The sequence below is a fragment of the Kaistia sp. SLG-1 genome, assembly GCF_059699055.1.
In genome coordinates, this window is the sequence record NZ_AP048544.1 from 4247600 (window position 1) to 4354390 (window position 106791).

Below are 106791 nucleotides of genomic sequence, written 5' to 3' on the forward strand. Positions count from 1 at the left end.
TGCGCGACAAGGTCGCCGTCATCACCGGCGGCAGCATCGGCATCGGGCTCGCCGTCGCCAAGGGGCTGGCGAAGGAAGGCGCGCATGTCGTCCTCGCGGCGCGCGACGGCGGCCGGCTGGAAGCGGCGCGCGAGGAAATCCTCGCGGCGCATCCGGTTGAGGTCGTCGCGGTCGATTGCGACGTCTCGACCGCGCTCGGCTGCGACCGGCTGCTGGCCGCGACCGAGGAAGCCTTCGGCGGCGCCGACATCCTCGTCAACAATGCCGGCACCGGCAGCAACGAGACGATCCTGGAGGCCCCCGACGACAAGTGGCAGTTCTACTGGGACCTGCACGTCATGGCGGCGGTGCGCCTCGCGCGCGGGCTGGTGCCCTCGATGAAGAAGCGCGGCGGCGGCGTCATCCTGAACAACGCCTCGATCTGCGCCACGCAGCCGCTCTGGTACGAGCCGATCTACAACGTCACCAAGGCGGCCCTGATCATGGCGTCGAAGACGATGTCGACCGAGTTCATCAAGGACAATGTCCGCGTCAACGCGATCAATCCCGGCTTCGTGCTGACGCCGGACTGGATCAAGACGGCGACGCAGCTAACCGCCGACAAGGGCGGCGACTGGAAGGGCTATCTCGACAACCTCGCCCGCGAAAACGCGCCGATCGGCCGCTTCGCCTCGCCGGAAGAGGTCGCCGATTTCTTCGTCTTCCTCTGCTCCGACCGCGCGAGCTACTCCGTCGGCTCCACCTATTTCGTCGACGGCGGCATGCTGAAGACGATTTGAGGATTCCGGCTCGGCCGAACAAGCAGGCCGCCGGCGTCGGTTGGTTCGGGGTTGGGAATGGGAGCGAGGCCCCGGCACTCCGGCGGTCCCTGCGGCGCCGGCATGATGCATAGCGGCTGAAGGGGCTCAGCCCTTCGGGCCGATTAACCCGCTCCGCCATCATCCTGAGGTGCTTCGCGCAAGCGAAGCCTCGAAGGAGGATCCAGCGGGCCACCCGGCTTGCAGACGAAGTCCGGCATTCCAAATCAGGGGCGTTCCCTGGACCGTCCTTCGAGGCCGGCTTCGCCGAGCACCTCAGGATGATGGTCGAGGTTGGGAATGGGAGAACCGGAGCCTCACGCGTCGGCCAACCCGGCGGAAATGGATGCCGGCTCGGAGGTCGGGATGACGGCGAGCGTGGGGCTGTGCACGAGGCGAGATCCACTTGGAGGACCACACGCCATGGGAGCTCCCTCCTCCGTCATCCCTTCGAAAGCAGGGATCCATGTCGACACGCGCTCGGGGGCTCATGCGGCACACAACCCGGTGGAAATGGATCCCGGGTCAAGCCCGGGATGACGGCAAGCGTGGGGCGACGCACGAGGCGAGATCCTCGATAAGATGACGTCGAGAGGCTCCCCAAACCTCCCCTCGGGGAGAGGCGAGAAGGAAACCCCTACGCCCTCACCGCCTCGCCCAGCTCCGCCGGCCGCGCGCTCCGGTTGCCGCGCACCAGATCCGACGCCTTTTCGCCGATCATGATGGTCGGCGCGTTGGTGTTGGAGGAGACGAGGCGCGGCATGATCGAGCTGTCGCAGACGCGCAAGCCCGCGATGCCGTGCACGCGGAGTTCCGGATCGACGACGGCGTCCTCGCCATGCCCCATCCGGCAGGTGCCGACCGGGTGGTAGGCGGTGCGGGCGGCCTGGCGGGCGAAATCCTGGTATTCGCGGGAAGAGCGCACGCCGGGGCCCGGAATATGCTCGCGCCGGATGAAGCGCCGGAACGCGCTCTGCGCCATGATTTCCTGGCTGATCTTCACGCCGTCGACGGCGCGCGCGAGATCATAGGGATCGGCGAAGGCGTTGGGGTCAATCCGGGGCGCGTCGTTCGGGTCCGCCGAGCGCAGCGTCACCGACCCGCGCGAGCGTGGGCGGAGGTGATAAGAGTTAAGCGTGCAGCCATTGCCGCCCGGAACCGTCCCGACGCCCTTCTCGACGCCGGCGCCGGGCAGGAAATGGAACTGCAGGTCCGGCGTTTTCTCGGCCCGGTCGCCCCACCAGAAGGCGCCGCCCTCGACGATGTTCGAGGCGACCGGCCCCTTGCCGAAGGCGAAATATTCGAGCCCCGCCATCAGCTTCCAGTGCGGCTTCTTGTATTTGTCGAAGCTGTAGGGGCCGGTGAGCTCGTAGACGACGTCGATATTGGTGTGATCCTGCAGGTTGTGCCCGACGCCCGGCAGGTCCTGGACAACCGCGATGCCGTGCTCGGCGAGATGCGCGGCCGGACCGATGCCGGAGAGCATCAAAAGCTTCGGCGAGCCGATCGCGCCGGCGGTGACCAGCACCTCGCGCTCGGCCCGCACCACCTCGCTCCTGCCGTCCTCGCCCGCGATCTCGACGCCGATGGCGCGGCCGTTCTCGATCACGATCCTCCGGGTCAGGACGTCGGTGCGCACCGTCAGATTGGGCCGGCCGAGCGCCGGCTTCAGATAGCCGACCGCCGTGCTGCAACGCCGGCCGCCGCGCGTCGTCGTCTGGTAATAGCCGGTGCCGGCCTGCCGGAGGCCGTTGAAATCGGCGGTGAACGGCAGCCCCGCCTCCTGCGCCGCCTGCACGAACACGCGCGTCAACGGATGCGGCGTGCCGCTCGAAACGCCGAGCGGGCCGCCACGGCCGTGATAGGGGCCGGCGAAGGTGTCGTTGTCCTCAGAGCGGAGGAAGAGCGGCAGGATTTCGCGGAACGACCAGCCCGCGCAGCCCTCCTCCTCGGCCCAGGCGTCATAATCCTCCGGACAGCCGCGGGTGAAGACCTGGGCGTTGATCGAGCTGCCGCCGCCGAGCACGCGGCCCTGCGGATAGACGATGGTGCGGCCCTCGATCGCCCTGCCGGGCTCGGTCTCGTAGCCCCAAGAAAGCGGCCCGGCCGAGATCCTGAAGAAGCCGACCGGCATGTGGATGTAGCGATCGGTATCGCGCGGGCCCGCCTCCAGCAGCAGGACGGAGACGTCCGGATCCTCGCTGAGCCGCGCGGCCAGCACGCAGCCGGCGGATCCGCCGCCGACGATGACATAGTCAGGCATGCATTCCCTCCCTCGCGGCCGTCCGCAGCTCGCTGCGAACGTCCCGCGCCGGGGATCCTCCCTCCCGGCGCGGTGCCTGTTTCGGGAATGCTAGCGCATGACAGGGAGCCCGTCCTCAGCGCGATGCATAGAATGGAGGCGATAGCTTTTTTCACCTCTCCCTGAGGGAGAGGTCGACGGCCGAAGGCCGGCGGGTGAGGGTTTACGGCCTCACCGGAGAATTCCCTAAACCCTCACCCGGAGCTTCGCTCCGACCTCTCCCTCAGGGCGAGGTAAGAGGAACGCGCGTCGATCGGGAAAATCGGGCTCGATTGCCAAATTGCGGAGCCCGCGCGATCAGCCGCGCCGCAGCAGCAGCGTGCCGTCGCCGTCGACCGCCGCGCTCAGCGCCTCGTAGTCGTCGACCGAGGCGTGTTCGGTCGCGAGCGGCGCGGTATGGGTCGCCTGGATGACGACGACGTTCGCCCCGGCCCGCTCGGCCGCCTCGATGCCGGCCGGCGCATCCTCGAAGATCAGGCAGTCCGACGCCGCAACGCCCAGCTTCTTCGCCGCCAGCAGGTAGCAATCCGGCGCCGGCTTGCCGATCGTCACGTCGTCGGCGGTGACGAAGACGGCGGGCGGCGTCAGGCCGGCGGCGCCGAGCCGGGCGAGCGCCAGGGCGCGCGGGGCCGAGGTGACGATCGCCCAGCGATCCGGCGGCAGCGAGGCGAGGAACGAGCCGGCCGCGCCGATCTCGCGGACACCATCGACGTCGTCGATCTCGTCGCGCGTCAGCGCCTCGGCCTCGGCGTCGGCGTCCACGCCCGGCAGAGCGAGCTGGCGGATGGTGTCGATGGCGCGCTTGCCGTGCAGGGTCGGCAGGAAGGCTTCGACATCGAGGCCGTGCCGCGTCGCCCAGCGCGTCCAGACCCGCTCGGCCGCCTCGATCGAGGTGAGCAACGTTCCGTCCATGTCGAACAGGAACGCGGCGAACGATCGTCCACCGAACAGAATCTCAGTCATTTCCAAAACCTCTTGGCGGCGGGGAAAGCGCATGCGGCACGGCTGCGGGCGGCTTCCCCTTACGCCGCCAGCCCCGGGCTGTCAGCCCCGCTGGCGGGAAAATCGCGCCGCACGAGAAGCAAGAAAGGCCCTCACCCAACCCTCTCCCGCAAGCGGGCGAAGGCTTTTTCTCCGCGCGCTGCATTGATCCGGATACCGATCGACCGGGTTCGGCGCGCCCCCTCTCCCGCCGGCGGGAGAGGGTCGGGGTGAGGGTCTGCTCGGACCTAGTCCGCGGTAGTGCAGTTGGTCAGCTTGCCGGCGACGGTCAGCATCGCGCCCTTGCCCTTGATCCAGAACTCGACGTCGTCCTTCTGGTAGCGGCCGCCATCGGCGGAGACGACCTGCGGCAGGACGAGGGTCCGCCCATCGGCGAAGACCAGCTGCGCGGTGCTGCCTTCCGGCGAGGGCGGGCTGAAGGTCGCCGTCAGCGCGGTGCCGTCCTCGCAGCGATAGTCGAAATCGGCCGCCGAGGCCGCGTCGACCGCGACGAGCATCGACGCGAAACCCAGCGCCAGGACGACGCCGCGATGGTGGAACTGCATGAAACTCTCCGCTCCGGGATATCCGACAAAGCCCAACAAAGCGTCGAAGGGCCGGTTTTCGCTGCAAAGTCAGCAACTTCCCAACGATATCCATCCGGGCGGCGACGTCCAGACCTTCTTCGCCTTCGCGGTGAAGGCGGCATCCGGTTGCTTTTATACTCGATTGAATTTGTAGATTTTGTCGTGTTTAAGAGCCCGATCTCCGGTTCGATGAAATGAGGATGCGATGCGGGTGCATGAGGCGAGGACGATCGAGTTCCAGCGGCGGATGGCGGAGGACGGCATCGACGTCACCGTGCTGCATGACGCGGACTCGATCTACTATTTCTCGGGCTTCTGGGGCTATCTCGGGATGGAGTATGACCGGGCGACGCTGCTGGTCATCCCGCGTCTCGGCGCCCCCACCCTCATCACGCCGGCGATGGAGGCCGAGTTGGCGCGTCGGCTCGGATCGATCGAGGACGTGCGCGAATGGACCGACGGCATCGACGGCGAATGGCCGCGCCATGTCGAGGCGATCTTCGCCGGCAAGCCCTATCGGGTCATCGGCCTCGAGACGTTCAAGACCCACCCGCGCGTCACCACCGTCCTGCAGACGCTGAACCTCGACGCCGAGTGGCGCGACGTCTCGCGCGTGATCGGCACGCTGCGCTCGATCAAGTCGCCGGAAGAGATCGCCACCATGCACCAGGCCGGCGAGGTCGCCGTGGCGATGGTGGAAGGCGGCCGCGCCGCGATCGCCGAGGGCGTGCCGGAATATGAGCTGGCGCTCGCCGTCCTTGCGGCCGGCACGCGCCGCGCGGCCCGCTTCCTGGCCGACAATGGCGAGGACGCGCTCGTCTCGCCGACGATCTACAATCTGCAGATCCTGCAATCCGGCTGGGAAACCTGCATGGTGCATCGTCGCTCGACGGTGAAGCCGCTCCAGAAGGGCGACCCCATCTATTTCTGCTTCTGCGGCATGGCAACCTTCAAGCAGTTCAAGCTCGGCTTCGATCGCGAGTTCTTCCTGGGCTCGGCGACCGACGAGCAGCAGCGCACCTATGAGACGGTCGTCCGGGCGCAGCAGGCGGCGCTGGCCGAGATCCGCCCCGGCGCGATCGCCGAGGAGGTGCACGCCGCCTCCGAGGAGGTGTACCGCTCGGCCGGCTTCGGCCTCGCCTACCGCACCGGCCGCGCCATCGGCTACTCCTATCTGGAAGAGCCGCAGCTGAAGCGCGGCGACAAGACGGCGCTCCAGGCCGGCATGACCTTCGCCGTCGACGGCGGCATCACGATCGCCAACACCTTCGGCGCGCGGATCGGCGACTCCGTCGTCGTCACCGAGACGGGCTTCGACTATCTGACGCGCTATCCGCGCGAGTTCACGATCGTCTAGATCAGAAATCGAAGGGCGAGCCGGCGTTGGCGCCGGCTCTGCCCCGCCGTTCCTTAGCCGGCTTCGGGAAGCTGCAAGACGCCGTACAGCGAGATCGCCGCGCGGCCGCCGAGCACCACCCGATCGCCGCGATCCTCGCAGCGGATGGTGCCGCCGCGCGCCGACAATTGCCGCCCGACCAGCTTCGTCCGGCCGAGCCGCCGCGCCCAGTAGGGCGTCAGACAGCAATGCGAGACGCCGGAGACGGGATCCTCGGGAACGCCATTCGCCGGCGCGAAGAAGCGCGAGACGAAATCCGCGTCGCCGCCTTCGATCCCCTCGGCCGGCGCCGTGACGATGACCGCCGGCAGTTCCAGCCGCGCCACCGCCGCGAGATCCGGGTGCAAATTCGCCACGTCCTGCCAGCGCTCGAAGACGAACAAATGATGCTTGGCGGCGAAGGCCTCGACGGGTCGGGCGCCGAGCGCCGCGACGACCGCGTCGGTGACCTCCGCCGGACGCGGCGACAGCGCCCCCATGTCGAGCGCGACGCCATCGCCGTCGCGACGGACGAGCATGTAGTCGTCGCCGGTGCGGAAGCGCACCTCGGCGCGGCCGGGCTCCAGCTTCGCGAGCACGAGATGGCCGGCGGCGAGCGTCGCGTGGCCGATATGGTCGACCTCGCGCGTCGGGGTGAACCAGCGGATGCGATAGTCGTCGCCCTCGGGTGCGAAGAACACCGTCTCGGTCTGGTTCAGCTCGGCCGCGATCGCCTGCATGGTGGCGTCGGGGAGCCATTCGGGCAGCGGGCAGACGCCGGCCGGATTGCCGGAAAGCGGCCGATCGGCGAAAGCGTCGATGATATAGGCGTCGAGGCTCATGACGTTTCCTTTCCGGCGGCCCAGGCCGCGATGCCGGCGGGATCGCGATGGCCGGCGATGGCGTCGGCGACGCCGTTGGCGATCAGAGGCGCCAGCTTGAAGCCATGTCCCGAACAGGCGCTCACCACCCAGCCGACGGCGCCGAGCGGCTGCACGAAGAAGCTCTCGTCATCCGTGACCGTATAGAAGCAGGTCTTCGTCTCGACGATCCGGTAGCGCTCGAAGCCGGCGAAGGCAGCGGCCGCCGCCGCGATCACCGGATCGGCGTCCTCGGCGGTCGCGGCGCGGTCGTCATCGGGGTCGCCGCGCAGGCTGAAGTGATGGTCGCCGATCTTCAGGCGCGTGCCGCCGCGCGGCGGCAGCGTGTAGCTCAGATGCTCGCCGTCCTCGATCAGGATCGGCGCCGTGGCCCAGGCGGCGCGAAGCGCTTCCGGCGGATCGAGGAACAGCACGGTCTGGCGCGAGGGCGTCACCGCCGGCGCCACTTCCGGCAGCAGCTTCGTCACCCAGGCGCCCGCCGCGACGACCACCTGGTCCGCCGCGTGGGTCTTGCCGGCGACGACGACGCGGCCATGCTCGAGGTCGATCGCCTCGACGGGGCTGTGCTCGTGCAGCACGACGCCGACGCGGCGAAGCCATGCCGCGAGGTCCGTCACGATCCGCTGCGAGAACAGCAGCCCCGCGCCGCCGACCTCGACGACGCGATGGATGCCGCCCAGCCGCACCATCGGCAGCCGCGCGGCGATCTCGGCCTCGTTCAACTCGCGATGCTCGATGCCAAACGCGTCGAGATCGCGCGCCGTCGTCGCATACCAGTCGTCCTCGAGCCGGCGCACATAGGCGATGCCGGTCGGCAGATAGTGGCTGACGCCGAGATCCTGCCACAGCCCGTCATAGGCGTTGAAGGCATCCGGCATCAGCCGGGTATAGCCCTCGAGCGGGCCGTAGGTGTGGCGGGTGATGCGGTGCTCGTCGAAAGACGACGACAGCGGATTGGGGATCGGCCCCTGGTCGAACACCTCGACCGCGAAACCCCGATGGTGCAGCGCCCGCGCGAGCGACAGCCCGGCGATCCCCGCTCCAACGACAATGACCTTGCTCAAAGCCATGCTTTCTCGTTTCTCTTCTCAAGCGACCGGCTGCAGCAGGAGCGTATGCTCGGCCCGCCAGCTCAGTATGATTTCACTGCCGGGCTCCGGCCGCTCGTCGACGCCGCGCACACCCAGATTGACCTTGAGGATGGCGCCGCCCGGGATCGCGACCTCGAGGCCGAGATGGTCGCCGAAATAGATCGACTGCCCGACCCGGCCGGCGACGCGGTTCTCGCCGTGCCCCTCGCCGATCGCGATCCGCTCCGGCCGGATCGAGACCAGCACGTCATCACCCCGCGGCGCGGGATCGCCGAGCACGCCGGCGAGCTCCAGCCCGGCCGCCGCGTCGACGCGCGCGACAGGACCGGTCCCGCCCGGCACGAGACGGCCGGGAAGCGCGTTGGTTTCGCCGATGAAGCGGGCGACGAAGCCGTTCGCCGGCTGCTCGTGGATGGTGCGCGGCGCAGCCAGCTGCTGCACACGGCCCTGATGGAACACCGCGACCCGGTCCGACATGACCATCGCCTCGGTCTGGTCGTGCGTGACATAGATGATGGTGAGGCCGAGCTCGCGATGCAGCCGGCGGATCTCCAGCTGCATCTGCTCGCGCAGCCGCTTGTCGAGGGCGCCGAGCGGTTCGTCCATCAGCACCAGCTTCGGCTCGAACACCAGCGCCCGCGCCAGCGCGACGCGCTGCTGCTGGCCACCGGACAGTTGCGCCGGCCGGCGCCGGCCGAGATCGCCGAGCTCGATCATCTCCAGCGCACGCGCCACCCGGCGGGCGATTTCCGCCTTCGGGATGCCGCGCAGCGTCAGCGGGAAAGCGACGTTCTCGGCGACGCTCATATGCGGAAAGAGCGCATAGCTCTGGAACACGACGCCGAAATCGCGCCTGTGCGGCGGCAATTCGGCGATCGACCGGCCCGCATAGAGGATCTCGCCGCCGCTCGCCTGCTCGAAGCCCGCGATCATCATCAGCGTCGTCGTCTTGCCGGAGCCGGAAGGGCCGAGAAGGGTCAGGAACTCGCCCTGCTCCACCGAGAGATCGAGCGCATCGACGACGAGCCCGCCGCCGTCATAGCGTTTGGTGACGCCGCTGAGGCGAAGCAGCGGCTCGGCGCGCTCAGGCCTATCTCCAGCGGTCATGCGCCCTGCCCCGTCGACGCCAGCCGCCGCGACCGGCGGCGCAGCGCCTCCACGGCGACGAGGAAGGTGATGGAGAGGAGGAGAAGCAGCGTCGCCACGGCGGTGACGATCGGGCCCGTATTTTCCTTGATCCCGGAGAACATCTGTAGCGGCAGGGTCCGTTGCGAAGGGGCGGTGACAAAGGAGGCGATGACGACCTCGTCGAGCGACGTGGCGAAGGCGAACACGGCGCCTGCGGCGACACCCGGCGCGATGATCGGCAGCATCACGCGGCGAAAGGCGGTGAGCGGGCCGGCGCCGAGGCTCGCCGCCGCGCGCCAGAGCGCCCGGTCGAACGACTGCAGCGAGGCGACGACGCTCAGCGTCACGAAGGGCAGGCCGAGCGCTGAATGGAAGATCACCAGCCCGGTCAGGCTGTTGCTGAGCGAAACCGTCGCCAGCGCGAAATAGGCGCCGAGCGCCAGGATGACGATCGGCACGACCAGGGGCAGCAGGATGGCGAGCAGCGCCAGAACCCGCGCCCGCCCCCGCAGCCGGTCGATGCCAAGCGCCGCGGCGGTGCCGATCAAGGTGGCGATCAGCGCCGAGGCGATGCCGACGCGGAGGCTGTTCCCGAGCGCGTCGCGCCAGGCGCCGGACGCCAGCGCCTCGCCATACCAGTGCAGCGAAAGCCCCGGCAGCGGGAACGCGATGATGCTGCCGGAGGAGAAGGAGACCGGCACGACGACCAGCGCCGGCAGCACCAGGATGGCGACGAGCAGCAGCGCGCCGAGCCGCATGAAACCGCGCGGCAGCGGCAATCCATAATCGACCTTCATCCGCGTGCTCCCTCCAGCGCCCGCATCGGCTTCATCACGGCGATCAGGGCGCCGACGAGCACGAGGAAGAAGACCAGCGACACCAGGCCGAGCCCGGCGGCGAGGCCCGGATTGTTGGTCCGAAGCACGGCAAGCTCGATGAAGGTGCCGATCATCCGGTCAGCCGGGCCGCCGACGAGAGCCGGCGTGATGTAGTAGCCGGCGGCGGAAGCGAGCACGAGCAGGATGCCGGCGGCGATGCCGGCGCGCGCTTGCGGCAGGTAGACCCGGCGCACGCTCTGCCACGGCGTCGCGCCGAGCGAGCCTGCGGCCATCAGCTGCGTCCTCGGGATGGCGCGGAGCGCGTTGTAGATCGGCAGCACCATGAAGGGCAGCAGCACATGCGTCATGGCGACGACCACCGCGAGGCGGTTGAAGGCGAGATCGAGCGGCGCCGAGATCAGGCCGATCCGCTGCAGGACGCCGTTGATCAGGCCGTTCGATTGCAGGAGCAGGATCCAGGCCATGGCGCGGACGAGAATGGAGGTCCAGAGCGGCAGCATCAGCACCAGCAGCCAGCGCTCGGCCGATTTCGGCGGCAGCGACGCCAGATAGAGCGCGAGCGGCAGGCCCAGGGCGAGGCAGAGCGCCGCGACCGAACCGGCGATGACGAAGCTTCGGACGACGATGCTGCGATAGATGGCGAGATCGGCCGGGCGACTGACGATCTCGCCGCTGGCGTTGCGCTCGAGATCGAAGGCGGCGAGGAGATAGCGATCGGTCCAGGGGCCGCTCGAGGCGCGGATCGCCTGCCAGATCTCGGGCTTGGCCCAGCGGCCATCGGCGGCGACCAGCGCGGCTTCCGGATCCGCCGGTGCGTCGAGCGCCACGGCCCGCGCGGCGACGAGGGGCGTGCGCAGTCCCGGCTTTTCGATATTGAGGCGGCGCGCGACGCGGCCGACAGCCGTATCGGAGGCTTCCGTGAGATCGGCGACGAGCGCCGCATAAAGGGCCGGCGACGGCGCGGCGGGCGCGCTCGCCAGGAGCTCGACGGTGCGCGGCAGGCCGGCCGAAACGTCGCGATCCCCCACGCTCTCCCAGACGAGCAGGAAGAGCGGCAGGCCGATCACGGCGAGCAGGAACAGCGACATCGGCGCTAGCAGCAGCGCCGTGAAAAACCGCGCGCGATTGTCGCGCGCGGTGCCTTTTTCGACCCGGGCCATCCGCCGTTACTGGCTGGCGAAGGCGTTGAAGCGCTCGGTCAGCGGCTCGATGTTCTCGGACCAGAAGGTCGCGTCGACCTGCAGCGCGCCGGCGAGGTTCTTGGGATAGGTCGGCAGCTCCGACGCGATCGCCTCGGGCAGCGCCGCCGTCGCCTTGGTGTTGGTCGGTCCGAAGGCGACCAGCTCCGGCAGGATCTGCTGCTGGCTGGCGCGCGAGGCGAAATCGATGAACTTCAGCGCCTCGTCCTTGTTCGGGCTGTTCTTCAGGATCACCCAATTGTCGAGCGCGTAGATGCTGCCCGGCCAGATGAACTTGAAGTTGCGCTTGTCGGTCTGGTTGGCTGCGGTGACGCGGCCGTTGAAGGCCAGCACCTGCGAGGCCTCGCCCGACGCGAGCAACTGGATCGCCTGGCCGCCGCTCTCGAAGAAGATCAGGTCCGGCTTGATCGTGTTGAGCTTGGCGAAGGCGCGGTCGACGCCTTCCGGCGTGCGCAGCGTCGCGTAGACCTGGTCGACGGGCACGCCGTCGGCGATCAGCGCCAGTTCCAGCGCGTATTTCGGGCCCTTGCGCAGGGCGCGCTTGCCGGGGAACTTCTCGACGTCGAAGAAATCGGCGACGGTCGTCGGCGCGACGCCCGCCTTGTCGGCGTCATAGGCGATGCCGGCCGACCAGGTGATGGCGCCGACGCCATACTTGTTCTGCGCCGCCGGGATCAGCTCGTCCTTGGCGCTGATCTTGCTCCAGTCGATCGGCTCGAACAGCCCCTCGGTGCTGCCGATCTGCAGCTCCTCGACCTCGACATGGACGACGTCCCAGCCGGGATCGCCCGCCGCTTCGGCGCGGGTGCGCAGCGTGCCGACGCCGCCTTCCCAGCTATCGTCGATGACCTTGTTGCCGCTCTCCTTCGCGAAGGGCTCGAAATAGGCCTTGCGCTGGGCGTCCTGGAAATTGCCGCCCCACGAGATGACGGTCAGGTCGCGGGCCATGGCGACCGTGCTCGCCCCGGAAATCAGGGCGACCACGGCAAGTCGAAGAAGACGGGAGTTCATGGATTGGGCCTTCTGGCTAATGTGATTCAAAAATACGATTATCTTGATAGACATTATCAATAATAGCTGTCAATCGCCTGCTAGCCCGTCCTTCGCCTCTCCGGGCGGCGCGAAAATATCGGTCTCCCGACGCCGGGATAGCAGGCGCCTGCCACCCTGCGGCCCGGCGCACGCGCCGCCCCGAAAAACGGGACGGCGCGTGGCCCAGGCGATGGGTTTTGGAAGAGGAAATCCGGCCGGTTAGCGGGCGTCGCTCCGGCGCGGCGCATGCCGGTCATAGGCGAGCTTCGCCAGCAGGATCAGGCCCCAGGCGATGCCCGTCGCATGCTGGCTGGCGCCGGCGAGGTTCAGGACCGAGGCCGTGACCTGCAAGGCCACGACCGCGAGGAACAGCCCCCAGACCGAGCCGCGTCCGCCATCCGGGTTGATACCGCCGAGGACGGCCGCGAGCAGCGTCGCGAGCAGATAACTGTCGGCATAGCCCATGCGGGCCGAATTGAAGCGCGACAGCATGATGAGGCCGGCAGAGGCGCTCAGCAGGCCCGAGAGCGCGTAGCTGACGAGATAGAGGCGGCGGGTGTCGACGCCGGCGAAATGCGCCGCCGGCTCGTTCAACCCGACGGCGCGCAGCCGGTAGCCGAAGGGGGTGCGCGCCAGCACGAAGGCGAGCGCCAGCACGGCGGCGAGGAAGACGAAGGCGATCACCGGAATGCCGAAGACGGCGCTGGCCGCCAGCGCCGGCACGTAGGCCGGCAGGTTGCCCACCGCGCTGCCGCCGGTCACCAGCACGCCGACGCCGGTGAAGATCAGCATGGCGCAAAGCGACGCCAGCACCGGCGTGACCCGGAGATAGGCCACGACCAGCCCGATCAGCGCGCCGGCGAAGGCGCCGGCGAAGAGCCCGAGCGGGATCGGCGCGATATCGGCGAACGGGCCGCCGGCGAGCGCGCCGAAGGCGAGCGCCGTGACGATCGCCGACAGATTGGCGATGGCGACGACGGCGAGGTTGATGCCGCCCGTCAGCATCGGCAGCGCCATCGCCAGCGACAAGAGGCCGAATTCCGGCAGCTGGTAGGCGAGCGAGCGCAGGAAGCCGCCGCCGGGGATGACGCCGGTGCCGCTCAGCGCCAGCAGCAGAAGGCCGAGGCCGAGGGCGAGCCAGACGAGGCGCTGCGACGCGCTCCGCCGCGACGCCGTGACCGGGGGAACAAGCGAACTCATGCCAGGGCCCTCGCCTTGGTCTGCCGGCGGCGCATCAGCTGCAGGCAGAGACTGATCAGGACGACGCTGCCGGTGGCGACCTGGTGCCAATAGGGCGAGACGCCGTTCAACACGAGCGCATTGCCGAAGAGGCCGATGAACAACACGCCGAGCAGCGTGCCGAGGACGGTGCCGCGACCGCCGATCAGGCTGGCGCCGCCGAGTACGGTCGCCGCCACCACGTCGAGCTCGCGCCCGACCAGCGCTCCCGGCGTCACCGCCTGCAGCAATTGCGCCTGCGCGAGACCGGCGACGCCCGAAGCGAGGCCGAGATAGCCATAGGCAAAGAGATTAACGGCGAGGATCGAGATGCCCTGCCGGCTCGCTGCCTCGCGGCTGCCGCCGACGGCGCGGACGATCCGGCCCCAATGCGTGCCGCGCAGGATGAAGGCGGTGACGAGCGCGAACACGAGGAGCAGCACAAGCTGCAGCGAGACGGGATAGCCGCCGATCCGCGCGACCACCGAGGTCGAGAAGAACTCCGGGAAATCGTAGAGCATGGCGCCGCGCGAGACGAGGATCAGTGCGCCGGCATAGATGTTGAGCAGCGCGATGGTGACGACGATCGGCGGGGTCCGCAGCCAGGTCACCAGCGCGCCGTTGAGCACACCGAAGGCGAGCCCGGTGACGCTGACCAAAAGGATCGAGAGCGTCCAGCCGAGATCGGTCCGCGCCAGCACGACGGCGAGGCCGAACTGCGTGATCGAGGCGATCGCCGTGAACGAGATGTCGAGGCCGCCGGCGAGCAGCACGACCAGAAGGCCGAGCGCGAAAATGCCGGTGACAGAAGCCGTCGCCACGACGTCGAGCAGATTGTAGGGGGACAGGAAGTCCGGCGTGAACAGGGCCGTGACGACGGCCAGAAGCAGGACCGCCAGCAACAGCGTGCGGGTCGACAGCTTCTCGGGATAGGTCTCACCCATGAACGATCTCCGACAGCCTGTCGATCGAGACCTCGCCTGGCGAATAGGCGGGTCCCAGCCTGCCGGCCTGCATGACATGGACACGGTCCGCGATGGACCAGACCTCCTCGACCTCGTCCGAGATCAGGAGGATGCCGGCGCCGCGCGCCGCCGCCTCGCGCACGATCCGGTAGATCGCGGCGCGCGCCGTGACGTCGACGCCGACGGTGGGGGAATCGAGAAGCAGCAGGATCGGGCGGATCGCCAGCCACTTGGCCAAGACGACGCGCTGCTGATTGCCGCCGGAAAGCGTGGTGACCAAATTGTCGACATCCTGGGTCTTGATCTCGAGCGCCCGCACGAGGTCGGCGACCAGGGCGTCGGTCGCCTTCTGGTCGACCAGGCCGAAGCCGTTGGTGAGCCGCCCGCGGCTGGGCAGCGCGATGTTGTCGGCGATGCTGGAGCCGAGCACGAGACCGAGCGAAAGCCGGTCCTCCGGCAGATAGGCGACGCCCGCTTCGATGGCGTCGCGGTTGGAGGCGAAGTGCCTCACCTGGCCTGCGACGCGGATCTCGCCGCGATCGGGCTTGCGGAGACCGAACAGGGTCTGCGCCAGTTCTGTCCTTCCCGCGCCGAGCAGGCCGGTCAGGCCGACGATCTCGCCGGCGCGGATCGTCAGGTCGACGGCGTCGAATTCGTTGACCCGGCCGAGGCCCGAGGTTTGCAGCACGATCGCGCCGTCCGTGGTGGCGGCGGCGTTGCGGGTCGGCGAATGCACGGCGGCGCCCGCCATCGCCTCGTGCAGCCGGTCGGCGTCGAACTCGGCCCGGTCGAAGCGGGCGACGATCGCGCCGTCACGCAGCACCAGCGCCTCGTCGGCGATTTCGGCGACCTCGTCATAGCGATGGCTGACGAACAGCACCGCGACGCCGTCGCGGCGCAAATCCTCGACGACGGCGAACAGCCGCTCGGCTTCCTGCCGCGTCAGCGACGCGGTCGGTTCGTCGAGGATCAGGAAGCGCGCCTCGCCGGCGAGCGCGCGGGCGATCGCGACCACCTGCCGTTCGGAGATCGACAGGCTCTCGACCGGCGCGTCGAGATCGAGTCTGACCTTGATGCGATCGAGCACGGCGCGAACCTTCGCCCGGTCGCGCGAGCGCCGGCGCAGGCCGAACGGCTTCGCCCGCGTCGCGCCGAAGACGACGTTGTCGGCGACCGAGAGGTTCGGAAACAGCGCCAGGTCCTGGTAGATGACGTCGACGCCGGCTGCCTTCATGCCCTGCGGCGAGGCGCCTGTGATCGCCTTGCCGTCGATGCGCACAGCGCCGCGATCCGCCTGCAGCACGCCGGTCAGGATCTTGATCAGCGTGCTCTTGCCGGAGCCGTTGAGGCCGCAAAGCGCATAGACCTTGCCGCCCTCCAGACGAACCGAGATACCGTCCAGCACCGTGACGGCCCCGAAATTCTTGGCGAGGCCGTCGGTTTCGAGGATCGAGGCGCGGGTCACGATCCCTCGCGGGCCGCGACGGTTCCGTTCGCGGGATCGATCGCGTCGAAGGTCTTCGCCACCGGATGCGTCTGGTCGGGCGGGATCACCGCCTCGCCGCGATCGAGCGCGACCGTCTTCAGCCCGGCCTCTCGGGCCGCGTCGAGCTCGCCGATGGAATCCGACAGGAACAAGATCTCGGCAGGCTCCAGGCCGAGCGCGGTCGTGATGGCGCGGTAGGAATCCGCTTCCAGCTTGGGGCCGGTCGTCGTGTCGAAGAAGCCGGAGAACAGCGTCGCCAGATCGCCATGCGGCGTATGGCCGAAGACGAGCTTCTGCGCGAGGATCGAGCCGGACGAATAGACATGGAGCCGATAGCCGGCGGCGTGCCATTTCCGCAAGGCCCGCGCCGCGTCATCGTAGACGTCGCCGACCAGCTCGCCATCGCGAAAACCCTGCGTCCAGATCAGGCCCTGCAGCGCCTTCAGCGGCGTGATCTTGCGATCGGCGTCGCTCCAGCTGATCAGGAGATCGATGACGGCCTGGTCGTCGAGCGTGTCGTCGCCGGCGAGCGCGCGCGCGTCAGCGAGGATGCGGAGAACCGCCTCGTCCTCGCGGTGGGCGGCGAGATACTCGCCGATCCGGCCGCGGGCATAGGGGAAGAGGCTATCTCTAACGAAGGAGATCGAGGTGGCGGTGCCCTCGATATCCGTCACGATGGCGCGGATCGGTTGCGCGCTCATGCTGCCGGCTTCCAGCGCAGCTTCTCGAGCTCGCAATTGAGCAGGAACTCGATGCCGACCGCATGCCGGCGGGCATGCTCGAGCGAGGGCCCCCAAGTGTAGAGACCGTGGTTGGAGAGCAGGTAGCCGACGACGACGCCGTTCGCTTCCTTCAGCCGCTGCGTGACGCGCTTTTCCAGCGCCTGGATGTCCTGGTCGTTCTCGAAGACGAGCAGGATGGCCGGCACTTCATGCGTCGGAATGCCGAACAGCGCCTTCTGGATCTCGTAGCCCTCGAAATGCAGCTCGCCCGCTTCGAGATGCTTGGCGGAGAGCAGCGTCTGCGCCACCGAATGGGTGTGCAGCACGCCGTTGATCTCGGGATCGTTGCGATAGAGGGCGCGGTGCAGGTCGGTCTCGGCGGAGCTGTTCGCCGGATGCGGGCCGTCGATCGCCGAGAACAGGATGTGCTCCGGCCGCAGGAAGCCCTTGTCGAAACCAGAGGCGGTGATGGCGATGTGCTTGGCGTCGACGCGGCGGGAGAAATTGCCGCTCGTCGCCGGCACGAGGCCCTGCTGGCCGAGATAGCGGCCGACCGAGATGATCTCGACGGCGGCTTCGGCAAAGGAGACTTCGGAGGCGCGATTGACCACGCCCAGGGTATCGGTCGTCATGGTTCTCTGTTCTTCGTCAGGAGGAGCCGGCCGCGCGCGACCACGGCCGGCGGATCTGTGATCAGAAGTCGAATTCGCCGACGTTCTCGGCGGTGAAGGTGCGGGTCGCCTTGAAGCGGACGACCTTGTCGGCGTCCTCGACGGTGCCCTTGCCGAGGCCCGGCAGCTCGATGCCGGTCTCGACCGGCTCCTTGTCGACGACCTTCTTGGCGAGCGCGACGAGGCCATAGCCGGCGTCGGCCGGATCCCAGAGGAAGCCCTCGCTGATCAGGCCCTTCTTCAGGTAGGGAGCGGCCTGCTTCGGCAGCACGTTGCCGACATTGGCGACGGAGCCAGCGGGCTTGCCCTGCTGCTCGAGCGCGCGGGCGAAGCCGATCGGACCCTGGCTGCCGAAGGCGACGAAGCCCTTGATGTCGGGATTGGCGCGCAGGATCTCCTGCGAGGTGCGGAAGCTGTCGTCGAGGCTCTCGCCGACCGGATAGCGATCCGCGATCAGCGTCAGGTCCGGATACTTGTCCTTCAGATAGGCGAGGCCGATATCGGCCCATTCCTTGTGCAGCGGCACCGTCAGCGAGCCGACGACGAGGGCGAACTTGCCCTTGCCGCCGGTCAGGTCCGCGAGCTTCTGGAAGACCGAGGTCGCGAATTCGCGGTTATCGATCGTCTCGAGGTCCCACTGCGCGCCCTGCTGGCCAGGCGATTCATGCGTGACGACGACGATGCCGGCATCGCGAGCCCGCTGCAGCACCGGCGCGAGCGCGCTGGCATCGTTCGGGACGACGGCGATGGCGTCGACGCCCTTGGCGATCAGGTCCTCGATCAGCTTGACCTGCTGGGCGGGGTCCGCCTGGGTCGGGCCGACCTGGTAGGCGTTGACGCCGAGATCGGCGGCGGCCTTGGTGACACCCTGCTCGAAGCGGTTGTACCAGGGAATACCGGTGATCTTCACCACGACGGCGATCTCCGGCTTGTCGGCGGCATGGCCGGCCTGGGCGAAGCCGGCGGCGAGGAGCGCGCCGGTGCCGACGGTGAGCAGAAGGCGCTTGAAAGAGGACTTCATGAGAATGGACCCTGGGAAGCGTCGCGGCCTGAACTCAGGCGGCGACCGATGATGACGAAGGAAAACGCTTGAGCGCGGCCAGGCGCGCATAGGCCCGGTTCCAGGCCTCGGTGTCGCTCGGTTGGTACTCCTTGACCTGGAAGGACTTGCGGACGAGCGGCCGGCCGGCCGCGAAATCGGGGAGGACGCCGCGCGCGACGAGCTGGGCAATGACGTTGCCGGCGACCGTCGCCTCGACGGGACCGGCGACGACGCGCTTGCCGGTTGCATCTGCGATCGCCTGCAGAAGCAGCGGGATCGCCGCGCCGCCGCCGACGACATAGAGCGTGTCGAGCGCGACGCCGCCGAGGCGCTCCATCTCAACGACCGTGTCGCGATAGGAGAGCGCGAGGCTGTCATAGATCGAGCGCGCCAGAGCGCCCGACGTCGCCGGCGCCGCGTGACCGCGCGCCTCGAACCAGCCCCTGATCGCGCCGGCCATCGAGGCCGGATCGCGGAACACGCCGTCATCGGCGTAGAACACGAAGGCAAGCGGCTCCGAGGCCTCGGCCGCCTGCTCCAGCGACTTGAAGCTGAGACCGGGATCCCGCCGCGCCAGCTCGCGCCGCAGTTCCTGCGTCAGCCAGAGACCCGCCTGGATCTTGTGATGCACGATCGTGCCGCCGGCGCCGCACTCGTTGGTGAAGTTGAACTCGCGCGACGCGTCGGAAAGATCCGGACGGTCCAGCTCGCGCCCGACCAGCGACCAGGTGCCGAGGCTGATGAAGGCCGAGGGCGCATCGTCGAGATAGGGAATGGCGGCCGCCGCCGACGCCGTGTCGTGGCTCGCCACCGCGACGACGTCGAACGGCACCGAAATGCCGAGGCGCTCGCGTTCGGCGGCCAGCAGCGGACCGATCACCGTGCCGCTCTCGACCAGCTCCGGAAAAATCCGGCGCGGAATGTCGAAGAGGCCGGCGAGCTCGAAATCCCAGTTCCGCGTCACGGGATTGACCAGCTGGGTCGTCGAGGCGATCGACACCTCGCCGACGCGCAGGCCCGTGAGCAGGAAGGCGACATAGTCCGGCGTCAGGAAGAGATCCTGCGCGAGGTTGAGCAGCCAGGGCTGGTCGCGCCGGTCGGCAATCAGCTGCAGCAGCGTGTTGATCTCGATCTCCATCGCGCCGGTGCGGCGATAGAGCTGCGGCTTGGAAATGGTCGCATAGACGGTGTCGAACAGGCCCTGCGTGCGCGGATCGCGCATGTGGCGGAGGCCCGCGACCATCGTCCGGCTCTGGTCGAGCAGCGCATAGTCGACGCCGAAGCTCTCGATGCCCAAGGTCGCCGGCCCGTCGAGCCGGGGCGCGACGGCGACGAGCGCATCGCCGATGCCCTGCCAGAGCCGCAGGAAATCCCAGTACCAGCGCCCGGCAAGCTGCACCGGACCGTTCTCGAAGCGGTGCACTTCCTCGATGGCGATCGATCCCGCCTCGGTGAGCTCGGCCAGGTGCAGCCGGCCGCCGGAACTGCCGAGATCGAGGGAAACGAGGTTGCGGCCGCCGGCCGGATGGATCGCCTGGGTCGGAACGCGGGTCATGAGCGCGCGCCCTAGGCCTGAGCCACGGCCGGGCTCGCCGCGCCGCTTTCGAACAGGGGGAGCGTCTCGGCGATCGCGCTGCCGGTGAACTTCGCCACCCAGCCATCGGCCGAGACGAACAGGCGAATAGCGGTGAAGCTTGGCTCCGACCCCATGTCGAACCAATGCGGCGTGCCCGCCGGCACCGACAGGAGATCGCCGCGCGTGCAGACGACCCGGTAAACCTTGTCGCCGATATGGAGATAGAAGGCGGCGCTGCCCTCGACGAAGAAGCGGACCTCGTCCTCGTCATGGGTGTGCTCGGCGAGGAACTTCTGCCGGAAGGCGACGCGATTGGGATTGTCCGGCGCAATGCGGAAGACATCGACCGAGTTGTAGCCGGCTTCGTCCGAAAGGCGCTTGATCTCGCGGCCATAGGCCGACAGGATTTCTTCGTCTCCGGCGTCACGCTGGAGCTCTACATCCGCGCTCCACAATTCATACCGGACACCGACAGCACCGAGAAGCGCCGTGATTTCATCTCTATTGGACGTATCGGCCAGATTAACATCCGGATGAACGTCACTATAAATTGAAAGCTGGGTCATTATTTCGCAGTCCGCTGACAGGTCGCCATTTCGACGTTGTCACGGCTGAAATCTACGAACTCACCCCCTCAACTTCGAGGCACGATCGCCCCTCCCGCAAATCGGAGGCGGAAATTTAACCCGATAATCACGATAGGTTTAGTATTGTATTGTTTTGATTTCAGCACCCCCGCGCGCATCGCGGCGGGGTCGGTCGCGAAGGCTCCGTCCTAGCGCCTGCCGGGCCCGGCGAGCCGGGTCCGGAATGACCGGCGCCGCAGGGTCACACGTGCAGCAACGGGGCATCCCGCCGCGTGATCTCAGCGGCAGGCAGCGAAAGTCTGGATTTCAATCCTCGACATGCAGAGTCTGCACCTGCGGCAGGCCGATGATCTCGACGCCGAACCGGCGGGCGAGCGCCGCGAAGGCTTCCGTCTCGATCAGGCGATGATAGGGCCGGTCGGGGAAATCGATGCCGGCGCGATGAAGGTTGGCGTCGACCAGCAGCATCGTGCCGCCGACCGAATCCAGACGGACGCGCGGCAGGTAGCGCAGGTCCTGCAGATAGAGCCGCAGATGGTGGGCATGCGGCTGATAGAGGCCGTCGCGGACATGCTTGATCCACTGATGGTCCTTCGGCTCTGCCGTGGCGATCCAGGCGTTCTGATCGAAACTCTTGCCGCCGATCTGCCGGACCGAATCCGGATGCACCACGCGGGCCCGCTCGGCCAGCATGCGCGCGAGGATGTCGGGCGGGAAATCGATGATGTCGGCATCGATCCAGAGCACCCAATCCTCGTCGGCCAGCCCCTCATGCAGCAGCAGATTGCGCACCTTGGCGATGCGGCCACGGCGATCCCGCTGGAAGGCAATCTCCCAGCGCGGCCCCTGCTCGCGGACCGCGAACTCCTGCCGGATCAGCGCACTTCGGCGGAACCGGTCCTTGCGGATCTCCAGAAACGCCTGCACCCGCTCGAGGCTGTCATCCGTCGAATTGCCGACCAGCAGCGCGATCGAGAGCTTCTCGGCCGGAAAATCGAGCGCGTCGATCCGGGCGAACAGGGCATCGAGCGTCCGGGCGGCGTTGCGGACGGGAATGGCGACGAGAACAGTGCCATCCGCCGGCGCCTCGCTTGCCAGCACGGCGCGGTCGACGGCCTGCTCGCGCAAGGAGGGATCCTCCAGGCGGCGTTCGCGCCAGCGCAGCCGCGCCTTGCGGAACGCCGTCTTGATCCGTACGGCGGCGGGCGGCCCCTTCTCGCCGGGGATCCAGGTGCCGTGCCAATGATGCTGCGCCAGCGGCGGGACCGCCGCGTCGAGATCCGGACAGAGGCGTCCATATTTGTCGCGCGGCGAGAACATGGAGCCCGGGATGATGTCGGGCCGGATGCCCGCATCGGCCGCGTCCACCGCGCCGGTCAGCAGGAACGGCCCGGTCGCGTCGAGCGGATCCAGAGCGTGGCGGCACCCGACGGCGAGATCGATCACCTCGTCCCAGAAGGGATGGCCGGCGGGCGAGGCCATGACGGCGTTGGAGACGATACGCGCGAGGCCGCGCACCACCACCAGCTTCTCGGCCAGATGGCTCGCCGGTTCCTCGGCGAAGAGCGGCCGGTCGCGATCGAGGATCTCCTCAAACGACCGGAGCGCCTCGGCGTCGAGATCGGCATAGACGCCGCCATGGCTGCGCAGCACGAGATAGCGGCCGAGGTCGGCGCGCTGGATCGGGCGCGGATAGCCGAAATAGAGCTCGGCCAGATGCGGATATTCCTGCCGGACGAGGGCCGCGAGGTCGTCATCCGTCCAGAGCCGGATTTCCCAGCCGGGATGCAGCCGGGGCCAGCTGGCGACGAATTCCCGCATGGCAGCCGGGATGTCCCGGTCGCGCCAGGTCTGATGGATGATTTTGGGAATCATGTCTGCGACACCGCCTTGAGCGCCGAGACGACGGCGTCCTGGATTGGGTCCGGTCCGAAGCGGCGCCAAGCCGTAGCATGACCGCGCGCGCGAAGCTCCTCCCGGAGCGACCGGTCGCGCCAGAGCCGGAGGATCTCCGCCGCCAGCGCCCTGTCGCTTTCGGCGAGGATTATGTCGTGCCCATGGCGCAGGCCGAGCCCTTCCGCCGCCAGCGGCGTGGCGATGACCGGCAGGCCCCAGGCCATGGCTTCGACGATCTTGAACCGCGTTCCCCCGCCGCTACGGAGCGGCACCACCGCCATGTGGGCGGCACGGAGGAGCGGCGTCAGATCGTCGGGATTGGCGACGATGCGGATGTCGGGAGCCGCGAGCCGGCGCACCCGGCGCGCCGGCTGGCGTCCGGCGAGCGTCAGCCGGACCTCCGGCAGCGCACTCCGCAATTTAGGCAGGATCTTTCGCGCCAAGACCTCGCAGGCGCGGACGTTCGGCGTGTAGCCGAGATGACCGACGAAGAGGATCTCGGGACCGACCGCGCCGGGCTCGGCCGGCAGCTGGCGCGGCGCCAGATCGGCGCGCGGCAGACCATTCGGAACGATCGAAACCGAACCGAGCCCGCGCGCGGCGAGCCGGCCGGCGTCGTCCTCCGAGCAGGCCCAGATCCCGTCCACCGCCGCCGCGACCCGCGCTTCGATCGCCGCGATCGCGCGCGCGTCGCGCCGGCGCTTCACGCCGAACCAGTCGCGCCGCCTGGCGATCTGGTTGGCGAGATCGGATTCGACATTGTGCAGATCGAGGACCAGCCGCGCTCCGCTCTCGAGCAGGAGGGCGAGGAAGGGATGCAGGCCGAGATGTTCGACGACGACGAGGTCCGGCTGGAATTCGGCGAGCACCTTGGCCAGCTTGCCGCGCATCGCGTCGTCGATGCCGAGATCGATCGAGGTTTGCTGCGGGTCCAGCTGGTACAGCTTCGCGGCATCGGCGCCGAGATGGCGCGTCGCGAGGTTCGGGACGCCCGTCGCCCCCTCGCCGCCGGCGATCAGCGACACGAGCAGGACCTCGCCGAGCCCCGCCGCGGCGGAAGCGTTCTGCCAGTTGCGCAGGTCCGCCCCCGTCACGGGCGGAAAGGCCGGATGCGCCGTCAGGAACAGGGTGCGCGTCATCGCGGACCCGGCCTTCCGAAACCCTGCCGCATCGCGAGCTTCACCCGGAACCGCAGCCATCGATAGGCGTCGGCGCCGGTCTTCGGCGCCCGGCGCGCGAGGGTCAGGAAGTGCCTGGCGTCGGCGAGTTCGCCCCGGCGCAAATGGATGCGGGCAACCCGGATCGCCATGAAGGCCTCGCGCCTCCCGAGCGCGACGCGGCGGATGCCCCGGTCCTCGAGGGCGAGCAGGCTTCGGCGCCACTGCTCGAAGCTCCTGCGCGAGTCCCGCACCAGCCGCTCGTCGGAGCGCTGCAGGCTGACATGGTAGGTCATGACCGCGGCACCAACGATCGCAATTCGGCAACAGGCCAGCATCGCCGCCCAGAACAGCGTGTCCTCGTCATAGGCGAGCGGGCCGGGAAAGCGCTGGCCGTCGAGGGCGGATCGCAGGATCAAGCCGCAGCCGACGACGATGACGACAGCGGCGCCGGCCAGATATTCCTCGGCCGAGAGGCGCTCCGGCCGATGGCGAAACAGGCTTCGGTCGCGGTCTCTGCGCTGGATGTAATAAGAGCCGAGCACGAGTTCGGGCGCCTGCGGCCCCTCGCCCGCCGCGACCAGGGCCCTCAGCCCGCCCGCCTCATGCGTATCGTCGGCATCCAGGAAATAGACCCACCGCCCCCGCGCCCGCGAGATCCCGTGGTTTCGCGCGCTGCCGGCATCGCGGAAATTCGTCGAGGCCAGGACGATCGGCAGCCCCAGTTCCGCGGCGCTGGAACGCGCGACCGCGACGGTGTCGTCGGTGGAGCCGTCGTCGATGACGATCAGCTCGAGAATGTACGCGCGCTCGCTCACGAGCGACGCCATGGTTGTACTGATGGTATTGGCCGCATTGTGCGCAGGCATGATGACACTGACACACGGGACGCCCAACTCGGAAGTAGAATTGGATACCATACAGATTTAACACTATGTAATTGATTTCATAGTGCTAACACATACGCAAAATCCCGCAAGGCAAGATTTTCCAAGGAACAGGCCGGCGGGCGGACGCGCATGGCGGCGACCGCCCGGAGAGGGCTTTCTGTCTCGGGAGACCGCTCGATTCCTGCAATCTGAGCGGGCATTTTTCCGCAGTCGCGAGCATCGGTCCTAGGCGGGCTGGCCGGCCGCCACGCTGACCCGGCGGCCGGAGACGCACAGCACGGCCGCGACGACGAGCGCGCCGCCCGCCAGCATCAACGAAGGATCGAAGGATCCCGTGCGGGCCAGGATAAAGGCTGCGATCAGCGGACCAACGATCTGGCCGACGCCATAGGACGCCGTCATGATCGCCAGCATGTTGAAGCGAACCTTCCCCGCGACGCGGCGGGCGGCGGGCATGGCGATGGTGACGGTGCCCATGAACGTGCCGCCGACGAGAAGCGCGCTGGCGATATAGGCCGACGGCAGATGCAGCACCGGCAGGACCACGCCGACGGCTTGCACCAGCAGATTGACGAGAAGGGCGCGGCTGGTTCCCCAGCGGACATGCAGCGCATGCCAGAGGAAGCAGGAAGGCACCGCGCCGAGGCCGAACACCGCCCAGATATGGACGGGATCGATCGATCCGAGCGCGGTCTGCACCAGAAGCGGCAGATAGGTCGCCGTGATGATGTAGCCGAACCCGGCGAGCCCATAGACGACGATGAGTCGCGCCGGCCCGATGGCTATGTCGCGCGCATGCGACCCGGCGTGGCCCCGCTCGGCCAGGGCCGGCTTCGTCCGATCGGTCCGCGCCTGCATGGCCAGCGCGACGACGGCGAGACCGAGGCCGACGAGCCCCAGCAGCAGCCAGATCGCCCGGCTGGAGAGCGCGGCGACATGGCCGATCGCGATGAGCTCGGCGGAGAGGAAGATGCCGATGCCGACGCCCGAGAAAAGGGCCGGCGCGCCGTGATGATGCTGGCGATCATGGATCAGCCAGTGCGAGGCGGCCACCAGCGCGATGGCGCTCGCCACCCCGGCGAAGCCGCGCACCGCGATGACAGCGCCTTCCGGCAGCGGCAGCCACAGCAGCCCGAGCGCCGCGACGGTGGCGCCGACGGCAATCGAGCACTGTCTTCGCGCCGAAATTCCGGTGAGGAAGCTGACGAGCAGCGCGCCAATCAGATAGCCGGCATAGTTGGCGGAAGCGGCATAGGAGCCGCCGCCGACCGAGATCTGCCCGTCGGCGACCATCTGCGGGTAGAGGCCGGTGAAGGCGAAGCGGCCGAAGCCCATGCCGATCACCAGCACGATGGCGGCGGCGACGGCCGCCATCCGTTCAGCCTGCCGCATGATCGCCGCCCTCGAGGTTGGAGAAAGCCGCCAGCGTGTCGCGGAGCGCAAGGAAGGCCGGCGTCGCGAAGCCGGGCCGGCAGGCGAGATAGGTATCGACCGTCATCAGGGCCTTTTCCTCGACCGGCGCGACCGGCCGCAGCAGCTCGACGACGCTGCGGGGCATGACGCTGAAGCAGGATCCGGCGGCCGTGCAGGCGAACATCGCGTGGTAGGACCGCACTTCCTGCAGGGCGAAGCGGCCCTTCAGCGTGCCGAGGCCGGACAGCCACTCCTCCGCCAGCATCCGGTAGGTGCAGCCCGGCGCGAAGGCGGCGAGCGCCCGGGGCTGGATGTCGCCGGGGCGCTCGACGCCCGGGTGGCCTGGCGGCAAGAGCAGGACGAGCTCCTCCCGGAACACCGCCACCTTGTCGAGCTCGTCCGGACCGAGCCACCACTCGCCCTCCGGCACGGCGATCAGCGCGGCATCGAGCCGATGCGCCAGCAGCCCCTCGATCAGTTGGCGCGTCGGCGCCGTCGAGAGCTCGATCGTAACCTCCGGCCATTGCCGGTTATAGCGGGCGAGCGGAACCGGCAGGCGGCTGGCGACGGTGCATTCCATCGAGCCGAGGCGCAAAGTGCCCGCCGGGCCGCCGGGATTGACGACCTGTTGCGCCTCGTCGGCGAGGTTCAGGATGCGCTCGACATAATCGAGATAGGCCTCGCCCTCGGGCGTCAGCGCCATGCGCTTCCTATCGCGCTGGAACAGCGGCACGCCGATCTCGGCCTCCAGCTGCTGGATGCGGGTCGTGACGTTGGACGGGACGCGGCCAAGCCGCTCGGCCGCGCGGGAAACGCTCTGCTCCCGCGCCACGGCCCGAAATATCGCCAGCGCTGCGAGGTCCATCGATAGTCTCCAGGCAAGAACCAGACGCCGCATATATTCTTCAAAAGAGAATACTTGTCAATCGACATTCCCGAATTAAGAACGGGGCGCGACGCTCGCGACATCCAGAAAAACGATCGCTGACAATCGAAGCCTCGAATGATTTGATCGGCTCGAGGAACACGCGCTTCGGCGGGCAAGAAGAACGATTCAAGAGGAACGATTGATGACCATCGAGAGCTATTTCGACGGCGGGGAGGAGCTCGTGCGCCGGGTTCGCGCCCTCCCCGCCGCGCGATCCCTGATCGCCATCGCGGGTCCGCCGGGCGCCGGAAAGTCGTTTCTGGCGGAAGCGCTGGTGAAGGCCATCAACGCGAAAACGCCGGGCGAAGCCGCGCTGGTGCCGATGGACGGCTTTCACTTCGACGATGCGGTCTTGAACCAATGGGGCCTGCGCGCCCGCAAGGGGGCGTCGAACACCTTCGATGTCGCCGGCCTCAAATCCCTGCTGCGCCGGCTCGCGGACAATCACGAGCCCTTCGTCGCGGCGCCGGTGTTCGACCGCTCGCTGGAGATTGCCCGCGCCGGGGCGGCGATCATTCCCAGCTCGGCGCGCTACATCATCGTCGAGGGCAACTATCTGCTGCTGCAGAGCGAGCCCTGGTCGGAACTGGCGCCGCTGTTCGATTTCTCCGTGATGATCCGGGAAAGCCGGGAGCTGCTGGAGCAGCGCCTGATTGAGCGCTGGCGATCGCTCGGTCTCGACGACGAGCAGATCCGCGCCAAGGTGTTCGACAACGACCTGCCGAACGGCGATCTCATCCTGAGCGAGAGCCGGCCGGCCGACTTCATCCTGCGCGCCAGGGAACAGCCGCAGACGGCCTGACCCTCATCCGGGGATCGCCGGCTGAGGGCCGCTTGTCCGGCCGGACGGCGCGAAATCCGGTTCGATTGCAGATCCGGCCTGCCCTCGAAAAAGGCAGGCCGCTTTTTCCGGGGTGACGGCCGCAACTAGCGACCAGCCGAGGAACTAGGGGCCATACGTCCGGCGGGGCTGCTGCAAATCCTTTGACGGATCATCCAGCGACGTGAGGAAAGCCTGAACGGCGAGCAGGACGATGGTCGCGCTGACCGCCCCAGCCACGAACGCTACCACATACCCCACCCGCGCCTCCTGCCCCGACCTTGCAAGCGCGAGTATAGGATCGTTCCCGCCCAAAACCAAAGGTAGTTCCTTCGGTTCTATCCCCGCCGAAGGGGCACGCAGCTCGCCCAGTCAGCGGCGATAGACGGCGGGGCCCGCGATTCCGACCACCAGCAGGCCGATGGCGATGGCGACGAAGCCGGCTCCGATGCTGAGGTGCTGGGCGACGAAGCCGATCGCCGCCGGTCCGAGCAGGATGCCGGCATAGCCGAGCGTCGTGATGGCCGCGACGGCGAGGCTCGCCGGCATGCTGGTCTGCCTGCCGGCGGCGGTGAACAGGACCGGCACGATGTTGGAGGCGCCGAGACCGACGAGCAGGAAACCGGCGAGCGCGATGGTCGCGCTCGGGGCGAAAACCGCGATCAGGAACCCGGCCGCGCTCAGTATGCCGCCGACGACCAGGATCACCGTGCCGCCGACCGCCCGGACGATCCGGTCTCCGGTCAGCCGTCCAAGCGTCATCGCGACCGCGAACATCGTGTAGCCGAATCCGGCATGGCTGGGTTCGACGGACTGGCTCGAGATCAGGAACAGCGCGCTCCAGTCGAGGACGGCGCCTTCGGCCAGGAAGACGATGAAGCAGAGGGCGCCGATGAAGATGACGATGCCGCGCGGCAGCACGAACAGCGGCGTACCGGCGGCTTCCCGGTTGCCATAGGGAAGAAGACCCGAATAGGCCGAGATCACCAGGAGGATCAGCAGGGCGCCGATCATCAGCGTGACCGAGAGCGGCGGCAGGCCCGTGCCGAGAAGGAGGCTGACGCCGCCCGCTCCCAGCATCCCGCCGAGGCTGAACAGGCCGTGAAAGCCCGACATCATGTGCCGGCCGCTATCCTTTTCCACCATCACGGCCTGGATGTTCATGGCGACGTCAAAGGTGCCGATGCTCGCGCCGAACAGGATGAGCGCTATGGCCAGCGACAGGACGGAGCTGGACAGGACCAGCCAGGGGATGACAAGCGCAAAGACCAGCGCCGAGAGCACCAGAATGGTGCGGCAGCCGAGCCGGCTCGCCAGCGCGCCCGTGATCGGCATGGCGACGATCGATCCGAGCCCGAGGCAGAGCAGCAATATGCCGAGCGCGGCGTCGTCCACGCCGAGGCGCGCCTTGGCGAAGGGCACCAGCGGCGCCCAGGATGCGAGGCCGAGGCCGGCCACGAGGAACACGGCCCGGGTGGCGATCTGCTCCCGCCTGCCGGAAAGCGGATGGGCGTGCGGGAATGTCGAGGTTTGAGCCATCATAACAGGGCCTTTGGTCGGGGGACTATCGAAGCGGGTGACGTCTCGCCATGGCGGCGAGACCGAGGACGGCCAGAGCCGCGAAGACGGCCGGGATATAGAAGACGCTCGGAAGGCCGAAGGCGGCGACGCCGATGCTTCCCGCGACGCCTCCGACGGCGGAACTGAGCGCGCTCGAGCTCATGAAGATGGCGGAGGCGGTCGCGACCGCGCCCGGCAGAAGGCGCTGGGCGACGAGGATGCCGAGCACGGCAAACAGTCCCCAGACGCCGCCCATGAGGATCTGGCCGGCGAACATTCCGGCGACCGATGGCCAGCCGGCAAAGCAGAGGTTCGCCGCCACGCAGAGCGCCGCCGCAATGGCCATGAGGTTGAGAGGGCCGAACCGTCGTCCGAGCACCACGCTGAACGGCATGATGATCAGCTCGATCAGAGGCTGGACGCCGATGATGGCGCCCCGGACGCCCGGCGCGATCCGCAGATGCTCTTCCATATAGAGCAGCAGAAAGCCGTACTTGATGGCCTCGCCGGCATAGACCAGCACGAAGAGCGCGGTGAAGGCGAGCAGCGGCAGCATCGCGCTGAAGCGCGCACCGCCGGCCGCCTCGGGGTCGGCCGTCGTTTTGGCGGCGCGGGAAGGCGCGGAAACCTTGAGCCGCCCCAAGGGAACGATCTGCGCCAGGAACAAGATCGCGGTCGCCCAGAACAGCGCCCGGAGGCTGGTCTCGGACGCGAACCAGGCGCCCAGCGCCGGGCCGATGACCCAGCCCGCCGTCAGCGCCATGCGAATGATCGCCACGACATCGTCGTTCGCCTTGCCCGGATTTCGGACGAGTTCATCGTGCACGGCGGCAAATATCTGCGACGCTGCGGCGCCGGAGAAGGCGAGGATGACCGCCCCGATGGCAAACGGGATCCAGGCTTGCGTCGACACCGCGAAGCCCGCCCACCCGACGAAGCCGGCGATCGCGCACAATCGGAACAGCCCGAGCCGGCCTCCCGTCCGATCGGAATAGCTGCCGACGAGGTAGCCGGCGATCGGCGCCGTCAGGCTGGTCAGATAATAGAGCCCGGCCATCGGCAGCGACGTGCCGAGTTCCCGGACCAGGAACAGGACGATCTGCGGCGCGGCGGCGGATGTGCCCAGCCCCGAGAGGAACATGGCAAGGGTCGCGCCGCGATAGAGCGGCGACGACCAGAGCTCTTGCAGGGGCGAAATGCGCCGGGAAGCGGTGAGGGTCACGAACGTGCCTTGAGCTGGGTTAAACGGTCAGTTCGATCCGGACGCCGTCGGGTCCGCTGACGACCGCCTCGTAGTAGCCGTCGCCGGTGCGGCGCGGGCCTTCGAGGAGCAGACCCAGGGCGGCAAAGCGCTCGGCGGCCGCGTCGACGGCATCCGTCGCACCCATGGACAGGGCGACATGGGTCCAGCCGAGATGGTGATCCGGGCCGGGCTCGAGGCCGGGCCTCGCCATCAGCTCGATCCGGAAGCTCTGGCCGAAATAGGCGAACCGCGACGCGAAGCCCGGCTGGCGCTTGCTGTCATAGCGGGGACCGACAATGGCGTTGAAGTGGCGCTCCCAGAAATCGGCGGCCGCGTCCAGGTCGGACACCCAGACCGCGATGTGGTGAAGGCTAGGCGTCATGCGCTTGGCCCTCCCCCGCCGTGCCGTCCGGATAGACGCCACAGCGGCTCCATTCCGCCGGACGGATAGGCGTATCCCTTCTCGCATCCGAGGACGCCGATGTAGAAATCCATGCCCTTGCGGAGATCGTCGACCCGGAAGACGACATGATCAAAGCCTGCCAGGTTGAACGGAAAATCGGAATGAGTGCGCATCGCGTTTATCTTCAATAATCCACGGCGAATTCTGGAACGGCGCCCGGCCGGAGGGGGACCTGCCAGGGACACCCCGTCGAGCCAGCGACGAGGCCATCCTTGCAGAACGCGCATAAATGCGCAACAACGTGTTTAAACAAGGAATGCTACGGATGTTCACGGACGAACGACATGAACGAATTCGGCAGGAACTTGCAGAGAATGGAAGGGTTCTCGCCGCCGAGCTGGCGGGCCAATTCGGCGTGTCCGAGGACACCATCCGCCGCGACCTGCGCGAGATGGCGAAGGCCGGCCTGTGCCGCCGGGTGTATGGCGGCGCGCTGGCCGTTTCGCCGGCCCCCGATGGCGGACCTCTGGGAGAACGGTTGCTGGCAGGCCGGGATTCGAAGGCGAGGCTCGGACATGTCGCAGCCGGCCTGGTGAAGGAGGCCCAGACGATCTTCATCGATGCGGGCTCGACAAATGTCGCCATCGCGCGCGCCCTGCCGCTTGACCGGAAATTCACGGTCGTCACGAATTCCCCGGCCATTGCCGTGGCCCTTGCGGGGCATCGCAATTGCACGACGATCCTGCTCGGCGGGGTGTTCAACCCGGACAAGGGCGCCTGTCTCGGCGCCCAGACGCTGCGCGAGGTGCAGCAGGTTTATGCCGATTTGCTGATCCTGGGCAGCTGCGGCCTGTCCCCCCTTGTCGGCGTGACGGCGCTGGATTGGGACGAGGCCCAGATCAAGCGCGCCATGGTGCAGCAGAGCCGCGACGTCCTGCTGGCGGCCACCAACGACAAGCTCGATACGGTCGCGCCCTTCCGCATTTGCGAGATCAACGACATAGGCCAGCTGATCCTCGAGGGAGATGCTTCGCCGGCTACGATCCGCGCATTGAGGGAAATGGGTCCGACCGTGCACCAGGCCGACGAAGGGGCGGACTGAGCCCTTCTGTGCCATGCCCGGGCAGGACGCCTCCCTGCCCGGACATCGCGGCTCAGCCCGTCATTTGACGATCTGAACCTTGGAGGCCGTCATCTTGCCGGCCGTGGTCGCGTAGGTGACCTTGACCTTCTCGCCTGCCTTCAGCGTCTCGGCCTCGACGCCCTCGGCGAGGACGAAGGTCTTGCCGTCCGACAGCGTGATCGAATCCGTCTTCGGGTTGACGGACTTGATCGTTCCCTGCGTTTCGGCGGCGGCGGCCGGTCCGGCGAGACCGGCCGTGACGAGCACGGCGCCGAGCAAAATGTGTATCTTCATCATGGTTCTCCGTTGCATTGGCCCCCTGCCCCGACAGCCGTCTCCATCCGGATCCGGCCGATCTGTCTTCAAGGTGCGAGCTCCGTCGTTGAGAGTTGCGTCGCCCGCCGCGTCATCCACGTCGCGGCGACGAGGGTGGCCGCCGCCGCGACGGCAAGGACGGCCAGCAGGTATCCGAAAGGGATGGTCAGCGCCTCGGGCGGCGGGTCGAACACGCCGTTCAGTAGCCGGACCAGCACATAGGCGACGAGCCAGCCGGTGATCCCGCCGAAAAAGGCGCCGCCGGCCAGGATCAGCCCCGCCTCGCTCCAGACGAAGGCGGCGATATGCTTCGGCCGGGCGCCGAGCGCGGAGAGGATGGCGAAGGCACGTTGCCGGTCGGCAAGGCCGAGCGCGAAGACGAGGCCCGACGAGGCGACCACCATGACGAGGGCGAAGCCGAGTTCCAGCGTCGTCAGGCCGGAGAGGTCGACGGCGGTCAGGCTCGAGCCGATCGTCTCGACGGCCTGGTCGATCGTGGTGACCCTGACGCCGGGCGTCCCCGCCGCGATGGCTCCGGCATCGCCAGCGAGCTGGCGCACCGAGACCTTGGCGCGCAGGAGCACGGTTTCGCTGTCGGGAAAACCGGTCTTCTCGGCGACATAGGCGGCGTTCGCGACGAGGAAGGAATCCTTCGGCGCCGTCGGGAATTCGCGCACCACGCCGACAATGTGAAACGGCACCGCATGATACCCGCCATCCGATCGCGTCTGCAGGCGGAGGTTGATCGGGTCGCCGCGCGCGAGCTGGTAGTCGTTGATCGTTTCCTGCGCCACGAGGACGCCGTCCGGCGTGCGGGCGAGTTCGGCGAGCGTCGCGCGCGCATCGCCGCTGGCGAAGAATGCGTCGTCGATAGCGGTTGCCTGGCCGATCGTCGCCGGGTCGATGCCATAAAGGTCCTGCAGATCGGCGCCGACATAGGCATAGCGATGCTGCATCGGCACGATCGCGTCGGCGGAGACGAGCCCGGCCAGCGACGACAACAGCCGCGACGCCGGCGAGGCCGGCGTCCCGCTCAGGGTCACGTCCGAGCCGTTGGTGAGCTCGGCATCGACGCGGGCCTGGGCGGCATAGGTCGCGTTGAAGATGGCGGTCGAACCGGCGAAGGCGAAGGCGAGCGCGGCCATGGCGATGCCGGCCGTCAGCCGCCGGCTCTGGCGGGCGAATGTAGCGGCGACGACGCCCGACAATCGCCCTGCGACGGGCCGGACGAGCGTCGAGACAAGGGCGCGGCCGCGGGTCAGCAACACTCGGCTGAGGCGGATCGCCAGCAGGCCGAGGCCGAGCCAGAGCAGCAGCGGCGTCAGGAAGGCCGTATAGTCGACGGCGATGGCGGCGACGCCCTCCGGCGCCAGCACGACCTGGTAGCCGCCGGCGGCCGAACGCCAGTAGCTCAGCGCGGCGAGCGCGACCAGCACGAGATCGAGATGCAGGCGGAGCCAGAGCGGCCCTCGATCGACGCCGACGGCCCGTTGCGCCTCGGCCACGGTCTGGCCCTGCGCGTTTCGCCATGCAGGCCAGAGGATGGCGACAAGGGCCAGGGCGACGCCGCAGGCGATCGCCAGACCGATCGACGGCAGATCGGCCGATGCGGCGAGGCTTCGCCCGAGCCCGATCCGCATGGCGATCCCGGCGATGACGATGCCGGCTGCGGCGCCGGCGAGGCCGGTTGCGATCGCCTCGGTCGCGGCGAGGCCGGTGATCCGGGCGACCGAGGCGCCGCGCAGCCGCAGCAGCGCCTGATCGCGCCGCCGCGTCTCGGCGCCGGCCGCGGCGACGGCGAAGGTCAACAGCGCCGCCAGCGCGGCACCGGGCGCGCCGAGGAAGAGGAACAGGACGCGGGCGTAGAGCGCATCCTCGCGGACAGCGTCGAGGCGAGTCGCGAGATTGTTGGCGAGCAGCGCCGTGCCGGCCAGGCTGGCCTCGAGATGGTGGCCCTGATCGGTTGCCTGCAGGCTGGCCGCGACGGGATCGGCCGGTAGCCGGCCGTGATCGAGGCGCACGTGGAATTGCCGGTGCACCGTATCGGGCCGCACCGCCGCCTGCGGATCGAAGGCAGCGGTCCACGCGGCCATCGGCAGGATCAGCACATTGTCGGGCGGTGCGACCGGCGCGGCGCCGGCGGTGGCGCCGATCGCCTGGAACAGCGCGTCGGCGTTGGGCAGCTCGACCACGCCGCCGACGACGGCCTGGGTATCGGGGACGCCGACGCGGTGGATGGTGACGGTGTCGCCGAGGCCGACATGCAGATTGGCGGCCGTCTGCTGGGCGACCAACGCGCCGTTCAGGTTGCCCAGCAAGAGCCGCGCCTGACCGGGGAAACGGGCGAAATAGTCGGCGCCGACGCCGAGCACCTTGCCGGCTCCCGTCGTCTGCACGCCATCCGGGGTCGAGGCTTCGAACCCGGCGACATCGGAATAAAGGACCGTTTCGAGCGCCCGAACGCTGCCGGATTGCCGGATCGCGGTCGCCGCGCTCTCGGCGTCGAAGCCGCCAAGGGCCAGAACTTGCCAGTCGACCGGCACCGAGGCGGCGGCGCGCGCCGTCATCGTCGCCGTGCTGGCGCGAAGGAAGGCGCCGAGCGCCGCGATCAGCGCGACGGTGAGCGCAATCCCGGCGATGGCGCCCAACAGCCGCCAGCCACGGGCCCGGACCAGGCCGGAGAACCAGAGCCGCTGCATGATCAGCCCTCCCGCCCGTCCGGAACGAGCCGGCCATGATCGAGCTGCCAGACCCGGTCCATCCGCGCCACGACGGCGGGATCGTGGGTCGCCAGGACCAGCGCCGTATCGGATCCATCGAGGAAGGCGAGCAGATGGTCGAGAAGCAGCGCGGCACTGCCGTGGTCGAGCTGTCCCGTCGGCTCGTCCGCGAGGAGCAACCGGGGCGCCGACACCATGGCGCGCGCCATGGCGACGCGTTGTGCCTGCCCGCCCGAGAGCTCCTCCGGCAGGCGATCCGCCAGCGCCGCGAGATCCAGCGTCGCGAGCATCCGCATCGCGGCGGCGGCGCCATCGTCGCCATCCTCGCCGAGCAGGATCGGCAGCGCGACGTTCTCGGCGCTGGTCAGCGCCGGCATCAGGCTGGCCGACTGGAACACGACGCCGATCTGGCGCGGACGTAATTGATCCTTCGAACCGAGGCCGGGCCAGTCCAGCGCGCCGCTGGTCGGCTCGTCCAGTCCGGCGATCAGGTGCAGCAGTGTGGTCTTGCCGCTGCCGGACGGGCCGACGACGGCGATCCGGTCGCGCGGCCGGATCGTGAACGAAATCGGCGCCAGCGCCGCGACCTCGCCATCACCGCGCCGGAACGATCGCGCGATCTGCCGGGCCTCCACGAGCACGTCGCCACTAGCGCTGCACATGGACGATCCGCCCGTCGGACAAGGGGAGGATGCGATCGGCGCGGCGCGAGACCGCCTCGCTATGGGTCGCAACCAGCACCGCCGTGCCGCCGGCGCAGAGATCGGAGAGACGGCGGAGCACGAGGCGCTCGGTTTCGGCGTCGACCTGACCGGTCGGCTCGTCACAGAGCAGGATCTCGGCCTGCTGCGTCATCGCGACGGCGAGGCCGGCCCGCGCCGCCTCGCCGCCGGAAAGCTCGCGTGGCAATGCGTCGGCGAGAGCGGCGAGGCCGAGCCCGTCCAGAATGGCGTCCGCCCCGGCCGATGGCCGGTCTGACAGGCCGCATTGCAGACGCATCTGGTCGCGCAGCCTCAGGTGATCGAACAGATTGCCCGTCTGCATCAGCACGCCGATATGCCGGGCCCGGATGCGGGCGCGCTCGGTCTCCGGCCGGCGGGTCATGCGCTGGCCCAGCACGTCGACGGTGCCGCCATCGGGGTCGTCCAGCCCGGCGAGACAGGCGAGCAGGGTCGACTTGCCGCTGCCGGACGGCCCCCGGAGCGCCACGAACTCCCCGGCCGAAAGGACGAGATCGACGCCACGCAGCGCCGCCACCTCGTCGTCGCCACGATGGAAGAAGCGGTAGAGCTCATGGGCGACGAGCACATTCATGTCACGGCCAGCGAAGCGAATTCGAGATCAGCTGCCACTGATCGGCATTGTCGGCCCCGGCCGGCGCAGCCAGATCGAGCGTGATCGTCTTGCCCTGGTTGAAGAAGACGAAGCGCTCGTGCTCCAGCCGGACCTGCTTGCCGGTGACGGCGTTCGGCTCGGAATTGGCGAGATAGGCGATGCGCAGCGCCGGTCCGCCCTTGAGCCGGACGTCCTGCATCTTGCCCAGCTTGACGGCGTGGCCGTTCTTCTCCAGCGCCGCGACCTCGTCCGCCCTGGCGCTGGCGGCCTTCGGAGCCGCGGCGGCCGTGCCGACGGTCATCTCGATCTGATCATATTTGTCGAAGAAGCGGGTGCCGTTCGGGATCTCCACCCGCGACCAGCCCTCCGGCACCTTGACCTTAAATCCGGCCGGCGCCTGGTAGTCGATGAAGACCTGGTCGTCGGGAATGTCGCCGGGCGGGTTCCGCTCCGGCGCCACCAGCTTTTCCTGGGCGATGGCCGGGTAGAGCCCGCCCGGCGCGCCGCCAAGGTTGGCGACGGCGATGAGGAGAACCAGGGCACCGCCCCTGAACCTGCTCTTCATGATCCCCTCCCGAAGATGCCTGTTTTTTTCCGATTGGCGGATCGTCCGACATCAAACTGGCCGTGACCTGACGGGCCGCTTACGGATCCGACAGGTTCAAGGCAGATCCGGCCTCAGCGACCGGCCGCCATGGGCGGCCAGCCGCGGGGACTTGCCGCGCTAGTCGCCCCGGTCGATCAGCGCTGCCCGGTCGTCCTGCTTCGCCGTCATGAAGACGACGATGGCGGAGATGCAGAGCAGGAAGATCGTGCTGGTCAGGATCGTGCCCATGCCGAGCCCGCCATATTCGAGCGGCTGCGACAGCAGATCGCCGAACGACGCGCCGAGCGGGCGGGTCAGGATATAGGCGAGCCAGAAGGCCAGGACGCCATCGATGTTGAAGAGGTAGTAGGCCAGCGCGATGGCGCCGATGACGCCGCCGAAGATCAGCCCCGTCGTCAGGTAGCCGAGGTCGAAATGCTCGGCCACCAGATCGCCCGCCGCCGTGCCGAGGGCGAAGGTGAACAGGATCGCCAGCCAGTAGAACAGCTCGCGCCGCGTGGTGAAGACGGTGTGGATCGACAGCGTCCGTTCCGACGCATACCAGAGGCCGAAGGTGGCGAGCAGCAGGCCGCTGAACAGGACGGTCGAGATCGTCAGCGGCACGCCGAAATTGTCGGTGAGATTGTCGGTCACCAGCGTACCGACGATGCTGATCAGGACGACGGCGAGCCAGTAGGCCCAGGGCACGTAGCGCTTCTGGGCGAATTGCGCGACGAGGGCGACGACGAGGATCGCCGCCATCAGCAGCGAGGTCGCCGTCAGCCCGAGCCCCATGTTGACGGCCAGATAATCCGCCGCCGTTTCGCCCATGGTGACGGCCATCAGCTTGATCAGCCAGAAATCGACGGTGACGTCGGGAACGCGGTTGGCGGGCGAGCCGTCCAACGCGCTCGGCGAGGAGAAGGACATGTTTCGCATCCTTGCTTCAGGGCTTGATTGGGAGGGCCGCTATTTGCCGAGGATCGCCATGCCCTGCTTGAAGAAGGCATCGGCGCGCTTGTCGTCGTCGGCGTTGCAGCGTTCGACCCCCTTGGCCTCGAGCTCGTCGAGCTTGGCCTGATCGGCCGCCGACAGCGTCACGCCGGCCTTGGCCGCGCGCAGCTGCGCCAGCATGTCCTCGCACGGCACCGCGGCGGCGGCGCTGGCGGCGAGCGGCGCGGCGAGCAATGCGGCGCCGAACACGATGGCGGCCAGCATCAGGCTCGCGCCGCCGCGCGCGGCCAAGGCCGGCGCGATCCTGTCGGCGATGCGGGTCTGGTTCTCGTCGATCATGGGCATGGCAGGATCCCTTTCCACCGGCTGTCGGCCGGCTTTGCCGGGAGTCTGCTGACGGTCGTCCGCTCCCGGTCGAACCGGGATAGCCGAGCCCCCATACCCCGACCTGACGGGCTTCATACGGATCGGTATGAAAGCGACGTCAGACGGTCCGGCGCGGCGGCAGGTTGGGGAACTCGATGGTGACGCAGAGGCCGGGCTGATTGTCGGAGAGCACCAGTCTGGCGCCATGCAGGTCCGCCACCGCCTTCACCAGGCTGAGGCCGAGGCCGGAACCCGGCGTCGTCCGGCTCTTTTCCAGGCGATAGAGCCGGCGCAGCACGTTGGCCCGTTCGCTCTCGGGGATGCCCGGCCCGTCATCCGTGACCCGCAGCGTCGTTGCGGCGTCCGTCGCCGCCACGCGAAGGCCGATGCTTGTCCCGGCCGGACCGTGGATCATCGCGTTCTCGACCAGATTGGCGCACATCTGCAAAAGCAGCTGCCGGTCGCCGGAAATGGCGTGAGAAACGTCCCCGGCCTCGAAATGCAGCGTGCGGCCGCTTTCTCCCGCGACCTCGACATAGGCCTCCGCGATCGCAGCCGCGACGTCGCCGAGCCGGACCGGAGCAAACCGCGCCTTGCGCGCGCCGGCCTCGATCTGGGCGATGCGCAGCAGGGCGTCGAAGGTGGCATTGATCCGGTCGCTTTCGGCGTCGGCTTCCTCCAGTTCCGCCGCCACGGGCTCACCCGCCTCCTGCTTGCCGAGGGCTGCCCGGATCGTCAGCTTCAGCCGGTTCAGCGGCGTCTTCAGATCATGCGCGATATCGGCCGCGACCTGCCTCATGCCCTCGAACAGGCCAGACAGGCGGTCGAGCGTGTCGTTGATGCGGACGGAGAGCACGTCGATGTCGTCGCCATTGCCGATGAGCGGAATGCGCGCGCCGAGTTCGCCCTCGGAGATCCGGGCCATCGTGCCGGCGATCGCATCCATGCGCCGTTGCAGGCGCCGCGCCAGGATCCAGCCGCCCGCGACCGCGACGAGCAGCGCGACCAGGGTCGCCCACATGAAGGTGACGGCGGTGATCGCGCCGACGGTCTCGATCTCGGCATAGCTCTTGCCGACGACGAGGCGATAGCCGCTGCCGATATCGCCGGCGAGCAGGCGGTAGCGGGCGTCGCCATCGAGGCCGAGATCGCGCGCCGCCGCGGTCGACCAGCCGAGCGACACTGCCCTCTGCGCGATATTGCCGACGAGCCGGGCCCCGCCCCTTCCCGTCAGCAGGAAGATCTGATCGGCCGCGCGCGCCACCGCGACATGGTTCTGCACCAGGCCGATCAGATCCTCGATATCGTTGTCGCCATAGGAGGCGGCGAGGACGGCATAGGTCTCGCCGACATCCCGGTCGAGCTTGGCCACCAGGTTTTGCCGCACCACCTGCACGGCGACGAGGCTGGCGACGACGAAGGCGACGAGAAACAGGGCGGAGAAGATGACGGCCAGTCGGAACGGCGTGCTGCGGAGCAGCCTAGCGCGGCGCATGGATGCTGTAGCCGATGTTTCGGATCGTCTGCAGCAACGGCACGTCGAAGGGCTTGTCGATCTTGGCGCGCAGCCGGCTGATATGCGTTTCCACGACACTGGTCTTCGGGTCGAAATGGAAGTCCCAGACCCGCTCCAGCAGCATCGTGCGGGTCACGACCCGTCCCTCGTTGCGCATCAGCACCTCCAGCAGCGTGAATTCGCGCGGCTGCAGGTCGATCCGCTGTCCGGAGCGGGTGGCGGTCCGTTTGATCAGGTCCAGTTCCAGATCGGCCGTCCGAAGCACCGTCTTGTGTTCCTGGACCGGCGGGCGGCGCAGCAGCGCGTTGACCCGCGCCATCAGTTCCGAGAAGGCGAACGGCTTGACGAGATAGTCGTCGGCGCCTGCCTCCAGCCCCTCGACGCGGTCATCGACCCCGCCCATCGCGGTGAGGAATATGGCAGGCGACTTCACCCCGGCGGCGCGAATGGCCTTCAGCAGCGACAGGCCGTCGAGCCCGGGCAGCATCCGGTCGATGACCAGCACGTCATAGGGCTCGTTGGCCGCAAGCGTCAGCGCATCCAGGCCCTGCGCCACCGCATCGCAGACATGACCGGCTTCGGTGAAACCCTTCACGAGATAGTCCGACGTCCGGGCGTCATCCTCGATCACGAGCAGTTTCATGCCCGGTCCTCCGTCATGACCGCCAGATCCGGCACAGGCAGGCCCTGAGTTGGGAACACGTCCGCAACTCCCTCTCCAGCATGCAGGACCCGATACCGCCGAGGCCCTTGTCGCTCAACATACGCTTTCGTAAGGCGCGCCGCGCGAATACGACACCGGCAGATGACCTCGTCTAAGTTCTCTTGATAAACGTGGTACGCAAAGCAGAATGCGCAGGAGCCCCGATGGCCGCCTTTATCGTCGATATGGACAAGGTCCGGACCTTTGCCGGCCCTGAGGACTTCTACGACTGGCTGAGCAAGAACCATGCTTCCGAAACGGAAGTGTGGGTCCGGCTGCACAAGAAGGATTCCGGGATACCCTCGATCACGGCCAAGGAGGCGGTAGACGTCGTCCTGTGCTGGGGCTGGATCGACGCCATCCGCAAGGGCCTGGACCAGACGAGCTTCCTCCAGCGCTACACCCCGCGCGGCAAGAAGAGCGTCTGGAGCCAGGTCAATGTCGAGAATGTCGGACGGCTGGTTGCCGAAGGCCGCATGACCGAACACGGCCTGAAACACGTCGAAGCCGCCAAGGCCGATGGCCGATGGAACAAGGCCTACCGTATCAGCGGCGCCGAGATCCCTGCCGATCTGCTGGCGGCGATCGAGGCCGACCCGCAGGCAAAGGCAACGTTCGACGGTCTCAGCGCGCAAAACCGCTTCGCGCTGATCTTCCGGCTGAACAATCTGAAAACCGAGGCCGGGCGCCAGAAACGCATCATCGCTTTCGTCGAAATGCTCCGACGCGGCGAGGCGATACACCCGCAGAAGAAATAGGCCGGCCCGCCATTGGCCTCGCCAGCCTCCGACGATACCGGCCGCATCACCAATCTCAGAGATCAGAGCGCGCGGACAGATACGCTGAAGCCGTTTCCGGCGGAGGCGGAACGCTGTGCGCAACGAGCTTTCCGCGCGCCAGTACGACGACGCCGACTATAGTCGAAGCCAGCACGAGCCAGATCATCCGATCGAATTGGTCGCCCTCGACCAAACGGCCTGAGACAGCTGGCGCCAGTGACGAAATCAGTGTCGACCACCCCATGATGGCCGCGGCGAGCCCACCGGTGCCGTCCACCTTCATCGCAAGGGCAGTAAGGAATGGCCCGACGAAGACGAAGAAGAAGAACATGACAACGAGGCTGGAAATGTAGATCGCCGGCGTCGTTGAAAGCGTGAGCATCGCGCACCCTCCGCCGAAGCAAAGTATGCCCGCCACAGCCAACGTCCGCTCACGCCCGGGCTTGGCGAGAGCCAGCGCGGCGACCCCGGCCGCAAGTCCCGCGAGAAGCGTAAATCCAAGGGCCTCCCCTACCTGGCTGACGGTTAGCCCGGACTTGACGCCAATTCTTTCAACAAAAGGCCAAACCGCCCCGCCGGCAAAAAGATAGGCAACCGTGCCGATTGCGAGCGGGGACCGTCCTACCGTGGAGAGCCGCAACGGCGGTCCCGTTTCGTTCCAGCGCTCAGGCAGGGCCGTCGCAATGATGGCGCAGCCGATGGAGATCGCTGCGCTGAACCAGAAAAGCCAACGAAAGCCGCCTTCCTGGGTCACATTTCCGCCCACCACGACGACGCCCACGCCGACCAACGTGACGACGACGGTTACGAGCGCTGACATGCGGTCCACGCGCGCCGCGGTAGCGAGGGCGGCAAAGCCCGCCAAGGCGACAAGCCCTGTGCTGGCGCCCACAAACAGGCGCCAGAAGCAGATCGTCGCGAAGCTATCGCTCATGCCTGACGCAACATTGCCGATGATGGCCCCGGTCAGACCGAAAACGCCAAGGGTCCTGGTGCCGAACCGGCGCGGAAGGCGCGGAAAGCAAACGAGAACGATCGAGAAGATCAGCGGCTCGATCGTGCCCACAACTCCGGCTTGGGAGCTCGACAGCTTCAAGCCATCCATCAGCGCGCCTGTCTGCAGCGGGCCGAGGTTGATCGGCAGGGCCAGAAAGATGTTGATGCCGATCAGGCCGACAAGGAGCCAGATTTCGTCGAATTTCTGCCTCTTGGAACTGCGGCTCGCCATGACTCTCCTTGGTCTGCCACTCATCTGGTGGCCCGTTCCTGTCGTGTGGGTTTGGCTGCGGCCGATTGGGGCGGCGTCAGGGGCCGAGCTGGCGCAGTCAGCCGAGCCATGCGCGAGGCGACGGATGCCGCGAGGTTGGCTTCACACGTCGATGGCGATCCCGCGTTCTCTCGTCACCGGCTACTCTGTCCCGCGTTGAGCGACGCTGGATCTCGCAACGGCGTGTTCAGGCACCTTGTCGGTCCAGGCCGGCGGAAGACCCAACTCGCCGCCGACCAAGCCTGGGAGGCCGGGTGCGCGGCCGAATGCCTCGCAGGCTGCATATTTGGATTGGCCTCCGAGGCCCGACCGAACCCGGTGCAGCGGCGGAAGCGAGGGGCCACCTCCGAAAGGTGACTTCCCGATCAGCAGAATCTTGCTGAAATCATTGCCGAAAGATGCCGCCAGGCTATAGGCATCCCCCACACGAGAGGCGCGTGCCTTGTTGGCGAAAGAGTTCGCGCCCCGCGCCCAGACTATGCCTGCCTTCTGGGTGCCGTCCTTTCCAATAGCCTCGGCCTCGACGGACAGCCCTCCCAGTCCGATTGGAAGTCTCGGAACACCAACGGGGAGAACAACGGAGCTTCCCAGAGAGGCGACCGTCGAAAGGGCGGCGGCGCCGGCATCTGTCGGAATAACGTTGGTCACGACCGCATGCACAGTGAGATCGGCCGGCTGATTTTCTGAAACGACCTCGAATCGGTCGCTCAGTCGTACGCACATCGCCCGGTCCAGCGTGTTGGTAACGAGAGCGCGGTCTTCGGCTTTGGCTATCGACCGAGTTGCCCTGGCCGAAAATGTCGTAGGCACAATCCTGACCGTTCTCGCGGACAACACGGCGGCACTATCGACGTGGATGTTTGCCTGGGTCACATGCCCGTGGGTCGGAACAAGCTTGTCGTACGACGACAAGGAGCCAGCCTGCCACAATGGCGCCTTTGCGCAGCCTGTGAGGATGGCCAACAGAAATATTGCCGTGGCGGATCGATATATTGCCTGCTTTGACGCGGGCCCTGCGATGTCTCTACCAATCGATTTGGCATTGTCGCCCTTGCTATTCATAGCCGCGCCTTTTCCATTGCGATCAATACACGCTTCGAATGGACAGATTGATCAGCATCTATACTGATTGATATTGTCGAAGGCAGATGATCTACGGCAAAGCCTGGCGACCTTTCGGCCGCGACTGCAACGGGAGTCGAGAATACAACGGCATTGATCATGAAAAATGTCGGACGCAATACGCAGGTCGCAACATAGAGTATTATTTCTGGATTTCGTGCTGTCAGCTTCATGGGGTAGCCTCGTGTATTCGCAAGGAAACTGCCCGAAAACTCGAGCCAGGGCGCGATTTAGCACCAGCAAATACATCAAGGCGTCAGAATATTGCTGATCTTCATGGCAAGGCTCATGTCTCCCTGGACTTTCAGCCTTCCACTCGTGAACGCCCGTCTCGGATCGAGCGCACCCGTCAGTATTTCGACAAAGTCATTGTCGGTCATCGAGACGGTGCACTGGCACGGGCCATCCCCTTCTCGCACTCCAGCGCTGGCCTCTTTGAAATCGACTATCCAGCTACCGCCTGTGGGGCCGGATAGATCAAACCGGTATGTGGCGTTCAGCGTCTTCTGGATGCTGCTGTTCTTCGTCTTCTGGGCCAGACGCGTCTCGAACAGGCCTTTCGGGGTTGGAACATCCAGCTGTCGCGGGGCGTCGCTACGGGCTCGATCCCGAGCCGCCGTGAAATGCTCCAGAACATGGGATAGCGCGTCCTCCGCGACGGCTCCCCGCAATCCGTCTGAAGCGCCCTGCGCCGCTTCCCTGGCGCGCGGAAACACCGTGGTTTCGTACTCGGCGACGCCCTGGCGCCAGTCGCCATGGCGGATCAGGGCCATGGCAAGATCGGATGCGTCTGCCATCGCCCCATTTGCGCCTTCGCCCCCGAAGGGTGACATCAGATGCGCCGCGTCGCCCAGCAACGTGACGCCAGGCCTGTTGGTCCAGCGATGGCCGATCGGCATCGCGTAAAGCGGGCGCACGGCAAGTAACGTTCCCACCGTGATCAGATTGAGAAACTTGGGGGCAAAATCGGCGAACAGTTTCGCCAGCTCGATCTTGGCCTCGGCCGGCCGTGTTATGTCGAGAACTACGGCACTCTCCGGTGCGCGGAAGGCTGCATAGATGCGAATATGCGCATTGTCATTGCGCTGGCCTGCCAACAGTCGCGCACGCCCTTTTGCAAACATCTTGCCGTGGCCGACCAGCGCACCGATCGCGAGATTCGCCCCGTCGACGTCATCGATGCCGAGTTCGGCGACCATGACGCCTTCGTAGAAGGGCACGGCATCGGAAAGCAGCGGGCGAACACGCGACCATGCTCCATCAGCGCCGACCACGAGGTCGAATGCTTCGCCAGGGGTTCCGTTGGCCATGACGGCATAGCGACCATCATCAAGCGGCCTGACCGTCCGAACCTTCTGGTTCCAGCGCACGGTCCCCGCAGGCAGGGCATCCAGCAGCAACTGCCGGAGCTGCGTCCGATCAATTTCGGGCCGGTTGCCGTGAGGATTAGAATCCTCGAAAAGTAGCTCGCCGTTGGGATGATAGACTTTTCCGCCCTGATCCCCGTAGCGAGCCAATTGCCGAAACTCGCGCTCCAGGCCGGCGAGACGCAGGGCGCGCTGTCCGGTATCGGGATGCATGTCCAACGACCCGCCTTGCGGCCTGGCAAGCGGGTGGGCATCTGCCTCGAAAACCGTAGCCGGAATGTCATGCAGGGCAAGAATTCGCGCCAGCGTCAGGCCACCCGGCCCCCCGCCAATGATCGCAATGCTAGGTGGTTGCGACATGGTCGCCTCCTGTGATAACCGAATGCATAGGAGACTATATATACAAATAGGATCCAATGTAAATAATTAAATAGGAGCCAATGCGAATGTCCGAACAGGCGGAAAACTGGAATGCCGGGGTGATGCCCGCTATGCTGGTTTCCACGGCCGGGAGATTGCTCGCTCGGCTCGCTGACACTCGATTCCGCAAAATCGGCATCAGCATCAGTCACTTCCCTGTGCTGGTCGCCTTGATGGAGGGGAAAGCCCTCTCGCAAAAGGAACTCGCCCGGATCGCGGGGGTGGAACAGCCCAGCATGGCCCAGCTTCTCGCGCGGATGGAGCGGGATGATCTGATCCGCAGAGAGCCGGATCCGAAGGATGGAAGAAGCAGCCTCGTTAGTTTGACAGACAGCGCGATCAGCAAGATCGGGCCGGCGCGTGAGATCCTGGCAATGGGAAACGGAGAGGCGGTCGCCGGCTTCAACCAGGAGGAAATCGACACGTTCGTCGAATTGCTCCAACGCGTGATCGTCAACGTAAACGATGCAAGCAAATCGGCGAGTGCAAACGAAGAAGCGGCCGATTCCTTCGCAAAGTAGGATGATGGCTCGCCCGCCATAGGCAGCGATCGGCTTGGCGTCGGGCCTGCCGGTGCTCATCGATACGTTGAGGGCGATCGACGGGCGTCGCGCCAGGGCTGCAGCTTCGCAGCTGGCTCGGACGCGACATGAAAAGGCACCTCGGATCGGGCGCCTTGCCGCAAGTCGATGATATCGTTGGGAATTGTTGGTAGCGGAGGGCCGTACACAGCGTTCCCCCCAACATTTCTCATTTGGCCGCTGGGCGGCATGAGAAGGGATGGAGTCCGGAAGGGGGCGCCCTCAATCAACAAAATCAGCCGGTTAGCGAAATAGTTCTCAAAAGCTGGTGGCGCATCGTTGCAGCCCTTCCCGTCGGGTGAGACCAGGTCACGAGACCGCCCGCCTTCTATGGCTTAGAGGCAAACACACCAAGCAAGTGGGATCCTCGCATTTGCCAGGCGGAACGATAAACGCTCAAGGCAGTTGATATCTCACCAGGCGATCCCGGGCTCGGAAGCATTCGCTAGAGCCTAATCGCTTACTCAACGCCCTTCATTCTGTGACATCGCTCTGCGGTGCGCGGCGAGCTATGCCCAAATCTGGAGATTTGCTCATGAAACAGTTCGTATTTGCCAGCCTTCTTGTCGCGGCCATGGCGTCTCCCGCCTTAGCTGAAGAAGCCACTACGCCCGCCGTCGCCGGCGATAAAACCAACCCGGCGGCACCGGTGGCCGGCAAGAACAGCTTCACCGAGGGCCAGGCCCGCGATCGCATCGCAGCCGCCGGCTACAGCGATGTGTCTGCGCTCGTCCAGGACGCTGACGGCATCTGGCGCGGCAAGGCTTCGAAGGGCGGAACCGTGATGGATGTCGCCGTCGATTTCCAAGGCAACGTCACCAGCAAGTGAGCCTCGCGGCGAAAGGATATTCCCATGACTACGATCGTTTCTGGACTGTTTGACAGCCGTGCTGACGCCACCAACGCGCTTCGCGATCTGCAGGCCCTCGGCGTCCCGCGCGATGATATCAGCCTCGTCGCATCCAATGCCGACAACGATGTCGATGTCTCGGACGTGGGGTCGGACGCCGGGGCGGGTGCTGGCCTAGGCGCCGCATTCGGCGGGCTCGGTGGCCTCCTGGCCGGGCTCGGCATCGTTGCCATACCTGGCGTGGGGCCTGTCGTGGCTGCCGGCTGGCTGATCGCAACGGCGGCCGGAGCCGCCGCAGGCGCGGTGGTCGGCGGTGCCGCCGGGGGTATCGTCGGTGCCCTGACAGAATCGGGCGTGCCCGAGCGGGATGCAAACGTCTACGCGGAAGGCGTCCGCCGTGGCGGTACGCTGGTCACGGCCCGTGTCTCCGACGATAAGGTTGAGCTGGCTCGCGGCGTCCTGCAGGACGCTCGAGCTGTGGATCTGGAGCGCCGTCGTGCCGACTATGAGGGGGCGGGCTGGACGAGATTCGATCCGGACGCGCCGCTCCCCCGCAGGGATCGGGTCGGGCTAAACAACGACCTGGTCTGATACCAACGAGGGGCCTTCGGGCCCCTCGCCAATGGGAGCGAGCTGAAATGCGCGCATTGACCGATCGCGAGTGGCAGACCCTTACCGATGTCTCCAATCCGTCAGAGTGCCTTTTGCGGGACGGCGAGACGATCGAGCGCCTGCTGCGCGAGGGCCTCATACACCAGCTTGCAAACTGCTACCGGCCGACCCCGCTCGGCACGGAAGCGCTGCAGCGACGCCAAGGCGGGCGGGCGCGCTAGCTCCCAGGGCGACGGCGGGAATTGTCGCCGATGGCACGACTTTGCGAGAGCAGCCAAGGGAAGGACTTGTCCATGAGCACCGGGAAAAAGGTCGAGAAGAAGCACCGTGAGATCCAGCGCAAGGTCGATAAGGACGACGCTGGAGCCAAGACCTCCAGGAAACCGACGGCCATGCAGGCTGGCGCTCGGGAATATCCTGCCCCACCCTTTCCCAGGCAGCACCACCCCAAACCGGGCGTGGAAAGCGAGATCGATCCCGCGCCGATGTATGACGCGCCGTTCTGGAAGGGCTCCGGTAAACTCGATTCAAGCGTGGCGCTGATAACGGGAGGCGATTCCGGTATTGGACGCGCCGTTGCGGTCCTGTTCGCCAGGGAAGGCGCCGACATCGCGATATTCTATCTATCTGAACATGACGATGCCGAGGCTACGAAGTCCGCGGTCGAGGCCGAAGGCAAACGGTGCCTTCTCATCTCCGGCGACGTCGCCCGACGGGAAGACTGCAAAAAAGCGGTGGCGCAGACAGTCAAGCAATTCGGTCGGCTTGATGTTCTCGTCAACAACGCCGCTTTCCAAGTGCACTCCACCGAATTCGCCGACCTCACCGAGCAGCACTTCGACACGACCCTGAAGACCAACCTCTACGGCTATTTCCATATGGCCCAGGAAGCCGTGCCGCACATGAAGCCGGGCTCGGCCATCATCAACACGGGTTCGGTCACGGGACTGATGGGTTCGAAATCCCTCGTCGACTATTCGATGACGAAGGGTGGCATTCACGCCTTCACCAGGGCTCTCTCGGGCAATCTTGTCGCCAAGGGCATCCGCGTCAACGCCGTGGCGCCCGGTCCCGTCTGGACCCCGCTCAACCCGTCCGACAAGACGGCCGAGGACGTGGCCGAGTTCGGCTCGGACACGCCGATGAAGAGGCCGGCCCAGCCGGAGGAGATCGCTCCAGCCTATGTGTTCCTGGCCTCTCCTCAGTGCTCCAGCTACATCACGGGGGAAGTGCTGCCCATCGTCGGAGGCTACTGATCGGCGTATGAGAAGGCAGGAAAAGCACTTCATCCGTTCCGTGAATGGATGAAGTGCTTTGGGCGTTGATGGCTGGGTTGCTTCCGGCGCGCGAAGCTTTCATTCGGCGTATTTGAACTCGGCCGCCGCCGTCAGGCTATCCTTTGTCGCCGCAGGCAAAATCGTCTTGCCCTTCTGGGTCGTATCGAGATCCTTGTAGGGAACGGCAACGAGCTTGGAGCCCATGCCGAGGAACCCGCCGACAGAAAGAATGGCATAGGGGACTTGTTGATCGCCTGTCAGGATCAGGTCGTCTACAGATCCGATGTTGTCACCCTTCTCATTCTCAACGGTCGAGCCGATGATCTTCGACGCGCGCCAACCGGTCGCGATGGTCGACGGATCCACCTTGGCTACGCCGACTGTTTCCTTCGGAGCGGGGTTGGCATCCTGGGCCATGGCAGGGACTGTCAACGCGGCGAGAATGGCCAATGCTGCGAGTGTTTTTGTCATGACGAACCATCCTTCCCTTCTCAGCGTAATCAATTAATTCTTCGATCGCTGAGCGGTTCCGGGAGCCTAGCCGGGGCTAGAGCAGCAACGGTTCTGTGGGTGGTTCAAGGGATGGCGCCTCGCCGCCGTCTTCCTTCGCTCCACGAGCGACGATTTGTAAGCTGCTGCCCGGCAGCGGCCGCTGCAGTGCGAGGGCCTCGTTCGCCGGCGCCCTCATCCAGACATCGATCTCTTCCGACGTCGTCAGGATCACAGGCATCGCCTTCGGATGAATCGGCGCGACGACCTCATTCGGCTCCGTGGTCAGGAAGGCGAACAGATCATTCGTCGTCTCGCCTTCCCTCACCTTTCGGACGCTCGTCCAAGTCGTCCAGATCCCGGCGAAGAAGGCGAGCGGCCGATCCTCCGACAGTGCGAACCATACGTCGCCGCCCTCGAGCCTGTTGAACTCCGAGAACGAGGTGAAGGGCACGACGCAGCGGCTCTCGACGCCGAGCCAACGCTGCCAGTGCTTGCTCGTCACATTCCGGACGTTGGTGGTCCCGGTGTCCGGCTCCATGCGGAGCAGTTCCTTGAAGTCGACCTGATGCCCTTTCGCCTGCAGCTTGGCGGCACGCTTCTTCGTCGCTTCCATGAGCGCGAATTGCGACGATGGCATGCCCCATCTGGCGAACGCCAATTCCCGCACGCCGTCCACCGCGTTCCTAACGATCGGTGCCGGGTAGTCGGGAAAGATGCCGGGCAAAGGCGGCAGATTGCCCGCGTGGTCGCGCAACGCTTTGGCGAAGGCGCGGATGGCATCCTGCGTTCTGGTCATCGAATAGAGGTTGCACATGGGCCGAAGCCTACCGGGGCTCCTGCAAAATGGAAGTCCTTGACGTCAACAGCCCTGCACGGTGCCGCATTGACTCTTCGGCCAATGAGAACAAAATAGGAACATAAGCCTACAGGAGACCGCCATGGGCCAGTCGGCCGGACACATCGACGAAGAACAGCGAGCCCTCGACGCGAGGGTCGATAGCCTGCTCGCCGCCCATCGCGGCGATGCGCGTGCCGTTATCGAGGTGCTGTTGCTGGCGGCCGACGGCAGGGCCGAGCGCATTTCATATGGCTATGTGCGCGGCCGGCTACCAGCTATCGGGAGCGACGCCCATGGGGCGATATAAGGGCCAAAGGAGCGCGGCCACCATCGACCGCGAGTATCCCCACCAGGTTTGCCTCGACGTTCCTCACTTGGGCTTCGGCAAAAGCCTCGATGTCATGATGGGCTACTGCCGCGATCGTGACTTCGCCCAGCGGCCCGGTGACGACCGCCTCGTCCATCAAGCGCTCTGGTGCTTCAAAACTGTCGCCGCAGCCGACGCATTCCACGAGCGCTTCTCGTCGCACTGGCATGGGAAACGGGTTGACCGATGAGCGTCGAAACGCTTGGCGATGCCTATGCAGCCGGCTGGACCGCATCCGTCCGCTGCCTCGGCCGCAACGCCAAGACCAAGAACGGCACCAAGCCTTGCTCCCAACAGCTGGACCTCAACCTGCCGACGCTGATCTGGACGCGCGGCAGGGAGTTTCCACTTGCGATGCTGCCTGAGCGGCTCAAGTGCCCGTCTTGCGGCTGCCGGAAGGTGTTCGTCGTCTTCGACATGCCGGAAAAAGGGTCTCAGGCGATGATGGGCGGCGGCTAGTGCAGAGCCAAAATGTCCAGAACGCCCTTGATCAGAGCCCACCACAAAAGAACGCTTAAAGCGACGACGGCAGCGTAGACGAACGTCCGATGAATGGTCCCGCGTGTCATGAATTGTAATCGCCGCGTCAATCGCTCTCCAACCTCAACTTTCCGCCCCTGTAGTCGAGGACACGCGCCTCAAGAGCTAAGACAACAGCCCTAACGAACACGGACTTATCATCAGAAACATCCCTCTCGAACTCGCGCTGCAGATCTTCCGTACTGACGACCCCACCTAGGCGCTCAACGATCGCGACAACATCATCCCAGACCGCCATTTAGTCCTCCTAACGACACGCCCAGAACGCGAGTAGCAAGTATCGACTATATACAACCTCAAGTCGACAACTTCACGGACCGGCAGCCACCGATGGACCCAACATAGGCAAAGGCCCGATAGCACCTTCAAGAGTGGTAAGGGCGGAATGAGGCCCCTATCCAATCGGCCAGTCGGGCTTCTCCCAATCACGGCCAGCAGAATGACCACGCCATCACATTGGCGGTATTAAAAAAGTCAATACGCAACCTTAAGTTATCAACAATCTCGCTTCGGCATCCTGACGATAAGATTTTTGCGGCATTTTCTGGACGTCAAGCCAGTAAATGCATACATCACGATTATTTTACTTCAAATTTCAAAATGATCTGGCAGCCTGCCCTAGGGAATTCAAATAAAAATGAGGGCTGAGAACATGCATGCAACTGCAGCATACATAAGAGATTTGTCCCGAGAACTAAGCAGGATGGCAAAAAAAGATCGGATGCTTCCTCTTGCACAAACGCTCAAAGAAGCCTCCCAAGAAGCAGCCAAGATCGCAGAGACACCAGACGAAGCAGGAATGCCTTCAAACAATTCTGGAAGGAATTTCGGAAATGCTTCACCTAGCCAGAAAAAACGACTTATCCGAGACAGCCAAAAAGCTCCTAAGCGCCCAAGACGAGGCGCGAAGACGCCTATCGAAGGGCACCAAGCACTAGTCGGTGGGGACTGAGATGGCCGTTCTAGCTGGAACACCACTTCGAGGCGCAAAGAGCCTCAGAGCCAAATGGGCCAACAGCTTTTCGGACTGGGTCAGGTCTGGATTGGATGGCCACACGGCTTGCGCGGTCGAGACCTACAAGATCTGGCACCGCCCCGATGACGACCAGTTTACACTGATGATCAATGCCGGCCTCCCGAGCCAGCAAGCCTGGGAAATCGCCCCCGACGATGCATTCCGGCTGGCAGACGCCCTCTGGGGTGCGTGCGAAGCAGTTGAGCGCGAACCTACTCAAACACACGCGCTCGAGCTCCCGCTGGATCACGAGCCATGACGCCGCCCGACCCCATTGATGTAGCAATCGGCCGGCGCATTCGAACGCTCCGAATTGAACGAGAGATGTCTCAGGAGAAGTTTGGCGAATCTGTAGGCGTCACATTCCAACAAATCCAAAAATACGAGAAGGGTACGGATAGGGTCAGCGTGTCGCGAATGCTGAGGATGTCCCAGGTTTTAGGCGTCCCACCATCGTACATATGCGACATCGATACCGTCGCCGAAGGTGGGGATACCACGGGACAGCAAATAACCCGCGCCGATGAAGCCCGTCGGGCGCTTTTTTGATCACCCCCGCCTCACCCGCTTCAAGATCCGCTGCACCTTGACCTCCGCCCGTTCCTCGGCGCGGCGCTCGATCTCGGCCTCGTCAGCCTCCGCTCGCATGATATCGCGGATATCCTCGAGCGCACGGACGCCTTCGCGAAACACCAGAATGAGTCCCCGTACTTCCTCGACCAGATCCTTCATGGGCCTGGTGTCAGCGATCGACGCCCCAGTGATCACCAGGTCTTCGGCCGGCTGCGCCTTCCCCTTCCGGAGATAGCCGACCAGGAAGGCCAAGGTTCCGCCAATGAAGCCGGCAATGAAAATGACGGTGCGAAGCCATTCGGGAACCGAAGCGACATCAGGCATTGCGTCCATGCTTCCAGGCCTCGTCTGAATGCCGGGTGTCCGTCGAGCTCCGGACGATGTTGTAGTAGTCGAGCGCGAGCACGACGACGGAGGACGAAAGACCTGTAGCCGTGGTGTCGGTCGTCCAGACGGAGAGCGTCTGCGCCAGCCAGAAGAAGCAAGACAGGAAGGCCATCCCGGCGCGCACATGCGGCGAATACCGCGACCAGGCGGTCTCGGCGAAGGTGCCGTTGATGACGAGCGCCAGCAACCGGGCGGCGGCGATCAGGACCGCCGCGCCACCCCAGAGTTCCGGTGTGCCCCACTCCCCCAGCAATCGCCAGGCCGGCCGCTCCAAGTATCCAGGGGTGAAGGCGCAGTTCAGCCCCCATATCAGCAGCATCGCTGCCAGCGCCCATTCCGACGCCCGCGACGGCAGATGCTTGGTGATGCCGGTGGTGATCCGGGCGATGATCACGGCGAGCCCTTCCAGTCGCAGGCGGCCGCGCCGTAGCGATTGTGCTTCACGATCTGCTGCTTGGTTCCGACAGTCAGGCTGTCGTCGACCGACGGGCGGATCGGCGCCGACACGTCGCAGAAATCACCGCCGGTCACGCATCCAGCGAGCAAGCTCATCATTGAGGCGGTCATGCCCCATCTGATCAACCGTCTCATCGCCTGCCCTCCTTTTGGAAATTGCTTCGAGCCGATCCGCCGCGCGTTTCGCGATCGCCTGGTTGCGCCCCAGGGCGACGAGCCTGAGCCCGAGGACGGCGGCGGCGGCGGCGATGACCGTCACGGCGATGCAGGCGCGGCCGAACCGCGTGGCGAGAAGCCATTGCCACATCAAACCAGCCCTCGCCGCTTCATCGCCCGCCAGATCAGCACGCCGGCGGCCATGGCGACGACCAGGAAAGCCACAAGCGCGTAGGGGTTCTGGATGGCCGCCAGCACCGTCGCAGCAAGGGAGCCGACGACCGTGGTGACGGCACCGATCGCCGTTTCCGATTTCAGGATCGAGCCCGGCGCCTCGGTCGCGATCGGCGCATCGGGCAGATCGGACGGCGGCAAGGGCTGCAGAGAAACCGGCGCCGTCGCGCCAGAGCCAAGGATCTCTTTAGCCTTCGCCAGATAGCGCTTGCGATCGGCGAGCCCGTTCAACCCGCCATTGATCTTACGGGTGATCGCTTCGACGTTGTCGGCATCGGCAAGAGCATTCAGCCTCTTCGCCTTCCAGTACTCGCAGGCGATCCGGAGCGAGTTGCGCAGTTGGGCGGCGTGCTCCGGTCCGGCGAGCAGGTCGATGCCGATCAGCTTGCCATACTTCGCGTAGTTGTACCGGCCGGTGCACTGGAAGATGCCGCGCCCGCGGAACCGTGCGCCATCGCCCGGCCGGGTGTTGCCGAGTTCCTTGCCGACATTGGTCTGCGGCCCATAGCGATTGTTGAAATAGCGCTCCGAGCCACGCTCGACGAGCGTGCTGAAGCCGTCTGTCTCATGTGCCGCCTGGGCGAGGAATTGGGCCAGCCGCAGGGGCGTGGTGATGCCGTAGGCGGGCAGGATCTCGCCGAGCAGCGCGGGAAGGCCGTTGAGAATTGCGGAATCGCCCTTGGGCGCCAGCCGACGAAGGTCGGCCGCCGTGATGCGGGTCATGGATTGTCTCCGATGCTGCGGGAAGGAGAAGGCTCAGGCGCCCGTCAGCGCCTCGAAGAGGGGCATTCCGCCTTGTGGCGACGGCACGCCCCTTTCATTGGTGATGATCAATTCGCCGACAGCCTGCGGGAGGCCGACTGCGACCGAATAGGTCGTCTCGACGACGTCGATCGCGAAGCCCTCGAAGGCGGCGCGAACGTTCGGCGTGTCATTGATCGAAAGGATGAAGCCGCCGGCGATCGAGCGCAGTTGCGTCGCCAGCGTCACGAAGTCGGCCGGGCTGAACACGCCCTTGCCATAGTCGTCCTCGGATCCGGCATAGGGCGGGTCGAGATAGAACAGCGTCCCCGGCCGGTCATAGCGGCTGATTAAGTCGCCATAGGGGAGGTTTTCGATGACCACGCCCGCTAGGCGCTCATGCACCGCCTCGAGGACGGCGGGCAGCTTGGTGACATCGAACCGAGCCGACTGTTCGGGCGACACCCCGAAGTTTCGACCGCGGACTTTGCCACCGAAAGCCAGGCGCTGCAGGTAGAGAAACCGCGCCGCCCGCTCCAGATCCGTCAGCGTCGACGGATCCGACGCGGCGAGCCGCTCGAATTCCCGCCGGCTGGCGATCTGGTAGCGCAGCATGTCGAGGAAGGCGACGTAGTGGCGCTGCAGCACGCGGAAGAACCCTGCCACGTCGCCGCTGATGTCATTGATCACCTCGGCCTTGGGCGCCCTCTCCCGCTTCAGGAAGACGCCGCCCATGCCGACGAATGGCTCGGCATAGGTGACATGCGGGACGGCGTCGATCATCGCGACCAGTCGCGCCGCGAGGTTGCGCTTGCCGCCGATATAGCCGGCGACAGGCGAGACCGGCTCAACCGGCCGGAACTCCGTTTCCATGGTTCGTTTACTCGAATCAGTCACACCGGAGGGGCTGTGCACAGCAGCGGCGGGCGTGACGTTGAGCGTATTGGCGTCGTGCGGGCTAAGCCCCGTCCAGGGTCCCGCAGTTCGGAGCGTTCGCGCGCTCCGGGCCGCCCGCTCCAATTCCGAAGCAGTTGGCAGATGCGCTCCGCCAGGATGGCGGCAGAACTGCGAGGCTTTCGCGGAACGGATTCAGCCACGCCGCATTCAGATGTCGTGGACCAATGTCTTCCGGCTTGGCCCACCGAAGTGCTCATGAGGAAACTTCCCGCCTCCCCGAGGCGGGCTTTTTTAAGCTCAGGAAAGCGTGACGCGGAACGAACGCCGAAGTCGGCTATTATTGCGACGGGCGACCATCTCCGTGCTCGCCCCGTTAAGAGTGCCCGGACTTCCAAAGCCCGCTTGAAAAGGCGGGCTCTTTTTCAGCTCCGGAACGAGTACCCACCCTAACGAATTGAGATTCTGCGGGCGTGCCTGAGGGCATGCCGACCTGGTCGGCAGTTCGAAGAGCTGCTGGAGGGATCTGACGAACCGCCCGCGCAAAGATCGTGATGGGCACTGCCCGGAACCTTACGCAAGACGGTCCGTTGTGAAGCCTGAGGGTGCGCATTCGCCCCCCGAAGCATCCTCGAAGCCCGCCGACTGGGTGAAACCGGCCGACGGGTTTTCTGTGATCGAGGTTCAAGAGTCTGCGAGCGCCCCGGAACAGACGTTTAGGTGCAGCATTTATGCGACGTGGGACGGGTTCCCCGAAAGCACCGTTCCACAGGGAGAGACATGGGAACTGCCCGCCTCTTTGAGGCGGGCTTTTTTTGCGGTCGTTCGGACGTGATCAGTAGCCGGCGGCCGCGAGGAAGAGAGCGTCAATAGCGTCGTCGTCCAGCGACATCTCGGCGCCGAGCGCGGAGACGTATGGGTGCCCGCGTTCCCAGATATTGGCATCAGCGAACCAGATCCGGACGGCGCGGACTGGGATTTCGGCGATCATCGCCTCGACTTCTTCGAGCAGGGTCACCCTGCCGACGAAGACACCCTCTTCGACCTCTTCCCCCGGCACGGTGATGACCGCATCAAGCGCCAGCTTCGCCTGCGCGGCCGAGACCCTACTCGGCACGCGAGGCGGCGGCGCCTGATAGGCCGCGATCGGGATGGCTTGGGCTGCGACAATGGCGCGAATGGCAACAGCCATCTCGGCGTCGTCGTCCGGCGCGATCGTATAGACGAAGGGTTGCCCCGCCACCGGCGTGACCGTCACGTCGTAGCGGCCCGGGACACTGGTGTAACGCGCGTTGGCGATCAGCATCACGAAACCCTCACATAGTAGTTTTGGCTGTAGGGTGGCGAAGCCGCTCCGCTGACGTTCCGCCACGTACCGGTTTGCTTGCCGCCGTCGAAGTAAGTGTCCCAGGCGTCGAGGATGACCGTCGCCAGCTGAGAACCCGCGACGGTGGCGCCGTTCGCAAGGGTGCTGTTCTGATCGCGATACAGCATCGCAAGTGTCCCGACCGGAAAGGGCGAGGACGACGGGATATTGGCCGAGATCGCCGTAGAGATTGCCGCGGCGACGAACGCGGTCGAGGCCGCCTGCGTCGTGTTCGTCCCCGGCGGCGCGGTGGGAACCGTAGGAATCAGAACCTCAAATTTGGCGACGATCGCCGCGAGACGTGCATTGACCTCGACCACGGAGTGCCAGCCGACGCTCGTGCGTAGGATCCGATAGCTCGCCTCGTTGGAGAGCGCCGCGCCCGGCCAGGGCGTTGCCAGCGTCAAGCTGGTGTTGCTCACGACGGCACCGATCAAGGCGAAACTATTGCCCTTGATCAGCATGTCCCCCGGCATCACCTGGCTGGCAAAGATCGTCTGTACACCCGTGACGTCGATACCGCCGGCGGCGACCGTGATCGTGCCGGCATTGTAGGTGCTGTCAGCCATTCAGGATCTCCTCGAGGACGGCGTCGATGGCGGCCGGATGCGGCGCCGAGCGGATGGCGGCTTGCGCGGACTGACGGCGGATCTCGATCACGGTCAGCGCCTCGACCTCCCCTGCCGCCTTGGCGATTACGGCCGAGGCCAGCAACGTCACATCTCGGCCGGCAGCGGCGGCTTCAGCCGTTAGCATCGGCGCCCCACCCTCGCCCGCCAGGACGCGCTTGGCCTCCGCTACCTTGCGCGCGCGCAGCAGCGCCACCGGCGACGCCGTCATGGCATAGAGCCGTTCGCCGATGATCTGGTCGAGGCGTGCAAGGGCGCTCGCCCGGAGCGGCTCCAGGTTCTTCGTCAGTCGGATTTTCAAGGGATGGCTCCGGCTAGGTGGCCGTGATCTCGGCCGACCAGGGCATAAACGGGAACTGGTCGAAGTCGATAAAGTAGGTCGCCGGCATGCCGGCCGTCAGTTCGAGGCGGCCGCCCTCAACGGTCACCGGCTCGCCGTCGATGTGAACGACGCAGGGATCCGGCAGGCCAGTGATCTTGATCTTGCTGCGCTTGTCGGCCGGGATCTCGGTGCGGCTGATCTGGATATCCGCCACCGGCCGCGCGACGAGCTCGCCGTCGAGGACATAGTTCGCGACATAGGAGGCATTGTCGGGGACCAGGACGAACGCTTCGCCGCGTGACCGAAGATTGGCGAGCTCTTCGGGGGATGTCGCGCCGGACTGATTCCCGACAATCTCACCCTTCTCGTCATGGAAGAACAGCTTCATCAGGTGATCTCGTTGTCGTAGACGTTGTAGGAGAACGATGCGATGCCGCCGGAATAATTGTTGATCGTGAAGTAGTTCCGGCCACGGTAATAAGTGACCTCGAACCCTCGCCCAGGGCTCGCCGTCGCGTCGCCCGCGATGATCCGATCGACGAAGATCAGGGGCAGGCCGTTGAACGTCTTCGGGAGTCCGACGTCCGTGTTCCCGGTTGGCCGGTTCCAGAGGGTCCCGGAGACCAAGGGGCGTAATCGCTTGGCTGCCGAATTGAGCACCAAGCCCTCGGGCGGCGCGGTCAGAACATCATAGCCCGGCTTGGAGAACTGGATGACGAAGGCACCATTGCGCAGCCCGATGTAGCCTCGAGTGGTCGGCATGGCTCAATCCGTCGGGACGGGAATGTCGAGGACGATAATCGAATAGTACATGTAGAACGCATTACCGATGCGGTAGAGCTGCGCCTGCCCGACGCCCGGGCTAAGGGTTCGGACATACCCCCATGCCGGATAGGCTCCGCCATAGGTGTTGACCTGCTTGTCCGACGGCAGGGTGTAGGTCTGGTTCCCGTTCGTGATCGCCATCGTGCAGAAGAACAGGATGATCGGGTAATATCCTCTCCACGTGTAGTTGAAGTCGATGGCCGTGAAGTTGTTCGAGGTAGGACTGTCCGCCGCGCCCTGCCGTCCGCCGGTGATCGTCGCGTTGATGTTGACGAAGGTGTCGTCCGAGCTGAACGTCATCTGCTCCTTCGGACATGACCGGACATCCCAGCCCGGCCTAGACGCATAGAGCCCGTAGTCAGCCCCCCGCTTCCCCATCATCATCCGCGCCAGCGGTCGCGGGTCGTTCCCGACGCCGACGACGTCCAACGCCGGGATCTTGAACACCACGACGACCATATGGACATCCTGGCGGATCGGCCCCTGAGAGTAGAAGAGGACGTGATCCCGACGCGTCTCCCAAGAAATCGTGCCGGTGCTGTAGTTGACCTGCTCGTGGCGCCAATAGCTCCAACTGCCGTTCGGGCCAGAGAGGAAGCACTTCACCACCGGCACATAGGGGAGCGCCGGGAAATTGAACCGCATCGGGTTGGGGATGACCGTGTCCTGGTTCACGGTCCGGGCGTAAGAGCGATGGCTCAGCACAGCATGGATATTGCCGGCGAACGGCCACGCGGTGTCAAAGTCGATATGCTCGCGCCCAAGGTTCGGATCCGAGGCATCCCGGCCAGGCTTGCTGATGCGGGCGCGATAGTCGCCCGGCGTCAGTTGGCCGGCGAACAGGCGAGGCGTATAGACCATCAGGGCTCCGAGAAGATGATGCTGTCATTGCGAAGGTCCAGCTTCACGACGCTGTTCGACGACTGCAGCAGCGCCTCGCGCATCAGCACGCGGCCATCGAGGATTGAGAACGGGATCACGCTCGACGTTGCGTCGCCGACGACGAACTGGTCGACCTTGAAGAAGCAGCGGACAACCCCGCCGACAAGGTCGAGGAAAAAACCACCCTCCTTCCAGTTCGGCGTGCCCTCGGTCCCGGCATTCAGCAACACCTCGAACCGGGCGCTCACCCCGGACGGCGCGGCCGTCGCCCCGAACTTGACGAAGCCACCGGCCGACATCTGGTCGGCCTTTGTGTTGATCGCTGTTACCTGCTGAGCGACCGCCGCGTCGCCCGAGACATAAGCCTCGGTGATCTGCTGGATCGCCGCGCTCAGATTGTCACGGATGGCGGCGCGCTGGATGTAATCGGCCCCGACATTCTCTGCCCCATCGTGCGCCACCTGATCAATCAGTGCATCGAGCTGGCGGCGCAGCTCTGCCATCGAACCGCGTGCGTCATTGGTGTTGAGCGCCAGCTCATAGGCCTGTTGCTGCGTCAGCCCTTCCGAGATGTCCGGCGTCAACACGGGCCGCCAGCTCGACCAGGCCATGGCGCGCGGCGATGACGGACGGTAGCGCCCCCTCACCTCATATCGAGTCCGGCCGAGGATATTCTGCGAGATGATGAGCGCGCCGGCGTCGAAGCGATCGGTTTGATCCTGCAGTACCATCGTGCCATCGACCTCGAGCCGCACCTCAAACTGCACGCCGTCGACATCATCAATCCGGGGATCCCAGGACAGGCGAATGCCCGCGCGCATGCCCCCGCCGTCACCGGTGATGGTGGTTGCGGCGACGTTCCAGTCGAGGATCGGTTGGGCCGCCGGACGGACCACCTCCGTCGGCCCGGTCTCTATCGGCTTCAGGGCGATCGGGTTGTAGTCGCTCGGATCGACCTCGGTAATGTTCCAGCCGACATTGAGGTTGGCGAGATCCTGCACCGCATCGGCACGGAACAACTTGTTCGTGTAGCCGTTGCGCGCCGACGTCCAGGAGACGAAGTCGAGCGGCTCGACAGGGAAGGCATCCGGCGGCATCGGCAGCGCGTGCTCTCGGAAGCGCCGCGCCTCGGCGAGCGCCGACGCCATGAGCCGCTGTACCTGAGTGCCGGAGGAGACCACGCCATAGCTCACGTCGGAAACCTGACGCCGGCCGTCGTCTTGCTGCTCGAACAGCGTCGAGTAGAGCGGCGGCGCATCCTTGATGTTCCACCCCTCCTTCGGCTCGACATACTTGGCCGTGACCGCATTGATGACATCGGCCAGAGACGGGAACGGCTCGAAGGTCTGCGGGTCGGTCGAGAGGATATCGTCGTCGGTGAAGTGGTAGACGGACAGCCCCGGCGCGCCGACATGCGGTTTGTAGACGCCGCCGATCTCGGCCAGCCGGCCGTTGCACCCCTTGAACAGCTCGGCGAGCAGATCCGCAGGCTCGGTATCGAACGAGACCTCGGCGCCGCCGTAGTATTGGGGCTCCGATCCCGAGCCGCCCCCTGGGGCGCTCAGGTCGCATTCATTCAGGGCAGCCGCCCAGGAGGAAATCGGCACCTGCACGCCGGAAACGGTCTGCCCGCCGAAGACCCACTTGCCCTTGTAGGTGATGCCGCGAATGACGTTGTAGCCCATCAGCGCGAGGTTGCGAGATGCCGGGGTATAGGTCGCGATGTCGCCCCAGACCTGCGTGCCGGAGCCGCCCATGGCGCTGTCCCTGCGCACGTCATAGACCGAGATGCCATCCAGCACGAACCTGAATTGCGGCCAGCCCGACCAGAGCTTGTCGCTCACTCGCGCGACGATCACGACATAGGCGACGCCCGTTCCAACGCGGGTAGAGCGGTAGGGGCGAGCCGATCCTGCGAAACGCGCAACCATTTGTGCGTCCGCCGCCGTCTGATTACCGTCATAGAAGCGTACCCAGAGGCGGTCGCCGTCGTCATTGTATTCCGGGATCGCGCGTTGCACGCCGGACGGTGTCGCCGGGTCCCAGGTGACCTTCGAGCTCCCCACCCAGAGCTCCGCCAACCCCTTTACCGGCAAATCCGAAAGCGAGATCACCATGTGAAGGAATGCATTCGGCGTCTTGCCGTCCTCACCCCAGGTGTTCATGTAGACGAGTGATCCGGCCGTCGCGGCGCGACCCAGAATGAACGAGCGCGGAATGGCGCCGCCGCTCTGCATCTTGCCGGACATGCCGCCGGCGCCGCCGACCTCCTTCTTTTTGCCGAACAGGCTTTGCGCCAGATAACCCAGGCCTGCGCCGATTCCGATCTTCAGCAGCGCGCCGCCGACAAGGCTGGCAACGGTGCCGCCGCCAAGCCAGCTGGCGAACACACCGACCAGACCGACGACCGGAGCCGCTTCGGCAGCAAGGGTCGAGCCGAGCAGCAGGAACGCCGCGTCGACGAGTATCCGGATCATGCGTTTCATCAGGGGACCCTGAAGGCCTTGGTTGCTGAAAGCCTATCCATGGCGCCGAGACCATCCGGCCCAAGGAAAAGAGCCTGCTCGCCGGCGACGATGCCGAGCGCCCAGCCATCCGGCGTCTCGACGGCGACGAGGTCACCGACATGTGCCAGCATCGGCGAGGTCTCTTCGAAGAAGTTGGCGACGAGCGAGACGAGATCGGCATAGCCCGCTCGCTTCAGCGCCCGGACAGCGCCGGAGGCCGTCGAATAGGAGCCGCGGAAACCCGTCGCGAGATCGAGGCCGGTCATGGCCTTGACGCAATCCGCCGTGAACAGGGCGCAGTCGTGCTGCCCCCAGGCAAAGGGCTCGCGCCGATGCGCCTCGATCGTCTCGTGCAACGCCACGCGCCAGGTGGGAAAACGTGCCAGCGCCATCAGCCTGCCCTCCCCTTTTCCTTGCCCCAGAAGATTTCCCAATCGACGACCACAACGGTGTCCCGGTAGAAGTCGTCGTCGGCCTTGCGCAGGATCTGGCTCTCATGGCTGCGCACGTCGGGGTTCTTTCGGCGCAGCTCGCGCGTATGCGACGCACAGGTGAGCGTGACCGTGGAAGACCCGCCTTCGGCCGCGGTCTCGATCGGCGCCGTGTCGATGAAGCCCATGAAACGGGACTTGGCCGGCGCGACGAGTTCGTGCGTGTCCGGGTTGAGATAGCCGCGCGAGATCTGGATCGGCGCATTGCGCGCGTCATAGGCGCGGACCAGCTCCGAGACGTCACTGTCGAGCCCTGAAAACACGACATCGACAGTGCGCACGGTGATGTCGGAGATCAGCGGGATGTCGCCGACCGACACAATCGCGCCACCAATGCAGGGCCACGATCCGACCAGCCCCGTTCGGCCGTCGACGATCTCGGCGACAAAGGCGCCCGAATCCTTCCAGAACCCCTTCTGCACCGGGTTTCCGGTGATGCGATCCTTTACCGTGATCGTCACGAAGTCACGCGCGACGACGGTCCGGGCGGCGATGGCCGCCATCTCTGCAAAGGAAAGCCAGCGCATCAGAGCACCTGCAGGGCGTCAAAGGAGATGGGGCCGCGGGCATTCAGGTTGAGGGGCGTCGAGACGGAGCCCGGGACAATCATCATCAAGCAGGCAGGCCGCTTCACCTGCACGGCCGCACCAAGCGCAGCACCCTGCCGGATCGGCGGGCGCACTTCGAAGGGACCGGTCACGCCGGCGCCATTGGCGACGAACGGCTCGACCACCTGATGCAGCGCATAGGCCGGTCCGGTGCCGTAGGCAAAAGCGAGATGATCGCCGACCGAGCCGACGAAGCCCGCAGGCAGCGACCGCAGTTGCATCGTGGTCGCCGACGGAAGGGCCTGAATCGCCGCCTCTCCTGCGAAGGCCACACCCGTCGGCCAGGAGCCGCGCGGGTATGCGATCGGATAGCAGGCGGCGAGATCATAGCCCCAGAATGTCTTCTTGCCGTTCTCCAGCGCCCCGAGCCGCGCCTTCCAATGGCGGAGCTCATTGGGAGACAGCTCCCGCGTCGCCGCCCGCAACGTCCAGAGTGTCGAGCGTAGATTCTTGACGCGGATCTGCCCGCCGGCCTGGCCGGACGTCTCGTCGCCATAAGAAGGGTCGAGCGTCGTCCAGCCGGGCCAGTCGGCCAGGAGGTCGGTCGGGTAGGCGATCGACATCAGAGCATCCCGGCTTTCTGCATGTTGCGGATCCTGTCAGGCAAGGCGGCCATCAGCCGTTTGTTGTTCTCGGCCAGGATCGAGGCCATCTGCGCTTCGCTCATCTGCGAGCCGCGTGCGTCGATATGGGTGTCGCCAAGCCGGATGACCGGTGCCGCCGCAACCCGAGGCGCTACGGCCGCCGGCGCCACAGGAGAGAGCCCCGCCATTCCGGCACCACTGACGCCCGCATTCATCGCCTCGAGGAGCGCCCGGTTCTTTGCGGTAGCACTGGCGTTGACGACGAATTCCTTGCCGTGGACAACGCCCCGGACGTCGCTCCGACTGCTGCCGCCCGTATAGCCGCCGCTGGCGAAACCGAGCAGCTTTCCGATCGCGCCAAATGCACTGCCACTCGAACCGCCGCCCGCGAGCGCGTTGAGACCAATGTCGATGAGCTTGGACGCAATCTTGTCGAGCGCGTTGCCCAAGGCCTCGGTCGCCGACTTGCTGTTGCGCAGATCCGAGATGAAGCCGCCGAACACATCCCGGCCGAGATCCCGCATTTCCTCGGCGCGTTCGCGGACGAGGCCCTGCTGCTCGGCCAGCTTCGCGGATTCGACCGAGGCCGTCGCGTAGCCCGCCGCCAGAGCGTCAATCTTCCCGCGCAGTTCCGGCGTTATGGCGATGCCGGCCTCTAGCGCGGCGGAGAGCAGATCCTGTTCGGCGCGCGCCTTTTCGACGGCAAAGCCGTAGTCGTCGATCAGCGGATTGACCAAGGCCTGCGCGGCCGTTTCAGCCTTCAGCGCCTCGGTGCGCCGGAGGATCGCTTCTGTCTGCCGCTGGAGATCATCCTTTCGACCCGACCCGTAGCCCTCCGGCGGCACGATTGCCGGCTTGGTAATCGTGCCGGCATCCAGCACTTTCCCCCCACCCCGCACCGAATCGAAGAAAGCGTCCGACTGAGACTGGTTCGGAGACGGCGCCGAGGCCCCGATCTTGAAAGCGCGGATGCCCTTGGCCTGGTTCGACTGGTCCCAAATGGGCGATAGCGCGTTGGCGTAATTTCCCTTTTTAAGCTGATCCAGCGTGTAGGTCAGATCCTTGACCGAGAGCGTGATCTCTTCCAGCGCCGAGACGACATAGGGCGCGGTTTCGACGGCGAACCCCTTGAACGTCGCGCTCAGCGTCGATTTCAACTGGACCAGCTTGTCGTCGAGATCCGCCGCCTTCGCCACGAGACTGTTGCTGACGACCGCGCCTGCCTCCTGCGCATCTCGGCTGAGCTGGTTGATGCCGGCCGAGCCCTGCTGAAGCAAGCCGACCATTTCCTTTCCGGCCGAGCGACCGAACGCGAGGATCGAGAGATTGAGTGCGTCCTGAGGGGACTTCGCCCGGCTGACCAGATCGGCATAGGAGCCGAGCATGTCGGTGACCGAGCGCAGCTTCCCGTCCTGATCGTACAGCGCGATGCCATTGATCTTGAGCACCTTCGCGAGGTCACCACTCCCGGCCGCCGCCTGCGACATGTTCTGCGCAAACTTCTGCAGCCCGTTGTCGAGGGCCTCCGACGAGCCGCCCGCCTGGTCGGCCGCGAACCGCAGTTCCTGCAGCTTTTCGGCCGTGATCCCGATTCGGTCGGACGTGTCGGCAAGCGCCGCCAGGGCGCTGACGGCGTCGGAGATGGCGTTGACTGTCTGCATCGAAAACAGCGTGCCGATGGCGCCGACCGCAAACCCCTTCATGAAGCGATCGCCGATGCCGTTGAGGTTGGCGTTCATCTTGTTGAAGCGGCCTTCGATCTTCGTGCTGGTCGTGTTCGCGATGCCGACGGCCTTTGCCATGGAACGCTCGTAGCTCTTGAGCTGCGCTTCGAGGCGGACAACCAGCCGCTCAAGATCCGTCGCCATCAGCCAAGCCTCCTAACCAGATCGTGGAATTCATCGGTCGTCGGCGGGTCGACCACGTCGTCGGGAGAATTCGCCCGGTTGTGCCCGTCAATGCAGGCGGCGAACTGCCAAAGGCTCATGGCGTCGACTTCGGCCGGCGTGAAACCTAGGACGGTTCCGGTGCCGTAGAACTCGGCGAAGGCGAGGCGTCCGTCCGGATCGCCCCCGTTCTCGGCCTTCGCCGCGCCTTTTTTCCCACCGGTTCATCCGGCGGCCCGACGAGCGCGCTGATGAGAACGGCCTGTGCCGCCGGGACATTGTCCATCAGCGGGAAAACGTCGACGTAGCGGGTGACGAGACCGAGCGCCTCGACCGGCTTCATGCCGCCGCCGATGAGGCCGATCCGGATGGTTTCGCGGATATCGTCGACCCGCCATCGCCCCGTGTTGACGCGCTGCAGCAGCTCGGCCGGGCCAACGCCGGTCTTCTCCTGCAACTCGCGCCATTCGCCGATGGCCAGCCGGAAACGATGCTGGCCATCGCCCCAGGCGAAGGAAACCGAGCCGTCGCGGCTCATGTGGTCAGTTCCACAGGGCCATCGGACTGCAGTTCGATCTCGACCTGGATCAGCCCATCGATCTCGCCGGTGAGGTTGAACGTCGTCAGATGATACTTGCCGAGATACGTCCGCGGGCCGACGGCGTAATCGAGGGTCACCTGGACATTGATCGATTCCTGATTGGCCAGAGCCTCTTCGTAGAGATCAAGGCTTTCCTTGGCCAAGGTTCCCGAGCCGGAGATCGTCGCCGACAGGGCGCTTTTCACGCGTTCGGTCCAGATCGGGGCATCGGGGTCGAGGCAGTCGGCAATGTTGAATTCATTGACCGACGCCGAGCGGTTGAACGATTTCGTCGTCAAGGCGCAGGGCGCAACGAACACCTCGGGCGACGCACCGTCGCCAATCTTGATAAGCAGCTTCGAGCCGCGAGCCGTCGTCGGCTTGGCCATAGTCATCTCCTCTGGTGGCTTGGGTCAGGCGGGCTGTGTCAGGGCCCGGAACGTCATAGCGATGTGATTGGTCAGCCCGTCGGGATCCCGAAGGGTTCGCGCATCGCGGAAGTGCAGCAGCTCGAGCGAATGACCGTCGAGGTCCAGATCCGTGTCGTGAAGGGCGCCGCGGATCTTGTCGGCGATCCCCTTCGCTTCCGGGAACCCGACCGCGCGCGACCACACATGCACGTCGGCAAAGCACTCGGAGCCGCCGTAGCAGTCCGCCAGGTCGGCGTTGATCTGGATCTCGCCGATTGTCACATAGGGGAACACTGCCGATGCGGGTGGCGTGTCATAGACCCGCCCGCCGAGTGACGGCACGGCGGCGACGATCGCATGCAGGAAGGCCGCCTGAAGCGCGAGGCTAGGATCCGAGGTCACGACCCCTCCGCTATTTTCTTGATCGCCTTGTTCATGGCGCGGTTGACGCGGCTCTTGGCCCGCTTCCGCAGCGCGCGATAGGCAGGGAAGAAGAAGGGCTGGGCGCGAGCGCCCGGATGCATGGAGCCCTCCGTGGTCCCGCCATTCTCATGCGGCGCAGATCCAAACTCGACGAGATGGGCGTAGCGCGTTTCGGAATTGCCGGCGGAGATGACGACTGTCAGATCCGGATCGCCATCCGCCGTGGCCGAGCCTGCAAGCGAGGAATAGTGCTCTTTGCCTCCGCCCCAGGTCTGGACGATGCTTCGCGCCAGACGGCCGGAGCGCTTCGGCGCCAGGCGGCGTTGCATATCCTGAATTTCATCGGCGCTTTCGGCGAGGGCCTGCTTCGCCGCCGAGCGCACCTTTGCCGGCATCGCCGCTAGTTTCTTCAGCAGGCGTTGCCGGTTTTCGACTTTCGTGGCCATCAACCGATCGCCACGCCGCTCGTCGCGAGCACGTCCAGAAAGGCGCCCTTTTCATCCATGTTCGCCATGGAGGTGATGTTGTAGAGCGTTCCCTTGTGAGCATCCCGCGCGCGCCAGTCCGCACCGATCTGGCGGGTGCTCGACGATAGCCGTACCCGAATGATGACTGGCTGGGAGCCGGCCAGCCGTGCAGCCTGCACGCCCTCGCCGCCCTTCAGCGGCTGGATGCGCGCCGAGACGACGAACTGTTCCTGCCAGTCGCCGGCAACTTGGTTGCCATAGCCGTCATCGACAACACCGCGTCGATCGAAGGCGACACGCTCGCGAAGCTCACCCGCGCTCATCTGGCTTATCCTTGCTGACGGGCTCAGCCGCGCAGGCCTGCTTCGCCGCCGCTGCGCAGGCGCGCGTAACGCGCAATTCCATCCCGGCCTTATAGGCGACGGTCACGCGCCCCCGCCGCTCCGCCGGGGACCAATTGAAGTCCGCCACGAAACGGACGCGCATCAGACACCGACACGCCGGAAAGGTGCGAGCAGTGCGTCGACGGAGAAAGGCAACGCCGTAGCGATGGTGCCGACAATGACCGCTTCTCGGTTGGCAAACCAATGCCCAACGAGCAGGAGGATCGCCGCCTTGATGGCCGGCGGCACGTCGGCCGGATTCGCCCCGGCGATGTACTGGACCGAGACTGCGGCTGTGCTGGCGAGACCTCGCGGGACCGCAAACCCTTCCGCCATTTCGGCATAGGATCCGAGACTATCGGCCCGCAACGAATAGGCCCCTTGGGGAAGGGTAGCCTCGGAGCCGGAGGCGTTGCGCCATCGGATCTCCGAGATGGAGGCTGCGGGAAGCGGCAGTCTCAGAGCATGGCTGAAACAGTCGAAGTCCTGTCGCCAGGTCTGAGCAACGAGCGCCCGTCCGAGGATGCCGCGGTAGCCGTCGAGGAGATCAACCGCGCTAGCCAGCAAGGCCTTGATCAGCAGGTCCTCGTCTTCACTATCGACGCGGAGGTGTGCCTTCACCTCTGCAACAGAGACCGGCGTCTCAACGGGAGCGAAAACTCGCACAGGGGTATGCATGGCAAAACTCCGAATGGGTCGGGGCGGGGCGGCCGAGGGCCGCCCCGATCGACTAGGCCTGATTGGCTTCAGGCCGGTTGTTGCCGCCACCCTTGATGACGATAGCGGCGATCGGAGTACCGGTGCCGTGCGTGCCACTGAAGCCCGCGAGAAGCTTCAGGAAACGCTTGCTGCCCTTGTAGCCATAGCGGTAGACCGCCGCCGCGGCATGAGCCGCTGTCAGGGCTTTGACGATGCCGCCGGGCCCGACAGCAGGTTGGCCGAGCACATCGTCCGCCGTGACAGGGACGTAGGTGCTGTCGTCATCGCTGTGGGTCAGCTTGAACTCGATCTTGTTCGTTCCCGAGAACGCGATACCGCCGATTCCCAGGGCGAGCACGATTTCCGCCGAGTTGTAGCCGCGGAGATCGATCGTGGCCGGAGTGTTGTCGGCTGCGAGTACCGCAGCACCAATCGCCGAGACAATGGAGATATCGGAATGGAGGTCCTTCATGACCTATCCTTTCGAAGCGAGGGGCAAGGAGCGGGCGACGGAGCCGCCCGCCCGGTGGATCAGGTCGAGACCTTGAGGAACTTGAGCGCCTCGAAATTCACGACTCCGCCGCCCACACGCTTGGTGGTGTAGAACAGGACATTGGGCTTCGAGGTGTAGGGATCGCGCAGGATGCGAACGCCGGCCCGGTCGACCACGAGATAGGCCCGGCCGAAGTCTCCGAACGCGATCGGGAACTTGCCGGCCGCGAGCGGATCCATGTTGTCGTCGGAATAGACCGGCTTGCCGAGGACCGTCGCGACCTCGGCGGCGACCGCCGGCGGGTTCCAGATGAAGTGGCCATCGGCATCCTTCATCTTGCGAACCGTCGCCATGGTGACATCCGACATCAGCCAGGATGCGCCATTCCGATAGCCCGCCTTCAGCGAATAGTAGAGATCGATCAGAGCATCCGCCGGACTTACCGAAGAAGTGGGGGCAAGAAACCCATCCGCCTTTCCGGTGGGAACGAAGCCGAGCTTGCCCCACTCGTACGACGCATTCGCCACCATATCGTAGGAGAGGATGCCGCGCGGCTTGTTGATGCCGTTGCCCGAGACAAATGCGGCGCCCTCCTTTTCGGCGAACTCGATCGACACCTCGTCCGCCAGCCAGGCTTCGATGTCGAGACGGCTGTCGTCGAGCGCCTTCTGGGTAGCGGCCGGCGTGGCGTAGATCTCGCCGGTGTTGACGCTGATCTCACGCAAGGTCGGTGTATTGGTGCCGGGACGGCCGTCTTCCTCGCCGACCCAGCCCGACGACGCGCCGCCCACACCGACGAGCTTCTTGTAGGTGTCGGTCGAGATGCTGATCGTGCGGGACAGGGAACGAAGCGTCGACACGGTGCCGAGGACGCGATCGATCGTCGTTTCCATCTCCTCGGGAACGAGATAGCCGCCATCGGGGTCCGACTGGGTGGTCAGCTTTGCCTTGACCTCGAGGTCGGAGAGACCGTTGTCGACCCCCTTGCGGAACCACCGGTTGAAGGCGTGGCCGTGCTCGACCTTGTCGGGGTCACGCTCATTGCCCGCCCCGCCAACCTTGAGGGCCGCCATGGCAGCGTTGACCGCATCGAGATCCTTGCCCAGCTTGGTCAGCTCGTTATTGATGCGGTCGACCTTATCGGTCTGGACCACGTCGGCGAACTTCGCCTTGATACCGGCCAACTCGGTCTCGCGCTCAGCCTTGAAGTCTTCGAACGTCTTCTGCAGCTCGGCAAGGATCTTGGCGGCGTTCGCGCCGTCAGCGCGAGCCGCGACCAGGCCACGGGTGCGCGGGGCCATCGGCAGCAACGCCCCCATGGCTGCGAAGATGTCGGCGTGGGCGCCACTGGCAGCATGCACGGTGAGCACGTCGAGCGGGAGGGCATGGGCCGCGCCCATGACGACCGCGATCATCGCCAGCGAGGCGATGCAGAACGTAACGATCTTCATCACTACTACCTCAGGATTTGATTGTTTGGATGAGCCGCTGCAAGGCGGCCGGGTCGATGCCTGCATCGCGCACGGCGGGAAAGCGGCTTGCATCTCGCGGGGCCGCGGAAACGCCCATCTCCACCAGGAGCTCAGAGCGCTTGTCTCTGGAGAAGCCGGCCCTGGCGAGCGCAGCCTCGGTCTGTCGGCGGGCCATCAGCCCCCGATCCATATTCTTCGTTTCGCCGGCCGGCGGCGCGATGTTGTCGTCGACGAATTCGGCGAAGCCATTCTTCACGGCCTCGGACGGTCCCATGAAGGTCTCGGCGTCCATCAACTTTTCGATGTCGGATCGCTTCATGCCCGTGCGGGCCTCGTAGATGTCGGCAATCGCCCCGTCGAAGCCATCGAACAGTGAGGCGGTCTCTCGCATGTCGTGGCGATTTCCAACCACCACACCCCAGGCGTTGTGCACCATCATGAAGGTGCCGAGGCCCATCCGGATCTCGTCCCCCGCCATAGCGATGATCGAGGCAGCGGACGCAGCCCAACCGAGCACCTCTACTGTCACCTTCGCCGGATGGCCGCGGAGAAGATTGTAGATCGCGATCCCCTCGAACATGTCGCCGCCGGGTGAGTTGATCTTGACGGTCACGTCCTTGTTGCCGATGGCACGCAAGGCGCCCGCCACCCGTTTCGCCGTGACGCCGCCACCGGACCAGAAGTCCTCGCCGATAACCTCGAACATTGAGATCGACGTATCGCCTTCCGCTGCCGCCGAGAGGGGCGTCTCGGCCCACTTGGCCAGGACATCGGACGGCGCATCCCACTGGAAATTCTGTGGTCGCTGAAAGGTCTTCGCCTCAGGCAGGGCACGAAGGCTCATTTCGGATCATCCTCGAGAGGGGGCCCACCGTTGTCGCCGATGCCGCGACCGGAGGTGCCGGCTGTATTGGGGGGATCGTAGAAGTCATCGCCGCCGACCCGAGGATTGAAGTCCTCCAGCGCGCGCACCTCATTCGGGCTCATCACGCCCCACTGCAGCGCTTTGACGTATGCGTCCCATCGGGTCTTAATGTCGCCTCGGACAAGCGCAGACCGATTGAACTTTGCGTAGAGGTCGTCGCGATCCCCGATGAGATCGCGCGCGATTGTCTCCTCCCAGGTCGTCAGGTCGTCTTCAGAGGTGAAGGTGACGAAACCTTGTGTCTGCGAGTCGATGCCAGTCCCCCAGCTCGTCGACTTTTCGGTGTCGCCGATCATGTGCGGCGGCACCCCGAAGAACATCGCAATGTCCGTCCGCGAGAACTTGCGGCTTTCGATCCATTGCGCGTCGATCGATGTCATCGCCAGATTGGCGACGTCCATCCCCTCTTCGAGGATCAGCGTCTTTCCGTCTTTTTCGCCCCCGGCCCGATAGTCGTCGAGGCTGGAACGGAGAAACTCCAACCCCTCTTTGCCGACCTTGCCCGGGTGCTTGAGAACGTTGCTGGGACGGGCGCCATTCTTGAAAAGAGCCGCTCCGTGATCCTCCATCGACAACGACATGCCGATAGTTTCGCGGGCAAAAGTCAGTGCCGAGACGCCATGGACACCATCGAGCGTCAAGCCAACGAGATGGAAGACCTCGTCCTGCTTCAGCGCAACCCGGCGACCATCGCGGCGGGTAAAAATATAGGCCAGCGACAGATCATCGTTCTGCTTGGTCTCGACACGATCCGGATGGAGAGGCACCAATTCCATGACCGCGCCGCGAGAGCGGACGATCAGCGCATAGGCGTTACCTCGCAGAAGGAGGTGCGACTGAAGCATCCGCTTGAACTGCGACGGCGTCTGCCAGCGGTTCGGCTTGCGCCGGAGGAGCTTCCAAAGTGGATCATCGGAGGCGTCTTCGCGCCGAAGCTCATCTACGCGCCGCTTAATGTGCAGCGGCATGTTGGCGACGACGCCGGCGCGAATGCGCACGCACGCATAGACCGTTGCAACCCGCATTGCGGAGTTAGGCGTGACACTGACGCCCGAGGCGGTCGCAGTGCCGCCGCGCAGCGCTTCCTCCAGCTGACGCGCCGTGTTGATGACCACACCGCCGCCCGCCTGCTGAAACGATGCCTGCGGCATTTGGGAGGGTTTCGCCCCGCCGAAGACGCGCGACCATAGGCTCATAGATGATCCTCAAACGGTGAGCGCGCCACGCTGCGCGTAGACGGAGCTTTCCTCGATTGCAGCTTGGGCCAGCCCAATACCCATGACGCCAGCGGCGATGCCGTCGATCTTGTCGAGCGAGCTTTTCTTGTCGGGCACATAGTTGAGATTGGCGTCGAAACGCACCGTGCAGTGCCCGGCCATCCAGGCGAGGACCGGGTGACCGCCGTGCTCGATCTTGACGGCGAAGACGAGCCGTTCCATTTCCTTCGTCGGCGCGCCGAGCGTGGCGTGGCCTTGCCGCATCTCGATCATCAGCTCGGCGTCGAGGCCTTCGGTCTGCAGGTCCGCGACCAGCTTCGCCGCGTTCCACGGGTCGTAGCCGAAGGCCTGAAGATCATAGTCCCGCCCGACTTGGACGATGTCGGCCAGGACGAAGTTCTGGTCGACGAAGTCGCCGGGCGTCGTGTGCAGCGCACCTGTATCGACCCAGTGTTGCCAATTGACCCGCTTGTCGGCGGCTGCACGCTCGCCGAGCGTCGCCTCCGGCACCCAGAATTTCGGGATGAGCACCCATCTATCGCAGGTCTCATCCGGCGGAATGACGATCATCCTCGCCGTGATATCGCGCGTCGCCGAAACGTCGCTGGTGACGAAAGCCTTGCGACCCTTGTGCTGCTCGTAGAGCTTCGGCCAAGACGTCGGATCGGTCGTGCAGGCCGCCCATTTGTCGCGCGGCAGCCAGGCAGAGACCTGATCCACCCACCGGTTGAGGTGGTAGCACTGGAACACGGCTTCGGCCGCCGGGCGACCTTTCGCCTTGCGGAATTCGCCGCGGAGATAGTCAAGCGTCGGCGTCAGGCCGAGGCTTGGATTTGCCTTGCGCCAGACGGCCTCGCTGGTCCAGTCGTCGGCGTCGTCGATACCGAAGTAGACGACCAGCGTGGTCGGGTCGTCGAGGTCGCCCCGCATGATGGCGAGCGATTCCTCGAACCACTCATAGCCCGTCCGGTTCTGCTTGCGGCCGGCGGTCGAGGCGTACAACTCGATCGGCTGGAGCCGGGCGCCGGTGCCCTGCCGCAGCGTGTCGGCAAGCTCACGCGTGCGCCATTCATGGATCTCGTCACCGAGAATGACCGTCGGCGAGCGGCCATGCTTGCCGTCCGGCGCGCCCGTAAGCAGTTGGCAGAGCGAGGCCGTCTCGCGGAGATAGATTCCCTTGTCGGTAAAGGTGACCCGCTCGTTGCCTTGGCGGTCATCCTTCAGGCCCTTCGCCTGCAGGATGACATCCTTCATCTTCCCGAACGGGATGCGCCCCTGATCCTCGTTGCGGCCGAACACGTAGGCTTCGGCGCCGGGGATCTTCTCCATCACGAAGAAGAGCACGCCGAGGGTGGCGAGGAACTCGGACTTTCCGTTTTTGCGCGGGATCCAGAGATCCAGCCGCCGGAACAAACGGACATGCTGGACGCCCGGCAGATGCGTCGCCGCGTCGATGATCTCGATCGGCTTCTTCCAGCCGACCAGCATCCGCACGGTGATCTCCTGCCAGAGCAGGAGCTTGAACGGAACGCCCTTGAACCGGTCGTTTGTCAACCGGAAGACGCGGGGCCAGTTGGCTATAATCGCGTCTGCCTTGGCGTGGTCGAACCATGCGCCTTCCACGCTGGCAGCGCGCTGCCAGGCAAGGATCGCCCAGCGATAGGTCGGATCGTCTGCGACCGGCGCCAGCCAAGGCGGCAGCGCGCTCGGCGCCGCCTGGTTGCCGGGCATCAGTTCACGCTCTGGCTCGGGGGCTCGCTGTCTGTCTGGTTCATCAGGTCGCTGGGGTCGACGTCGGCGCCGTCATCCGATGCCGAGTGCGGCTGACCCGATGTCATGCCCGGGAACGGAAGTCGGCCCTGTGCCGCGTTGAAGGTTTCGACCCGCGTCAGGTTGGTGTCCGAGTACGGCGTGAAGCCGTATTCCGCTTCGAGCAGCCGCATCGCGGTCTCGGCCTTGCCCATGAAGTCGATGCTCGGATGGGTGCGAATGACGGTCTCGCCGTCACCCTTCTTCACCTTCACCGAGACGCCACCCTTGGGCAGGTCGCGGCGGAGCTGGACCACCGACGTGATGAACAGTTGCGTCCACATGCAATAACGGATCAGGCCGGACATATATGCAGGCCGCTGGCGACCCGCCGCCTTCAGGCTGTCCGCCTTCTCCTGCCAGATCCGGATCGCCTCGCGCCAGTAGACGGGTGCCTCCAGGAAGACGGCCGGCACCGGATAAGGTCCGGATGCCGGGATGGGTTCTTTCGATGCAGCATCGGCTGCGGCTGCGATCTCGCGCTCGACCGACTTGCGGCGCCGACCCGGAAAGCCTTGGGCGGCTTGCAGAAGCACGTCCTGCTTTCGACGGGCCATGACGACCTCAGTTCTGATACGGGAAAAAAAGTTAGGCGCTGAAATTTTGCGCCGCTGAAATGTTCCTTAGCCCGCCGGTCCGCTGAACTGAGGCTTTGGACTTTTGCCCCACCCCTCCTTCAGGGCTGCAACGATCGGGTCAGGGCCACTGCCGGTTTGCTGTCGAGCCAGAGGTCGGAGGCGGTCAGCTCGCCGCGCGTGAAGCGATCCTCGAGGCGCTGCTTCACCACGTCGTGGTGCCACTTGCAGCAGCCCTGCCACTTCGCCGTGTCCCAGAACTTCTCGCTGTCGCCTTGGTGCGGTTCGACGTGGTCGACGATGGCTGCGGGCTCGACGCGCCCGACCGCCTCGCATCCAAGGCAGAGCGGCGATCGGGTCAGGAACGTGCGCCGCGCCTTCTCCCATCGGGTGTTGTAGCCGCGGTCACGCGCGCTGCCGCGATGCTTGTCATAGGTGCGGCGCTGCTCTGTCCGCGTCGGAAGATGCGAGGGTCGGAAGACCGAGGGACGCTTCGACATACCCTTAGGCAAGCGAAAGCCCGGCATGCTCTTCAGCATCCAGGCCACGCATCACCATCAGTGAAGGTCGGTGTTCACCCGCCTTCTGGATCGGTGCGGGGACGATCCTTGGCTATTGCCAATGTCCGCGCGATCTCACCGGTAGTCCTATGCAAGAGCTATGCCAGAATCCTCAGAAGGTCAAGAGGGACTTTGACGTCCCGCGATCCCTTGGCGCCAACCACCCGCAAGGTAGCGCGGCGACCTTCTGGCGACTGCACGATGGCCTCATAGCCCTGCCAGGCCCCAGCGACGATCGACACCCGATCGCCCTTGAGGATCTCAACGGCATTCGGCCCGATGGTCTCGTCAAACATCCGCATGTCCTCTGCGGCCATGATGTCCCCGATCGTTTCGTCCGTCACCCGAACCGGAACCTCTTGATTGGTCAGGATCCCGACCAGATCCCGCAGACCCCGGACAGCAGCCCATGCACGGGGGGACGGGACGATCTCGAAGAACACATAACGAGGGAAGAGCGGACAATCGACCTTGACCGCCTTCCGGCGCGGCGGCCGCCGGCGCAGGGTCCGCCGCAGGGGCACATAGGACGAGAAGCCCAAGGCCGTGATGTCGGCCGCAAGCCGGAGCTCCGTGCCCGCCACCGTGTGCGCCACAAACCAGAATGCCTCGCCTGCCAACCGCTCAGGCCAGGGCTCAGGCTCCCGCGCCACGGAAGCGCCGACAATTTCGCCAATGCGCCAAGTGCTTTCGCTGTTCATCGCCGCCTTCTTCGCTAATGCCGCCATGGTCCAACCTGCCCAACCTTAAGAAGAAGAAAGAAGAAGGTTGGACCGAACCAACCCGTTGAATTCATTCGCTGTGTCCAACCTGTCCAACCTGTCCAACCTCAAAGAGCCGGAACAGGAAAACCCTCGATCGCCTGTTCGGCCTGCGAGAGCGGGACGGGGCGATTTTTGGACGGTTGGCAGCCCGCTTCGCGCACATACGCGAGGCGAAAAGGTTGGACACGTTGGACAGGTTGGACCGACCTTTGATTTAATTGATGTTTTTCGGTCCAACGTCCTATGGCTGGTCCAACCTATGCTGGACCGAAGGCGCCTATACCCCTTCATGACGGTCTCCCGCTGAAGGCTCATCCGCGGCATCGTTCCACTCGATCTTCTGGCCGACAGCCTGCTCGAAAGCCTCGCGGCACTTGGCCAGCGGCGGCAGGACATAGGACCATTGTCGGGAGCGGTTGAGTTCGTCGTCGGTTACCCAGGGCCTGACCTTGTTGAGGCCGGGCACCAGCTTGACCATCTTGATGCCGAAGCTGGTCTTCTCGGACTTGCGCTTGACGCCAATCTTCTCGGACACCGCGATATAGTCGTCGAACAGCGCGTCGATCGGCACTTCGTCGTGCCAGGCACCGCCGCCACGCTTCGTCGAGCCGTCCAGCAGTCTTTCCAGCCACCAGGATTCGACCGTGTCGAGCGATCGGAACTTCTGCTCGAGCAGCGCCTTCGTCATCGGGATCTTGCGTAGGTTCACCTTGGACAGGTCGAAGGCGAGCAGATCGTGCAGAAGCGCCTCGCGCCCGCCGTTCTCGATCTCGGCGCGCATCTCCGCGAAATATTCGTGGTTCTGGGCGCAGCGCGGATGCACGTCGAGCACGGCGAAGCGCCGCTCATCCTTGCCCGCCGGCACCACCCAGTCCTCGTTCGACGTCATGATCAGGCGGACGAAGTTCTTCAGGCGGATGGGGTCGATCGACTTCTGTTCGATCATCTGGATCTCGGCCGTGACGAGATCCTTCAGCCGGCCTTCCGCCGCCTTGTCTCCAGCCCAGACCGCCTCTTCCGCCTGCAGCAGCAGGCAGGAGGCCATGTGCGCGTTGAAGTTGCCGGTGATGTAGCGGGCGTCGCCAACGAGGAAGTAGTGCGAGGCGATCAGCGATCCCATGATCTCGCCGAGGATCGACTTGCCGGCGCCCATGCGGCCGCGGAAGACGAGCGCCGTGCCGACCCGCTCGCGCGGCCGCTGCAGCAGGTGCGCAAACCAGCCGAACAGCCAGTCGAACAGCTCCTGCTCGCCGTGGCAGATATTATTGAACATGTGGTCGCGCAGGACCGCCCAGCCGTTCGGCTTCGGAACCGGCTTCGCGGAGAAGCCGCGAAACAGGTTCAGATAGCCGGGTGTCGATTCCGCCCCGTCCGGGTTCGGAAAGAACTCGATCCCGTCATAGCTCCGCCGCTTGGAATGGCGGAGCCAGCGATACGCCCAGGTGACGGTCTTGATCTTGCCATCGCCGCCGGTGATCTGCGTCGGCTTGTTCATGAACTTGGCGCTGAAGCCGTCAAGGCCGACGACGCGCACGCGGTCCTCGATCGGGCCGACATCCTGCTCTCGGACGACAACCGCCTTGGAACCCATGAGCACGAACGCCCATTCCCGGTTCATCCGATCGATGTCGAAGCCCCATTCTTTCGGGCCGACATCGTCGGAATCGTCCTCCGGCTCCATCTCGGAAGGTGCTTCTACCCCTTCCTTATCGGTCTCTGTCCCGGCCTGAAACGCGCCCACCGGCACGGCCTGGTCGATGATCGAGACGATCCGGTCAATGGGATTCTCGGTCATGCTGCAGCCCTCAGAAGGTCGTTGAAGTCGGCTTCGGCCGGTGCCCAAGCAGCGAGAATGGTGCGGTCAGGCCGCGCCCAGCGTGCGGCGGTGCGTTGCAGCACCTGCCCTGTCGCAAAGGGGTCGCTGTCGCCGTCGCCGAGCAGGATGATTTCGGTCACGGCGTCGGGCGGCATCAGCGCCGGCTTGGCCGGGTCGTCGGCCGGAACCGGCCCCGGCACCTTCAGCCGCCGCCGCGCGCCGCGCGCGTCAATCCGGATCGCGGTCGGATGCGGGATCGTCTCGACCGCCTTGCCGCCGAGATTGCCAAGGCTGATTGACGACCAGAACAGCGTCTCGGCCATCCATTCGGCCGGCTTGCGCGCGGCGAGCGCCAGGCGCACCGAGAGAACCGTCTCGATCCCCTCCCCGACCACCAGGCGGCGCGCGCCCGGTGTCACGGAAAGATCGATATGGTTCCCCGAAAGCGAGCCGCGAACCTTCTTCGCCGGCAAGATCTCGCCGGTATCAGGGTCGACAATCTCGGCCTTGCCGAAGGTCTCCGGGTTGATCCACGTCACATGGCCACCACGGAAAACACCGTCCGGCCCGACGATGGCGGCGATCATCGCCGGCCCCCGCCAGATCTCGCGGCCATTCTCGAAAAAGGGATGATCGGCCAGTCCGCGCAGCGATGGCACGCCGGGCACCGGCAAGCCGCGCCGCGCCAGGTAGCGGCCGACGGGCGAGCCCTCGACGATCGGGCGGCCTTCGTTCCAGAAGCGGCGCATGCGCGCCCGCTCCTGCTCGCGATAGTCGATCTCGCCGCGCTCCCGATCCGCCGCCGCGGCGATCCGCGCCGCTTCGCGCCGGGCGATCTCGGCCGCGTCTGGCCCCCGGCTTTCGCCCTTGGGAGCGCTCCGGCCGACGAGCGTCTCGCAGGCGCCGATGAAGTCGGTGGCGTCGAGATATTCGACGAGGGCGATCACGTCGCCGCCCTTGCCCGAACCCCGGCAATTGAACACGCCCTTGCGCAGATTGACGCCGAAGCGATCGTCGCCGCCGCAGACCGGACACGGGCCGACCAGTTCACCGCCCATGCGCTTAAGCCGCAGGTTCCGCCGCGAGACCTCGCTATCGATCGGGACCGCCCTCGCCTCGTCAACGAAGGCATCCATGTCCGCGGAGGAAGCGGCCGGGCTCATTCTGCCGCTCCGGCGAACAGGTCATCAGTTGGTGCGGCTTTGCCGCGGGCCTTGGCGCTCGCCGTCTTCCGCGTCATCGGCCCGGCAATGGCAAGATCCATTCGCCGCGCGATATCGGCCTGATAGGCGTCCTCGCGTTCGATCAGGATGGAACGGAATCCTTCATGGAAGGCCGCTTCGCCCGTCGTGCCGGTGCCGGCGAAGGGATCGAGGATCGTTCCGCCGGGCGGCGTAACCAGCCGGCAGAGCCAGCGCATCAGGTCGACTGGCTTTACCGTCGGATGCTTCGATCCGATCCGGTCGTCGGCATCCGCCTTCGCTGAGTAGAAGAAGCGGGCGGCCTCGCCGAGTGCTGCGCTGACGTCCGCCGATCCATCGTGCAGGATGTTCGCAGGCCAGCGCGCCGCGATCTCATTGACCTCAGCCTCGATCCGGCAACTATCGATGTTGAGCGCGCCCGTCCCGTATTCGACCACGTTCTCGGCGACGGTCCCGGCAAGAGGCTTGCGGCCAAGGACGATCGGTTCCCAGGCAGGTTTCAGGGCAGTGCCCCAGCCCTGCACGAGCTTCGCCAACTCAGTTATGGGCTCACCCTTGGGGGTCCGAACGTACTCCCGCCCCTTTGCGGGCTGGCTTTCGATAGTCACCGCGCCCGCTCGTCCGCGCCAGATTCCTGCGGCCTTGTCGATCCCCTTGCTGACATCATGGCTCTTCGGAAACCCAGAGCCATAAGTCCAACCTAGCTGGTCCCGGATCTCGAAGCCGGCGTCCTCGATCGCGACGGCCATGCGGTGATAGGTGCGCGTGCCGGAGAAGGCGACAATGTGCCCGCCGGGCTTGAGCACGCGCAGCACCTCGGCCCAGAACTCGACGGCGAAAGCCGTTTCACCCGTGTCCCACTGCTGGCCCATGAACCCGGCTGAGGCCCGAGCATAGAGCCCATCGGTTCCGGCCTTGGCCGCCGCGGCGCCCGGCTTGCCGAACCGCTTTGCGATCGAGACGAGCGCATAGGGCGGGTCGGTGACGACGGCGTCGATCGAGGCGTCAGCGAGCGCACGGATCCGTTCACGGCAATCGCCCGGATGCAGCATCACGCGGCCATCTAGGAAGGAGCGGATTTCACCGGTCATGCGGTGGCTCCTGTCCGGACGGCTCGGTGCGGCACGGCCCGCAGAGGAACCCCTCGCCCTGCCGGGCCCACCAGCCGAAGGCGGCGGCGACCTGGCTGCGGATTGTCGCGTTGCCGGGGAAGGCCAGCCGGCGCGGGCAATCGTGGCAGGTGAGGATCACGACGGCGTCCCCCCGCCCACTACCTTCGGAAAGACGTGGATCGCGGCGCCGCCAGCGGCCGCCAGTTCGTTGCGGCCATCGGCGATGGCCTGGCTCAGTTCGCTGGCCTCGCGCTCGATCCGCTCCTGTTCGTTCGGCGTGATGACGCCGTCGGCGATGGCTGCGGCCACGGCGGCGCTGTATTCCGCCGTCTCCTTCGCGATCCGTGCCTGCGTGGCGAGGAACTGCCGCGCCGGCTCCGGCGAGGCATGCGGCGCCAGCGTGAGGTTCTGCAGTTCCGCCATTGCCTGCGTGACGAGGCTCAGGCCGGTCTGCTGCTGCAGCGCCAGCGCAGCGAGCAGCGGAATGATCTCGTCGCTATTCGGGTCGCCCCAGCGGTCAACCGTGCTCTTGCCCCGTCCGACGATCTCGCCAGCGATGACGATGCCGCCAGCCTTACTCACAAGAACGCGGGTCGCGGCTTTGACGCGATACTTGAATTCCGGTGGCAATGCGAAATCGTTCACGGGAAGGCTCCGCGTTCGTTCCCGGTGCGGGAAGCGGTCAGACATGAGAGGTTCAATCGCTGGGCCGAAGCCCGGCCGTTCGATCAGCTAGGGGGACCGCGCAAATGACAACCTTCGGGATCATCCCCGCCAACAATGGCCAGGCACGCCTCAGAGCGGCGGCCCGGACCACGGCTTGGGAGGAAGCCTGCAAGCACATCGAAGGTCAGCCCCGGGATGCCGGTCGCGACAAGGCTTGGCCAGTAGAGGACCGGGATTGAGCCTCTCAGTCGCATTACAGCGGCGTGTTGACGGCTCACACCGATCGCTTTTCCCAAAGCAGTCGGGCCATCAAATGCTGAAAAGACGTCATCCCAGGTGGCGATCATGTCTACGTGTCTACGTGTTGTAGTCACAAATGTCAACGCACATCGCATTCGCTTTTTGGTCTACATTCCGTAGACATGAATACGGCCCAGAAGATGACCCCAGCAGAACGCCTCGTTGAAGCCCGTAAGGAGGCCGGCTATCGCTCAGCGCGGTCGGCCGCGACCAACTTCAGCTGGAAGCCCGCGACCTACGGTGCCCATGAGAATGGCAGCCGCGGCTTCGACATGGACGCCGCTATCGAATATGGCCGCGCCTTCAGAAAGAGTCCCTTCTGGCTTCTCTATGGACGCGACGCTGCAACAGGCGACGCCGTCCCCGAAGTGGAGGACGCATACCCGGATCACCAGACCGACATCGAGCTGGCGGACGTCAAGATTCCGCAGCCGCACCAGATGCGAGAAAGAATTCCTGTTCGGGGGACCGCTGCAGGCGCTATTGTCGCGGAGACAGAAGGCTTTCAGCTGGAAGCAGATGTGATCGAGTACCGCCCTAAACCTCCGAGCCTGACCGGAATCCGCGACGTCTATGCGATCTACGTGACCGGGGACTCCATGTATCCCGCGCATCCGAACGGCGACATTCGAGTGGTTCACCCACATCGCCGCCCTCGGATTGGGGACACGGTCGTTGTCCAGACTATCCGCCACGACCACGATCCGGGCCAGGCGTACATCAAGGTCCTGAAGGCGCAGACGCCGACGAAAATCGTACTCGAGCAATTCAATCCGCCAACGACACTCGAAATTCCGACCCAGTTCGTGAAGGCAGTCCACTACGTCTTCACGGTGAATGACCTCTTGGGTGTCTAGCCGAGAGGCGTGGCGTGGACATATCTGCAAATGACTACGTATCGTGTTGACCTTAATGTCTACGTAGTGTAGTCATAACTCCATTGGCACCGGCATACGTCCCGGCGCCGAACCTTCGCAGGTTCACGATGGAGCAAAACCCATGCAGGCCACAGCCCGCCGCCGTCCCCGACCTTCCCTTGAGACCCGCCAGACCGCGCTCGATAAGGCACGCGCTTCGGGCGTCGTCGCTCGTCTGATGGCCTCCGAAATGGTCGATCACGTCGCCAACTCGGGCAGTTGCACCGAGGACGATCTGCTGCGCTACGGCTTCACCAGGGGTGAGCTGGCCGAGTTCGGCCCGACGGCCCGCCAGGAGGCCGAACGCCTGTCGACCCGCGAGCGCATCGCGGCCTGACACGATCGTCAGGCCAGCGCGGCTTCGGTCCCTCCTCCTCCCGCCGAAGCCGCGTCGCCGGACGATCATGTCCTTCGACGAGATCATCATGCGCACCATCATCGAGATGATCGCCGCCGTTCACGCGAGTGAACGCGGCGACTGGGTGGCCCTTGCCTGCCTCCCCGCCTGTGCCGCCCTGCTCGGCGCCCTCTTCTGCGGCTTCGGACGGTGACGGCCATGCCGGGCGAAAACTCCCGCCGCGTCGGCGCCCGCAACCGCGAGCGCGTCCGCCTCTACCTGGCGAGAAACCCGGGCGCCAAACAGATCGCCTGCGCCCGGTCGCTCGGCCTCTCCGCCGATGCGGTCAACCGCCACGTCAAGGCGCTCGCCAGCGCCGCCGGCGTGCAGCCTCGCGCCTATTCCTCCTCCTTCGCCGCTCGAAAGAAATCCCAATGAAGCTTCTCGCTCCTCTTGTTCGACTCTTGAACAGCCGCCTGCGCGCTACGGCAGAGCGTAAGCCTGACGTCGTCATCGGCGGCGAAGAAGCGCCCTATCTGCGCCGTTGGTGGCTCGTCCCGCGCAACCGCTTTTTCAATGTCTATCTGCACCACTTCCTGCGCTCGGACGACGACCGCGCCCTGCACGACCACCCCTGGGTGAATTGCTCGCTGCTGCTCGAGGGCGCCTATTGCGAGCACACAATCGCGCGAGGCGGCATCAACGTCCGTACGCGACGCGAGGCCGGAGCCATCAAGCTTCGCGGCGCCGGCGCCGCGCATCGGATCGAGCTGACCGATGGTCCGTGCTGGACGCTCTTTATCACCGGCCCGCGCATGCGCAGTTGGGGCTTTCACTGCCCGCGCGGCTGGGTGCACTGGCGCGATTTTACCAATCCCGGCGATGGCGGCCGCACGGTCGGCCGCGGCTGCGGCGAGCACGACGAGGCCAAGCCGTGATCGGGCCCGTCTATTACCTCGACGACCCCGTCGGCCGTGTCGCAAACATGATCGACGGCTCGCGCGCCCGGCACATTCGCGTCGGCGATTCCGGACGCCGGAAGGTCATCGACTGGGGCGTCGAGCCTCAGCATCCCGACCATTGGTGCCTCGCCGCCCACTTCTGCCGCCGTGAAAACGGCATCAGCCCGACGCCGCGCGCCGCGGCGGCCTTTGCCCTGAGAGGAGCCCATTGATGTCTGCCCGCACCATCCACCGCTTCACCGACATGCTCGGCCTGCTCAATCGCGGCCGGTTCGTCGAGAAGTGCGACGAGCATCTCCAAGCCGCCATCCAGGCGCTCGAGGCGCTGCCCAGCGAGTCCGGCACGGTCACGATCACCATGACGGTGGCCGTGGTCTACCAGTCCGGGCGGATCGATATCCGCCCCGCCATCAAGTCGAAGCTGCCCGAGGACAAGGCGTTCTCCGAAACGCCGTTCTGGTCGCTCGAAGGCGGCCTTTCCGTCCAGCACCCGAGCCAGGCCGACATGTTCGGCGGCCCGCGCGATACCGCCGAGCGCCGAGAGCAGGAATCGGCCTGACCCCCTTTCACACACTTCCACAACCGGAGACCTGAAGCATGAACACCAAGGTTATTGACGACATCACCGCGGCCGGCGCCGCCAACCTCATCGCCGATCTGGCTACAGCCAGCTGCGGGCCTGCCCTGGTGTTGATCCCCACCGAGGGCCTGGGCGCTGGCCTGCCGGAGGAAGTGCCGATCCTGTTCGACCGCGCCAATCAGAAGGTGATCGACCTTCAGAGCACGATCAACGCCGCGCGGCAGGAGCCGGCGCGCCGCAAGGGCACCGCCAAGGTCGAGACGCTGCGCAGCTTTATCGACCTGACAAACCGCCACAAGGATGAGACCTCGGCGATTTTCGGAACGACCATCTGGCCGAACCCGAAGCTCACCGCCGTGATCAACTACAACACGGACAAGACCCCGCGCTGGAATGACCACCGCATCATCTACGAATTCCCGCTCACCGAGGAATTCAAGGCGTGGATCGAGGGTGACGGCAATGGCATGGACCAGGCGACGTTCGCCTACTTCCTCGAGGAGCACGCCGCCGAGCTGTCGGCGCCGTTCGATGGCGAGCGGTCGGAATATGAGCAGCTGTTCAAGGAGCGGTTCGCGACCCCCGCCGACCTGATCGCTCTGGCCCGGCACCTGGAAGTGTTCGTCAACGCCAAGGCCAAGCAGGGAATCCGCCTCCAGACCGGCGAGCGGACCATCGAGTTCTCGGAAGAGCACCTGAACGTCAAGGGCGAGAAAGTCGACATCCCGGGCATCTTCATGGTGGCGGTGCCGGCCTTCCTCGATGGCGATGCGATCCGCATTCCGGCGCGCCTGCGCTACCGGATCAAGGGCGGCGACATCGCCTGGTCCTACCAACTCTACCGCTGGCAGTTCTGGCTGCGGGACAAGGTGCAGCAGGACCTCGTCAAAGCCGGCGAGAAGACCACGCTCCCGACCTTCGAAGGCGCGCCGGAAAACGGCTAAACGCAAAAAGGGCGGCTCCTATGAGCCGCCCTCCAATCCCTCCTGGCCGGATCCTGACCGATGAAAATCACGCTCCCCCGCACTGCCCTCTACGCGGCCCTCGGCATGGTGAAGGCCGTCGTCGAGCGCCGCACCACCATTCCGATCCTCGCGAACGTCAGGCTCACCGCCGACGTCGACGGCCTGTCGCTCGTCGGCACGGATCTTGACATCGAAATCGCCACCCGCGTCGCCGGCCTCCCGGAGCAGACGGGCGCGACGACGGTGCCGGCCGGCATGCTGACCGATATCGTGGCGAAGTTCGCGGACAAGGCGGACGTCACGCTGGCGCTGTCCGACGACGGCCAGACGCTCACGGTCTCGTCAGGTCGAGCCCGGCTCAATCTGCAGGCCCTGCCCGCCAGCGATTTCCCCGACATCTCCGCCGGCGAGTTCAGCGGCCGGTTCACGCTGCCGGCGGCGACCCTGACGCGAATGCTCGGCAAGACCGAATTCGCGATTTCGACCGAGGAAACCCGTTACTACCTCAACGGCACCTTCTGGCACCTGGTCGACGACAAGCTGGTGGTCGTCGCGACGGATGGCCATCGCCTCGCCCGCGTCGCAGTGCCGAAGCCGCCCGAGAACCCCGCCTTCAAGGGCGTCATCGTGCCGGCCAAGACCGTCTCGCGCCTGCGCGTGCTCGCCAAGGCGACGGAATCGGACCTTGCTGTCGAAATCTCCGAGACCAAGATCCGCGTCACTGCCGGCGACACGGTGCTGACGTCCAAGCTGATCGACGGCACCTTCCCGGACTATCAGCGCGTCATTCCCAAGGCGAACGACAAGCGGTTGACGATCAACTGGGCCAACCTCGCCAGCGCGGTCGATCGCGTGTCGACCGTGGCGACCGAGCGCGGCCGTGCGGTGAAGATGGCGGCGACGCCGGGCTTCCTGCAGCTGACCGTCAGCAACGCCGACGCCGGCACCGGCGAGGAGACGCTCGACATCACCTTTGAAGGCGAGCCGATCACGATCGGCTTCAACTCCCGCTATGTCGCCGACGCGCTCGAAGTACTCGGCACCGACATCGTGACGCTCGACCTCGGCGCATCCGGCGATCCCGCCCTGCTCACCAGCCCAGGCGACGAGGATCTGCTGGTCGTGCTCATGCCGATGAGGGTGTGATCATGAGCACCACCAGGATCGCCCAGCGCATCGCAACCCTCGCGGCCCGCCGGCGCCGGCTGACCGAGGACTATCGAACCGCCCGCCGCCGTCACCGCGGCGCGGCCAAGGCGCAGGCCGCCCTGCGGAGCGCCACGCACGCCCAACTCGAGGCGGAACTGCGCATGGCTCGCGCCGCCCCGCTCCTGCGCGCCTCTTGTGAGCGACGTCGGGAAGCACCGGATCTCTTCATGGAGGAGGCACCGTGAACCACGCCAGGGTCATGCGGCTTCGAGGCCGCGCCACCATTCTGAAGCACTGGGCAGAATACATTTGGCACGCCGACGGCGGACTGCCCCAAGCCGGCCCGGTTGCAGACGAGATGTTCGACGACGAGAGCAAGGCTCTGGCTCGTCGCATCCGGCGCGCCGCCCAAAATGCTGAGGCAAGAGCTGCCGATATCGAGCGCGGCAGGAGGCAATGACCGTACTGACAAGGTCCAAACTGTGCCAATGCCATCGCCTTGAGGCGACCTCAAGTGTGTTGGCCGAGAGGAATTTCGTCTCGTGAGCCTCCCGCCGCCTGACCCCATGTTGATTGCGTTCGTGCGCGCTTTGGCTAAGGCTGATGCTCGCCGCGATCGCGCGCGGGCCGGATTGATGATTGAAGGTGAAGGCGAATGCACCACCAAGGAACGCGAGCGGCGATTTACGCCCGGTTCTCGACCGACCTCCAAAGCGAGCGCTCTGTCGACGATCAACTCGCCCTTTGTCGAGAGTATGCCGCTCGATCCGGACTCCGCGTCGTCGCCGAGTATTTCGACAAAGCGCGGTCCGGCGCGTCCGTCTTCGGACGAGACGGACTACTTGGTCTCATGGACGATGCGCGGGCAGGCAAATTCGACACGATCATTGTCGAGGCGCTAGACCGCCTCTCGCGCGATCAGGAGGATCTCGCCGGCCTGCACAAGCGGCTCACGTTCCTCGGCATCAGGATTCTTGCCGTACATGACGGCGCGGCCGACGCAATCCAGGTCGGCATTCGCGGTCTCGTCTCGACGCTCTTCCTGGCAGATCTCAAGCATAAGGTGCGCAGAGGCATGGCCGGCGTCGTTCGAGACGGCCGGCATGCTGGTGGCCGGGCCTACGGCTACCGCCCTGTTCTTGGCCAGCCGGGCGTTATGGAGATCTACGAGCCGGAGGCGGAGATCGTCCGACGGGTCTATGCGGAAGCCGCCCTAGGGCGCCGCCCCCGCGAGATTGCTGCCGACCTCAACCGGGACGGCGTGCAGGCCCCGCGCGGCACCTCTTGGAACGCGAGCACCATTGCCGGCTCGGCGAAGCGAGGCTACGGCATCCTTCGCAATCCGCTCTATGCTGGCAAGATCGTCTGGAACCGGGTCCAGATGGTGCGAGACCCTGATACCGGCAAGAGGGTGAGCCGCGTCAATGACGCCAGCGAGCACCGCGAGGCCGAGGCACCGCACCTCGCGCTGGTCGATCGCGACACGTATGAGGCGGTGATCGCCGCTCTTCAAGGTCGGGCAAAGCGCGCCAGCGGCGGCGAATTCACCCGTCGACCCAAGCGGCTTCTGTCAGGGCTCCTACGATGCGGTCACTGCGACGGGGGCATGTCGATACACGATCGCAACAAGGGCACCACGCGCATAAAGTGCACGCGATCGGTCGAGGGCGGCGTATGCAACAATCGAAAGCGCTACTCCCTGGAGAAGATCGAGACGGCGGTGGTCTCAGGGCTCCGGGTCCAGCTCTCTCATCCAGACCTCCTGGCGGAATACGTCCGGACCTATCGCGAGGAGCGCCGGGACGAGGCCGCCAAGGCAGCACGCGAGCGTTCTACGTTGGAACGGAAGGTCGCCGATCTGACCGGTCAGATGGAGCGGCTGATGGGCGCGCTGGCGCGCGGCGTCCTGCCCGTCGAGGCTGTGGAGGGGCAGTATGGCCCGCTGAAGACAGAGCGAGACCGTATCGCCGTAGAGCTCGCGCATGTCGCAGCTCCCGCAGCCATCGAGCTCCACCCGCACGCGGTGGGACAATACAGGGCGGCCGTGGAAAATCTGGCGGGCCGGCTTAGCCAGCTGGACGACCGGGCCGACGCGGAGGCCATCGAAGCATTCCGGGCGCTCGTTGATCGCGTCGTTATCCATGACACGCAAGCCGGAGGGGTTGATGTCGAGGTGATCGGTCACCTGTCCGCCCTTCTCGGTCAGAATGCCGAGAACTTGGGGGGACGAATGGTAGCGGAGGAGGGACTTGAACCCCCGACACGCGGATTATGATTCCGCTGCTCTAACCAGCTGAGCTACTCCGCCCCAGGGCCGGCGCTTGCGCCGGCTGGAATGGCCCGCTTATAGGGAGCGCGGCCGAGGGCTGTCAAGCTTCGACAGCGCTTCACACACGCTCAAACACAAGCAGTGTGAAAAACCCGATCGGACCGACCCGGCGGCGATCGATCAGGCGCAGGTCCGAACGGCCGAGAATGCGGCCGATGTCGAAATCCATGTGCCAGCCGAGCGAGGCGGAAAGCGGCGCCAGCTTCTCGCCGAGCCAGCCGCGCCAGCCCTTCTGCTCCGGAAAATGGCTGACCAGAACGACGGCGCCGCCCGGCCGCGTGACGCGGGCGAGCTCGGCCATCACCGCCTTCGGATCCGGCACCACAGTCAGCACGAACATGGCGACGGAGGTGTCGAAGCTCTCGTCCGCCATCGGCATCTCGCCGGCGTCGGCGACTTCCAGCGCCTCGACATTGGCGAGACCGTCCGCCGTCACCCGCTCGCGCGCGATGTCGAGCATTTCGGGCGACAGGTCGATGCCGGTGATGCGGTGGTCGGGGTGATAATGCGGCAGCGAGATGCCGGTGCCGACGCCGCATTCCAGGATGCGGCCGGAGGGCAGCTCGTTGACGAAGGATACCGCGGCGCGACGGCCCGAATCGAAGACATAGCCGAACACCCGATCATAGATCGGCGCCCAGCGGGCATAGGTGCTGCGGACCGCTTCCTCGTCGATCCGCGCCGTGCGCTTGCGGTTGTCGGCGAACGACTTCCACTTCCGCGCGACGTCCTCAAAAAATTCCGGCATTGCTCTCCCTCAAGCTGCTCTGACATTGTCCGGAGCGATCAGGCGGCGCAACGCCTGTTCCGCTTCGCCGTTCCGCTCGGCGCGCCCGATCCAGCCGCCGCCGAGGACGCGCGCGCCCTCCCCCTCGCCGGCATAGAAGACGCAGGCCTGGCCGGGGGCGACCCCGGTCTCGCCATCCAACAACGAAACCTGGGTCTCGCCGTTCCGCTGCACGATCTCGGCGCGCTGCGGCGCCCGCGTCGAGCGGACGCGCGCATAGATCTCGACGCCCGCCTCGCCGATCGCCTCGATCGGCGCGTCGCCGAGCCAGTTGACGTTGCGCAGGATCAGCCGGCGGGCGGCCAGCGCCTCGCGCGGGCCGACGATGACGCGCTGCCGCTCGGCATCGAGATGCAGCACGTAGAGCGGGTCGGCCGCCGCGACGCCGAGACCGCGGCGCTGGCCGACCGTGTAGTGGATGATGCCCTCGTGCCGGCCGAGAACGCGGCCGTCGATATGGACGATGTCGCCGCCTTCGGCAGCGCCGGGCTTCAGCCGCTCGATCACGTCGGAATATTTGCCGTTCGGCACGAAGCAGATGTCCTGGCTGTCATGCTTGTCGGCGATCTCGAGGCCGAGCTCGCGGGCGATCTCGCGCGTTTCCGGCTTGGTCAGATGGCCGAGCGGGAAGCGGATGAAGTCGAGCTGCTCGGGCGTCGTCGCGAACAGGAAATAGCTCTGGTCGCGATCGAGGTCGGCCGGGCGGAACATGCCGCGATGGCCGTTCGGAAGCAGCCGGCTCTGGACGTAATGGCCGGTCGCCAGCGCCGCCGCGCCGAGCTCGCGCGCCGTCGTCAGGAGGTCGGAGAACTTGACCGTCTGGTTGCAGGCGACGCAGGGGATCGGCGTCTCGCCGGCGATGTAGCTCGCAGCGAAGCTGTCGATCACCGACTTGCGGAAGCGCTCCTCGTAGTCGAGCACGTAATGCGGGATGTCGAGCTTCTCGGCGACGCGGCGGGCGTCGTGGATGTCCTGGCCGGCGCAGCAGGCGCCCTTGCGATGCGTCGCCTCGCCATGGTCGTAGAGCTGCAGCGTCATGCCGACGACGTCGTAGCCCTCGCGTTTCAACAGTCCCGCGACGACCGAGGAATCGACCCCACCCGACATCGCGACGACGATGCGCGTGTCCTCGGGGCGGCCGGGTAGATCGAGACTGTTGAGCATGGTGGTCACTGCTTTGCCGTGTTGCCGCACGATTCTTTTTTACAAGCAGCGGCAGGAACGCATGGGGGCGGCTTCGCCGCGTAGGGCCGGACTATAATGTCGATCGCGTCATCTTCAAGGCGCAGCCGTCGCGATCGACCGTCAAAACGCGCGGAAAAGGTCGGGAATCCGCGATCGCCGGCCCGCATCATCCCATGCCAAACGGGAGCAAACCGCCATCGGCGGCGGGTTGCAGGTCGTTGCAATCCTTACCGAATGATTGCCGGCGGTTTAGCCAATTTTTAAAGCCGACGTCGTAGTCTCGCTTTCGACAAGGTCAGGTTGAGTGTGAGAGTAGAATGACCGATCAAATGCGTCCGCGCGTCAAATACGTCATCGGACCGGACGGAAGTCCGCTTACGATTGCCGATTTGCCGCCGCGCGACACGAAGCGTTGGGTTATCCGCCGAAAGGCAGAAGTCGTCGCGGCGGTGCGGGGGGGCCTGCTCAGCCTAGAAGAGGCGTGTCAGCGCTATACGCTGACCGTCGAGGAGTTCATCTCCTGGCAGCAATCGATCGACCAGCACGGCTTGGCCGGGCTCAGGACGACGCGGATTCAACAATATCGCCAGTAGATCGCGCGGCCCCGTCCGGGCCAAGCAACCAAAACTGAAAAGGCCGGCGCTTCGCCGGCCTTTTCTTTTGTTTCTCTGCCCAGGGAGCGACAGGCCCTCACCCCAACCCTCTCCCGCGAGCGGGAGAGGGAGCCGATGGCGCTCGATCCACGAAGTGCGCCGGCCGAAAGCCCTCGCCCGCTTGCGGGAGAGGGTTGGGTGAGGGTGTTTCCTGGCCCCTCAGAGCGTCAGCGTCTCGCCGACGGCGGGCACCACGACCTTCGCGTCGGCGCCCTGCATGCCGGCGATGAACTTGTCCGGCGTCTGGTCGAGCAGCCCGAACGTGCCGTAGTGGCACGGGATCACCGTCTCGAAATGGAAGAAGCGCCGGGCCGCCAGCGCCGCGAGCTCGCCGCCCATGGTGAAGCGGTCGCCGATCGGCAGGATGCCGATCTTCGGCTCGTAGATCTCGTCGATCAGCGCCATGTCGGAGAAGATGTCGGTGTCGCCGGCGAAATAGAGCGTCTTCTCGCCGGGGGCGCGGACGACCAGGCCGTGCGCCTGGCCGAGCGAGATGGCGATGCCGTTCTCGTCGACCGAGCCCGAGGAATGGTGCGCCACCGTCATCGAGACACGGAAGGCGCCGAGATCGAGCGTACCGCCGGAATTCATCGGCTGCACATTGGCGACGCCCTTGTGCGCCAGGTAGGTGGCGAGATCGGCGTCGGCGACGACCGCCGCGCCATTCGCCTTGGCGATCGCCACCGTGTCGCCGACATGGTCGCCATGGCCGTGGCTGAGCAGGATGTGGGTGACGCCCTCGGTCCATTTCGACGCGTCGCCGGTGAGGGACGGATTCCCTGTCAGGAACGGATCGATGAGAATGACGGCGTCGCCGATTGCGACATGAAAGGCCGCATGGCCGAGCCAAGTAAGCTTCATGGTGCTAAATCCATTCCTTGTCAGTTTTTTCCGCCTCAATATGGCGACGGGCGCCAAATTGACCACCCCGCGCGTTCGCGTGCTTGCCGCGCCGGACGTGATCCTTGATAAGGGCGGGATCAACGACGGAGGAAATGTGACGGCATGGAAGCGAGCGCCCCGGAAATCCAGCGTCGCGGCATTATGAAGCGGCTGTTCGACCGGATCATGGTGATGTCGGCCGGGCCGCATGCCTTGTGGCTGCTGGCGGTCGTCTCCTTCACCGAAGCGTCCTTCTTCCCGATCCCGCCCGATCCGATCCTCGCGGCCATCGTGCTGGCGCGGCGCCAGCGTGCCTGGATCGCGGCGCTCGTCTGCACCGTCGCCTCGGTCGTCGGCGGCCTGTTCGGCTACGCCATCGGCTACGGGCTCTACGAGACGATCGGCGCGCCGGTCATCGCCTTCTACAATATGCAGGAAGCCTTCCATACGTTCCAGTTGCGCTTCGACGAATGGGGCGGCTGGATCATCGTCGCCAAGGGGCTGACGCCGATCCCGTTCAAGATCGTGACGATCGCCTCCGGCGTCGCGCACCTGAACCTCTGGACCTTCGTCATCGCCTGCATCATCACGCGCGGCCTGCGCTTCCTGGTGGTGGCGGCGCTGTTCTATGCCTTCGGTCCGCAGGCGCGCGCGATGATCGACAAGCATTTCTCCACCGTGATGATCGTCGGCACGATCGTCGTCATCCTCGGCTTCGTCGCCGTCATCTACATCTGAAAGCGCGGGCCCCATGACCGGCACGATCCTCGACCTGACCGAGCTGGAGGCGGCTTTGCCGCCGGCGGCGGCGCTGATCGGCCTCGATCTCGGCACCAAGACGATCGGCGTCGGGATCTCGGATCTCGGCCGCCGCATCGCCTCGCCGCTGGTGCTGATCAACCGCGTCAAGTTCACGCTCGACGCGGAAGCGCTGATCAAACTGATCGGCGAGCGTCAGGTCGCGGCCATCGTCATCGGCCTGCCGCTCAACATGGACGGTTCGGAAGGCCCGCGCGCCCAGGCGACGCGCGCCTTCGTGCGCAATCTCTTGCCGAAGATCGAGATCCCGGTCTCGTTCTGGGATGAGCGGCTTTCGACGGTCGCCGTGACGCGGACGCTGCTCGAGGCCGATACCAGCCGCAAGCGGCGCGGCGAGCTCGTCGACAAGATGGCGGCCGCCTTCATCCTGCAGGGCGCGCTAGACCGGCTGCAGAAGCTCGCGCGCGACCGGCAGGAAGAAGAAGACGGCGATCAGCCCTTCGGGCAGATGTAGTCGACGAAGGCGCGCGCGTCGAAGCGGGCGTCGAGCATGCCGTAGGTCGAGCGCCACGGCTTGCCGAGGCGTGATTCCAGGAAAGCATCGGCGACCACGGCCGGGAAGCGGCGGCGCAGCGCCGCGGCCGCGACGGTCATGGCGAGCTGCTCGACCAGGATGCGGGCCGAGCCCTCGTCGGCGAGGCCGACGGCGGTCGCCGCGCGCAGCACGTTGAGCGTCGAGCGGGCCGCCTGGCCGAGGCCGTCCTCGATGACGCGGAGCACCGCCTCGAGCGAATCCGACGAGCGGCGCAGGATGCGCATGACGTCGAGACAGAGCGTGTTGCCGGGGCCGTCGGCGAGGGCCGGCGCCAGCGCGTCGCGGTAGAGCCGCGCCAGGTGGTTTTCCTCGACGAAGCCGTTGCCGCCGACGCATTCGATCGCCTCGGCGACGATCGCCGGCGTCACCTTGGTGATCCAGTACTTGACCACCGGCGTCATCAGCCGGGCGAAGGCCGCCTCGACGGGATCGTCATGCGAGCGATCGACCGCTTCCGCCAGGCGGAAGGCGAGCGCCGCCGCGGCGGTGACGTCGAGCGCCATGTCGGCGAGCACGCGCGTCATCAGCGGCTGGTCGATCAGCGGCGCGCCGAAGGCGCGGCGGTGGCGGGCATAATGCACCGCCTCCGAGAGCGCGGCGCGGGCGATGCCGGCGGAGGTCAGCGCGCTGTCGACGCGCGTCAGCGTCACCGTCTCGTTGATGGTGGCGACGCCGCGTCCCGCCTCGCCGATCAGGAAGCCGGTCGTGCCGGGGAATTCGACCTCGGCGACGGCGTTGGAGCGCGTGCCGAGCTTGTCCTTCAGCCGGGTGAGCCGGATCGGGTTGCGCTTGCCGTCGGCGAGGAAGCGCGGCACCAGGAAGAAGGAGAGGCCTTCCAGCGTCTGCGCCAGCACCAGCAGCGCGTCGCTCATCGGCGCCGACACAAACCATTTGTGGCCGACGAGCCGGTAGCCGCCTTCGCCATTGGCGTCGGCGCGGGTCGTGTTGGAACGGAGGTCGGAGCCGCCCTGCTTCTCGGTGGTGGCGAAGGCGAACATCGCGCCCGCCTTCTGCGACGCCGGGATGACGCGCGAATCGTAGCGCCGCGAGCGGATCATCGGCAGCCAGGTCTCGGCGAGCTTCGGCGCATGCGCGAGGGCTGCGACGCTGGCGCTCGTCAGCGACATCGCGCCGACATGGCCGGCCTCGACCTGCGCCGTCATGTAGATGCGGGCGGCGCGGGCGACGGCGCGCACGCTCGCCTCGTCGCCGCTGGCGTCCCAGATCGACGCCTGCAGACCGGCGGCGACGCTGCGCCTCATCAGCGCGTGATAGGCGGGATGGAACTCGACGATATCGGCGCGCCGGCCGCTGGCGTCATGCGTCTTCAGCACGGGCGGCACGGCGTTGGCGAGACGCGCCAGATCGGCCATCTCGGCCGATCCCCACTGCGCGCCATGCGCCGCCAGCCCCTCGACCACCGGGCGCGGCAGCCCCTCGACGAGAGCCGCCAGCACAGGGTCGGACGCATAGAGGTTCGCGCCGACGCGGAACGCGACCTGATTGTTGACTTCGTGCGTTTCGTAATCCGGCGAAACCATGCCTACCCTGCCCCGTCTTCAGCCCGCGTCTCTTATGGCCCGCCAAGGTTAATAGGGGCAAAAAGCGCAGGTGTCTTGCCTCAAGGCCATGAGATTTCCCGCGATCCCGTCGCCTCCCGAAGAAACGACCCGGGAAACGCCAGGATCCCAAACTCACCGTTCCCGCCGGATCTGTCCGGAAGGCCGACGGCCTTCCGGGATCCCGGCTCAGTGGCGCTTGCCCCCGGGCCTGCCCTTGAACGAGCCGCCGCCCGGCCGGCCACGACGGCCGCGGAAGCCGCCCTCGTCCGCCACCTTGCGCTCGCCCTTGGGCAGCATCTTGCCGTCCGACATCAGCTCGAAGCGGAGGGCGCCTGCGACCGGCGCAACCTCGACCAGCTTGACCTCCACCGCGTCGCCGAGGCGGAACATCTCGCCGGTGCGCGAGCCGATCACGGCCTGGCGCGCCTCGTCGAACTGGTAGTAGTCGGAGCCGATCGAGCCGATCGGCACGAAGCCGTCGGCGCCCGTCTCGTCGAGCTTGACGAACAGGCCCGCCCGCGTGACGCCGGCGATGCGGCCGTTGAAATGCGCGCCGACGCGATCGGCCAGCCAATGCGCGACGAGACGGTCGATCGTCTCGCGCTCGGCCGCCATGGCGCGACGCTCGGCGCCGGAGATCTCCTGCGCGATCGCCTCGAGATCCTTCTCCAGGCCATCCTGCAGCCCGCCCTCGCCCAGCTCCAGCGAACGGACCAGGGCGCGGTGGACGATCAGGTCGGCATAGCGGCGGATCGGCGAGGTGAAATGCGCGTAGCGGCGGAGATTGAGGCCGAAATGGCCGATATTCTCCGGGCTGTAGATCGCCTGGCTCTGCGAGCGCAGCACCACCTCGTTGACGAGGGCGGCGTGCTCGCTGTCCTTCACCCGGTCGAGGATCAGGTTGAAGTGGCTCGGCCGGAGATTGCCGCTCTTCGGCAGGTTCATCTCGATCGAGGCGAGGAACTCGCGCAGCGCCTCGAGCTTGGCCAGCGACGGGGCGTCGTGCACGCGGTAGACGAGCGGCGAGCCCTTGCGCTCCAGCGTCTCGGCGGCGGCGACGTTCGCCTGGATCATGAACTCCTCGATCAGCTTGTGCGCGTCGAGGCGTTCGGGAACGACGATCCGGTCGATGGCGCCGTCGGCGCCGACCACGACCTTGCGCTCCGGCAGGTCGAGATCGAGCGGCTCGCGGTTGTCGCGGCCGCGCTTCATCACGGCATAGGCGGCCCAGAGCGGCTTCAGGATCGGCTCCAGCAGCGGACCGGTCTTGTCGTCGGGCCGGCCGTCGATGGCATCCTGCGCCTGGCTGTAGGCGAGCTTCGCCGCCGACCGCATCATGACGCGGTGGAACCAGTGGAACTTCTTCTTGCCCTCGGCGGTGAACTGCATCTTGACCGCCAGCGCCGGGCGATCCTCGCCCTCGCGCAGCGAGCAGAGATCATTCGAGATCCGCTCCGGCAGCATCGGCACGACGCGGTCGGGGAAATAGACCGAATTGCCGCGCTTCAGCGCCTCGCGGTCGAGCGGCGAATTCGGCCGTACATACCAGGCGACATCGGCGATCGCGACGGTGACGAGGAAGCCGCCGGGATTCTCGGGATCGGGATCCGGCTCGGCATAGACGGCGTCGTCATGGTCCTTGGCGTCGGCCGGGTCGATGGTGACCAGCGGCACATGGCGCCAGTCCTCGCGACTGCCGGAGATGACCGCCGGCTTCGCCCGCTCGGCCTCGTCGAGCACGGCCTGCGGGAAGACATAGGGGATGTCGTGCGCATGGATGGCGATCATCGAGACCGCCTTCTCGCTCGTCATCGCGCCGACGATCTCGACGACGCGCACGCGCGGCGGGCCGTAGCGCGTGGCGCGCTTCGGCTCGACGGCGACGAGATCGCCGTCCTTGGCGCCGTTCAGGTCGTCGGGATCGACGTCCGCCTCGCGTTGCTTGCGATCGACCGGATCGATGCGCGCGCCATGCGGCGTCAGGCGCACGACGCCGAGGATCGAGGCGGCGCGCTTCTCGATCACCTTGATGATGCGGCCGGTATGGGCATAGCCCGTGGCCTCGAGATCGGCGGGATCGACATGCGACAGCACGCGATCGCCGATGCCGGGTGCGGGCACCAGCGGCTTGCCGCGATTGGCGCGGATCAGGATGCGCGGCGCGTCGCCGTGGTCCTTGTCCCAGTTGGCGGGCTGGGCGATGAATTCGCCGTCCTCGTCGCGCTCGACGATCGTCAGCACGGTGACGGGCGGAATATCGCCCGGACGCGTCAGCTTCTTGCGGTTCTTCTCGACGAGGCCGTCCTCGCTCAATTCCTTGAGCGTGCGCTTCAGCGCGATGCGGGCGCCGCCGGAAATGCCGAAATGTTTCGAGATCTCGCGCTTGGTCGCCTTGCCGGGATTCTCGGCGATGAAGGCGAGGATCGCCTCACGCGAGGGCATGCCGTTGGCGGGCGGCGCGACGGGGGCAACCGGCTTGCCGGAGGCCTTGGCGAAGGCGGCGGAACGCGTCGCGGATCTCGCGCCGGGCGTCCGGACCTTGGGGGATTTGGGGGGAGTGTCTGGCTTCTTGGCCAAGTAAATAATGTCCAGTTCGGAAAGTGGGTGTCGGGACGCGGGGCCCCGGCTCTCCCGGAGGGAGAAACGAGAATGGCCGGCCGCGCCATTTCTGGCAACAGCCGGCCTTGAACGGTTCCACGGCGATCGCCTAGTCGGCGTCCGCCTCGGTCTCCGCCTTCTTGGCGGCAGTCTTCTTCGCAGCCGGTTTCTTGGCCGCGGCCTTCTTGGCGGGCGCCTTCTTCGCCGGCGCATCTTCCGACGCGTCGTCCGAAGACGCCTTGGCAGCGGCCTTCTTGGCCGGAGCCTTCTTCGCGGCAGCCGGCTTCGCCGCCGCGCGCGTCTTCTTCACCGGCGCCTTGCCCGCCTTTTCGGCGATCAGGGCTACGGCTTCCTCGAGCGATACGGTCTCGGGCGGCAAGGTCTTCGGCAGGGTCGCGTTGACGGCGCCGTGCTTCACATAGGGGCCGTACTTGCCCGCATGCACAGTGACCGCCCCGCCCAATGTCGGGTGGTCGCCCAGCGTCTTCAAGGGCTCGGCGCCGGCGCGAGCCGGCCGGCCGCCGCGCGCCTTCTTCTCGGCGATGACGGCAACGGCGCGGTTGATGCCGACCTCGAACACCTCGTCGACGCTTTCGAGATTGGCGTATTTGCCGTCATGCAGCAGGAACGGGCCGTAGCGGCCGATGCCGGCCTGGATCGGCTTGCCGTCCTCGGGATGAACACCGACCTCGCGCGGCAGCGACAGAAGCGCCAGCGCCCGTTCGAGGTCGAGGGTCGCGGCGTCCCAGCCCTTGGGCAGGCTCGCCCGTTTCGGCTTCTCCTTGCCCTCGGGCTCGCCGAGCTGGACATAGGGACCGAAGCGGCCCGTACGCACGCTCACCTCGAGCCCGGTCTCGGGGTCGGTGCCGAGCACCTTCGAGCCCTCGGCGCCAAGCGCCGAGCCGTTCTCGCCGTTCTCGCCCGGCGTCGCATCGTCGCCCGAGGCGGCCAGCTGGCGGGTGAAGCGGCATTCCGGATAGTTCGAGCAGCCGATGAAGGAGCCGAACTTGCCGAGCTTCAGCGACAGGCGGCCGGTGCCGCAGGACGGGCAGGCGCGCGGGTCGCCGCCATCGGCGCGGGCCGGGAAGATATGCGGGCCCAGCAGGTCGTTCAGCGCATCGAGGACCTGCGTGACGCGCAGTTCCTTGGTGTCGCCGACATCGGCGGCGAAGCGCTGCCAGAACTCGCGCAGCACGTCCTTCCAGGCGATCTCGCCGGCCGAGATCTGGTCGAGCTTCTCTTCGAGATCGGCGGTGAAATCATATTCGACATAGCGCGAGAAGAAGCTCTGCAGGAACGCCGTGACCAGGCGGCCCTTGTCCTCGGGAACGAGGCGCTTCTTCTCGATCCGCACATATTCGCGGTCCTGCAGCACGCCGAGCGTCGCCGCATAGGTCGAGGGACGGCCGATGCCGAGCTCTTCCATGCGCTTCACCAGCGTCGCCTCGCTGTAGCGCGGCGGCGGCTCGGTGAAATGCTGGGTGGCGGCGATCGCCTTCTTGGTCAGCGCCTCGCCCTTCTCCATGCGCGGCAGGCGGCCCTCGTCATCGTCGCCGTCGTCGTCCTTGTCCTCGTTGTAGAGGGCGAGGAAGCCGTCGAAGACCATCACCTGGCCGGAGGCGCGAAGGTCGATCTTGCGGCCGCCGGCGTCGACGAGAATGTCGACCGCGGTGCGCTGCATCTCGGCCGATTCCATCTGGCTGGCGACGGTGCGCTTCCAGATCAGCTCGTAGAGGCGGGCCTGGTCGCTATCGACATAGCGGGCGACTTCGCGCGGACGGCGCTTCGGATCAGTCGGACGGATCGCCTCGTGCGCTTCCTGGGCGTTCTTCGCCTTCACCTGGTATTTGCGCGGCGCGCCGGGCAGGTGCTTGGCCGAGAAATCCTCGCCGATCACGCCGCGCACGGCGGCGACCGCTTCCGGCGCCATGTCGACGCCGTCGGTACGCATATAGGTGATGAGACCGACCGTCTCGCCGCCGATGTCGACGCCTTCATACAGGCGCTGCGCCAGCTGCATGGTGCGGTTCGGCGCGAAGCCGAGCTTGCGGCTCGCTTCCTGCTGCAAGGTCGAGGTGGTGAAGGGCGCGAAGGGATGGCGCTTGGCGGGCTTCGATTCGATCTCGGCGACCGTGTAGCGGCCGGCGTCGAGCGCGCTTCGGAAGGCTTCCGCCTCCTCGGCCGTGCCGACGTCGAGGCGGCTGATCTTCTTGCCGTCGGCGCCGACGAGGCGGGCCAGGAATTCGTCGCCCCGCGGCGTCGCCAGCGTCGCCACCAGCGACCAGTATTCGCGGGGCTTGAAGACCTCGATCTCGTTCTCGCGGTCGCAGACGAGGCGCAGCGCCACCGACTGGACGCGACCGGCCGAGCGGGCGCCCGGCAGCTTGCGCCACAGCACCGGCGACAGGGTGAAGCCGACCAGATAGTCGAGCGCCCGGCGCGCCAGATAGGCATCGACCAGGGCCTCGTCGATCGGGCGCGGATTCTTCATCGCGTCGAGGACGGCCTGCTTGGTGATGGCGTTGAAGACGACGCGCTCGACCGGCTTGTCCTTGATCGCCCGCTTCTGCTTCAGGACCTCGAGCACGTGCCACGAGATCGCCTCTCCTTCGCGATCCGGGTCGGTTGCGAGGATGATGCGGTCGGCGGCCTTGGCGGCGGCGGCCATGTCGACGAGGCGCTTGGCGGACTTCGGGTCCGCCTCCCAGCTCATGGCAAAGTCCTCGTCCGGCAGCACCGAGCCGTCTTTCGACGGCAGGTCGCGGACATGGCCGTAGGAAGCCACGACCTGATAGTCGGAGCCGAGGTACTTGTTGATCGTTTTCGCCTTGGCAGGCGATTCCACGATGACGAGATTCATCAATGCCATTTACGAAAAGGCCGAACGGGCAAGGGCCCGTTCCGGCGGGAAATTGGAGCAAGGCGGTCCATCCGCCGATCCCACGAGGGTGGGCGCAGTCGGGCTGGACAATCCCGGAAAGCACCTTGCCTGTCAATGAATGGCTCGTTTGGCAACTGCGCAACCAGTCAGATTGCCTATAATTCAAGATTGGAATTATATTAGAATTATGGAAGCCAACCACCATCCGAGGTGACGGAATATGGCATTGCCGTTTGATGATGCAAGCGTTGCGGGGATGGCGCGGACCGAACCGATCGAAACGGTGCAGCGCTCCGTTTCCGGCTATGTGGCCGATATGGCGAAAGACCTCCGGGCCATCGCCACCAACGCAGACCTCCCCGTTCTCGCCTATCTCCTCTCCGTCGCCGAAGAAGAAGCCCGGTCCACGCACCGCTCCCTGCGCACCGAGACCACGGCCAAGGTCCTGGCCGATGCGGATGGGCTCTATCCCTCCCCGGACGATTCCTAATCCAATAGCGACACGCGCTGCCCGGCATGCCGCTCGATCCGCCCTCCGAGATCGAGCTCCAGAAGCAGGACGTGCACCGTTCCCGCCGGAAGCCCGGTCCATCGAATCAGCGCGTCGATCTCGGTCGGCACCGGCCCCAGCGCCTCGATCAGCACGTCGCGATCCCTTTCGCTCGGATCCTCGCGCTCGCCGAGCCCCGAGACTTCCGGCGCGGTGTCCGGCCAGTTCGCCGCCGCAGCGTCGCGCTCGAGCATCGGCGCGAGGATGTCGAGGATGTCGGCGACGCCGGTCACCAGATGGGCGCCCTGCTTGATCAGCCGGTTGGCGCCGGCGGCGCGCGGGTCGAGCGGCGATCCCGGCACGGCGAACACCACCCTGCCCTGCTCGCCGGCGAGCCGCGCCGTGATCAGCGATCCCGAACGCTCCGCCGCCTCGACGACGACGACACCAGCGGCGATGCCGGAAACGAGGCGGTTCCGCCGCGGGAAATCCCGTGCGCGCGGCTCCCAGCCGAGCGGCATCTCCGTAAGATGCGCGCCCCCGGACGCCAGGATGCGGTCGGCGAGCGCCGCGTTCTCGGGCGGATAGAGCCGGTCGAGCCCGCCGGCGAAGACGGCGATCGTGCCGGATGCCAGCGCCGCCTCATGCGCCGCCGCGTCGATGCCGCGCGCCAGCCCCGAGACGACGACATGCCCCGCCTCGCCGAGGTTGCGCGCCAGGATCTGCGCCATGCGACGGCCGGCGACGGAGGCATTGCGGGCGCCGACGACGGCGATCGCCGGACGCGCGAACACGGCCGGATCGCCGCGAATGGCGACGAGCGGCGGCGGCGCGTCGATCTCGCGTAGCCAGGCGGGGTAGCCGGGCTCCCGGATGGCGAGGAACTGGCCACCGAGGCGGGCGAGCGCCGCGATCTCGCGCTCGGCCTCGTTGACGCCGGCGATGCGGATGCGGCGGCCGCTGCGGGCGGCAAGCTCGGGCAGGCCGGCGATCGCGCGCTCGGCGCTGCCGAAATGCTCAATCAGGCCGCGAAACGTCACCGGGCCGACATTCTCGCTGCGGATCAGGCGGAGCCAGGCCAGCCGCTCGTCATCGGAGAGGCGCGGCGCGTCGTTCCGGCGGTCGGCGCGGGGAAGATCCTTCGCCCCGCGCTCCATCGCCTCAGCCCTTCTGGCCGATCCGGCTTTCGCTGCCGGATAGCAGCCGGGCGATGTTCGGCCGGTGCTTGAGGAACAGGATCACCGCCAGCACGGCGAAGAGCAGCGCCTTCGGATAATCGCCGACGGCGAGAAGCGTGAGCGGCACCACGGCGCTGGCGATCAGGGCCGCCAGCGACGAATAGCGGCTCAGATAGGCGACGGCGAGCCAGACGACGGCGAAGAGCAGCGCCATCGGCCAGGCGAGGCCGATCAGCACGCCGAGATAGGTGGCGACGCCCTTGCCGCCCTTGAAACCGAGCCAGACCGGGAAGACGTGGCCGAGGAAGGCGCCGAGACCGGCGAGGATCGCCGCTTCCGGGCCCCAGAAATGGCCGGCCAGCAGCACCGCGACGGTGCCCTTCAGCGCATCGCCGACCAGCGTCGCGGCGGCGAGCTTCTTGTTGCCGGTCCTGAGCACATTGGTGGCGCCGATATTGCCGGAGCCGATGGCGCGGACATCGCCGAGGCCGGCGAAGCGCGTCAGGATCAGCCCGAACGGGATCGACCCGAGCAGATAGCCGAGGACGAGCGCCGCCAGGATGAGCGGCGCGCTGAGATCCCAGCCGATTGGCTGCGGCATGGTCATTCCCCCGAACTCAAATCAAATGCGCGAACGCCGGCATCGCTGTGGCCGGCGTCGCGGACGCCCCCGTCAGTCGGCAGCGTATGCGTAGACGGTGCGGCCCGCAACGATTGTCCGGAGCACGCGGCCCTCGAAGCGGGCGCCCTCGAACGGCGTGTTCTTCGAGCGCGAGCGCAGCTTCTCGCCGTCGCAGACCCACGGCATGGTCGGGTCGACGAGGATGAGATCGGCCGGAGCGCCCGGCGTCAGCCGTCCGCCGGGAAGCCCGAGCAGGTCGGCCGGCCGGGTCGAGAGCGCGCGGGCGACGGTCAGAAGGTCGACCTCGCCATTGTTGACGAGACGCAGCGCCACGGCGAGCAGCGTCTCGAGCCCGACGGCGCCGTCCTCCGCTTCCGCGAAGGGATGGCGCTTGGTGTCGACATCCTGCGGATCGTGGCTGGAGACGATGACGTCGATCGTGCCGTCCGCGACGCCCTCGATCATCGCCAGGCGGTCGTCCTCCGAACGGAGCGGCGGCGATAGGCGGAAGAAGGTGCGGTACGGCCCGATGTCGAGCTCGTTCAGCGCCAGATGCGTGGCCGAGACGCCGCAGGAGACGGCGAGGCCCGCCTTCTTGGCGCGGCGGATGATCTCGAGCGATTCCGCGCAGGAGATCTGCGCCGCGTGATAGCGGCCGCGCGTCAGCGCCGCGAGGCGGACGTCGCGCTCCAGCATGATGATCTCGGCTTCCTTCGGAATGCCCGAAAGGCCGAGGCGCGTCGCCGTCTCTCCCTCGTTCATCACGCCCGAGCCGGTCAGGTCGGGATCGGCCGGATGATGCATGATCAGCGCGCCGAAATCGCGCGCATAGGTCAGCGCCCGGCGCAGCACCAGCGCGTTGGTGATCGAGTGGCGGCCCTCGGTGAAGCCGACCGCGCCCGCTTCGCGCAGGAGGCCGAACTCGGTCATCTCGCGGCCCTTGAGACCCTTGGTGACGGCGGCCATCGGCAGCACGCGCACCAGCGTCGTGTCGCGGGTGCGGCGGGCGATGTAGTCGACCAGCGCCACGTCGTCGATCACCGGATCGGTGTCCGGCATGGTGATCATGGTGGTGACGCCGCCGGCGGCGGCCGCCTGGCCGGCCGAGGCGAAGGTCTCGCGATGCTCGGCGCCGGGCTCGCCGACGAAGACGCGCATGTCGACCAAGCCCGGCATCACGACGGCGCCGCGGCAATCGAGGATCTCGGCGTCATCCGGCAGCGCCACGCCATCGGCTTCCGGCCCGGCAGCGACGATCACGCCGTCGGCGACGACAACGCTGCCCCGGGCGTCGAGATTGCGCGAGGGATCGATGACGCGGACATTCTTGAGGACGAGCGGACGCTCGGTCGGGTTCAGGCGCTCGGCGTTCATGTCGCCCTCATCCGTTCGGAAGGTTCTGGGCCAGGGCTTCGAGCACCGCCATGCGCACGGCGACGCCCATCTCGACCTGGTCGCGGATCAGGCTCTGCGGACCATCGGCGATGGCCGAGTCGATCTCGACGCCCCGGTTCATCGGGCCCGGATGCATCACCAGCGCGTCGGGCCTGGCGATGGCGAGCTTTTCGGCATCGAGGCCGAAGAAGTGGAAATACTCGCGCACTGACGGCACGAAGGAGCCGTCCATGCGCTCGCGCTGCAGGCGCAGCATCATGACGATGTCGGCGTCGACGAGGCCCTTGCGCATGTCGGTGAAGATCTCGACGCCGAGGCGGTCGAGGCCCTTCGGCAGCAGCGTCGACGGCCCGATGCAGCGGACCCGCGCGCCGAGCGCGTTCAAAAGCATGATGTTCGAGCGGGCGACGCGCGAATGCAGGATGTCGCCGCAGATCGCGACCGTGAGGTCGTGGATCGGGCCCTTGTGGCGGCGGATCGTCAGCGCGTCGAGCAGCGCCTGGGTCGGGTGCTCATGCGCGCCGTCGCCGGCGTTGATGACCGAGCAGCCGACCTTCTGCGCGAGCAGGTGCACAGCGCCGGCGGCGTGATGGCGGACGACCAGTATGTCCGGGTTCATCGCGTTCAGCGTCATCGCGGTGTCGATGAGCGTCTCGCCCTTCTTCACCGAGGACGAACCGACCGACATGTTCATGACGTCGGCGCCGAGGCGCTTTCCGGCCAGCTCGAACGAGGACTGCGTCCGCGTCGAGGCCTCGAAGAACAGGTTGATCTGGGTGCGTCCGCGCAGGACGGATTTTTTCTTCTCGACCTGTCGGCTGACTTCGACGGCCTGTTCGGCGAGGTCGAGAAGGGCGATGATCTCCTCGGGCAGGAGACCTTCGATGCCTAGCAGGTGGCGATGCGCGAACACTGCGGCGGGACTTGATTTGAGCGCGTTCATTTGAAGCGATCCCTATATTGAGAGTCGTCCCGGGCGACAAGGCCGCCGGGCCCGTTCCGCCGACTTTTGTCGCGCCGATCCGCCGCCGCGCGGATGCCGATCCGCCGTCCGCCCATCTCTGCCGCCCCGCCGCGCAAATGACAATCCGTTCCCCCGCCGCTCTCTCGCCATTGCCTCGCCGTCGCCCCGCCGACGCGGTGGATTGCCGCGTCGGCTTGTACCCCGGGACGCAGTCGCGATATCAACCGCGACGAGGAGAAGCGGATGAACGAGTGGATCAGCAGCGCGGCGGCGACGGCCCGGCCCAAGCGTCCGTTGGCGCAGGCCATGACCCGCGGCTTCCTGTGCCGTTGCCCGGCCTGTGGTCAGGGCCGCCTCTTCAACGGCTACCTGACCGTCGTCGATACCTGCGCCGCCTGCGGCGAGGACCTGTCGCACCAGCGCGCCGATGACGCCCCGCCCTATTTCACCATCACCATCGTCGCCCACATCATCGTGCCGCTGATGCTGATCGTCGAGATGGCCTGGCATCTCTCCAACGCGACGCATCTGGCGATCTGGCTGCCGCTGACGGCGATCCTCACGCTCGGATTGCTGCGGCCGATCAAGGGATCGGTGGTCGGCCTGCAATGGGCGATGTACATGCACGGCTTCGATCCGGAAGGCGACCCGGACGAGCACGGCCTGGCGCCGCGTCCGCCCGACAACCGGTAGACACCCCTCTCGACCCCGCTGCGGGCAGCGTCTAGAACGGCGCGTCCTTCATGATGCACCGCATCCAAAGTCTCCGCATTCCAGTCTCCGAGGCGAATACATGACCATGGCACCCGAGCGACGGACCGATGGCGGTGGCATGATCGGCCTCGTCGCCGCCATCGGATCGGTCGCAGCCGTCGGCCTCGGCTTCTCGATCACGCTGCCGCTCTTGGCGCTGACACTCGAAGACCGGGGCATCTCCTCGACCTGGATCGGCCTCAACACCGCCACCTGGGGCCTGGCCGCGATCGCCATCACCCCCTTCGTCTCGAAGCTCGCGGCGCGAATCGGCACGGCGCAGCTTTTGGCGCTGGCGATCCTCGTCCTGGCCGCGACGCTGCCGCTCTTCTTCCTCTCGCCTTTCTGGGTCTGGTTCGTGCTGCGCCTCGTCGCCGGCGCCGCCGTCACCATCACCTTCGTGCTGTCCGAGTTCTGGATCAGTTCGGCGGCGCCGCCGGCGCGGCGCGGCGTCGTCATGGGCGTCTACGCCTCGGTGCTTTCCGGCGGCTTCGCGCTCGGCCCGGTGATTCTGTCGCTGACCGGCACGCAGGGCCTGTTCCCCTTCGCGCTCGGATCCGTCGTCCTGACGCTCGGCATCATTCCGGTGCTCTGCGGCCTCCGCGTCGCGCCCAAGCTCGACCGCCGCGAGAAGCATTCCTTCGGCCGTTTCCTGTTCCTGGCGCCTGCCGCGACCGGCGCCGCCCTGCTCTTCGGCACGATCGAGACGGGCGCCTTCTCGCTGCTGCCGATCTATGGCCAGCGCGTCGGCCATACGCGGGAAATGGTGATCCTACTCGGCATCGGCGTCACCATCGGCAACATCCTGCTGCAGATGCCGATGGGCATGCTGTCGGACCGGATGAACCGCCGGACGCTGCTGATGATCATCGCCGCCTTCGGCATCGTCGGCGCGGCGAT

Annotated in this window: 121 protein-coding genes, 1 tRNA gene and 1 pseudogene (2 of these 123 only partly in view); 33 read left to right on the plus strand and 90 right to left on the minus strand. The window is 66.2% G+C overall.

Features of this window, described 5'->3' with window-relative positions; translation table 11 throughout:
* Positions 1-779 carry the 3' portion of an SDR family NAD(P)-dependent oxidoreductase gene (locus AC6HZP_RS19635; RefSeq protein WP_497524208.1) on the plus strand. It extends 13 nt beyond the left edge of the window, so the window shows 779 of its 792 coding nt (coding positions 14-792); its start codon lies off the left edge, out of view; the stop codon is at positions 777-779.
* Between the two features lie 655 nt (positions 780-1434).
* On the opposite strand, the gene AC6HZP_RS19640 is transcribed toward AC6HZP_RS19635, so the two are convergent.
* The 3 genes from AC6HZP_RS19640 to AC6HZP_RS19650 form a co-directional block, all read right to left on the minus strand.
* Positions 1435-3060, minus strand: a complete 1626-nt coding sequence (locus tag AC6HZP_RS19640) for a GMC family oxidoreductase (protein ID WP_497524209.1) — start codon at positions 3058-3060, stop codon at positions 1435-1437.
* A gap of 336 nt (positions 3061-3396) precedes the next feature.
* On the minus strand, positions 3397-4062 hold the full coding sequence (locus AC6HZP_RS19645; protein ID WP_497524210.1) for an HAD-IA family hydrolase: 666 nt from the start codon (positions 4060-4062) through the stop codon (positions 3397-3399).
* Positions 4063-4328: 266 nt separating this feature from the next.
* Complete coding sequence (locus AC6HZP_RS19650; protein WP_497524211.1) at positions 4329-4646, minus strand: MliC family protein; 318 nt, start codon at positions 4644-4646, stop codon at positions 4329-4331.
* Here AC6HZP_RS19650 and AC6HZP_RS19655 point away from each other — a divergent pair.
* Together AC6HZP_RS19655 and AC6HZP_RS19660 are read left to right on the plus strand one after the other, a co-directional pair.
* Positions 4645-4821 carry a hypothetical protein gene (locus AC6HZP_RS19655; protein ID WP_497524212.1) on the plus strand — a complete coding sequence of 59 codons (177 nt, stop codon included), beginning with the start codon at positions 4645-4647 and terminating at the stop codon, positions 4819-4821. The two genes, AC6HZP_RS19650 and AC6HZP_RS19655, sit on opposite strands and share 2 nt — an antisense overlap.
* 51 nt (positions 4822-4872) lie before the next feature.
* Entirely contained in the window at positions 4873-6024 is a 1152-nt protein-coding gene (locus tag AC6HZP_RS19660; RefSeq protein ID WP_497524213.1) for a M24 family metallopeptidase, read from the plus strand.
* A gap of 53 nt (positions 6025-6077) precedes the next feature.
* Here the strand turns inward: AC6HZP_RS19660 and AC6HZP_RS19665 are convergent, their stop codons facing one another.
* The 19 genes from AC6HZP_RS19665 to AC6HZP_RS19755 all read right to left on the minus strand — a co-directional run bounded on the left by AC6HZP_RS19665 (position 6078) and on the right by AC6HZP_RS19755 (position 26700).
* Complete coding sequence (locus AC6HZP_RS19665) at positions 6078-6884, minus strand: PhzF family phenazine biosynthesis protein (RefSeq protein ID WP_497524214.1); 807 nt, start codon at positions 6882-6884, stop codon at positions 6078-6080.
* Positions 6881-7993, minus strand: a complete 1113-nt coding sequence (locus tag AC6HZP_RS19670; RefSeq protein ID WP_497524215.1) for an NAD(P)/FAD-dependent oxidoreductase — start codon at positions 7991-7993, stop codon at positions 6881-6883. Before AC6HZP_RS19670 ends, AC6HZP_RS19665 begins: the two co-directional genes overlap by 4 nt.
* An 18-nt stretch (positions 7994-8011) precedes the next feature.
* Positions 8012-9121 carry an ABC transporter ATP-binding protein gene (locus AC6HZP_RS19675; protein ID WP_497524216.1) on the minus strand — a complete coding sequence of 370 codons (1110 nt, stop codon included), beginning with the start codon at positions 9119-9121 and terminating at the stop codon, positions 8012-8014.
* The gene (locus AC6HZP_RS19680; RefSeq protein ID WP_497524217.1) at positions 9118-9939 is read right to left on the minus strand and encodes an ABC transporter permease; all 822 of its coding nucleotides are present in this window, start codon (positions 9937-9939) and stop codon (positions 9118-9120) included. The genes AC6HZP_RS19675 and AC6HZP_RS19680 overlap by 4 nt, the downstream gene beginning before the upstream one ends.
* The gene (locus AC6HZP_RS19685) at positions 9936-11141 is read right to left on the minus strand and encodes an ABC transporter permease (RefSeq protein ID WP_497524218.1); all 1206 of its coding nucleotides are present in this window, start codon (positions 11139-11141) and stop codon (positions 9936-9938) included. Before AC6HZP_RS19685 ends, AC6HZP_RS19680 begins: the two co-directional genes overlap by 4 nt.
* A 6-nt stretch (positions 11142-11147) precedes the next feature.
* The gene (locus tag AC6HZP_RS19690; protein ID WP_497524219.1) at positions 11148-12191 is read right to left on the minus strand and encodes an ABC transporter substrate-binding protein; all 1044 of its coding nucleotides are present in this window, start codon (positions 12189-12191) and stop codon (positions 11148-11150) included.
* A 240-nt stretch (positions 12192-12431) separates the two neighbouring features.
* Positions 12432-13412 (minus strand): ABC transporter permease, encoded by a 981-nt coding sequence (locus AC6HZP_RS19695; protein WP_497524220.1) that lies wholly within the window; start codon positions 13410-13412, stop codon positions 12432-12434.
* Entirely contained in the window at positions 13409-14374 is a 966-nt protein-coding gene (locus AC6HZP_RS19700; protein WP_497524221.1) for an ABC transporter permease, read from the minus strand. The genes AC6HZP_RS19695 and AC6HZP_RS19700 overlap by 4 nt, the downstream gene beginning before the upstream one ends.
* Positions 14367-15860 carry a sugar ABC transporter ATP-binding protein gene (locus AC6HZP_RS19705; RefSeq protein WP_497524222.1) on the minus strand — a complete coding sequence of 498 codons (1494 nt, stop codon included), beginning with the start codon at positions 15858-15860 and terminating at the stop codon, positions 14367-14369. The genes AC6HZP_RS19700 and AC6HZP_RS19705 overlap by 8 nt, the downstream gene beginning before the upstream one ends.
* Positions 15857-16582, minus strand: coding sequence for an acireductone synthase (mtnC, locus tag AC6HZP_RS19710; RefSeq protein WP_497524223.1), 726 nt, complete (start codon positions 16580-16582; stop codon positions 15857-15859). Before mtnC ends, AC6HZP_RS19705 begins: the two co-directional genes overlap by 4 nt.
* Positions 16579-17235 carry a methylthioribulose 1-phosphate dehydratase gene (mtnB, locus tag AC6HZP_RS19715; protein ID WP_497524224.1) on the minus strand — a complete coding sequence of 219 codons (657 nt, stop codon included), beginning with the start codon at positions 17233-17235 and terminating at the stop codon, positions 16579-16581. Before mtnB ends, mtnC begins: the two co-directional genes overlap by 4 nt.
* A 61-nt stretch (positions 17236-17296) precedes the next feature.
* On the minus strand, positions 17297-18295 hold the full coding sequence (locus tag AC6HZP_RS19720) for a substrate-binding domain-containing protein (RefSeq protein WP_201400696.1): 999 nt from the start codon (positions 18293-18295) through the stop codon (positions 17297-17299).
* A gap of 34 nt (positions 18296-18329) precedes the next feature.
* Entirely contained in the window at positions 18330-19871 is a 1542-nt protein-coding gene (locus tag AC6HZP_RS19725) for a rhamnulokinase (protein ID WP_497524225.1), read from the minus strand.
* 11 nt (positions 19872-19882) lie between these two features.
* Positions 19883-20458, minus strand: a complete 576-nt coding sequence (locus tag AC6HZP_RS19730) for a 1,2-dihydroxy-3-keto-5-methylthiopentene dioxygenase (RefSeq protein WP_497524226.1) — start codon at positions 20456-20458, stop codon at positions 19883-19885.
* 327 nt (positions 20459-20785) lie between these two features.
* A complete protein-coding gene (locus tag AC6HZP_RS19735; RefSeq protein ID WP_497524227.1) occupies positions 20786-22354 on the minus strand; it encodes a glycosyltransferase in 1569 nt (522 codons plus the stop codon).
* A complete protein-coding gene (locus tag AC6HZP_RS19740; RefSeq protein WP_497524228.1) occupies positions 22351-23514 on the minus strand; it encodes a glycosyltransferase family 4 protein in 1164 nt (387 codons plus the stop codon). Before AC6HZP_RS19740 ends, AC6HZP_RS19735 begins: the two co-directional genes overlap by 4 nt.
* Positions 23511-24452 carry a glycosyltransferase family 2 protein gene (locus AC6HZP_RS19745; RefSeq protein ID WP_497524229.1) on the minus strand — a complete coding sequence of 314 codons (942 nt, stop codon included), beginning with the start codon at positions 24450-24452 and terminating at the stop codon, positions 23511-23513. Before AC6HZP_RS19745 ends, AC6HZP_RS19740 begins: the two co-directional genes overlap by 4 nt.
* A gap of 195 nt (positions 24453-24647) precedes the next feature.
* Positions 24648-25814 carry a YbfB/YjiJ family MFS transporter gene (locus tag AC6HZP_RS19750; RefSeq protein WP_497524230.1) on the minus strand — a complete coding sequence of 389 codons (1167 nt, stop codon included), beginning with the start codon at positions 25812-25814 and terminating at the stop codon, positions 24648-24650.
* On the minus strand, positions 25801-26700 hold the full coding sequence (locus AC6HZP_RS19755) for a LysR family transcriptional regulator (protein WP_201400703.1): 900 nt from the start codon (positions 26698-26700) through the stop codon (positions 25801-25803). The genes AC6HZP_RS19750 and AC6HZP_RS19755 overlap by 14 nt, the downstream gene beginning before the upstream one ends.
* 205 nt (positions 26701-26905) lie before the next feature.
* Between AC6HZP_RS19755 and AC6HZP_RS19760 the strand changes: the two genes are divergently transcribed.
* Entirely contained in the window at positions 26906-27565 is a 660-nt protein-coding gene (locus AC6HZP_RS19760) for a nucleoside triphosphate hydrolase (protein ID WP_201400704.1), read from the plus strand.
* Between the two features lie 390 nt (positions 27566-27955).
* Here the strand turns inward: AC6HZP_RS19760 and AC6HZP_RS19765 are convergent, their stop codons facing one another.
* Genes AC6HZP_RS19765 through AC6HZP_RS19780 form a run of 4 tightly spaced genes read right to left on the minus strand, consistent with a single transcriptional unit; the run spans position 27956 to position 31076 of the window.
* The gene (locus AC6HZP_RS19765) at positions 27956-29125 is read right to left on the minus strand and encodes an MFS transporter (RefSeq protein ID WP_497524231.1); all 1170 of its coding nucleotides are present in this window, start codon (positions 29123-29125) and stop codon (positions 27956-27958) included.
* A 22-nt stretch (positions 29126-29147) separates the two neighbouring features.
* Positions 29148-30365 carry an MFS transporter gene (locus AC6HZP_RS19770; RefSeq protein ID WP_497524232.1) on the minus strand — a complete coding sequence of 406 codons (1218 nt, stop codon included), beginning with the start codon at positions 30363-30365 and terminating at the stop codon, positions 29148-29150.
* 19 nt (positions 30366-30384) lie between these two features.
* On the minus strand, positions 30385-30768 hold the full coding sequence (locus tag AC6HZP_RS19775) for a VOC family protein (RefSeq protein WP_497524233.1): 384 nt from the start codon (positions 30766-30768) through the stop codon (positions 30385-30387).
* The gene (locus tag AC6HZP_RS19780; RefSeq protein WP_497524234.1) at positions 30765-31076 is read right to left on the minus strand and encodes a VOC family protein; all 312 of its coding nucleotides are present in this window, start codon (positions 31074-31076) and stop codon (positions 30765-30767) included. The genes AC6HZP_RS19775 and AC6HZP_RS19780 overlap by 4 nt, the downstream gene beginning before the upstream one ends.
* Before the next feature lie 2 nt (positions 31077-31078).
* On the opposite strand from AC6HZP_RS19780, the gene AC6HZP_RS19785 reads away from it, so the two are divergent.
* The gene (locus AC6HZP_RS19785) at positions 31079-31891 is read left to right on the plus strand and encodes a DeoR/GlpR family DNA-binding transcription regulator (RefSeq protein ID WP_497524235.1); all 813 of its coding nucleotides are present in this window, start codon (positions 31079-31081) and stop codon (positions 31889-31891) included.
* A gap of 60 nt (positions 31892-31951) precedes the next feature.
* On the opposite strand, the gene AC6HZP_RS19790 is transcribed toward AC6HZP_RS19785, so the two are convergent.
* The 9 genes from AC6HZP_RS19790 to AC6HZP_RS19830 form a co-directional block, all read right to left on the minus strand.
* A complete protein-coding gene (locus tag AC6HZP_RS19790) occupies positions 31952-32206 on the minus strand; it encodes a DUF1344 domain-containing protein (protein WP_497524236.1) in 255 nt (84 codons plus the stop codon).
* A 68-nt stretch (positions 32207-32274) separates the two neighbouring features.
* On the minus strand, positions 32275-34926 hold the full coding sequence (locus tag AC6HZP_RS19795; RefSeq protein ID WP_497524237.1) for an ABC transporter permease: 2652 nt from the start codon (positions 34924-34926) through the stop codon (positions 32275-32277).
* A 2-nt stretch (positions 34927-34928) separates the two neighbouring features.
* Positions 34929-35609, minus strand: a complete 681-nt coding sequence (locus AC6HZP_RS19800; RefSeq protein WP_497524238.1) for an ABC transporter ATP-binding protein — start codon at positions 35607-35609, stop codon at positions 34929-34931.
* A complete protein-coding gene (locus tag AC6HZP_RS19805) occupies positions 35596-36261 on the minus strand; it encodes an ABC transporter ATP-binding protein (RefSeq protein ID WP_497524239.1) in 666 nt (221 codons plus the stop codon). Before AC6HZP_RS19805 ends, AC6HZP_RS19800 begins: the two co-directional genes overlap by 14 nt.
* Position 36262: 1 nt before the next feature.
* Positions 36263-36847: a hypothetical protein gene (locus tag AC6HZP_RS19810; protein ID WP_497524240.1), complete on the minus strand. Its 585-nt coding sequence runs from the start codon at positions 36845-36847 to the stop codon at positions 36263-36265.
* Between the two features lie 159 nt (positions 36848-37006).
* Entirely contained in the window at positions 37007-37798 is a 792-nt protein-coding gene (locus AC6HZP_RS19815; RefSeq protein ID WP_497524241.1) for a COG4705 family protein, read from the minus strand.
* Between the two features lie 39 nt (positions 37799-37837).
* A complete protein-coding gene (locus tag AC6HZP_RS19820) occupies positions 37838-38161 on the minus strand; it encodes a hypothetical protein (protein ID WP_497524242.1) in 324 nt (107 codons plus the stop codon).
* A 145-nt stretch (positions 38162-38306) separates the two neighbouring features.
* Complete coding sequence (locus AC6HZP_RS19825; protein ID WP_497524243.1) at positions 38307-39683, minus strand: sensor histidine kinase; 1377 nt, start codon at positions 39681-39683, stop codon at positions 38307-38309.
* Positions 39670-40347: a winged helix-turn-helix domain-containing protein gene (locus tag AC6HZP_RS19830; protein WP_201400715.1), complete on the minus strand. Its 678-nt coding sequence runs from the start codon at positions 40345-40347 to the stop codon at positions 39670-39672. Before AC6HZP_RS19830 ends, AC6HZP_RS19825 begins: the two co-directional genes overlap by 14 nt.
* Positions 40348-40571: 224 nt before the next feature.
* On the opposite strand from AC6HZP_RS19830, the gene AC6HZP_RS19835 reads away from it, so the two are divergent.
* Positions 40572-41165, plus strand: a complete 594-nt coding sequence (locus tag AC6HZP_RS19835; RefSeq protein ID WP_497524244.1) for a YdeI/OmpD-associated family protein — start codon at positions 40572-40574, stop codon at positions 41163-41165.
* 55 nt (positions 41166-41220) lie between these two features.
* Here the strand turns inward: AC6HZP_RS19835 and AC6HZP_RS19840 are convergent, their stop codons facing one another.
* The 4 genes from AC6HZP_RS19840 to AC6HZP_RS19855 all read right to left on the minus strand — a co-directional run bounded on the left by AC6HZP_RS19840 (position 41221) and on the right by AC6HZP_RS19855 (position 45302).
* Positions 41221-42414 carry an MFS transporter gene (locus AC6HZP_RS19840; protein ID WP_497524245.1) on the minus strand — a complete coding sequence of 398 codons (1194 nt, stop codon included), beginning with the start codon at positions 42412-42414 and terminating at the stop codon, positions 41221-41223.
* Between the two features lie 180 nt (positions 42415-42594).
* Positions 42595-43515, minus strand: a complete 921-nt coding sequence (locus AC6HZP_RS19845; RefSeq protein WP_497524246.1) for a DUF3313 domain-containing protein — start codon at positions 43513-43515, stop codon at positions 42595-42597.
* The gene (locus tag AC6HZP_RS19850; protein ID WP_497524247.1) at positions 43512-43748 is read right to left on the minus strand and encodes a hypothetical protein; all 237 of its coding nucleotides are present in this window, start codon (positions 43746-43748) and stop codon (positions 43512-43514) included. The genes AC6HZP_RS19845 and AC6HZP_RS19850 overlap by 4 nt, the downstream gene beginning before the upstream one ends.
* Before the next feature lie 75 nt (positions 43749-43823).
* Positions 43824-45302: an SCP2 sterol-binding domain-containing protein gene (locus tag AC6HZP_RS19855; protein WP_497524248.1), complete on the minus strand. Its 1479-nt coding sequence runs from the start codon at positions 45300-45302 to the stop codon at positions 43824-43826.
* An 86-nt stretch (positions 45303-45388) separates the two neighbouring features.
* Between AC6HZP_RS19855 and AC6HZP_RS19860 the strand changes: the two genes are divergently transcribed.
* The 5 genes from AC6HZP_RS19860 (at position 45389) to AC6HZP_RS19880 (ending at position 48661) form a co-directional block, all read left to right on the plus strand.
* A complete protein-coding gene (locus AC6HZP_RS19860; protein WP_497524249.1) occupies positions 45389-45883 on the plus strand; it encodes a MarR family winged helix-turn-helix transcriptional regulator in 495 nt (164 codons plus the stop codon).
* A gap of 595 nt (positions 45884-46478) precedes the next feature.
* Positions 46479-46772, plus strand: coding sequence for a hypothetical protein (locus AC6HZP_RS19865; RefSeq protein ID WP_497524250.1), 294 nt, complete (start codon positions 46479-46481; stop codon positions 46770-46772).
* A 24-nt stretch (positions 46773-46796) separates the two neighbouring features.
* Complete coding sequence (locus tag AC6HZP_RS19870; protein ID WP_497524251.1) at positions 46797-47384, plus strand: hypothetical protein; 588 nt, start codon at positions 46797-46799, stop codon at positions 47382-47384.
* Between the two features lie 47 nt (positions 47385-47431).
* Complete coding sequence (locus AC6HZP_RS19875; RefSeq protein ID WP_201404178.1) at positions 47432-47626, plus strand: hypothetical protein; 195 nt, start codon at positions 47432-47434, stop codon at positions 47624-47626.
* A 72-nt stretch (positions 47627-47698) separates the two neighbouring features.
* Positions 47699-48661 carry an SDR family oxidoreductase gene (locus AC6HZP_RS19880; protein WP_497524252.1) on the plus strand — a complete coding sequence of 321 codons (963 nt, stop codon included), beginning with the start codon at positions 47699-47701 and terminating at the stop codon, positions 48659-48661.
* Between the two features lie 99 nt (positions 48662-48760).
* On the opposite strand, the gene AC6HZP_RS19885 is transcribed toward AC6HZP_RS19880, so the two are convergent.
* On the minus strand, positions 48761-49153 hold the full coding sequence (locus AC6HZP_RS19885; RefSeq protein ID WP_497524253.1) for a PRC-barrel domain-containing protein: 393 nt from the start codon (positions 49151-49153) through the stop codon (positions 48761-48763).
* A gap of 76 nt (positions 49154-49229) precedes the next feature.
* Positions 49230-49988 (minus strand): SOS response-associated peptidase, encoded by a 759-nt coding sequence (locus AC6HZP_RS19890; RefSeq protein ID WP_497524254.1) that lies wholly within the window; start codon positions 49986-49988, stop codon positions 49230-49232.
* A gap of 124 nt (positions 49989-50112) precedes the next feature.
* Between AC6HZP_RS19890 and AC6HZP_RS19895 the strand changes: the two genes are divergently transcribed.
* Positions 50113-50319, plus strand: a complete 207-nt coding sequence (locus tag AC6HZP_RS19895) for a hypothetical protein (RefSeq protein ID WP_497524255.1) — start codon at positions 50113-50115, stop codon at positions 50317-50319.
* Positions 50320-50565: 246 nt separating this feature from the next.
* Positions 50566-50838, plus strand: coding sequence for a hypothetical protein (locus AC6HZP_RS19900; RefSeq protein WP_497524256.1), 273 nt, complete (start codon positions 50566-50568; stop codon positions 50836-50838).
* A 127-nt stretch (positions 50839-50965) separates the two neighbouring features.
* On the opposite strand, the gene AC6HZP_RS19905 is transcribed toward AC6HZP_RS19900, so the two are convergent.
* A complete protein-coding gene (locus AC6HZP_RS19905) occupies positions 50966-51157 on the minus strand; it encodes a hypothetical protein (RefSeq protein ID WP_497524257.1) in 192 nt (63 codons plus the stop codon).
* Between the two features lie 715 nt (positions 51158-51872).
* On the opposite strand from AC6HZP_RS19905, the gene AC6HZP_RS19910 reads away from it, so the two are divergent.
* Both AC6HZP_RS19910 and AC6HZP_RS19915 read left to right on the plus strand, forming a co-directional pair.
* Complete coding sequence (locus AC6HZP_RS19910) at positions 51873-52193, plus strand: hypothetical protein (protein ID WP_497524258.1); 321 nt, start codon at positions 51873-51875, stop codon at positions 52191-52193.
* Complete coding sequence (locus AC6HZP_RS19915; protein WP_497524259.1) at positions 52190-52483, plus strand: helix-turn-helix domain-containing protein; 294 nt, start codon at positions 52190-52192, stop codon at positions 52481-52483. The genes AC6HZP_RS19910 and AC6HZP_RS19915 overlap by 4 nt, the downstream gene beginning before the upstream one ends.
* Here AC6HZP_RS19915 and AC6HZP_RS19920 read toward each other — a convergent pair whose 3' ends face one another.
* The 36 genes from AC6HZP_RS19920 to AC6HZP_RS20095 form a co-directional block, all read right to left on the minus strand.
* Positions 52484-52831 carry a hypothetical protein gene (locus AC6HZP_RS19920; RefSeq protein ID WP_497524260.1) on the minus strand — a complete coding sequence of 116 codons (348 nt, stop codon included), beginning with the start codon at positions 52829-52831 and terminating at the stop codon, positions 52484-52486.
* Positions 52824-53288 carry a hypothetical protein gene (locus AC6HZP_RS19925; RefSeq protein WP_497524261.1) on the minus strand — a complete coding sequence of 155 codons (465 nt, stop codon included), beginning with the start codon at positions 53286-53288 and terminating at the stop codon, positions 52824-52826. Before AC6HZP_RS19925 ends, AC6HZP_RS19920 begins: the two co-directional genes overlap by 8 nt.
* Positions 53285-53425 (minus strand): hypothetical protein, encoded by a 141-nt coding sequence (locus AC6HZP_RS19930; protein ID WP_497524262.1) that lies wholly within the window; start codon positions 53423-53425, stop codon positions 53285-53287. Before AC6HZP_RS19930 ends, AC6HZP_RS19925 begins: the two co-directional genes overlap by 4 nt.
* A complete protein-coding gene (locus tag AC6HZP_RS19935) occupies positions 53412-53657 on the minus strand; it encodes a hypothetical protein (RefSeq protein WP_497524263.1) in 246 nt (81 codons plus the stop codon). Before AC6HZP_RS19935 ends, AC6HZP_RS19930 begins: the two co-directional genes overlap by 14 nt.
* Complete coding sequence (locus AC6HZP_RS19940; RefSeq protein ID WP_497524264.1) at positions 53657-54463, minus strand: glycoside hydrolase family 19 protein; 807 nt, start codon at positions 54461-54463, stop codon at positions 53657-53659. The genes AC6HZP_RS19935 and AC6HZP_RS19940 overlap by 1 nt, the downstream gene beginning before the upstream one ends.
* A gap of 33 nt (positions 54464-54496) precedes the next feature.
* Complete coding sequence (locus AC6HZP_RS19945; RefSeq protein WP_497524265.1) at positions 54497-55354, minus strand: DNA adenine methylase; 858 nt, start codon at positions 55352-55354, stop codon at positions 54497-54499.
* An 856-nt stretch (positions 55355-56210) separates the two neighbouring features.
* The gene (locus AC6HZP_RS19950; RefSeq protein ID WP_497524266.1) at positions 56211-56681 is read right to left on the minus strand and encodes a hypothetical protein; all 471 of its coding nucleotides are present in this window, start codon (positions 56679-56681) and stop codon (positions 56211-56213) included.
* Complete coding sequence (locus AC6HZP_RS19955; RefSeq protein ID WP_497524267.1) at positions 56681-57310, minus strand: hypothetical protein; 630 nt, start codon at positions 57308-57310, stop codon at positions 56681-56683. Before AC6HZP_RS19955 ends, AC6HZP_RS19950 begins: the two co-directional genes overlap by 1 nt.
* Entirely contained in the window at positions 57303-57671 is a 369-nt protein-coding gene (locus AC6HZP_RS19960) for a hypothetical protein (protein ID WP_497524268.1), read from the minus strand. The genes AC6HZP_RS19955 and AC6HZP_RS19960 overlap by 8 nt, the downstream gene beginning before the upstream one ends.
* A 13-nt stretch (positions 57672-57684) precedes the next feature.
* Entirely contained in the window at positions 57685-58080 is a 396-nt protein-coding gene (locus tag AC6HZP_RS19965; RefSeq protein WP_497524269.1) for a hypothetical protein, read from the minus strand.
* The gene (locus AC6HZP_RS19970) at positions 58080-58454 is read right to left on the minus strand and encodes a hypothetical protein (RefSeq protein WP_497524270.1); all 375 of its coding nucleotides are present in this window, start codon (positions 58452-58454) and stop codon (positions 58080-58082) included. Before AC6HZP_RS19970 ends, AC6HZP_RS19965 begins: the two co-directional genes overlap by 1 nt.
* Positions 58455-58457: 3 nt before the next feature.
* On the minus strand, positions 58458-59378 hold the full coding sequence (locus AC6HZP_RS19975) for a hypothetical protein (protein WP_497524271.1): 921 nt from the start codon (positions 59376-59378) through the stop codon (positions 58458-58460).
* Positions 59378-61885 carry a phage tail protein gene (locus tag AC6HZP_RS19980; protein ID WP_497524272.1) on the minus strand — a complete coding sequence of 836 codons (2508 nt, stop codon included), beginning with the start codon at positions 61883-61885 and terminating at the stop codon, positions 59378-59380. The genes AC6HZP_RS19975 and AC6HZP_RS19980 overlap by 1 nt, the downstream gene beginning before the upstream one ends.
* Positions 61885-62298, minus strand: coding sequence for a DUF6950 family protein (locus AC6HZP_RS19985; RefSeq protein ID WP_497524273.1), 414 nt, complete (start codon positions 62296-62298; stop codon positions 61885-61887). The genes AC6HZP_RS19980 and AC6HZP_RS19985 overlap by 1 nt, the downstream gene beginning before the upstream one ends.
* Positions 62298-62924, minus strand: a complete 627-nt coding sequence (locus tag AC6HZP_RS19990; RefSeq protein ID WP_497524274.1) for a hypothetical protein — start codon at positions 62922-62924, stop codon at positions 62298-62300. Before AC6HZP_RS19990 ends, AC6HZP_RS19985 begins: the two co-directional genes overlap by 1 nt.
* Complete coding sequence (locus AC6HZP_RS19995; RefSeq protein WP_497524275.1) at positions 62924-63568, minus strand: hypothetical protein; 645 nt, start codon at positions 63566-63568, stop codon at positions 62924-62926. The genes AC6HZP_RS19990 and AC6HZP_RS19995 overlap by 1 nt, the downstream gene beginning before the upstream one ends.
* Positions 63568-65457, minus strand: coding sequence for a hypothetical protein (locus AC6HZP_RS20000; protein ID WP_497524276.1), 1890 nt, complete (start codon positions 65455-65457; stop codon positions 63568-63570). The genes AC6HZP_RS19995 and AC6HZP_RS20000 overlap by 1 nt, the downstream gene beginning before the upstream one ends.
* Before the next feature lie 145 nt (positions 65458-65602).
* Positions 65603-66013, minus strand: a complete 411-nt coding sequence (locus AC6HZP_RS20005; protein ID WP_497524277.1) for a gene transfer agent family protein — start codon at positions 66011-66013, stop codon at positions 65603-65605.
* Complete coding sequence (locus AC6HZP_RS20010) at positions 66010-66444, minus strand: phage tail tube protein (RefSeq protein ID WP_497524278.1); 435 nt, start codon at positions 66442-66444, stop codon at positions 66010-66012. Before AC6HZP_RS20010 ends, AC6HZP_RS20005 begins: the two co-directional genes overlap by 4 nt.
* Positions 66445-66468: 24 nt before the next feature.
* Positions 66469-66867: a DUF3168 domain-containing protein gene (locus AC6HZP_RS20015; protein WP_497524279.1), complete on the minus strand. Its 399-nt coding sequence runs from the start codon at positions 66865-66867 to the stop codon at positions 66469-66471.
* On the minus strand, positions 66864-67334 hold the full coding sequence (locus tag AC6HZP_RS20020; RefSeq protein ID WP_497524280.1) for an HK97-gp10 family putative phage morphogenesis protein: 471 nt from the start codon (positions 67332-67334) through the stop codon (positions 66864-66866). The genes AC6HZP_RS20015 and AC6HZP_RS20020 overlap by 4 nt, the downstream gene beginning before the upstream one ends.
* Positions 67334-67678: a phage head closure protein gene (locus AC6HZP_RS20025; RefSeq protein ID WP_497524281.1), complete on the minus strand. Its 345-nt coding sequence runs from the start codon at positions 67676-67678 to the stop codon at positions 67334-67336. The genes AC6HZP_RS20020 and AC6HZP_RS20025 overlap by 1 nt, the downstream gene beginning before the upstream one ends.
* Positions 67679-67840: 162 nt before the next feature.
* Positions 67841-68416, minus strand: a complete 576-nt coding sequence (locus AC6HZP_RS20030; RefSeq protein ID WP_497524282.1) for a head-tail connector protein — start codon at positions 68414-68416, stop codon at positions 67841-67843.
* Positions 68417-68468: 52 nt separating this feature from the next.
* Positions 68469-68909, minus strand: a complete 441-nt coding sequence (locus AC6HZP_RS20035) for a hypothetical protein (RefSeq protein WP_497524283.1) — start codon at positions 68907-68909, stop codon at positions 68469-68471.
* A 59-nt stretch (positions 68910-68968) separates the two neighbouring features.
* Positions 68969-70474: a phage major capsid protein gene (locus tag AC6HZP_RS20040; protein WP_497524284.1), complete on the minus strand. Its 1506-nt coding sequence runs from the start codon at positions 70472-70474 to the stop codon at positions 68969-68971.
* Entirely contained in the window at positions 70392-71246 is an 855-nt protein-coding gene (locus AC6HZP_RS20045) for a head maturation protease, ClpP-related (RefSeq protein WP_497524285.1), read from the minus strand. The genes AC6HZP_RS20040 and AC6HZP_RS20045 overlap by 83 nt, the downstream gene beginning before the upstream one ends.
* A complete protein-coding gene (locus AC6HZP_RS20050; protein WP_497524286.1) occupies positions 71243-72523 on the minus strand; it encodes a phage portal protein in 1281 nt (426 codons plus the stop codon). The genes AC6HZP_RS20045 and AC6HZP_RS20050 overlap by 4 nt, the downstream gene beginning before the upstream one ends.
* Positions 72524-72532: 9 nt before the next feature.
* Positions 72533-74275, minus strand: coding sequence for a terminase large subunit (locus AC6HZP_RS20055; RefSeq protein WP_497524287.1), 1743 nt, complete (start codon positions 74273-74275; stop codon positions 72533-72535).
* Complete coding sequence (locus AC6HZP_RS20060; RefSeq protein ID WP_497524288.1) at positions 74275-74910, minus strand: P27 family phage terminase small subunit; 636 nt, start codon at positions 74908-74910, stop codon at positions 74275-74277. Before AC6HZP_RS20060 ends, AC6HZP_RS20055 begins: the two co-directional genes overlap by 1 nt.
* A gap of 119 nt (positions 74911-75029) precedes the next feature.
* Positions 75030-75467 (minus strand): HNH endonuclease, encoded by a 438-nt coding sequence (locus AC6HZP_RS20065; protein WP_497524289.1) that lies wholly within the window; start codon positions 75465-75467, stop codon positions 75030-75032.
* Positions 75468-75586: 119 nt separating this feature from the next.
* Positions 75587-76216 carry a transcription termination/antitermination protein NusG gene (gene nusG / locus AC6HZP_RS20070; RefSeq protein ID WP_497524290.1) on the minus strand — a complete coding sequence of 210 codons (630 nt, stop codon included), beginning with the start codon at positions 76214-76216 and terminating at the stop codon, positions 75587-75589.
* A gap of 313 nt (positions 76217-76529) precedes the next feature.
* On the minus strand, positions 76530-78047 hold the full coding sequence (locus AC6HZP_RS20075) for a DUF5906 domain-containing protein (protein WP_497524291.1): 1518 nt from the start codon (positions 78045-78047) through the stop codon (positions 76530-76532).
* Complete coding sequence (locus tag AC6HZP_RS20080; protein WP_497524292.1) at positions 78044-79231, minus strand: DUF7146 domain-containing protein; 1188 nt, start codon at positions 79229-79231, stop codon at positions 78044-78046. Before AC6HZP_RS20080 ends, AC6HZP_RS20075 begins: the two co-directional genes overlap by 4 nt.
* Complete coding sequence (locus AC6HZP_RS20085) at positions 79228-80361, minus strand: DNA-methyltransferase (RefSeq protein ID WP_497524293.1); 1134 nt, start codon at positions 80359-80361, stop codon at positions 79228-79230. Before AC6HZP_RS20085 ends, AC6HZP_RS20080 begins: the two co-directional genes overlap by 4 nt.
* On the minus strand, positions 80351-80521 hold the full coding sequence (locus AC6HZP_RS20090; RefSeq protein ID WP_497524294.1) for a hypothetical protein: 171 nt from the start codon (positions 80519-80521) through the stop codon (positions 80351-80353). The genes AC6HZP_RS20085 and AC6HZP_RS20090 overlap by 11 nt, the downstream gene beginning before the upstream one ends.
* A complete protein-coding gene (locus AC6HZP_RS20095; protein WP_497524295.1) occupies positions 80518-81027 on the minus strand; it encodes a phage regulatory CII family protein in 510 nt (169 codons plus the stop codon). Before AC6HZP_RS20095 ends, AC6HZP_RS20090 begins: the two co-directional genes overlap by 4 nt.
* 443 nt (positions 81028-81470) lie before the next feature.
* On the opposite strand from AC6HZP_RS20095, the gene AC6HZP_RS20100 reads away from it, so the two are divergent.
* The 12 genes and pseudogenes from AC6HZP_RS20100 to AC6HZP_RS20155 all read left to right on the plus strand — a co-directional run.
* Complete coding sequence (locus AC6HZP_RS20100) at positions 81471-82205, plus strand: S24 family peptidase (RefSeq protein ID WP_497524296.1); 735 nt, start codon at positions 81471-81473, stop codon at positions 82203-82205.
* A gap of 142 nt (positions 82206-82347) precedes the next feature.
* Positions 82348-82602, plus strand: coding sequence for a hypothetical protein (locus tag AC6HZP_RS20105; protein ID WP_497524297.1), 255 nt, complete (start codon positions 82348-82350; stop codon positions 82600-82602).
* Between the two features lie 67 nt (positions 82603-82669).
* Positions 82670-82816, plus strand: coding sequence for a hypothetical protein (locus AC6HZP_RS20110; RefSeq protein WP_497524298.1), 147 nt, complete (start codon positions 82670-82672; stop codon positions 82814-82816).
* 5 nt (positions 82817-82821) lie between these two features.
* The gene (locus AC6HZP_RS20115; protein ID WP_497524299.1) at positions 82822-83040 is read left to right on the plus strand and encodes a winged helix-turn-helix domain-containing protein; all 219 of its coding nucleotides are present in this window, start codon (positions 82822-82824) and stop codon (positions 83038-83040) included.
* A complete protein-coding gene (locus AC6HZP_RS20120; RefSeq protein ID WP_497524300.1) occupies positions 83037-83540 on the plus strand; it encodes a hypothetical protein in 504 nt (167 codons plus the stop codon). The genes AC6HZP_RS20115 and AC6HZP_RS20120 overlap by 4 nt, the downstream gene beginning before the upstream one ends.
* A complete protein-coding gene (locus AC6HZP_RS20125) occupies positions 83537-83776 on the plus strand; it encodes a hypothetical protein (protein ID WP_497524301.1) in 240 nt (79 codons plus the stop codon). Before AC6HZP_RS20120 ends, AC6HZP_RS20125 begins: the two co-directional genes overlap by 4 nt.
* Entirely contained in the window at positions 83776-84123 is a 348-nt protein-coding gene (locus AC6HZP_RS20130) for a YfdP family phage-associated protein (RefSeq protein WP_497524302.1), read from the plus strand. The genes AC6HZP_RS20125 and AC6HZP_RS20130 overlap by 1 nt, the downstream gene beginning before the upstream one ends.
* Before the next feature lie 38 nt (positions 84124-84161).
* A complete protein-coding gene (locus AC6HZP_RS20135) occupies positions 84162-85088 on the plus strand; it encodes a DUF2303 family protein (RefSeq protein WP_497524303.1) in 927 nt (308 codons plus the stop codon).
* 60 nt (positions 85089-85148) lie between these two features.
* Complete coding sequence (gene dnaN / locus AC6HZP_RS20140) at positions 85149-86255, plus strand: DNA polymerase III subunit beta (protein WP_497524304.1); 1107 nt, start codon at positions 85149-85151, stop codon at positions 86253-86255.
* Between the two features lie 2 nt (positions 86256-86257).
* Positions 86258-86503, plus strand: coding sequence for a hypothetical protein (locus AC6HZP_RS20145; RefSeq protein ID WP_497524305.1), 246 nt, complete (start codon positions 86258-86260; stop codon positions 86501-86503).
* Positions 86500-86718, plus strand: a complete 219-nt coding sequence (locus tag AC6HZP_RS20150) for a hypothetical protein (protein ID WP_497524306.1) — start codon at positions 86500-86502, stop codon at positions 86716-86718. The genes AC6HZP_RS20145 and AC6HZP_RS20150 overlap by 4 nt, the downstream gene beginning before the upstream one ends.
* Before the next feature lie 195 nt (positions 86719-86913).
* Positions 86914-87933, plus strand: a pseudogene (locus AC6HZP_RS20155) (recombinase family protein); the annotation flags it as partial.
* Positions 87934-87984: 51 nt separating this feature from the next.
* Here the strand turns inward: AC6HZP_RS20155 and AC6HZP_RS20160 are convergent.
* The 4 genes from AC6HZP_RS20160 to mnmA all read right to left on the minus strand — a co-directional run bounded on the left by AC6HZP_RS20160 (position 87985) and on the right by mnmA (position 90538).
* Positions 87985-88443 (minus strand): hypothetical protein, encoded by a 459-nt coding sequence (locus tag AC6HZP_RS20160; protein WP_497524307.1) that lies wholly within the window; start codon positions 88441-88443, stop codon positions 87985-87987.
* 46 nt (positions 88444-88489) lie between these two features.
* Positions 88490-88566: transfer RNA gene (locus AC6HZP_RS20165), tRNA-Met, on the minus strand.
* A gap of 79 nt (positions 88567-88645) precedes the next feature.
* Positions 88646-89335, minus strand: coding sequence for a class I SAM-dependent methyltransferase (locus AC6HZP_RS20170; RefSeq protein WP_201400720.1), 690 nt, complete (start codon positions 89333-89335; stop codon positions 88646-88648).
* 9 nt (positions 89336-89344) lie between these two features.
* Positions 89345-90538: a tRNA 2-thiouridine(34) synthase MnmA gene (mnmA, locus tag AC6HZP_RS20175; RefSeq protein WP_497524308.1), complete on the minus strand. Its 1194-nt coding sequence runs from the start codon at positions 90536-90538 to the stop codon at positions 89345-89347.
* Between the two features lie 338 nt (positions 90539-90876).
* Between mnmA and sciP the strand changes: the two genes are divergently transcribed.
* Positions 90877-91152, plus strand: coding sequence for a CtrA inhibitor SciP (sciP, locus tag AC6HZP_RS20180; RefSeq protein ID WP_026303994.1), 276 nt, complete (start codon positions 90877-90879; stop codon positions 91150-91152).
* A 219-nt stretch (positions 91153-91371) separates the two neighbouring features.
* Here sciP and AC6HZP_RS20185 read toward each other — a convergent pair whose 3' ends face one another.
* Positions 91372-92073: a metal-dependent hydrolase gene (locus AC6HZP_RS20185; RefSeq protein WP_497524309.1), complete on the minus strand. Its 702-nt coding sequence runs from the start codon at positions 92071-92073 to the stop codon at positions 91372-91374.
* A 144-nt stretch (positions 92074-92217) separates the two neighbouring features.
* On the opposite strand from AC6HZP_RS20185, the gene AC6HZP_RS20190 reads away from it, so the two are divergent.
* Positions 92218-92832, plus strand: coding sequence for a YqaA family protein (locus tag AC6HZP_RS20190; protein WP_201400723.1), 615 nt, complete (start codon positions 92218-92220; stop codon positions 92830-92832).
* Between the two features lie 13 nt (positions 92833-92845).
* Positions 92846-93367 (plus strand): Holliday junction resolvase RuvX, encoded by a 522-nt coding sequence (gene ruvX, locus AC6HZP_RS20195; protein WP_497524310.1) that lies wholly within the window; start codon positions 92846-92848, stop codon positions 93365-93367.
* On the opposite strand, the gene AC6HZP_RS20200 is transcribed toward ruvX, so the two are convergent.
* The 3 genes from AC6HZP_RS20200 to topA all read right to left on the minus strand — a co-directional run bounded on the left by AC6HZP_RS20200 (position 93346) and on the right by topA (position 100468).
* Positions 93346-94989: an acyl-CoA dehydrogenase family protein gene (locus AC6HZP_RS20200; protein WP_201400725.1), complete on the minus strand. Its 1644-nt coding sequence runs from the start codon at positions 94987-94989 to the stop codon at positions 93346-93348. The genes ruvX and AC6HZP_RS20200 overlap by 22 nt on opposite strands.
* 207 nt (positions 94990-95196) lie before the next feature.
* Positions 95197-97587: a ribonuclease R gene (gene rnr / locus AC6HZP_RS20205; RefSeq protein ID WP_497524311.1), complete on the minus strand. Its 2391-nt coding sequence runs from the start codon at positions 97585-97587 to the stop codon at positions 95197-95199.
* 130 nt (positions 97588-97717) lie between these two features.
* Positions 97718-100468 (minus strand): type I DNA topoisomerase, encoded by a 2751-nt coding sequence (topA, locus tag AC6HZP_RS20210; protein ID WP_497526831.1) that lies wholly within the window; start codon positions 100466-100468, stop codon positions 97718-97720.
* A gap of 241 nt (positions 100469-100709) precedes the next feature.
* Here topA and AC6HZP_RS20215 point away from each other — a divergent pair, with 241 nt between their 5' ends.
* Positions 100710-100979, plus strand: a complete 270-nt coding sequence (locus AC6HZP_RS20215; protein ID WP_201400727.1) for a hypothetical protein — start codon at positions 100710-100712, stop codon at positions 100977-100979.
* Here the strand turns inward: AC6HZP_RS20215 and dprA are convergent.
* From dprA to AC6HZP_RS20235, 4 genes are all read right to left on the minus strand, one after another.
* A complete protein-coding gene (gene dprA, locus AC6HZP_RS20220; protein ID WP_497524312.1) occupies positions 100976-102136 on the minus strand; it encodes a DNA-processing protein DprA in 1161 nt (386 codons plus the stop codon). The two genes, AC6HZP_RS20215 and dprA, sit on opposite strands and share 4 nt — an antisense overlap.
* A gap of 4 nt (positions 102137-102140) precedes the next feature.
* Positions 102141-102758, minus strand: a complete 618-nt coding sequence (gene plsY, locus AC6HZP_RS20225; RefSeq protein ID WP_201400729.1) for a glycerol-3-phosphate 1-O-acyltransferase PlsY — start codon at positions 102756-102758, stop codon at positions 102141-102143.
* A gap of 72 nt (positions 102759-102830) precedes the next feature.
* A complete protein-coding gene (locus AC6HZP_RS20230; RefSeq protein WP_497524313.1) occupies positions 102831-104153 on the minus strand; it encodes a dihydroorotase in 1323 nt (440 codons plus the stop codon).
* A 7-nt stretch (positions 104154-104160) separates the two neighbouring features.
* A complete protein-coding gene (locus tag AC6HZP_RS20235; protein WP_497524314.1) occupies positions 104161-105117 on the minus strand; it encodes an aspartate carbamoyltransferase catalytic subunit in 957 nt (318 codons plus the stop codon).
* Positions 105118-105381: 264 nt separating this feature from the next.
* Here AC6HZP_RS20235 and AC6HZP_RS20240 point away from each other — a divergent pair, with 264 nt between their 5' ends.
* Both AC6HZP_RS20240 and AC6HZP_RS20245 read left to right on the plus strand, forming a co-directional pair.
* Positions 105382-105831 carry a DUF983 domain-containing protein gene (locus tag AC6HZP_RS20240; RefSeq protein ID WP_497524315.1) on the plus strand — a complete coding sequence of 150 codons (450 nt, stop codon included), beginning with the start codon at positions 105382-105384 and terminating at the stop codon, positions 105829-105831.
* A 100-nt stretch (positions 105832-105931) separates the two neighbouring features.
* On the plus strand, positions 105932-106791 hold the 5' portion of the coding sequence (locus tag AC6HZP_RS20245) for an MFS transporter (protein WP_201400733.1). It continues 319 nt past the right edge of the window; the window shows 860 of its 1179 coding nt (coding positions 1-860); the start codon lies at positions 105932-105934; the stop codon falls past the right edge of the window.

Excerpts from the sequence above, each read along its gene's own strand:
- AC6HZP_RS19640 (WP_497524209.1), bottom strand. The coding sequence starts at position 3,060 with ATGCCTGACTATGTCATCGTCGGCGGCGGATCCGCCGGCTGCGTGCTG.
- AC6HZP_RS19645 (WP_497524210.1), bottom strand. The coding sequence starts at position 4,062 with ATGACTGAGATTCTGTTCGGTGGACGATCGTTCGCCGCGTTCCTGTTC.
- AC6HZP_RS19655 (WP_497524212.1), top strand. The coding sequence starts at position 4,645 with ATGAAACTCTCCGCTCCGGGATATCCGACAAAGCCCAACAAAGCGTCG.
- AC6HZP_RS19650 (WP_497524211.1), bottom strand. The coding sequence starts at position 4,646 with ATGCAGTTCCACCATCGCGGCGTCGTCCTGGCGCTGGGTTTCGCGTCG.
- AC6HZP_RS19660 (WP_497524213.1), top strand. The coding sequence starts at position 4,873 with ATGCGGGTGCATGAGGCGAGGACGATCGAGTTCCAGCGGCGGATGGCG.
- AC6HZP_RS19665 (WP_497524214.1), bottom strand. The coding sequence starts at position 6,884 with ATGAGCCTCGACGCCTATATCATCGACGCTTTCGCCGATCGGCCGCTT.
- AC6HZP_RS19670 (WP_497524215.1), bottom strand. The coding sequence starts at position 7,993 with ATGGCTTTGAGCAAGGTCATTGTCGTTGGAGCGGGGATCGCCGGGCTG.
- AC6HZP_RS19675 (WP_497524216.1), bottom strand. The coding sequence starts at position 9,121 with ATGACCGCTGGAGATAGGCCTGAGCGCGCCGAGCCGCTGCTTCGCCTC.
- AC6HZP_RS19680 (WP_497524217.1), bottom strand. The coding sequence starts at position 9,939 with ATGAAGGTCGATTATGGATTGCCGCTGCCGCGCGGTTTCATGCGGCTC.
- AC6HZP_RS19685 (WP_497524218.1), bottom strand. The coding sequence starts at position 11,141 with ATGGCCCGGGTCGAAAAAGGCACCGCGCGCGACAATCGCGCGCGGTTT.
- AC6HZP_RS19690 (WP_497524219.1), bottom strand. The coding sequence starts at position 12,191 with ATGAACTCCCGTCTTCTTCGACTTGCCGTGGTCGCCCTGATTTCCGGG.
- AC6HZP_RS19695 (WP_497524220.1), bottom strand. The coding sequence starts at position 13,412 with ATGAGTTCGCTTGTTCCCCCGGTCACGGCGTCGCGGCGGAGCGCGTCG.
- AC6HZP_RS19700 (WP_497524221.1), bottom strand. The coding sequence starts at position 14,374 with ATGGGTGAGACCTATCCCGAGAAGCTGTCGACCCGCACGCTGTTGCTG.
- mtnC (WP_497524223.1), bottom strand. The coding sequence starts at position 16,582 with ATGAGCGCGCAACCGATCCGCGCCATCGTGACGGATATCGAGGGCACC.
- mtnB (WP_497524224.1), bottom strand. The coding sequence starts at position 17,235 with ATGACGACCGATACCCTGGGCGTGGTCAATCGCGCCTCCGAAGTCTCC.
- AC6HZP_RS19720 (WP_201400696.1), bottom strand. The coding sequence starts at position 18,295 with ATGAAGTCCTCTTTCAAGCGCCTTCTGCTCACCGTCGGCACCGGCGCG.
- AC6HZP_RS19725 (WP_497524225.1), bottom strand. The coding sequence starts at position 19,871 with ATGACCCGCGTTCCGACCCAGGCGATCCATCCGGCCGGCGGCCGCAAC.
- AC6HZP_RS19730 (WP_497524226.1), bottom strand. The coding sequence starts at position 20,458 with ATGACCCAGCTTTCAATTTATAGTGACGTTCATCCGGATGTTAATCTG.
- AC6HZP_RS19735 (WP_497524227.1), bottom strand. The coding sequence starts at position 22,354 with ATGATTCCCAAAATCATCCATCAGACCTGGCGCGACCGGGACATCCCG.
- AC6HZP_RS19740 (WP_497524228.1), bottom strand. The coding sequence starts at position 23,514 with ATGACGCGCACCCTGTTCCTGACGGCGCATCCGGCCTTTCCGCCCGTG.
- AC6HZP_RS19745 (WP_497524229.1), bottom strand. The coding sequence starts at position 24,452 with ATGGTATCCAATTCTACTTCCGAGTTGGGCGTCCCGTGTGTCAGTGTC.
- AC6HZP_RS19750 (WP_497524230.1), bottom strand. The coding sequence starts at position 25,814 with ATGCGGCAGGCTGAACGGATGGCGGCCGTCGCCGCCGCCATCGTGCTG.
- AC6HZP_RS19755 (WP_201400703.1), bottom strand. The coding sequence starts at position 26,700 with ATGGACCTCGCAGCGCTGGCGATATTTCGGGCCGTGGCGCGGGAGCAG.
- AC6HZP_RS19760 (WP_201400704.1), top strand. The coding sequence starts at position 26,906 with ATGACCATCGAGAGCTATTTCGACGGCGGGGAGGAGCTCGTGCGCCGG.
- AC6HZP_RS19765 (WP_497524231.1), bottom strand. The coding sequence starts at position 29,125 with ATGATGGCTCAAACCTCGACATTCCCGCACGCCCATCCGCTTTCCGGC.
- AC6HZP_RS19775 (WP_497524233.1), bottom strand. The coding sequence starts at position 30,768 with ATGACGCCTAGCCTTCACCACATCGCGGTCTGGGTGTCCGACCTGGAC.
- AC6HZP_RS19780 (WP_497524234.1), bottom strand. The coding sequence starts at position 31,076 with ATGCGCGTTCTGCAAGGATGGCCTCGTCGCTGGCTCGACGGGGTGTCC.
- AC6HZP_RS19785 (WP_497524235.1), top strand. The coding sequence starts at position 31,079 with ATGCGCAACAACGTGTTTAAACAAGGAATGCTACGGATGTTCACGGAC.
- AC6HZP_RS19790 (WP_497524236.1), bottom strand. The coding sequence starts at position 32,206 with ATGAAGATACACATTTTGCTCGGCGCCGTGCTCGTCACGGCCGGTCTC.
- AC6HZP_RS19795 (WP_497524237.1), bottom strand. The coding sequence starts at position 34,926 with ATGCAGCGGCTCTGGTTCTCCGGCCTGGTCCGGGCCCGTGGCTGGCGG.
- AC6HZP_RS19800 (WP_497524238.1), bottom strand. The coding sequence starts at position 35,609 with ATGTGCAGCGCTAGTGGCGACGTGCTCGTGGAGGCCCGGCAGATCGCG.
- AC6HZP_RS19805 (WP_497524239.1), bottom strand. The coding sequence starts at position 36,261 with ATGAATGTGCTCGTCGCCCATGAGCTCTACCGCTTCTTCCATCGTGGC.
- AC6HZP_RS19810 (WP_497524240.1), bottom strand. The coding sequence starts at position 36,847 with ATGAAGAGCAGGTTCAGGGGCGGTGCCCTGGTTCTCCTCATCGCCGTC.
- AC6HZP_RS19815 (WP_497524241.1), bottom strand. The coding sequence starts at position 37,798 with ATGTCCTTCTCCTCGCCGAGCGCGTTGGACGGCTCGCCCGCCAACCGC.
- AC6HZP_RS19820 (WP_497524242.1), bottom strand. The coding sequence starts at position 38,161 with ATGATCGACGAGAACCAGACCCGCATCGCCGACAGGATCGCGCCGGCC.
- AC6HZP_RS19825 (WP_497524243.1), bottom strand. The coding sequence starts at position 39,683 with ATGCGCCGCGCTAGGCTGCTCCGCAGCACGCCGTTCCGACTGGCCGTC.
- AC6HZP_RS19830 (WP_201400715.1), bottom strand. The coding sequence starts at position 40,347 with ATGAAACTGCTCGTGATCGAGGATGACGCCCGGACGTCGGACTATCTC.
- AC6HZP_RS19835 (WP_497524244.1), top strand. The coding sequence starts at position 40,572 with ATGGCCGCCTTTATCGTCGATATGGACAAGGTCCGGACCTTTGCCGGC.
- AC6HZP_RS19840 (WP_497524245.1), bottom strand. The coding sequence starts at position 42,414 with ATGGCGAGCCGCAGTTCCAAGAGGCAGAAATTCGACGAAATCTGGCTC.
- AC6HZP_RS19845 (WP_497524246.1), bottom strand. The coding sequence starts at position 43,515 with ATGAATAGCAAGGGCGACAATGCCAAATCGATTGGTAGAGACATCGCA.
- AC6HZP_RS19850 (WP_497524247.1), bottom strand. The coding sequence starts at position 43,748 with ATGAAGCTGACAGCACGAAATCCAGAAATAATACTCTATGTTGCGACC.
- AC6HZP_RS19855 (WP_497524248.1), bottom strand. The coding sequence starts at position 45,302 with ATGTCGCAACCACCTAGCATTGCGATCATTGGCGGGGGGCCGGGTGGC.
- AC6HZP_RS19860 (WP_497524249.1), top strand. The coding sequence starts at position 45,389 with ATGTCCGAACAGGCGGAAAACTGGAATGCCGGGGTGATGCCCGCTATG.
- AC6HZP_RS19865 (WP_497524250.1), top strand. The coding sequence starts at position 46,479 with ATGAAACAGTTCGTATTTGCCAGCCTTCTTGTCGCGGCCATGGCGTCT.
- AC6HZP_RS19870 (WP_497524251.1), top strand. The coding sequence starts at position 46,797 with ATGACTACGATCGTTTCTGGACTGTTTGACAGCCGTGCTGACGCCACC.
- AC6HZP_RS19875 (WP_201404178.1), top strand. The coding sequence starts at position 47,432 with ATGCGCGCATTGACCGATCGCGAGTGGCAGACCCTTACCGATGTCTCC.
- AC6HZP_RS19880 (WP_497524252.1), top strand. The coding sequence starts at position 47,699 with ATGAGCACCGGGAAAAAGGTCGAGAAGAAGCACCGTGAGATCCAGCGC.
- AC6HZP_RS19885 (WP_497524253.1), bottom strand. The coding sequence starts at position 49,153 with ATGACAAAAACACTCGCAGCATTGGCCATTCTCGCCGCGTTGACAGTC.
- AC6HZP_RS19890 (WP_497524254.1), bottom strand. The coding sequence starts at position 49,988 with ATGTGCAACCTCTATTCGATGACCAGAACGCAGGATGCCATCCGCGCC.
- AC6HZP_RS19895 (WP_497524255.1), top strand. The coding sequence starts at position 50,113 with ATGGGCCAGTCGGCCGGACACATCGACGAAGAACAGCGAGCCCTCGAC.
- AC6HZP_RS19900 (WP_497524256.1), top strand. The coding sequence starts at position 50,566 with ATGAGCGTCGAAACGCTTGGCGATGCCTATGCAGCCGGCTGGACCGCA.
- AC6HZP_RS19905 (WP_497524257.1), bottom strand. The coding sequence starts at position 51,157 with ATGGCGGTCTGGGATGATGTTGTCGCGATCGTTGAGCGCCTAGGTGGG.
- AC6HZP_RS19910 (WP_497524258.1), top strand. The coding sequence starts at position 51,873 with ATGGCCGTTCTAGCTGGAACACCACTTCGAGGCGCAAAGAGCCTCAGA.
- AC6HZP_RS19915 (WP_497524259.1), top strand. The coding sequence starts at position 52,190 with ATGACGCCGCCCGACCCCATTGATGTAGCAATCGGCCGGCGCATTCGA.
- AC6HZP_RS19920 (WP_497524260.1), bottom strand. The coding sequence starts at position 52,831 with ATGCCTGATGTCGCTTCGGTTCCCGAATGGCTTCGCACCGTCATTTTC.
- AC6HZP_RS19935 (WP_497524263.1), bottom strand. The coding sequence starts at position 53,657 with ATGTGGCAATGGCTTCTCGCCACGCGGTTCGGCCGCGCCTGCATCGCC.
- AC6HZP_RS19940 (WP_497524264.1), bottom strand. The coding sequence starts at position 54,463 with ATGACCCGCATCACGGCGGCCGACCTTCGTCGGCTGGCGCCCAAGGGC.
- AC6HZP_RS19945 (WP_497524265.1), bottom strand. The coding sequence starts at position 55,354 with ATGGAAACGGAGTTCCGGCCGGTTGAGCCGGTCTCGCCTGTCGCCGGC.
- AC6HZP_RS19950 (WP_497524266.1), bottom strand. The coding sequence starts at position 56,681 with ATGCTGATCGCCAACGCGCGTTACACCAGTGTCCCGGGCCGCTACGAC.
- AC6HZP_RS19955 (WP_497524267.1), bottom strand. The coding sequence starts at position 57,310 with ATGGCTGACAGCACCTACAATGCCGGCACGATCACGGTCGCCGCCGGC.
- AC6HZP_RS19965 (WP_497524269.1), bottom strand. The coding sequence starts at position 58,080 with ATGAAGCTGTTCTTCCATGACGAGAAGGGTGAGATTGTCGGGAATCAG.
- AC6HZP_RS19970 (WP_497524270.1), bottom strand. The coding sequence starts at position 58,454 with ATGCCGACCACTCGAGGCTACATCGGGCTGCGCAATGGTGCCTTCGTC.
- AC6HZP_RS19975 (WP_497524271.1), bottom strand. The coding sequence starts at position 59,378 with ATGGTCTATACGCCTCGCCTGTTCGCCGGCCAACTGACGCCGGGCGAC.
- AC6HZP_RS19980 (WP_497524272.1), bottom strand. The coding sequence starts at position 61,885 with ATGAAACGCATGATCCGGATACTCGTCGACGCGGCGTTCCTGCTGCTC.
- AC6HZP_RS19985 (WP_497524273.1), bottom strand. The coding sequence starts at position 62,298 with ATGGCGCTGGCACGTTTTCCCACCTGGCGCGTGGCGTTGCACGAGACG.
- AC6HZP_RS19990 (WP_497524274.1), bottom strand. The coding sequence starts at position 62,924 with ATGCGCTGGCTTTCCTTTGCAGAGATGGCGGCCATCGCCGCCCGGACC.
- AC6HZP_RS19995 (WP_497524275.1), bottom strand. The coding sequence starts at position 63,568 with ATGTCGATCGCCTACCCGACCGACCTCCTGGCCGACTGGCCCGGCTGG.
- AC6HZP_RS20000 (WP_497524276.1), bottom strand. The coding sequence starts at position 65,457 with ATGGCGACGGATCTTGAGCGGCTGGTTGTCCGCCTCGAAGCGCAGCTC.
- AC6HZP_RS20005 (WP_497524277.1), bottom strand. The coding sequence starts at position 66,013 with ATGAGCCGCGACGGCTCGGTTTCCTTCGCCTGGGGCGATGGCCAGCAT.
- AC6HZP_RS20010 (WP_497524278.1), bottom strand. The coding sequence starts at position 66,444 with ATGGCCAAGCCGACGACGGCTCGCGGCTCGAAGCTGCTTATCAAGATT.
- AC6HZP_RS20020 (WP_497524280.1), bottom strand. The coding sequence starts at position 67,334 with ATGGCCACGAAAGTCGAAAACCGGCAACGCCTGCTGAAGAAACTAGCG.
- AC6HZP_RS20025 (WP_497524281.1), bottom strand. The coding sequence starts at position 67,678 with ATGAGCGCGGGTGAGCTTCGCGAGCGTGTCGCCTTCGATCGACGCGGT.
- AC6HZP_RS20030 (WP_497524282.1), bottom strand. The coding sequence starts at position 68,416 with ATGCATACCCCTGTGCGAGTTTTCGCTCCCGTTGAGACGCCGGTCTCT.
- AC6HZP_RS20035 (WP_497524283.1), bottom strand. The coding sequence starts at position 68,909 with ATGAAGGACCTCCATTCCGATATCTCCATTGTCTCGGCGATTGGTGCT.
- AC6HZP_RS20040 (WP_497524284.1), bottom strand. The coding sequence starts at position 70,474 with ATGCAAGCCGCTTTCCCGCCGTGCGCGATGCAGGCATCGACCCGGCCG.
- AC6HZP_RS20045 (WP_497524285.1), bottom strand. The coding sequence starts at position 71,246 with ATGAGCCTTCGTGCCCTGCCTGAGGCGAAGACCTTTCAGCGACCACAG.
- AC6HZP_RS20050 (WP_497524286.1), bottom strand. The coding sequence starts at position 72,523 with ATGAGCCTATGGTCGCGCGTCTTCGGCGGGGCGAAACCCTCCCAAATG.
- AC6HZP_RS20055 (WP_497524287.1), bottom strand. The coding sequence starts at position 74,275 with ATGCCCGGCAACCAGGCGGCGCCGAGCGCGCTGCCGCCTTGGCTGGCG.
- AC6HZP_RS20060 (WP_497524288.1), bottom strand. The coding sequence starts at position 74,910 with ATGGCCCGTCGAAAGCAGGACGTGCTTCTGCAAGCCGCCCAAGGCTTT.
- AC6HZP_RS20065 (WP_497524289.1), bottom strand. The coding sequence starts at position 75,467 with ATGCTGAAGAGCATGCCGGGCTTTCGCTTGCCTAAGGGTATGTCGAAG.
- nusG (WP_497524290.1), bottom strand. The coding sequence starts at position 76,216 with ATGGCGGCATTAGCGAAGAAGGCGGCGATGAACAGCGAAAGCACTTGG.
- AC6HZP_RS20075 (WP_497524291.1), bottom strand. The coding sequence starts at position 78,047 with ATGACCGAGAATCCCATTGACCGGATCGTCTCGATCATCGACCAGGCC.
- AC6HZP_RS20080 (WP_497524292.1), bottom strand. The coding sequence starts at position 79,231 with ATGAGCCCGGCCGCTTCCTCCGCGGACATGGATGCCTTCGTTGACGAG.
- AC6HZP_RS20085 (WP_497524293.1), bottom strand. The coding sequence starts at position 80,361 with ATGACCGGTGAAATCCGCTCCTTCCTAGATGGCCGCGTGATGCTGCAT.
- AC6HZP_RS20100 (WP_497524296.1), top strand. The coding sequence starts at position 81,471 with ATGAATACGGCCCAGAAGATGACCCCAGCAGAACGCCTCGTTGAAGCC.
- AC6HZP_RS20105 (WP_497524297.1), top strand. The coding sequence starts at position 82,348 with ATGCAGGCCACAGCCCGCCGCCGTCCCCGACCTTCCCTTGAGACCCGC.
- AC6HZP_RS20110 (WP_497524298.1), top strand. The coding sequence starts at position 82,670 with ATGTCCTTCGACGAGATCATCATGCGCACCATCATCGAGATGATCGCC.
- AC6HZP_RS20115 (WP_497524299.1), top strand. The coding sequence starts at position 82,822 with ATGCCGGGCGAAAACTCCCGCCGCGTCGGCGCCCGCAACCGCGAGCGC.
- AC6HZP_RS20120 (WP_497524300.1), top strand. The coding sequence starts at position 83,037 with ATGAAGCTTCTCGCTCCTCTTGTTCGACTCTTGAACAGCCGCCTGCGC.
- AC6HZP_RS20130 (WP_497524302.1), top strand. The coding sequence starts at position 83,776 with ATGTCTGCCCGCACCATCCACCGCTTCACCGACATGCTCGGCCTGCTC.
- AC6HZP_RS20135 (WP_497524303.1), top strand. The coding sequence starts at position 84,162 with ATGAACACCAAGGTTATTGACGACATCACCGCGGCCGGCGCCGCCAAC.
- dnaN (WP_497524304.1), top strand. The coding sequence starts at position 85,149 with ATGAAAATCACGCTCCCCCGCACTGCCCTCTACGCGGCCCTCGGCATG.
- AC6HZP_RS20145 (WP_497524305.1), top strand. The coding sequence starts at position 86,258 with ATGAGCACCACCAGGATCGCCCAGCGCATCGCAACCCTCGCGGCCCGC.
- AC6HZP_RS20170 (WP_201400720.1), bottom strand. The coding sequence starts at position 89,335 with ATGCCGGAATTTTTTGAGGACGTCGCGCGGAAGTGGAAGTCGTTCGCC.
- mnmA (WP_497524308.1), bottom strand. The coding sequence starts at position 90,538 with ATGCTCAACAGTCTCGATCTACCCGGCCGCCCCGAGGACACGCGCATC.
- sciP (WP_026303994.1), top strand. The coding sequence starts at position 90,877 with ATGACCGATCAAATGCGTCCGCGCGTCAAATACGTCATCGGACCGGAC.
- AC6HZP_RS20185 (WP_497524309.1), bottom strand. The coding sequence starts at position 92,073 with ATGAAGCTTACTTGGCTCGGCCATGCGGCCTTTCATGTCGCAATCGGC.
- AC6HZP_RS20190 (WP_201400723.1), top strand. The coding sequence starts at position 92,218 with ATGGAAGCGAGCGCCCCGGAAATCCAGCGTCGCGGCATTATGAAGCGG.
- ruvX (WP_497524310.1), top strand. The coding sequence starts at position 92,846 with ATGACCGGCACGATCCTCGACCTGACCGAGCTGGAGGCGGCTTTGCCG.
- AC6HZP_RS20200 (WP_201400725.1), bottom strand. The coding sequence starts at position 94,989 with ATGGTTTCGCCGGATTACGAAACGCACGAAGTCAACAATCAGGTCGCG.
- topA (WP_497526831.1), bottom strand. The coding sequence starts at position 100,468 with ATGAATCTCGTCATCGTGGAATCGCCTGCCAAGGCGAAAACGATCAAC.
- AC6HZP_RS20215 (WP_201400727.1), top strand. The coding sequence starts at position 100,710 with ATGGCATTGCCGTTTGATGATGCAAGCGTTGCGGGGATGGCGCGGACC.
- dprA (WP_497524312.1), bottom strand. The coding sequence starts at position 102,136 with ATGGAGCGCGGGGCGAAGGATCTTCCCCGCGCCGACCGCCGGAACGAC.
- plsY (WP_201400729.1), bottom strand. The coding sequence starts at position 102,758 with ATGCCGCAGCCAATCGGCTGGGATCTCAGCGCGCCGCTCATCCTGGCG.
- AC6HZP_RS20230 (WP_497524313.1), bottom strand. The coding sequence starts at position 104,153 with ATGAACGCCGAGCGCCTGAACCCGACCGAGCGTCCGCTCGTCCTCAAG.
- AC6HZP_RS20235 (WP_497524314.1), bottom strand. The coding sequence starts at position 105,117 with ATGAACGCGCTCAAATCAAGTCCCGCCGCAGTGTTCGCGCATCGCCAC.
- AC6HZP_RS20240 (WP_497524315.1), top strand. The coding sequence starts at position 105,382 with ATGAACGAGTGGATCAGCAGCGCGGCGGCGACGGCCCGGCCCAAGCGT.